Source organism: Treponema denticola ATCC 35405 (assembly GCF_000008185.1).
Lineage (GTDB): Bacteria > Spirochaetota > Spirochaetia > Treponematales > Treponemataceae > Treponema_B > Treponema_B denticola.
This window is the reverse complement of record NC_002967.9, coordinates 1,957,611-2,072,953: the sequence shown is the minus strand read 5'-3', so window position 1 is coordinate 2,072,953 and position 115,343 is coordinate 1,957,611. Positions and strand designations below refer to the sequence as shown.

The 115,343-nt window shown below is 37.9% G+C and carries 91 protein-coding genes, 3 tRNA genes and 2 pseudogenes (2 of these 96 cut by a window edge); 63 read left to right on the top strand and 33 right to left on the bottom strand.

The genetic code is table 11. The annotated features are described in order from the left end of the window. The 8 genes in view from ftsY to TDE_RS09645 are tightly spaced (at most 8 nt apart) and all read left to right on the top strand, a layout consistent with a single transcriptional unit that may run on beyond the window. Positions 1-684, top strand: partial view of a signal recognition particle-docking protein FtsY gene (gene ftsY, locus TDE_RS09680; RefSeq protein ID WP_002668333.1) — the 3' portion only. 195 nt of this gene lie to the left of the window's left edge; the window shows 684 of its 879 coding nt (coding positions 196-879); the start codon falls outside the window, past its left edge; the stop codon is at positions 682-684. Then, positions 685-1,368, top strand: a complete 684-nt coding sequence (locus TDE_RS09675) for a hypothetical protein (protein ID WP_002679817.1) — start codon at positions 685-687, stop codon at positions 1,366-1,368. 1 nt (position 1,369) lies between these two features. Beyond that, positions 1,370-2,650, top strand: a complete 1,281-nt coding sequence (locus TDE_RS09670) for an ABC transporter permease (protein WP_002679815.1) — start codon at positions 1,370-1,372, stop codon at positions 2,648-2,650. Further along, on the top strand, positions 2,643-3,323 hold the full coding sequence (locus TDE_RS09665; RefSeq protein ID WP_002668339.1) for an ABC transporter ATP-binding protein: 681 nt from the start codon (positions 2,643-2,645) through the stop codon (positions 3,321-3,323). Before TDE_RS09670 ends, TDE_RS09665 begins: the two co-directional genes overlap by 8 nt. After that, on the top strand, positions 3,320-4,666 hold the full coding sequence (locus TDE_RS09660; protein ID WP_002679814.1) for an ABC transporter permease: 1,347 nt from the start codon (positions 3,320-3,322) through the stop codon (positions 4,664-4,666). Before TDE_RS09665 ends, TDE_RS09660 begins: the two co-directional genes overlap by 4 nt. Beyond that, the gene (locus TDE_RS09655) at positions 4,663-5,160 is read left to right on the top strand and encodes a UvrB/UvrC motif-containing protein (RefSeq protein WP_002674811.1); all 498 of its coding nucleotides are present in this window, start codon (positions 4,663-4,665) and stop codon (positions 5,158-5,160) included. The genes TDE_RS09660 and TDE_RS09655 overlap by 4 nt, the downstream gene beginning before the upstream one ends. Continuing rightward, positions 5,144-6,217 (top strand): ATP--guanido phosphotransferase, encoded by a 1,074-nt coding sequence (locus TDE_RS09650; protein ID WP_002679813.1) that lies wholly within the window; start codon positions 5,144-5,146, stop codon positions 6,215-6,217. The genes TDE_RS09655 and TDE_RS09650 overlap by 17 nt, the downstream gene beginning before the upstream one ends. Before the next feature lie 8 nt (positions 6,218-6,225). After that, positions 6,226-8,724 carry an ATP-dependent Clp protease ATP-binding subunit gene (locus TDE_RS09645; protein ID WP_002679812.1) on the top strand — a complete coding sequence of 833 codons (2,499 nt, stop codon included), beginning with the start codon at positions 6,226-6,228 and terminating at the stop codon, positions 8,722-8,724. A gap of 14 nt (positions 8,725-8,738) precedes the next feature. Here the strand turns inward: TDE_RS09645 and TDE_RS09640 are convergent, their stop codons facing one another. Together TDE_RS09640 and TDE_RS09635 are read right to left on the bottom strand one after the other, a co-directional pair. Continuing rightward, positions 8,739-10,013, bottom strand: a complete 1,275-nt coding sequence (locus TDE_RS09640) for a glucose-1-phosphate adenylyltransferase (RefSeq protein ID WP_002674820.1) — start codon at positions 10,011-10,013, stop codon at positions 8,739-8,741. A 57-nt stretch (positions 10,014-10,070) separates the two neighbouring features. After that, positions 10,071-11,228 carry a glycosyltransferase family 4 protein gene (locus tag TDE_RS09635; protein ID WP_002675474.1) on the bottom strand — a complete coding sequence of 386 codons (1,158 nt, stop codon included), beginning with the start codon at positions 11,226-11,228 and terminating at the stop codon, positions 10,071-10,073. Between the two features lie 159 nt (positions 11,229-11,387). Here TDE_RS09635 and TDE_RS09630 point away from each other — a divergent pair, with 159 nt between their 5' ends. Both TDE_RS09630 and TDE_RS09625 read left to right on the top strand, forming a co-directional pair. Beyond that, positions 11,388-12,572: an ISNCY-like element ISTde1 family transposase gene (locus tag TDE_RS09630; RefSeq protein ID WP_002679811.1), complete on the top strand. Its 1,185-nt coding sequence runs from the start codon at positions 11,388-11,390 to the stop codon at positions 12,570-12,572. A 122-nt stretch (positions 12,573-12,694) separates the two neighbouring features. Next, complete coding sequence (locus tag TDE_RS09625) at positions 12,695-13,693, top strand: omptin family outer membrane protease (RefSeq protein WP_002679810.1); 999 nt, start codon at positions 12,695-12,697, stop codon at positions 13,691-13,693. Between the two features lie 81 nt (positions 13,694-13,774). Here TDE_RS09625 and TDE_RS09620 read toward each other — a convergent pair whose 3' ends face one another. Then, on the bottom strand, positions 13,775-14,560 hold the full coding sequence (locus TDE_RS09620; RefSeq protein WP_002679809.1) for a septal ring lytic transglycosylase RlpA family protein: 786 nt from the start codon (positions 14,558-14,560) through the stop codon (positions 13,775-13,777). A 100-nt stretch (positions 14,561-14,660) separates the two neighbouring features. Beyond that, positions 14,661-14,744 (bottom strand) — tRNA-Leu (locus TDE_RS09615). 39 nt (positions 14,745-14,783) lie between these two features. Between TDE_RS09615 and TDE_RS09610 the strand changes: the two genes are divergently transcribed. Next, positions 14,784-15,716, top strand: a complete 933-nt coding sequence (locus TDE_RS09610) for a TatD family hydrolase (protein WP_002679808.1) — start codon at positions 14,784-14,786, stop codon at positions 15,714-15,716. A 158-nt stretch (positions 15,717-15,874) separates the two neighbouring features. Here TDE_RS09610 and TDE_RS09605 read toward each other — a convergent pair whose 3' ends face one another. Further along, positions 15,875-19,981 carry a FlgD immunoglobulin-like domain containing protein gene (locus TDE_RS09605; RefSeq protein ID WP_164920602.1) on the bottom strand — a complete coding sequence of 1,369 codons (4,107 nt, stop codon included), beginning with the start codon at positions 19,979-19,981 and terminating at the stop codon, positions 15,875-15,877. 380 nt (positions 19,982-20,361) lie between these two features. Between TDE_RS09605 and TDE_RS09600 the strand changes: the two genes are divergently transcribed. The 14 genes from TDE_RS09600 to TDE_RS09535 all read left to right on the top strand — a co-directional run bounded on the left by TDE_RS09600 (position 20,362) and on the right by TDE_RS09535 (position 39,064). Next, positions 20,362-21,372, top strand: a complete 1,011-nt coding sequence (locus TDE_RS09600; RefSeq protein ID WP_002679805.1) for a hypothetical protein — start codon at positions 20,362-20,364, stop codon at positions 21,370-21,372. 51 nt (positions 21,373-21,423) lie between these two features. Further along, the gene (locus TDE_RS13300; protein ID WP_010957131.1) at positions 21,424-21,789 is read left to right on the top strand and encodes a hypothetical protein; all 366 of its coding nucleotides are present in this window, start codon (positions 21,424-21,426) and stop codon (positions 21,787-21,789) included. A 53-nt stretch (positions 21,790-21,842) separates the two neighbouring features. Then, a complete protein-coding gene (locus TDE_RS13295; protein ID WP_010957130.1) occupies positions 21,843-22,253 on the top strand; it encodes a hypothetical protein in 411 nt (136 codons plus the stop codon). Beyond that, positions 22,250-23,359: a tetratricopeptide repeat protein gene (locus TDE_RS09590; protein ID WP_002679796.1), complete on the top strand. Its 1,110-nt coding sequence runs from the start codon at positions 22,250-22,252 to the stop codon at positions 23,357-23,359. The genes TDE_RS13295 and TDE_RS09590 overlap by 4 nt, the downstream gene beginning before the upstream one ends. Positions 23,360-23,641: 282 nt before the next feature. Further along, positions 23,642-28,108: an RHS repeat domain-containing protein gene (locus TDE_RS09585; RefSeq protein ID WP_010957129.1), complete on the top strand. Its 4,467-nt coding sequence runs from the start codon at positions 23,642-23,644 to the stop codon at positions 28,106-28,108. Beyond that, positions 28,105-28,707 (top strand): hypothetical protein, encoded by a 603-nt coding sequence (locus TDE_RS09580; protein ID WP_002674857.1) that lies wholly within the window; start codon positions 28,105-28,107, stop codon positions 28,705-28,707. The genes TDE_RS09585 and TDE_RS09580 overlap by 4 nt, the downstream gene beginning before the upstream one ends. Beyond that, positions 28,708-32,130 (top strand): RHS repeat-associated core domain-containing protein, encoded by a 3,423-nt coding sequence (locus TDE_RS09575; protein ID WP_010957128.1) that lies wholly within the window; start codon positions 28,708-28,710, stop codon positions 32,128-32,130. It abuts the gene before it with no gap. A 183-nt stretch (positions 32,131-32,313) separates the two neighbouring features. Continuing rightward, positions 32,314-33,276 (top strand): lipoprotein, encoded by a 963-nt coding sequence (locus tag TDE_RS09570; protein WP_002679787.1) that lies wholly within the window; start codon positions 32,314-32,316, stop codon positions 33,274-33,276. A gap of 693 nt (positions 33,277-33,969) precedes the next feature. Beyond that, complete coding sequence (locus tag TDE_RS09560) at positions 33,970-35,040, top strand: hypothetical protein (RefSeq protein WP_002679783.1); 1,071 nt, start codon at positions 33,970-33,972, stop codon at positions 35,038-35,040. Positions 35,041-35,331: 291 nt separating this feature from the next. Next, a complete protein-coding gene (locus TDE_RS09555) occupies positions 35,332-36,453 on the top strand; it encodes a lipoprotein (protein ID WP_002679781.1) in 1,122 nt (373 codons plus the stop codon). Continuing rightward, on the top strand, positions 36,443-37,429 hold the full coding sequence (locus TDE_RS09550) for an ankyrin repeat domain-containing protein (RefSeq protein ID WP_002679779.1): 987 nt from the start codon (positions 36,443-36,445) through the stop codon (positions 37,427-37,429). The genes TDE_RS09555 and TDE_RS09550 overlap by 11 nt, the downstream gene beginning before the upstream one ends. 242 nt (positions 37,430-37,671) lie before the next feature. Then, complete coding sequence (locus TDE_RS09545) at positions 37,672-38,154, top strand: hypothetical protein (protein WP_002679777.1); 483 nt, start codon at positions 37,672-37,674, stop codon at positions 38,152-38,154. Between the two features lie 102 nt (positions 38,155-38,256). After that, positions 38,257-38,505, top strand: a complete 249-nt coding sequence (locus tag TDE_RS09540; RefSeq protein WP_245522413.1) for a hypothetical protein — start codon at positions 38,257-38,259, stop codon at positions 38,503-38,505. 7 nt (positions 38,506-38,512) lie between these two features. Then, on the top strand, positions 38,513-39,064 hold the full coding sequence (locus TDE_RS09535; protein WP_002675442.1) for a hypothetical protein: 552 nt from the start codon (positions 38,513-38,515) through the stop codon (positions 39,062-39,064). A 347-nt stretch (positions 39,065-39,411) separates the two neighbouring features. Here the strand turns inward: TDE_RS09535 and TDE_RS09530 are convergent, their stop codons facing one another. From TDE_RS09530 to TDE_RS09495, 8 genes are all read right to left on the bottom strand, one after another. Next, positions 39,412-40,884, bottom strand: coding sequence for a hypothetical protein (locus tag TDE_RS09530; RefSeq protein ID WP_002679773.1), 1,473 nt, complete (start codon positions 40,882-40,884; stop codon positions 39,412-39,414). Between the two features lie 96 nt (positions 40,885-40,980). Then, a complete protein-coding gene (locus tag TDE_RS09525; protein ID WP_002679772.1) occupies positions 40,981-41,496 on the bottom strand; it encodes a hypothetical protein in 516 nt (171 codons plus the stop codon). A 150-nt stretch (positions 41,497-41,646) separates the two neighbouring features. Continuing rightward, positions 41,647-42,432 carry an outer membrane lipoprotein-sorting protein gene (locus TDE_RS09520; protein ID WP_002679769.1) on the bottom strand — a complete coding sequence of 262 codons (786 nt, stop codon included), beginning with the start codon at positions 42,430-42,432 and terminating at the stop codon, positions 41,647-41,649. A gap of 46 nt (positions 42,433-42,478) precedes the next feature. Beyond that, entirely contained in the window at positions 42,479-44,236 is a 1,758-nt protein-coding gene (locus TDE_RS09515; protein WP_002679767.1) for an ABC transporter ATP-binding protein, read from the bottom strand. 16 nt (positions 44,237-44,252) lie between these two features. Next, positions 44,253-45,995 carry an ABC transporter ATP-binding protein gene (locus TDE_RS09510; protein ID WP_002679765.1) on the bottom strand — a complete coding sequence of 581 codons (1,743 nt, stop codon included), beginning with the start codon at positions 45,993-45,995 and terminating at the stop codon, positions 44,253-44,255. 28 nt (positions 45,996-46,023) lie between these two features. Continuing rightward, entirely contained in the window at positions 46,024-48,393 is a 2,370-nt protein-coding gene (locus TDE_RS09505; protein ID WP_002679762.1) for an efflux RND transporter permease subunit, read from the bottom strand. 90 nt (positions 48,394-48,483) lie between these two features. After that, the gene (locus TDE_RS09500; protein ID WP_002679760.1) at positions 48,484-49,137 is read right to left on the bottom strand and encodes a TetR/AcrR family transcriptional regulator; all 654 of its coding nucleotides are present in this window, start codon (positions 49,135-49,137) and stop codon (positions 48,484-48,486) included. Between the two features lie 125 nt (positions 49,138-49,262). Continuing rightward, positions 49,263-50,537 (bottom strand): leucine-rich repeat domain-containing protein, encoded by a 1,275-nt coding sequence (locus TDE_RS09495; protein WP_002679758.1) that lies wholly within the window; start codon positions 50,535-50,537, stop codon positions 49,263-49,265. 131 nt (positions 50,538-50,668) lie between these two features. Here TDE_RS09495 and TDE_RS09490 point away from each other — a divergent pair, with 131 nt between their 5' ends. Both TDE_RS09490 and TDE_RS09485 read left to right on the top strand, forming a co-directional pair. Beyond that, the gene (locus TDE_RS09490) at positions 50,669-51,265 is read left to right on the top strand and encodes a carboxypeptidase-like regulatory domain-containing protein (protein WP_002679755.1); all 597 of its coding nucleotides are present in this window, start codon (positions 50,669-50,671) and stop codon (positions 51,263-51,265) included. A 30-nt stretch (positions 51,266-51,295) separates the two neighbouring features. Then, entirely contained in the window at positions 51,296-53,089 is a 1,794-nt protein-coding gene (locus tag TDE_RS09485) for a M3 family oligoendopeptidase (RefSeq protein WP_002679753.1), read from the top strand. A gap of 165 nt (positions 53,090-53,254) precedes the next feature. On the opposite strand, the gene TDE_RS09480 is transcribed toward TDE_RS09485, so the two are convergent. The 6 genes from TDE_RS09480 to TDE_RS09455 form a co-directional block, all read right to left on the bottom strand. After that, positions 53,255-55,000: an ABC transporter ATP-binding protein gene (locus tag TDE_RS09480; RefSeq protein WP_002679750.1), complete on the bottom strand. Its 1,746-nt coding sequence runs from the start codon at positions 54,998-55,000 to the stop codon at positions 53,255-53,257. A gap of 97 nt (positions 55,001-55,097) precedes the next feature. Then, on the bottom strand, positions 55,098-55,751 hold the full coding sequence (locus TDE_RS09475; protein WP_002669823.1) for a 3'-5' exonuclease: 654 nt from the start codon (positions 55,749-55,751) through the stop codon (positions 55,098-55,100). Next, entirely contained in the window at positions 55,751-57,514 is a 1,764-nt protein-coding gene (locus TDE_RS09470; protein WP_002679748.1) for a phospho-sugar mutase, read from the bottom strand. The genes TDE_RS09475 and TDE_RS09470 overlap by 1 nt, the downstream gene beginning before the upstream one ends. A 123-nt stretch (positions 57,515-57,637) precedes the next feature. Further along, complete coding sequence (locus TDE_RS09465) at positions 57,638-58,018, bottom strand: hypothetical protein (RefSeq protein ID WP_002679745.1); 381 nt, start codon at positions 58,016-58,018, stop codon at positions 57,638-57,640. Further along, a complete protein-coding gene (locus tag TDE_RS09460; protein WP_010957123.1) occupies positions 58,011-58,571 on the bottom strand; it encodes a Panacea domain-containing protein in 561 nt (186 codons plus the stop codon). Before TDE_RS09460 ends, TDE_RS09465 begins: the two co-directional genes overlap by 8 nt. 78 nt (positions 58,572-58,649) lie before the next feature. After that, complete coding sequence (locus tag TDE_RS09455) at positions 58,650-60,350, bottom strand: YifB family Mg chelatase-like AAA ATPase (protein ID WP_002679741.1); 1,701 nt, start codon at positions 60,348-60,350, stop codon at positions 58,650-58,652. Between the two features lie 205 nt (positions 60,351-60,555). On the opposite strand from TDE_RS09455, the gene TDE_RS09450 reads away from it, so the two are divergent. Beyond that, positions 60,556-61,947, top strand: a complete 1,392-nt coding sequence (locus tag TDE_RS09450; protein ID WP_002679739.1) for an aspartate ammonia-lyase — start codon at positions 60,556-60,558, stop codon at positions 61,945-61,947. A gap of 44 nt (positions 61,948-61,991) precedes the next feature. On the opposite strand, the gene TDE_RS09445 is transcribed toward TDE_RS09450, so the two are convergent. Next, positions 61,992-63,314 carry an OmpA family protein gene (locus TDE_RS09445; protein ID WP_002679737.1) on the bottom strand — a complete coding sequence of 441 codons (1,323 nt, stop codon included), beginning with the start codon at positions 63,312-63,314 and terminating at the stop codon, positions 61,992-61,994. Between the two features lie 151 nt (positions 63,315-63,465). Between TDE_RS09445 and TDE_RS09440 the strand changes: the two genes are divergently transcribed. From TDE_RS09440 to TDE_RS09430, 3 genes are all read left to right on the top strand, one after another. Then, entirely contained in the window at positions 63,466-64,230 is a 765-nt protein-coding gene (locus tag TDE_RS09440; RefSeq protein ID WP_002669815.1) for an Rpn family recombination-promoting nuclease/putative transposase, read from the top strand. 137 nt (positions 64,231-64,367) lie between these two features. After that, complete coding sequence (locus TDE_RS09435; RefSeq protein ID WP_002679730.1) at positions 64,368-66,497, top strand: ATP-dependent DNA helicase; 2,130 nt, start codon at positions 64,368-64,370, stop codon at positions 66,495-66,497. Positions 66,498-66,520: 23 nt separating this feature from the next. Further along, positions 66,521-67,279 carry a lysophospholipid acyltransferase family protein gene (locus TDE_RS09430; RefSeq protein WP_002679729.1) on the top strand — a complete coding sequence of 253 codons (759 nt, stop codon included), beginning with the start codon at positions 66,521-66,523 and terminating at the stop codon, positions 67,277-67,279. A 24-nt stretch (positions 67,280-67,303) separates the two neighbouring features. Here TDE_RS09430 and TDE_RS09425 read toward each other — a convergent pair whose 3' ends face one another. Together TDE_RS09425 and TDE_RS09420 are read right to left on the bottom strand one after the other, a co-directional pair. Further along, entirely contained in the window at positions 67,304-70,066 is a 2,763-nt protein-coding gene (locus tag TDE_RS09425) for a hypothetical protein (protein WP_164920601.1), read from the bottom strand. Between the two features lie 25 nt (positions 70,067-70,091). Further along, positions 70,092-70,502 carry a hypothetical protein gene (locus TDE_RS09420; protein WP_002679724.1) on the bottom strand — a complete coding sequence of 137 codons (411 nt, stop codon included), beginning with the start codon at positions 70,500-70,502 and terminating at the stop codon, positions 70,092-70,094. A gap of 168 nt (positions 70,503-70,670) precedes the next feature. On the opposite strand from TDE_RS09420, the gene TDE_RS09415 reads away from it, so the two are divergent. From TDE_RS09415 to TDE_RS09400, 4 genes are read left to right on the top strand one after another with little or no spacing between them, the layout of a single operon-like run. Continuing rightward, positions 70,671-72,581: an adenylate/guanylate cyclase domain-containing protein gene (locus TDE_RS09415; RefSeq protein WP_002679721.1), complete on the top strand. Its 1,911-nt coding sequence runs from the start codon at positions 70,671-70,673 to the stop codon at positions 72,579-72,581. Next, complete coding sequence (locus TDE_RS09410) at positions 72,535-75,309, top strand: FecR domain-containing protein (RefSeq protein ID WP_002679719.1); 2,775 nt, start codon at positions 72,535-72,537, stop codon at positions 75,307-75,309. Before TDE_RS09415 ends, TDE_RS09410 begins: the two co-directional genes overlap by 47 nt. Further along, positions 75,299-76,510 (top strand): hypothetical protein, encoded by a 1,212-nt coding sequence (locus TDE_RS09405; protein WP_010957119.1) that lies wholly within the window; start codon positions 75,299-75,301, stop codon positions 76,508-76,510. The genes TDE_RS09410 and TDE_RS09405 overlap by 11 nt, the downstream gene beginning before the upstream one ends. Before the next feature lie 14 nt (positions 76,511-76,524). Beyond that, positions 76,525-79,488 (top strand): leucine-rich repeat domain-containing protein, encoded by a 2,964-nt coding sequence (locus TDE_RS09400; protein WP_002679716.1) that lies wholly within the window; start codon positions 76,525-76,527, stop codon positions 79,486-79,488. Between the two features lie 438 nt (positions 79,489-79,926). Here the strand turns inward: TDE_RS09400 and TDE_RS09395 are convergent. Beyond that, a pseudogene (locus TDE_RS09395) lies at positions 79,927-80,253 on the bottom strand (hypothetical protein); the annotation flags it as partial. Between the two features lie 625 nt (positions 80,254-80,878). Here TDE_RS09395 and TDE_RS09390 point away from each other — a divergent pair. After that, positions 80,879-81,109: a hypothetical protein gene (locus TDE_RS09390; protein ID WP_002669806.1), complete on the top strand. Its 231-nt coding sequence runs from the start codon at positions 80,879-80,881 to the stop codon at positions 81,107-81,109. After that, positions 81,106-81,363, top strand: a complete 258-nt coding sequence (locus TDE_RS09385; protein ID WP_002679713.1) for a type II toxin-antitoxin system RelE family toxin — start codon at positions 81,106-81,108, stop codon at positions 81,361-81,363. Before TDE_RS09390 ends, TDE_RS09385 begins: the two co-directional genes overlap by 4 nt. A gap of 182 nt (positions 81,364-81,545) precedes the next feature. On the opposite strand, the gene TDE_RS09380 is transcribed toward TDE_RS09385, so the two are convergent. After that, a complete protein-coding gene (locus tag TDE_RS09380; protein ID WP_002679711.1) occupies positions 81,546-82,712 on the bottom strand; it encodes an HAD family hydrolase in 1,167 nt (388 codons plus the stop codon). 123 nt (positions 82,713-82,835) lie between these two features. Beyond that, positions 82,836-83,699 (bottom strand): Rpn family recombination-promoting nuclease/putative transposase, encoded by an 864-nt coding sequence (locus TDE_RS09375; RefSeq protein WP_002679709.1) that lies wholly within the window; start codon positions 83,697-83,699, stop codon positions 82,836-82,838. Between the two features lie 254 nt (positions 83,700-83,953). Between TDE_RS09375 and murG the strand changes: the two genes are divergently transcribed. The 6 genes from murG to TDE_RS09345 all read left to right on the top strand — a co-directional run bounded on the left by murG (position 83,954) and on the right by TDE_RS09345 (position 90,371). Continuing rightward, positions 83,954-85,129: an undecaprenyldiphospho-muramoylpentapeptide beta-N-acetylglucosaminyltransferase gene (gene murG, locus TDE_RS09370; RefSeq protein WP_010957113.1), complete on the top strand. Its 1,176-nt coding sequence runs from the start codon at positions 83,954-83,956 to the stop codon at positions 85,127-85,129. Between the two features lie 28 nt (positions 85,130-85,157). After that, positions 85,158-85,625, top strand: coding sequence for a CvpA family protein (locus TDE_RS09365; protein WP_002679705.1), 468 nt, complete (start codon positions 85,158-85,160; stop codon positions 85,623-85,625). A 208-nt stretch (positions 85,626-85,833) separates the two neighbouring features. Next, positions 85,834-87,123 (top strand): hypothetical protein, encoded by a 1,290-nt coding sequence (locus TDE_RS09360; protein WP_002679703.1) that lies wholly within the window; start codon positions 85,834-85,836, stop codon positions 87,121-87,123. Beyond that, on the top strand, positions 87,120-88,367 hold the full coding sequence (locus TDE_RS09355; RefSeq protein WP_002679701.1) for a two-component system sensor histidine kinase NtrB: 1,248 nt from the start codon (positions 87,120-87,122) through the stop codon (positions 88,365-88,367). Before TDE_RS09360 ends, TDE_RS09355 begins: the two co-directional genes overlap by 4 nt. Further along, positions 88,364-89,785 (top strand): sigma-54-dependent transcriptional regulator, encoded by a 1,422-nt coding sequence (locus tag TDE_RS09350; protein ID WP_002675346.1) that lies wholly within the window; start codon positions 88,364-88,366, stop codon positions 89,783-89,785. Before TDE_RS09355 ends, TDE_RS09350 begins: the two co-directional genes overlap by 4 nt. After that, on the top strand, positions 89,772-90,371 hold the full coding sequence (locus TDE_RS09345; protein ID WP_002669797.1) for an SAM-dependent methyltransferase: 600 nt from the start codon (positions 89,772-89,774) through the stop codon (positions 90,369-90,371). Before TDE_RS09350 ends, TDE_RS09345 begins: the two co-directional genes overlap by 14 nt. On the opposite strand, the gene TDE_RS09340 is transcribed toward TDE_RS09345, so the two are convergent. Together TDE_RS09340 and TDE_RS09335 are read right to left on the bottom strand one after the other, a co-directional pair. Beyond that, positions 90,361-91,257, bottom strand: a complete 897-nt coding sequence (locus tag TDE_RS09340) for a hypothetical protein (protein WP_002679695.1) — start codon at positions 91,255-91,257, stop codon at positions 90,361-90,363. The genes TDE_RS09345 and TDE_RS09340 overlap by 11 nt on opposite strands. Before the next feature lie 6 nt (positions 91,258-91,263). Then, complete coding sequence (locus tag TDE_RS09335) at positions 91,264-92,541, bottom strand: S1C family serine protease (RefSeq protein WP_002679693.1); 1,278 nt, start codon at positions 92,539-92,541, stop codon at positions 91,264-91,266. Between the two features lie 171 nt (positions 92,542-92,712). On the opposite strand from TDE_RS09335, the gene TDE_RS09330 reads away from it, so the two are divergent. Further along, positions 92,713-93,969: a cation:proton antiporter gene (locus tag TDE_RS09330; RefSeq protein WP_002679691.1), complete on the top strand. Its 1,257-nt coding sequence runs from the start codon at positions 92,713-92,715 to the stop codon at positions 93,967-93,969. Between the two features lie 114 nt (positions 93,970-94,083). Next, a complete protein-coding gene (locus TDE_RS09325) occupies positions 94,084-95,733 on the top strand; it encodes a Na/Pi cotransporter family protein (RefSeq protein WP_002669793.1) in 1,650 nt (549 codons plus the stop codon). 19 nt (positions 95,734-95,752) lie between these two features. Here the strand turns inward: TDE_RS09325 and selB are convergent, their stop codons facing one another. Continuing rightward, positions 95,753-97,525 carry a selenocysteine-specific translation elongation factor gene (selB, locus tag TDE_RS09320; RefSeq protein WP_002679687.1) on the bottom strand — a complete coding sequence of 591 codons (1,773 nt, stop codon included), beginning with the start codon at positions 97,523-97,525 and terminating at the stop codon, positions 95,753-95,755. Positions 97,526-97,659: 134 nt separating this feature from the next. Here selB and TDE_RS09315 point away from each other — a divergent pair, with 134 nt between their 5' ends. Continuing rightward, complete coding sequence (locus TDE_RS09315) at positions 97,660-97,911, top strand: hypothetical protein (protein ID WP_002669791.1); 252 nt, start codon at positions 97,660-97,662, stop codon at positions 97,909-97,911. After that, complete coding sequence (locus TDE_RS09310) at positions 97,889-98,314, top strand: type II toxin-antitoxin system VapC family toxin (protein ID WP_002679685.1); 426 nt, start codon at positions 97,889-97,891, stop codon at positions 98,312-98,314. Before TDE_RS09315 ends, TDE_RS09310 begins: the two co-directional genes overlap by 23 nt. A 10-nt stretch (positions 98,315-98,324) precedes the next feature. Here TDE_RS09310 and TDE_RS09305 read toward each other — a convergent pair whose 3' ends face one another. Continuing rightward, positions 98,325-98,516, bottom strand: a complete 192-nt coding sequence (locus TDE_RS09305; protein ID WP_002679683.1) for a hypothetical protein — start codon at positions 98,514-98,516, stop codon at positions 98,325-98,327. Between the two features lie 150 nt (positions 98,517-98,666). Here TDE_RS09305 and TDE_RS09300 point away from each other — a divergent pair, with 150 nt between their 5' ends. Together TDE_RS09300 and TDE_RS09295 are read left to right on the top strand one after the other, a co-directional pair. Then, entirely contained in the window at positions 98,667-99,059 is a 393-nt protein-coding gene (locus TDE_RS09300; RefSeq protein WP_002679681.1) for a type II toxin-antitoxin system HicB family antitoxin, read from the top strand. A 119-nt stretch (positions 99,060-99,178) separates the two neighbouring features. Continuing rightward, positions 99,179-100,555 (top strand): leucine-rich repeat domain-containing protein, encoded by a 1,377-nt coding sequence (locus TDE_RS09295; protein ID WP_010957111.1) that lies wholly within the window; start codon positions 99,179-99,181, stop codon positions 100,553-100,555. Between the two features lie 105 nt (positions 100,556-100,660). Here TDE_RS09295 and TDE_RS09290 read toward each other — a convergent pair whose 3' ends face one another. Both TDE_RS09290 and TDE_RS09285 read right to left on the bottom strand, forming a co-directional pair. Beyond that, entirely contained in the window at positions 100,661-101,365 is a 705-nt protein-coding gene (locus TDE_RS09290) for a hypothetical protein (protein ID WP_002679677.1), read from the bottom strand. Between the two features lie 146 nt (positions 101,366-101,511). Next, on the bottom strand, positions 101,512-101,700 hold the full coding sequence (locus TDE_RS09285; RefSeq protein WP_002679676.1) for a hypothetical protein: 189 nt from the start codon (positions 101,698-101,700) through the stop codon (positions 101,512-101,514). Between the two features lie 263 nt (positions 101,701-101,963). Here TDE_RS09285 and TDE_RS09280 point away from each other — a divergent pair, with 263 nt between their 5' ends. Then, complete coding sequence (locus TDE_RS09280; protein WP_002679673.1) at positions 101,964-102,674, top strand: hypothetical protein; 711 nt, start codon at positions 101,964-101,966, stop codon at positions 102,672-102,674. Between the two features lie 99 nt (positions 102,675-102,773). Here the strand turns inward: TDE_RS09280 and TDE_RS09275 are convergent, their stop codons facing one another. Continuing rightward, positions 102,774-103,028, bottom strand: coding sequence for a type II toxin-antitoxin system Phd/YefM family antitoxin (locus tag TDE_RS09275; RefSeq protein ID WP_002679671.1), 255 nt, complete (start codon positions 103,026-103,028; stop codon positions 102,774-102,776). Between the two features lie 164 nt (positions 103,029-103,192). Between TDE_RS09275 and TDE_RS09270 the strand changes: the two genes are divergently transcribed. The 9 genes and pseudogenes from TDE_RS09270 (at position 103,193) to TDE_RS09230 (ending at position 111,745) form a co-directional block, all read left to right on the top strand. After that, positions 103,193-103,834 carry a TetR/AcrR family transcriptional regulator gene (locus tag TDE_RS09270; RefSeq protein WP_002674943.1) on the top strand — a complete coding sequence of 214 codons (642 nt, stop codon included), beginning with the start codon at positions 103,193-103,195 and terminating at the stop codon, positions 103,832-103,834. Then, a complete protein-coding gene (locus TDE_RS09265; protein ID WP_193328953.1) occupies positions 103,824-104,468 on the top strand; it encodes an L-2-amino-thiazoline-4-carboxylic acid hydrolase in 645 nt (214 codons plus the stop codon). The genes TDE_RS09270 and TDE_RS09265 overlap by 11 nt, the downstream gene beginning before the upstream one ends. A 66-nt stretch (positions 104,469-104,534) precedes the next feature. Continuing rightward, positions 104,535-105,461 (top strand): ribonuclease Z, encoded by a 927-nt coding sequence (locus TDE_RS09260; protein ID WP_002679668.1) that lies wholly within the window; start codon positions 104,535-104,537, stop codon positions 105,459-105,461. A gap of 138 nt (positions 105,462-105,599) precedes the next feature. Continuing rightward, on the top strand, positions 105,600-106,673 hold the full coding sequence (locus TDE_RS09255) for a BMP family lipoprotein (protein ID WP_002669780.1): 1,074 nt from the start codon (positions 105,600-105,602) through the stop codon (positions 106,671-106,673). A 123-nt stretch (positions 106,674-106,796) separates the two neighbouring features. Beyond that, the gene (locus TDE_RS09250; protein ID WP_010957110.1) at positions 106,797-108,320 is read left to right on the top strand and encodes an ABC transporter ATP-binding protein; all 1,524 of its coding nucleotides are present in this window, start codon (positions 106,797-106,799) and stop codon (positions 108,318-108,320) included. Next, positions 108,313-109,410: an ABC transporter permease gene (locus TDE_RS09245; RefSeq protein WP_002679664.1), complete on the top strand. Its 1,098-nt coding sequence runs from the start codon at positions 108,313-108,315 to the stop codon at positions 109,408-109,410. The genes TDE_RS09250 and TDE_RS09245 overlap by 8 nt, the downstream gene beginning before the upstream one ends. Before the next feature lie 2 nt (positions 109,411-109,412). After that, a pseudogene (locus TDE_RS09240) lies at positions 109,413-110,347 on the top strand (ABC transporter permease). Between the two features lie 22 nt (positions 110,348-110,369). Then, positions 110,370-111,404 (top strand): hypothetical protein, encoded by a 1,035-nt coding sequence (locus TDE_RS09235; protein WP_002679661.1) that lies wholly within the window; start codon positions 110,370-110,372, stop codon positions 111,402-111,404. A gap of 14 nt (positions 111,405-111,418) precedes the next feature. Beyond that, complete coding sequence (locus TDE_RS09230; RefSeq protein ID WP_002669775.1) at positions 111,419-111,745, top strand: hypothetical protein; 327 nt, start codon at positions 111,419-111,421, stop codon at positions 111,743-111,745. 77 nt (positions 111,746-111,822) lie between these two features. Here TDE_RS09230 and TDE_RS09225 read toward each other — a convergent pair whose 3' ends face one another. Continuing rightward, positions 111,823-112,380 (bottom strand): hypothetical protein, encoded by a 558-nt coding sequence (locus TDE_RS09225; protein ID WP_002669773.1) that lies wholly within the window; start codon positions 112,378-112,380, stop codon positions 111,823-111,825. A 143-nt stretch (positions 112,381-112,523) separates the two neighbouring features. Between TDE_RS09225 and TDE_RS09220 the strand changes: the two genes are divergently transcribed. The 4 genes from TDE_RS09220 to TDE_RS09205 all read left to right on the top strand — a co-directional run. After that, positions 112,524-112,595 (top strand) — tRNA-His (locus tag TDE_RS09220). 32 nt (positions 112,596-112,627) lie between these two features. Further along, positions 112,628-112,701: transfer RNA gene (locus TDE_RS09215), tRNA-Arg, on the top strand. Positions 112,702-112,807: 106 nt separating this feature from the next. Further along, on the top strand, positions 112,808-113,428 hold the full coding sequence (rpsD, locus tag TDE_RS09210; protein WP_002669771.1) for a 30S ribosomal protein S4: 621 nt from the start codon (positions 112,808-112,810) through the stop codon (positions 113,426-113,428). 150 nt (positions 113,429-113,578) lie between these two features. Further along, on the top strand, positions 113,579-115,343 hold the 5' portion of the coding sequence (locus tag TDE_RS09205; protein ID WP_002679659.1) for a hypothetical protein. 1,016 nt of this gene lie beyond the right edge of the window; 1,765 of the gene's 2,781 nt are visible here — the first part of the coding sequence; it begins with the start codon at positions 113,579-113,581; its stop codon lies off the right edge, out of view.

Genomic DNA, 115,343 nt, shown 5'->3' with positions numbered 1-115,343 from the left:
AACGGTCTTTATAATATTTTATTACCCTATGTAAAGGTAACTTCTTTAATTCCGGAGAAAGACAAGGTTTCTATTTATCTTGTTCTAGGTGTAAACGGTGTAGGAAAAACAACTTCAATAGGAAAGATGGCTCATTATTATAAAGAAAAATACGGTACGCCCATCATTTTGGCCGCCGGAGATACTTTTAGAGCCGCTGCAATTGAACAGTTGAAATTTCACGGTGAAAAAAATGATGTGAGGGTTGTCGCTCATCAGCATGGGGGAGACCCTGGTGCAGTCATCTTTGATGCCGGCGATGCAATGGCTTCATCAGGCGGAGGCCTCGTTCTTGCAGATACGGCGGGAAGACTTCACAATAAAGACAATTTGGTAAGGGAGCTTCAAAAAATCGACAGGATTGCAAAGACAAAGGCTTCTGAAGGCTGCTATAAAAAGATATTGGTATTGGATGCAACTACTGGTCAAAACGGTTTAAGGCAGGCCGAAGTTTTCCATGAAGCTATAGGAGTCGATGCGGTCTTTTTAACAAAGTATGATTCTACGGCGAAGGGCGGCGTTGCCGTTACGGCAGGAAAAGAGCTTAACCTTCCCATGCTTTTTGTCGGAACCGGAGAAAAATATGAAAACATATCTCCTTTTTCGGCTGAAAACTATGTAAAGGAATTTATCGGAAAAATATAAATGAGTTTAAAAAAAATATTATGTTTTGTTTTTATTTTATACTCTCTTTTTATTTTTGCAGACGGATCGGAAAATTCTGATGTTCAATCCCCTCCTGTTAAAGAAACCGAAGATCAAAATTTGCCTGCAACCGAAAATAAAAATTTATCCGAAAACGAAAAAGATCCGGAAGAATCCGATAAGGGGTTTTATTCCATTCAAAGCTCCGGGCTTACGGCCTGTTTTGGCGACAGGTGGTTTTTTGAACAACTGGATGATAAGGGCAGACCTCTTATTTCCGTTCTATATGAAAAAGATAAACTTATAGAAAAAAAAACATATACCTACAAAGACGGTTATCCTGAATCTTGTGAAGTCGTTTTATCGGATAAACTTATCAAAATAAAATATAATCAAAAAAAAATGGAAACCGAAAAAATCGTTTACGATGCGGAAGGCAAAAACGAGCTCGAAAAAAATATTTATACTTATAATGAAAATAATTTATTGATAGAATCGTTTTTAAAAAAAGAAGGAACCGAATATATTTCAAAGTATGAATACGGGCCTGAAAATAAAATAAAATCCAAAACCGACTTTGTAAACGGAAATAAAATTTCTTACACGGAATATATGACGGATAAAAAGATAGTTCATTTATTCGAATATGGAAAAGAAGTCGGTGTGATAGAGGAAGAAACATAAAATGAAAAAGAATAATTATAGATGGATTTTTTTTGTTTTAAATAGATTTAATTCCGCAGATACAAAGGGGCGTTCTTCAATCTCGACTCTTTTTTCCATATTGGGAATTGCCTTCGGTGTAATGGTCTTGACCGTGATTCTCTCGATAATGAACGGTCTTCAAATGGGATACATAGATACAATCCTGCAAGTTAGTTCGGGTCATATAAGGTTGTACGGCGAAAAAGAAGATCTAAAAGAAGCCGAAAATTTAAACCTCCATAAGGCTTTTTTTATTTTTCAGGAATCTCAAACATTGATGCAGGGAAATTACGGCAAGCAGCACGGCGTTTTAATCCGTTCGGTGGAAGAAGATATAATGCAAAAAGACAAAGGGCTTGCCTCTGCCTTAAAAATAACTTCCGGTTCTTTTAATATCTTGGAAAAAGATTCTGTAATTTTGGGTTACGAGTTGGCCCGCCAGCTCGGTGTAAAAGTAGGGGATAATGTAAATATTATAGCCGTGTCAGGTTCATCCGAAACAAGTCTTTTTCCTGAAAATCAAGACTTAATTGTTACGGGTATTTTTAAAACGGGATATTATGAGGTTGATTCTTCCTTTGCCTTTATGTCTTTGGAAAACGGAGAAAACTTATTCGGAAAAGAATCGAAGCTCTATGCCTCCGTAAAACTACAAAACCAAAACAATGATGCTGCCTATATATCTTCCCTAAATGCTTCATCCCTTAATTTAAAAGCGGAATCATGGCGTACTTATAATCATGCTTTTTTCGGAGCTCTCAGAATAGAAAAAAATATGATGATGCTTTTGGTTATTTTAATTTTTTTGGTTGTGTCGGTTAATATTTATAACGGAATGCGGCGTTCAATTTATGAGAGACGGGAAGAAATTTCCGTTCTTGCTTCTCTTGGGGCTTACTCCAAACATATACAGGCTCTTTTTATTGCAAACGGTTTTACGATAGGTTTGATAGGTGCAAGTGCCGGCCTTTTATTGGGGCTTTTGCTATCGGTTCAAATAAATTCTATTTTTAATTTAATAGAAAATATAGTAAATTCGGTTTTAAGTTTTGTATCCATATTGTTTCAAAATTCATCCGATGCTGATTTTTCCGTTTTTAGTCCGGTTTATTTTTATATGGAAACCGTTCCGGTTAGAATATTTTTTAATGAAATTTTATTGATTTTTTTGTTCGGCATTTTTTCCTCATCCGCTGCGGCCATGATAGCTGCGAGACGGATATTAAAATTAAAGCCGGCGGAGGTATTACGCTATGAGTAAGGATATAGTTTTAATTTCCGGTTTAACCAAAACATTTTCTTCGGCAAGTGAAAAACTTGTAATATTCGATAAACTGAATTTTTCCATTGAAGAAGGGAAAAAGATTTCGATTACCGGAGAATCCGGTTCGGGTAAAAGTACCTTTTTAAATATATTGGGCGGTCTTGAATCGGCAGACAGCGGCGAGATTATTGCAGGTTCTTATAAGGTTCATTCGCTTGATGAAAAATCTCTCACGGAATATCGAAGCTCCTTTTTGGGTTTGGTTTTTCAATTTCATTATTTGTTAAAAGATTTTACCGCTCTTGAAAACGTAATGCTTCCCGCCCTTATTGCAGGAAGATCAAAAAAAGAAATAAAAGAAAAGGCTCTCTCCCTTTTGGAGGATGTAAAATTAGCCGAACGTAAAAATCATTTTCCTTCTCAGCTGTCGGGAGGCGAAAGACAGAGGGTTGCTGTTGCCCGCTCTTTGATAAACAGCCCCTCACTCATTCTTGCTGATGAGCCTACGGGAAACTTAGACCCTGCCAATGCCGAGACTGTTCAAAATCTTTTATTTTCTGTAGTCGATAAACACAAAAAGACCTTGGTTCTTGTTACCCATGATCAAAACATCGCATCAATGACGGATATTTCTTATAAACTTTATAAGGGCAATTTGGAAGAAGTATGAAAAATTTAGTCTTTATAAAAATGGCATTTAGATTTTTAGGTATAGGTTCGGGAAAGACGGTTTCCAATGCCCGCAAAAGTTTATTCGGTGCCGTTTTAGGTATAGGCATAAGTATAATTCCCCTCATTGTTGTTTTGGTTGTCTCTGACGGTATGATTCAAGGAATAACCTCCCGTACAATCGAGCTTGGAACGGGACATCTGCAAGTTATAAATATGCGGTCAATATCAAGCTATAAAAATGCCGAAACCGAAAAAAATGTGCGTTCATTAATTCTTGAGTTTGATGAGGGAAACTTTGTTGAAAACGCTTGGATTGAAAGGCAGGGGAACGGTTTGGTTATAGGTAAAAACGGAAGAAGCGGCGGTGCAATCCGTGCAGTCGAGCCCGAATTCTTTACTCAAAATATTAGGGCTCTTAATCTTATAAAAGTCATATCCGGCTCTCTTGAATTTGAAAATAATAAGTCTGCAATTTTGGGAACAGCCATAGCCGAAAAGCTCGGCTTAAAAGTAGGGGATACATGCAGAATCATAACCATATCTAAAAACGAAAAAGGCAAAACAATTCCCCGCGTAAGTTCATTTAAAATTTCAGGCCTTGTATCTTCAGGCTATCAAGAGCTGGATGCCTTGTGGGTTTTTATTCCTTTGGAGGAGGGCTTGAAGATTATGCCGATGAGTTCTTCTTTAACCTCAATAGTGGTTTCGACCAATGATCCCTTTGATGAAGATAAGATGCAGGCTCTTCAATTAAAATTGAACTCAATACTACCCGAAAGTTTTTCCATCTATTCTTGGGCCGACTTAAACCGCTCTGCCTTTACTTCTTTTAAGACTACAAAGAATATTTTACTTTTTATCATGTTTTTGATAGTCTTGGTTGCTTCTGCCAATATTTCCTCGGCTATTGTTATGCTTGTAATGGAGCGAAGGCGGGAAATTGCCATACTAAAGGCTGCCGGCGCCCATCCCTCGTCTATAAGCCTTGCTTTTTTGCTTGCAGGTCTTTTAACGAGCTTAGGCGGAATTATTTTGGGAATGCCCTTAGGAATTTTAGCCGCCATACATATAAACGAAATCTTTGCCTATGCAGAAAAGATTTTAAACCACATTCAAAACTTTTTTTATACCTTCGTTTATGGTACCGGCGGTACCGGAAAACCTCTTGAAATTCATCTTTTAGACCCTGCATATTATTTGGAGTATATTCCCGTAAAATTAAATCTTTTTGACCTTTACACGATAGCCGTTTCTATGTTAATATTATCGGTAGTAGTGTGTTTGATTCCTGCAGTACGGGCAGGAAAAGAAAAGCCGATAGAAATTATGAGGAAATTATGATTTGTGATATGTGTAAGTTAAACGAGGCTAAAATTTCTGTGGAACAAGTTGCAGACGGTGTGACTAAAAATATTTATCTGTGTCCGGCTTGCTCGCAAAGACTCGGATTTGGTATGTTTTCCGAAACTATCGATATTTCCATAACAAAAATACTTGGATCTAATGATAATGATGGCGGCAGAAAATCGGATCAATGTCCTGTATGCGGATTAAGTTTTAGAGAAATCGAATCTAAAAAAATGATAGGATGCTCAGACTGTTTTTCGTTTTTTAAAACCGAAATTATGGAAATATTGGGAAAAAAGAAAAAAAATCTAAAGTATTCGGGCTCTATCACGGATGATCAGTCTCCCGAAACATTTTTTGAAACTCATACTTCGGAAGAATTACATGAAGAACTAAAAAAAGCTGTCGAAACAGAAGATTATGAAAGAGCTGCTGCTTTAAGGGATGAGATAAAAGCTTTGGAGAAAAACCATGATATCAAAATTTGACGGCTGGTATATGGAAAGCGGTCCCGATACCGACGTAGTCCTATACAGCCGTTGTGATATAGCCCGCAATATATCGGGTTTTTTGTTTCCAAATAAAATTAATCTTTCCGACTCTGCTGACGTTGTTTCGCTTGTTTTTTCTTTTTTTTGCTCTTTGGGCGATTCCTCTTATTTTAAAAAGTTAAAACTTAGAGCAATGGATCCGCTTTCAATTAAGCTGCTTGAAGAAAGAGGGATTATTCTCCCCGATATGCCTGAAAAAATAGAAAAGGCCGTTTTGGTGCACGAAAACGGCTCTCTTTATATAGGCTTGAACCTTGAAGACCATATAAACATAACTTCTTTTGCTGCCGGAATGGATCCGGAAGAGGTCTATGCAAGGGCATCATTTGTGGAACTTAAAATGAGAGAAAAAATTAAATTTGCAGAAGATAGAGACTTGGGTTTTTTAACTTCCAATCTTATGAAAATCGGTACGGGACTGAAATTCTCGGTTTTATGCTCTTTTCCGGGAATCCTTTATTCCAACTGTTTAGGTTCAGTCTTGGAATTAACAAAACAAAACAATCTTAATGTTGCCGGTTACTACTCGCCGAATTCCAAAAGTTCCATAGGGGCTCTTTTTTTGATTTCAAATGCCGTATCTGCAGGCGATAATGAAGAGATTCAGACTGAGGATTTTATTTCCTGTGTAAATTCCATAATTGAAATTGAAAGAGAGAAGAGAAAAACTTTTCTAAATGAAAATACATTGAAGGTTGAAGATATGCTTAGAAGAGTTCTCGCTGTAGCTCAAAGTGCAAAACTTATGGATTTTAAGGAAGCTGCCGATATAGTTTTTAAAATAAAGTTCGGCTTAAATATGGGCTTAATTACCGGTATTACCAATGAAGAATGCAACTCGATGATTTTTAAGTCCCAAATGGGTCATCTTGCTTTTTTATTGTTAAACAGTCATACAGGCTTATCCGATAGAAATTTAAACGATTTTTCTATAGAAGAATATAGGGCTCGTACCATTCAAGAACTTTGTTCAAAAGTCCGAATTATAATGTGAGGTGTTATATGTGTCAAGGTCTTTCACAAGATGCTCATAAGCTGCTTACTCTTTTTGGTCAGCAGGAAGCCAGGCGGGTTAATGCGGATCTGTTTCAACCCGAGCATATTTTATCTGCTTTGATCCGCAATAAGGTAGGCAGGGGTTATATAATTCTTCAAAAATTAAATATTGATATTCTCAATTTACAGTTATTTATAGAACAGAACACTCCTATCCGTACAGGGGATAGAATCATAGGTGAAATTCCTCCTTCTCGAAGAATAAAGACTTTGGTCGATATTGCAACAATAGAAGCAAGGACTATGAGGCAAAGTGTTGTCGGTACCGAGCATCTTCTTGTAGCCCTCGTCAGAGAAGAAAATTCCATAATATCCGATTTTTTTATGCGGTATAATATCGTGACTGAAGACATAAGGATGATAATATTAAAAATAACCGATCAGATGGATTCTGTCCGAACCGCTAAAGCAGCCGACGTGTCGAAGTCAAAATCATCGGCTCTTTCCGAATTTGGACGTAACCTGACCGATATTGTAAGTTCCGGCAGCCTTGACCCAATTATAGGCCGCGAAAAAGAGATTAGAAGACTTATCCAAATTCTTTCCCGCAGAACAAAAAATAATCCCATCCTTGTAGGAGAGCCCGGAATAGGAAAGACCTCCATCGTTGAAGGCTTGGCCTTTTCCATAATAAATGAAAACGTGCCTCACGATTTATTGAATAAAAGTATTGTTTCTTTGGATTTAGGTTCCGTAATTGCAGGAACAAAGTATAGAGGCCAGTTTGAAGAAAGACTGAAGCAAATTATAAATGAAATAAAAGAGAATAAAAATATAATTTTGTTTATAGATGAAATTCATACCCTCATAGGTACCGGCGGCTCTCAGGGAGCGATGGACGCTGCCAATATTTTAAAGCCTGCCCTAGCCAGAGGCGAAATACAATGTATTGGAGCTACTACAGTTGACGAATACAGAAGATATTTTAAAAACGATTTAGCCCTTGAGCGGCGCTTTCAGTTGATTCAAGTTAAAGAACCGAATCCTGAAGAGACCTTTGATATACTATGCGGTATAAAACATAAGTATGAAGAACATCACAACGTCATCTATGAACCCCAGACTGTAACCAAGATAATTGAATATTCAAAACGGTATATCACGGATAGATTTTTTCCTGACAAGGCTATTGATGTATTGGATGAAGCAGGGGCAATGAAAAAAACTATCCTTGACAAAAAACCCGGCGAACTTTTTGAAATTGAAGACAAGATAAAGGTTTTGATGCTTGAAAAAGCCGAGATGGTTGAGATGCAAAATTATGAAAAAGCAGCCTTAATCAGAGACGAAGTCCTTGAGCTAAAAAACGATATATATCAAATTAAAAATAAGTGGATGACTTCTTATCAGCATCCTATTTCCTATGTTGATGAAAACGATATAGCAGAAGTTGTTGCAATGATGACGGATATCCCCGTAAATAAATTGAGCCAAGATGAGGCCGAAAGGATGCTTCATATTGAAGATGAATTAAAAAAATCGGTGATAGGGCAAGATGAACCCATATCGATTTTATCCAATTCAATTAGAAGGTCCCGTGCAGGTATTTCGTCTCCAGACAGACCCATAGGTTCATTTTTGTTTTTAGGCCCTACCGGTGTCGGAAAAACCCTTCTTGCAAAAACTCTCGCCGAATTTTTATTCGGCACAAAAGAAGCTTTAATCAGGGTTGATATGAGCGACTATATGGAAAAACATAATGCTGCAAAACTTATCGGAGCTCCTCCCGGATATGTCGGTTTTGATTCCGGCGGATTTTTAACCGAAAAAATAAGACGAAATCCGTATTCCGTTTTGCTTTTGGATGAGGTAGAAAAAGCTCATCCCGATGTCTTTAATATTTTGTTACAAATTTTAGAAGAGGGTGAGCTTAGAGACAGCAGCGGACGCATCGTCAATTTTAAAAATACGGTTATTATTATGACCAGTAATGCAGGCTCCAAGTCCATCATAAAAGAAAATCAGTTAGGCTTTAATCTTTCGGGAGATGGTGTAATGGCCTATTCCGAGATAAGAGCAAGCGCTCTTAACGAAATAAAAAAATTCTTATCACCGGAATTTATAAATAGAATTGATGAGTTGCTTGTTTTTAAGCCCTTGGATAAGGATGACATCAAACGGATATTAAAGCTTGAGCTTAAAAAATTTGAAGATAGAATTGCAAAGCTGGATTTATATATTGAGCTTTCAAAAGAAGCCGAAGATTTCTTTGCAGATAAAGGATATGACCCTGCCTACGGTGCACGCCCTATGAGAAGACTTCTTCAAAATAAAATCGAAGATGTATTGTCCGTTAAAATAATAAGCGGAGAATTTTCAAAGGGTAAGACTGCCCTTGTAGATTTTTCGGCTTCAGAGAATGATATAATAATCGGCATTAAAGAAAATCCGAATTATGAAGGTGCTTACAGCGCACCAGTTAAATGTGAGGTCGAATCCAACTGATGCGCCGATACTTTTTATATTGAAGTATTATCAGGTATTACGGAATTTTTTACTATAACGTATATTCCGCCGACAACATGATAGAAACCGTAGTCGCCGTCGGGAGGTGTTTGGTCCATACCTATGGATACGTTATTTCCTATACGCACATTTTTGTCTATTATTGCAGAACGTATGCGGCAATGATTTCCTATACCTAAGCCGGGGCTTCCTTCTTTTAGTCGGGTTTCCTTTTCTTCATGTGTTTCGTAATAGTCCGCCCCCATGCAGATAGAATCTTCTACAAAGCTGCCTGTTTCTATGATTGACCTGACCCCTATTACGGAATGATTTATTGTGGAATTCGTTATGACACAGCCTTCGCTGCAGATAGATCTGCTCAAGTGTGCATAGTTTACCTTTGATGGAGGTAGATTTCTGTTATGGGTGTATATTGGCCTTTCAGCATCATAAAAGTCGAATTTAGGTGTTATTTCCGTCAGGTCAAGCGTTGCATCATAAAAAGACTTGATGGTTCCTATGTCGGACCAATATCCGTTATGAGGGAAGGCAGAAACCTTATATTTTCCGTTTATGGCGGCAGGAATTACTTCTTTTCCGAAATCGGTATGATCACTGTCTAAACATTCTTCCATAATCTTCGCACTGAAAATATAAATACCCATGGAAGCCAGATATTGTTTATTGGGATCATTCGGTTTGATAAGAGACTTTTCGGGAATTTTCCAATCATCTATGTTTTTGTCGGCTCCCGGTTTTTCCATAAACTCGGTAATTAAAGAATCCGAATTAACCTTCATAATACCGAAACCTGATGCATCCTCTCGTGTGACCGGAGTACAGGCTACGGTAATATCGGATTCCGATTCTTTATGAAAATTTAAAAACTTTTTTAAATCCATGCGGTAGAGTTGATCGCCTGCAAGGATTAAATAATGGGATGGATTTTGATGCCGAAAATGATGAAGGTTTTTTCTTATGGAGTCGGCCGTTCCTTCATACCAGCCCGTATTGTCGAAAGTTTGCTCGGCTGCAAGAATTTCTACAAATCCGTTTGAAAACGTATCAAAAGTGTAGGCTTTTGCAATGTGAATATGCAAAGAAGCCGAGTTAAATTGTGTTACAATATAAATATTCCTAAAGCCGGAATTTATACAATTGGAAAGAGGTATATCGATAATTCGATGCTTGCCTCCAAAAGGTACAGCCGGTTTAGATCTATGCATGGTAAGCGGATAAAGACGTGTTCCTTTTCCGCCTCCCAATATTATGGAAAGAACTTTTGACATAGGCATCCCTCCTTGCCTAATATTATATAATGCTTTTTAAAATTTTACCAGACTAATCTATTGATTTATTAATTCTTTATAAATTCTTTCTACTTTTTTTGCAAAATTGGCAGACGAAAAGTCCTCGGCTATCTTAAATGCTTCTTTTGCATAACTTTGAATTTCTTCTTTGTTGTTTAATGCGAATTTAATGTTGTCCAAAAGTTCATCGTTTTCCTTAAATAATAAGCCTGTCTTTTTGTGCAAGACGAGTCCTTTGATATTTGTGTCGTCATATACCAAAACGGGAACTCCTGCGGCCATTGCTTCTAGAATTGTTAGGCCCTGTGTTTCAGTTTTTGATGGGCTTATAAATAAATCGGCAGCTTTGTAATATATAGGAACCTTGTCGTTTGGGATTCTATTTGTAAATATTACATTATCTTGTAAATCTAAGTATCTTACCCTTTCTTCAAGCTCTAACCTATCAGGCCCGTCACCTACAATGATAAGTTGGATATTGTTATTTTCGCTTACTATTTTCGGCATTATATTAATTAAAGTTTCAATATTTTTTTCTTTTGATATTCTTCCTAAAAATATAAGTTTAAATGAATCTTTTTTTATGTTAAAAGATTTTAGTAAGCTATTCGTTTCGGCATCGGGAATATCTTTTTTAAATTTCTCAAGATTTATTCCTGTAGGTACTACATAAATTTTATTTTTTACTCCATAACTTATGAGAAGGTCCCTTGTTTTTTCTGTGGGTGCTATAACTCCTGAAAAATGGGCAATATAACGTTTTGAGAGCTTTCTTACTACTTTTTTTAAAGGGCTTTTGCCGAAATTGGAAATATAGTGGGTATATTCTTCATAGACAGTATGATATGTGTGTATGCAGGGAATATTTAGATCTTTTGCAATGAAAGTACCGAAGTTGCCCATAGAAAATTCCGTTTGAGTATGTACTATATCGAAATTTAAAGCCTTTACTTTATTGTATGCCTTTGTATGTTTTAAAAATAATCCTATTCTGAATTCGGACCATTTAAAGAAAGGGATTGAAGGAATACGGATAATATGTTTTTCATCCTCATCCTTAAAATTGGGAAATGTGGTTGTGATTATATAAACTTCATGGTTAAGCTTTTCCAGCTCTTTTTGTAAGTTCATCGTAGAGGTTACAACTCCGTTTATTTGAGGATAATAACAATCGGTAAAAATTCCAATTTTCATTTTATATAGCTCCAATCAAAATTTATCATATGCGGTTTTATTTTATCACAAATATTTTTCTTTGCCAACAGCTTTAGCAATACTGTTGAAACACAGTGATAAAGTCCCCTTGTAAGCACCGTTAAAATGTCCCCATAATAAATTGTGGAGATGACGGTGATGGAAGAAAAATTAAATATGGGAAAAAAGGAAAGAACAAGGGGAAAAATACTGGCAATGGTAGTAGAGCGTCAAATAACCTTAAAACAAGCAGCCATAAAAATGCAGGTATGTTACAGACAAGCAAAGCGTATTTACAAAAGGTATTTGGAACAAGGAGATAAAGGTCTTTTGCATAAAAGTCTAGGAAAACCTTCCTCAAAAAGAGTCGATGAAAATATAAAGAAAAAATGCTTGGAACTGTACGCTGAAAAATATCATGATTTTGGTCCTACTCTGGCAGCAGAAAAACTTGAAGAACTTGATGGGATAAAAATAAATCATGAAACGCTTAGGCGATTACTAATCAAAGCAGGTCTTTGGAGTAGAAAACGGCGAAGGAACATTCATCGAAGTAGAAGAGAAAGAAGAGAATGTTTTGGACAGATGCTTCAATTTGACGGAAGTCATCATAAATGGTTTGAGCAAAGAGGACCTAAATGCTGTTTAATGAATATAGTCGATGATGCAACAGGAATGACACAGTCGTTTTTGACGGAACAAGAGACAACGGAAGCTGCTATGAGGCTTTTATGGGGCTGGATAGACTGTCATGGGATACCTCAAGCGGTATGTTGTGATAAAAAAAATGCTTATGTTATTACACGGGAGCCAACTATGTCAGAAATAATAAAAAATGTAAGGCCTAAAACCCCGTTTCAAAAAGCTTGTGAAAAACTTGGAATACAAATAATAGTGGCTCATTCGGCTCAATCTAAAGGCCGTGTAGAAAGGAATCATAGTGTTTATCAAGACAGATTTGTAAAAGAATTACGCCTTGCAAAAATAAATACTATTGAAAAGGCTAATGCTTTTTTACAAAAAGAGTATTTACCGAAAATAAATAAAAAGTTCGCCATTGCACCTTTAGACTCACAAGATGGGCATGCTCCTTGTCCAAGTAAAGAACAGCTTGCTAATATTTTCTGCTATGAAGAACAAAGGGTTGTAAGTAATGATTTTGTTATCAGGTATGAAAACAGACTTTTTCAAATAACAAAATCGAACCGTAATATACCGAGACCTAAAACAAACATATTGTTAAGAGAACTCTTGGATGGAACCATAAAACTAATATGGAACAACAAAGAGCTTGATTTCTTAGAAATAACTAAAGAGTATCTTAAGGAGGTAAAATTATCATAACCGGCATAACAAAAGGGGACATTTCTATGGTGCTAAAACAGGGGACATTTCTATGGTGTATTGACAAACAGCTTTAGCAATACTTGACATAAACTTTAAGACCAACTAAACTAATCTAAAGTATGAGCGGTTTTGATAGGCGGATCATTATCCTTATTTTTCTTTTTCTAAGTGCTCACTCTATCTCATCCGAAGAAGGAAAAACTTCATTTAGTTTTTCTGTTTCTCCGTCGCTTATAGCAGGTTCGGGATTCGAGTATGTCTTTAGCACTGACTCACATATTAGAAGCAAGCTTGATTGGCCTCTTTTGCCTGCCGGAGGCCTTACTGCCGATACCGAGTTTAAGCTTAAAAACGGATTGTACTTTTCTTTTATTTCTTCATTTATAATCCCCGCATATTCGGGACAAATTTTTGATTATGACTATCTTAATCCCTATGATTCTTCAATGCTGACCCATTTTTCGGAGCATAAGGCCTATGTTAAAAAGGGCTTGGATTTAAATCTGAATATCGGCTTTATGAAACTTCTTGTTGAGTATAAAACCTCTTCGAATAAAAAAATAAGAGTCTCTTGTGCTCCATCCATAGGAATAAGGTATATTTTAAATGCGTGGGATGCCATGGACGGTTACACCAAGTATCCTCCCGATACAAATCCTCCAAGTCCTGTTTTACCTGATACTCCTACCATTTCCGTTGCAGGACTCGGAATAAGTTATAAACAAAGCTTTATTTTACCAAGTGTAGGAGTTCTATTTAGATTTGAGCTTCCAAGGGAGTGGAAGATTGATTTATCTACTCAGCTTTGCCCGAGTGCTATTGGGTTTGCAGAGGATTTCCATTATAAAAGAGAGGATGGCGGCTTAAAATTTGTAGATGTTTTTACAAAGAAAAATCTGTCTTTTTATTTATACCTTTCGGCAGAAAAAAGACTTTCAAAGCATTTTTCTTTTTTTTCTTCCATTGATTACACCTCGATTACAGCCTACCATGGAAAGCTTTTTACTTATTATTTAAAATCAGGAATATTGAAAAGCAGCTCATCTACCGGTTCGGTTGGCGCTGCCTTATATTCTACCCGTATCAATTTAGGCTTTATATTTCATATAGTAAAATAGATTTTTCAGATGATTTTAAATAAAAAACCCAAGCTCCCTTTATGGAAGCTTGGGAAAAATTATTTTAGGAGGTTCTATGTTTTACCAACTTTCTTGGCGTAAGACATAATCATTAAAAGAGTTTAACTCAAGCACTCTTTTTACTTTTTCAAGTTCATGAGGCCTAATGCCGTACAAAACAACCCTTGTAGTGGTTTCCGTTTTTTCATAGGCGGGTTCAAAACCTATTTTTCTTAATTTTATGACAAGCCTTAGGGCATTTTCTTCACGCTTAAATGACCCCAGCTGAATTCTCCATAAAACACCCTCTGTTTCCGAAGCCTTGGCAGGCATATAAACAAGGTTTTTATTTTTTGTGCTGTCGGTTAAAGCTTGAAAGTCCTGTTCTTTTGTTTTTACCAAGTCCTTTGCTCTGCTGCTTGTTTCTTCCGTTTTTACGGGAGTCTTTTCCTGATTGACAGGCTTTTCTGACGTTTCGGTACTTGTAAAAGAACCCATATTGTTAGGATCTATTCTTCTTAGGCTTACCCTTACAACTCCATAGGATAGCATATCCAAGGCAGCGGCGGCAGCCTTCGAAACATCTATTTCACGGTTACCAACAAAGGGGCCTCTATCATTTATTCTTACGATGACCTTTCTTCCGTTCTCTAGGTTGGTAACTTCAACAAGAGTTCCGAACGGAAGAGTTTTATGAGCCGCAGTGTAAGCATTCATATCGAATATTTCCCCGTTTGCAGTCGGCCTTCCGTTAAAGGCTTCTCCGTAGTACGAAGCATAAGTTTCCTCGCTTATAATTTCTCCCTGTGCAGTTAAAAAAAGCATAAAGGATAAGAACAAAATTAACATAAGGATTGTTTTTTTCATTTAATTCCTCCCGAATTAAAATCTTATATATTCAGTATCGGAATAAAAAAAAAGAAGATTAGAAAAAAAAGCCTTAAACCGATTAAGTTTAAGGCTTTTGTGCTGAAGACGGGAATTGAACCCGTACGGCATTACTGCCAAGGGATTTTAAGTCCCTAGTGTCTACCTATTCCACCACTTCAGCGGATGTGGTATACTATCATAAATTTTAAAGGTGGTCAAGATGTTTTCCGATTCTCATGCACATTTTTTTATGATTTTTAAACGAAATGAAGGCGATGCTTCATTTTTACATACAATGATGGAACGCAAATTCAGGTTTGCCATGGATATAGGTACTCAACCGGCAGATTTAAAAGAAAGACAAAAATTTATTTCGGATATTTTTGAAGGTAAAATACAAGGGCAAGAGACCGTGCATTTGCCTGAGCGTTTCCCCGATTTTATGCATTTTGCGGCGGGACTTTGGCCCCATGCCGAAAGCATTGCCGAGCCTGAAAAGGCTCTTGCGGCCTTAAAAACCGATATCGATACTCTTTTTTTACAAAAAGCCGAAGCGGAAAAGACTAATCCGGGTAAGCCCTTTTATTGCGGCCTTGGAGAATGCGGACTTGACCGTTATTGGAACGGCCCTGCTGCCGAAAAAAGGGGAGCGGGTAGCCAAGCTGATGATGAAAAAGGCACAAGCGATATAGAAGGGGAGGAGTTTCTTTTTAAAGAGCAGTTAAAAATTGCAAAAGAAAAAAATCTTTCAGTGATAGTTCATTCAAGGGATGCTTATGAAGATACCCTAAAATGTATTGATGAGGTAGGCTATCACAAGGGAATAATCCACTGCTATTCTTACGGGCTTAAAGAGGCATATTCCTTTTTGGAAAGGGGTTGGTATATTTCCTTTCCCGGAAACATAACCTACGCTAAAAAGCAGGCCGATAGGGATAGGATTGCAGAGCTTGTAAGGGCGATTCATGCCGATAAGCTCTTGCTTGAAACGGATGCCCCGTATTTAGCTCCCGTTCCTTTTAGGGGAAAGATAAATACTCCTCTTTTAATAGAATACACCTATGCCGCCGTTTCCGAAATTTTAGATAAATCCATGGAAGCTTTGGCAGAACAAATTTATCAAAACTGCTGTTCTTGTTTTTTGGTAAAGTAGGATAGGGAATCTCTAAAAACTCGATTGGTTTTTAGAGGTTCCGTATAGTTTAAAAAAAGGTTCTTTACAGTAAAAAGGCTGTCCGCCCGTATGGGAGCCCCTTGTGGGAGGTCCCTTATGGGGAACAGCCTTTTGTTTTACTTAAAAAGTCTTAAGTTTTACTGCTTAATCAAAATAAATTCGACTCGGCGGTTTTTCCACCAATTGTCCCTGTCATTAAGAGAGGCAACGGGTTTGGAGCTTCCCATTCCTATAGAAGAAAGACGGGAGCTTTTAAGGCCTTCCTTTATAAGGAATTGACGGACAGCCTCTGCCCTTTGTTTTGATAGGGGGAGGAGGGCTGTTGTTTCTTCTTTTTCAGTACCTGTCGTAGTATTGGCATGTCCTTCAACCTGAACTTGATATTCCGGGAATTTATTGAGGATAACGGCAATACGTTTTAAAATACTTTTATTCTTATCGACGATGGCCTTATCGAGGCCTTCAAAGTCGGCTGCATTTGCCCTAAATATAATCGAAGGTACGGCTATTTTAAGTTTATCCCCGTCCCTGATAACAAGAATATCTACCGGAATGTAACCCCTGTAAACCGAGGTGAGGCCTACCTTGTCGGTTACCGTAAAGGTAAAAGGATAATCCGTTGCAGACTGTACAGTTTCTCCTGAAAGAGAGCGGCCGTCCCAGATAAGTTCATTAGTTATCTTTTCTTTTCCGCCGGTTTTCCAGAAAAGCTTTCCGCCGTTTTCTTCCGGTTCGGTGATTTCAAACTTCCAGTTTTCGATGCCGGCCTTTGAATCGGCTTTTAGGCTTATGTAGAGGTCATCATCGGTTCCGTCATTATCGGGGCTGAAATATTTAGGCTTTGTGCTTACGCCGATCTTAGGCGCCTGAGTTGAAAGGATAAAGTCTTCGGTAAAGGCTGTTACGATATCGCCTTTTTTGTACTCTATGTACATAGTTGCCATATACCTGCCGTCGGGAGCCTTTGAGTTTCCGCTCTTGCCGTCCCATACAAGTTTTTTAAGAAGTTTTCCGTCCTTTTTGGAAGTCCATTCGGCAAAAACCTTACCGCTTTCCACATCCGAAATCTGAATATTCCAGTTGTCTATTTCGGCATCAATATTTGTAAGCACCGAAATATTTTGAACATCTTTTATTCCGTTACCTGTAGGAGAAAATACCTTGTGTTCGGCGGTTATATAACCCTTGGCTTGACGGCGGTCCACGATGATTCCTTCAAGTTTTTGAACGGTCTTGTTTCCTGCCTCGTCTTCAGCCTCTACGACATAGGTATACTTTTCATCGGGGGCCTTATTGCCCTTATCGTCATCTGCTTCCCATATAAAATTATCTGCCTTGTTTTTCCATTTTAGGGTTTTTACAGTTTTATTTTTAGAATCGACAAAGCGTCCTACCCATTCTTTTTCGGAAGAAGAAATTTGACCTATGGGAAGGTTTGGCTTGTTGTTTCCTTCAACGGGAGAAAAGGCCAAATAGGGAGCGGAAATTTGAATTTCAGGATAAACGGTGTCTATCGTTATCGATGAAATAATTGATTTTGCCTTGTTTTTGTTTGCAAGCTCTACTTCAAATTCCGCAGAGTATATTCCGTCAGGAACGCCTTCAGAGGCTGTTCCATTTTTTTCTGAAGAGGAAATTTTATCAAGTTCTCCGTTCCAAGTTATTTTCTTTGGAGGAGTATTGCCCTTGTAGGCTTTAACAAGTTTGCCCTTTGAGTCCTTAATGTTAAGAGTAAATGAGCTGACAGCTGTTTTTGATTTTACTACAGGATAGAATTCCATGCTGTCCTTTACCCCGTCATTATTGGGAGAAAAGGCCGTATAATTTGATTGGAGAATTATATCCGCTTTTTCGGTATTGAGCTCTACAAGCACGGGATTGGAGAGGGCTTCGTTTTGAGCCTCATCAATTCCTCTTAATACATAGATGTACTTACCGTCTTCGGCAAAGCTGCCGTCGGTCTTTCTTCCGTTCCATTCAAATTGAGGAGGCAGCTTGTCCCCAAGGCTGCTTGTAAAAATAGGCGTACCGCTGATTGCATTTCCGCTTGAGGCTTTATAGATTTCCGCCGTCCATCTGCCGGGTTTTTCTTCCTTGTGAGTAAAGATAATGCTGTCCAGTTCTCCGTCGCCGTCGGGAGAAAATAGTTTTTGGTTTGTACTTGCTTCAGCCTTGGGCGGTGTAATGTCCAAGTTAAAAGAGGGCGTTTGAGTTGAAGGCTTATGCCCGTTTATATACCTTGCGGAAATAAAGGCCTTGTATGTACCCTCAGGCAAGAGCTTCCCAGTTTCGTCCTTTCCGTCAAAACTTTTGGTTTCTATCTTTGAGGGGCTTCCCATATATGTTTTTACGGTTGCACCTGTTTGATTTTTTACTTCAATCTTCCATTCTTCAAGTCCCTTGGTAATCGGAATAGAAGGAATAAAGCTTATCTTATTGTTTGAGCTGCTTACCGGCGAAAAGGCATTTTTATCTATACTTATGTTGATCGAGGGCTTGTAGGTATCTACAATGATGTTTGAAAGGCTTGATACGGTTTTATTTTTTGCCCTGTCGGTAGATTCGATTTTATAGCTGTAAACTCCGTCGGGCACAAAAATTCCCGAATCGTCTTTTCCGTCCCAGCTTAAAGGAGTAAGTTCATTATTTTTAACCTCTATTTTTTTTACGACCTTGCCTTGGGCATCGCTTATGCTTGCCGTCCAAAGGTCTTCATTTGAACCCTTATTGTCGAAAACAAAGACATCCTTGTTTCCGTCCCCGTCAGGACTGAAGATGAGGGCTTCTTGGTTTTGAGGTTTATTAAATGTAAGAGCGGGAGGAGTTTTATCCACATAGGCTGTGTAAACTTGAGATTCCGATTTATTTTTATTATCGTCTTCGGCTCTTATTACAAAGCTGTATTTTCCGTCGGGGGCTATTTCTCCCGAATCGGTGCGTCCGTCCCAACGAAGGGTATCCGGCACTTCAACGCCTTCTTTGGATTTTCCTAAGAGTTTAAAAAATGAGGCTGCGTCTTTCATTTCGCGTAAAGGAGTTTTGTTCGAAATTGTGCGGACAGTGTTTCCTTTTTCATCCTTTATTTCGCAGCTCCAAGCCGTTATATATCTTTTGTCGGTAATTTTTAAGGGGATTTCCATTGCATCGTTTTCTCCGTCATTATTGGGAGAAAAGTACAGTGTGCCGTTTTCGGGCATTTCGGCTTGTATCTTAGGCCCTTCGTTGTCCTTTAGACCGAAGTGAACATTTACACCTCCGCCGAATGCCCAAATTCCGTTATGGAATGGTTTTGCTGCAAACTCGGGGCGGATTTCGTTTTCTTCCCAGCCGTTTTTCTTTAAAAAGGAATCATCTGCCCCTTTAGATTTAATCTTTATATTTACTCCTATGTTGAAGGAGGGGATAAATGTTTGTTTTTTATTAATTGCTTCAAGCGTGTTGATGACAAAGCCCGTTTTAAAGGATATCATATCGGCCATGAGCATGTGAAGTCCCGTATTAAAAATAAGATTTTGGAAAAAGGGAGCCGAGAGATCTGCGTGCATTCCGAGTTGAAAGCCGTCAATATCTACCAAGGTTGAAGCAAAGCCTAGCCTCGGAGTGAGTATTGCAGGACTGCCGCTTGAAGCTCCGCCCTTTATGCCTGTCGCTTTTGGGTTATAGGTTTTGCCGAGTCCCGTTATCGAAACGCCCAGCTTGGAGTTTTTTAAAAATCCGAGGTCTCCGAACATATAAAGAGCTCCGATATCGAGCCCGAGTCCCCAGTCCTTTCCGATATCGGCGTAGGCTCCGACACCTATTAAAAATTTATCGGTTAAATCCTTTGAATATGAAAAGCGTAAGCCTCCCATCGTTCCAAGTTTTAAGGAATTAAATTCCGAATTTAAAAAGTGAAGGCTTCCTGCAAGGTTTCCCCATCTAAAGGGGTAGAGGAGGCCTGCATTGACTGCATGACCCAAGCCTTTTTCTTCGCTGAGGCCCGCAATTAAAAAATAGGAAACATCGAGAATAGGCCTTTGTTCTGCCCCGCCTAAAGCAGGGTTTACGGCAAGGCTGCCAGGCACCGTGTCCCCGAAAGGCCCTCCCGTAACAGAGACTTGTCCTCCGGCAACCGAGGGGGATTGCAGCGCGGGCTTTTCTTCCCCTCCGGGCATGGGATCATAGGCAAAAACCGCCGATCCTATCATAAAAAAACATAAAACAAAAAAAACTTTCGCTTTTAAACCGAATTTTAAAAAAATCATATTGAGCTCCTTTAAAAGCAACTATAACTGCCCAGTAAAACATTTTTATAGGTAAAGTGTTACTTAAATTACCTTTTAAGCAAATTAAAATCAAGAAAGACCTAGAAAAGCTGAAGTTTTTCGAGGTCCCTTTATCTCTTATATATCGGCAAAAACTTATTTTTTTTATGGATATATGAGTCAAAAACTGTTATAATAATTAAGGGAATATGTTGTACCGCATATAGGAGAGAAAATTATGGATGGTTGGAAAAATTTTGTTGTTATGCTTAGTGGTTTTTTAGTTGCTGTAATTTTAAGTATATACCTAAGTAAATAATTATGGTATAATATTGATATATATGGTGGGCTGCCAATAAAAGTAGAGAGGTTGGAATAATATGATCTATGAAAAATTTAAAGAGAGAAAAAAATATATTTTTTTAATTACAGTTTATTTAGTGTTTAATTTTGTTATTATGCTTATAGTGTTTTTACGTATTTTACCAGGATACTCAAGTAAGTTATATATTCCTGTAAATGACAGTGATATATCCATATTGAAAATAGAGCCTGTTCTTCAAATGCTTGGAAAGTATGATAAAAATTATACTTTAAGTATTAATGGTTCAGAATTTGAATTTGGTTTGAATATGAAAAAAGTAAGAAAAATTCTTATGGCAACTTTAATAGTGTTTTTTATCCCGAATTTTACTTTTTTTGTTTTTTTACTATATACTTATATAAATAAAATAAAAGATTTTACTCGAAAGCAAAAAATAAAAATTATTTTTATTATAACTATTTATGTCATAATGAATATTATACTTTTCTTGTGGATAGATTCGTATTTTAATAAGCCAAAAAACTCGATAAGTTTTGTACCATTGAAGAAAGAAGCAGTTGTTATAGATTCAGTTCCTACTGAGATCACTGAAAGAGGCTGGTACAATTCACAATTAGCACAAACGATTTCAGGTGCTGAATATTATATTGCAATTAAGTTAATACGCGTGAAAGAAATTGTTTTAATATTTTTAAAAAGGTTTTATATATATAATTACATATATACAATTCTTTTAATTATATATATGGGATATGTCATTAACTTAAACAAAGAAAAAAAATACATGAATATGAAAATAACAGATGTCTTTTTTTACATTGGTTGTGTTCTTCTTTGTGTTTCACCTATGATAGTAAAAATAGGCAAAGAAGATGTTTTTTTATATACTATTTTTATCGAAACTCTTGGTATAGGGTGTATGCTTCCAAAAGTTTACTTAGACTGGAGATATGCTTATTATCTGGGGAAAAAGTCGACTTGGTTTTTTGTGAAATTATTCGTTTTATCCCTTATATTTATAGCAGCTGTACTAATGTTTACTAGAACTTTATTGAGTGGATTTTAAAAATTTTATGTGTTTAATTAAACTTGAATTTCTATCAGATTGGTTTAGAATATGAAAACAAAACTTTGTATTTATTCACAACCTAACTATCTCTCTCGGACAGCGATTGAAGCGGAAATCCTTTTTGCGGTGCGTTTAAGCAAAAAGCAAGCTCTGACCGGAGGAAAGAGCCTTGCCTGTGAAGAGAGATGCAGTAAAAAGATTGGAGCGGTATTGGTGCAGCAAGCCGATAGGCGCAGCTTCGAAGCAAGCGCGGTGCCGATACTTGTTTATTTTTATATCTTATGCAATAATAAAAGTTATAAGGAACCTTCGGGATTCTTAAGGGCAGAGCCCTTAAGCAGCAGTTTTGAAGATAGGAGGGTTGTAGGGGAGGGAAGAAACTTTTATCTGACAAAAGTGTCTTTCCTTCCCTAACCACAGCTCCGATAAATGATGAAGCGAAGAAACACAACGAGAACTTGCCGGGTATGGGAGGTATATACAACACGGTAAATTTACATGTTTATCATTATGCGGGGAATAACCCGATTAAGTATACCGATCCGGATGGAAAATGGTTTTTTATTGATGATTTACTTGTTTCAATTTTTGCAAAGTTAGAAGGCTTGCAAGATGAAGGAATATTTCAAGGAATGTGGATGTATTTTAAAGCATCATGGATGCATCCTATTGATTATGGAAAAGCATTTATTAAATTTGTAAAATTTATTTATGAAAAATATAAAGTGTTGAAAATTCCAATTAATAATAAATTAAAATTTTTTATTGATTGGGAAAAGAAAAGAATCGGTGTAAAAACACCGGATATAAAAGAAACTGAGATGAACATACCTGAATTTAAAATATTTGAAAATAATGATAAGGAGAATATGCAATGAAAAAAATAATTTTTGTTATTTTAGTGCCAATTGTTTTGTATGAGTTTATTTCTTGTAATTCTATTCCAAATAGTGAAATAACGGAGAAAGATAGTTTTATTATATATCAAATGAATCTTAGTAAATATGAAAGACAAATTGAGAAAGACCCCAATAATTATAAACTCTATTATGTGCGAGGTTATTATTACAGCTTATCCGGCTATTATGATTTAGCAATACATGATATAAACAGATCATTAAAAATAAATCCTAATTATGAAGAATCTATTTTACTGCGAGGTCTTATTTTTTATGCAATGATGAAATATAATGAAGCTATTGTAGATTTTTCTAGAGTGATAGAATTAATTCCCAATGATCCTAGAGCTTATAACAATAGATCGTCTTGTTATTTAGAATTTGGTGATTTCGAGAAAGCACTTTGTGATATTAATAGTGCAATAAAATTAGACCCGAAGGATTCTTTGCATTTTAAAAATAGAGGAGAGATATTTTATCGTCTGAAAGATTATGACAATGCTATTTTAAATTATACACAAGCATTAAAATTAAACCCGAGGGATTCCGATGCTTATTTTTCACGAGGTTTGTTTTATGAAACGATAAAAGATTATAATAGTGCATTATCCGATTATTATAAAGCCTTGAAGTTAAAATATCGTTCCAACGATATTTATTTTCATATAGGCCTTTCTTGTTATGCTTTAAAAGAATATGATAATGCAATAAATGCTTTTAATAAATATATTAAGATTAATAATACTGATGCTGAGGCTTATACATGGAGAGGTAGTATTTATTTTATATTGAAAAATTATGATAATTCGATAAAAGATTTGGATATGGCTATAAATTTAGGCGGCAGTAATGAAGTAGTATTTTATAATAAAGCCGTCGCTTTATACTCAAAAAATGAATTGAATGAGGCCATTGATTGTTTAGAAGAAGGTATAAATTTATTTCCTGATTATTATGATTTTTATCAAGTAAAAGCAAAAATTTATCGAAGTCTGTCTGAACAGACGAAGGATGAATATCAAAAAGGTATGTTTTTAAAGCTTGCAAATGACTGTGAAGTAGTTTATAATAGTAAAAAAAAATAATTGAGGTTAATATGTTTTTTGTAAATGATTTATACTTATTGTCTAATTATGTGCAGAAGGTTGGATAGATAAACAATGAATTTGTGCAAATAAAATATAGAAAATAAATTTTATGTAATAAGGCTCAAAGATAATAAATTATTGGTATATAATAAAATAAAGGAAAAAGAAACGGTGTATATATGTAGAAATAAAACTTTTTTAGACAATGTGGTATAACCCCGAGCTATTGCTAATGATTTTGTTATGGATATTTTAAGATTTAAAAAACAAGAATGAGAGATGAAATGGAAAATTTACCTTCTTTTTTTGATTGTATTTGTATTTTTGGTATGTATTTTGTTAATTTATATTCATATGGTGGGTGGTAAAAAAAACTTTAAGGTAACCAGTAAAGAAATGGAAAAAATGAAAAATAGGAATTTATTAAAACAACAAGATAGTTTAACTTCTCGGACAGCGATTGAAGCAGAAATCCTTTTTGCGGTTTGTGTAATCAAAAAGCAAGCTCTGACCGGAGGGAAGAGCCTTGCCCGTGAAAACAAATACAGCAAAAAGATTGGAGCGAAAAGCGCGGTGCTCAATTTTGTTTTCTTCGTAATGCTAAAAAACAAAATTGAGCAGTCCGCCAAAAGAAACTCATTACTGAAAAACCTTACTGACAGGACTTTTGAAAATAGGTGGAGCAGATACAAGGAGTTAGGCAAAAAAGTACCGCAGGCGTATCGGGTATACGTCGAGGACACTTTTTTGCCGTGCGACGCAGGAGATGCCCGCATATTTTCAAAAGAACAAGAGTATACCACCTATTACTCTTACGAAGACGGCTACTATGATAGAGAAACAAAGGAATTCTACGGCTTTGCCAAGGTAACAAAAAGAAGCGAGGGCGGAACCGTACAAGAAACCGAATATTACAACGACAAGTATTATAGAAAAGGCATGGTAAAAAAAAGTAAAACCATATACGGAGGATTTACCTATAACGAAAAAGAAATAGAAGTAGATACATCTCCCCATGCGAGAATAATAAAAGAAGAAGTAATTCAAAGAGAAAAAGATAGCCCCTATAGTTACCTAAAAACTTCAAAACGCTATGTATACGATAAATACGGCAACGTTACAAAGCTCTATGATGAAGGAGACGTAACAAAGGCAAATGACGACATAACGGCAGAAATAACTTACTGGAAGGGAGGAAGTGAAGAAACCTACTTTAAAGCACACCCTGAAAAAATAGAAGTAAAAGATACAAATAATAAACTCCTACGCAAAAGAGAAGGAAGCTATGACAGTAAGACGGGAGCCTTAACTCAATTAAACGAGTTTTATGAAGGAGGCAAATACTTAAAAACCGAAATCGAATGGACAAAAGAAGGAGCAATAAGAGTCATAACCGCCCCCACCGGAAAAAGAATTGAGTACAAATACTTAGACGGCATATACCCGATTGAAATAAAAGAAGTAAGCGCAAAAGGAGATCAAACTTACACAAGCACTATAGAATGGGACAGCGTCTTAGGCGTAAAGTTAAAGGAAACGGACAGTGCAAACAACACCATGACTTATAAATATGACGGCTTTGGAAGAGTAACAGAGGTACGAAGTCCCTACGACACAGACAAAACCCCTTACGCAAAATATACATATTTTACTCCAAAAGACTCCTTTTGGTACACCGTAACTGAAAACAAAATAAGCACAAGAAAAGAAGATAAAGCAGTAATGCGTACAATCGTAACCCACGACGGTCTGGGAAGAATAAACTACACAGCCAAAGAAGGAGAAGTATACATAGACGGAACCGATTACCAAACCCAAACAGGCTGGAATGTTTCGGGAGCGGTTTATTATGATGAAGACGGAAGAAAAAAAGGAGAAGGACAGCCCGTGTTCTATGGAGGAGATATACAAAATGAATTAAGCGGAAGCTCAAGTCAAATCCTTTTATATGAAAAATTAAACGAATTAAAACACCCTACAAGCTATGAATATGACGGACTAGGCCGCGTAATAAAAACAACCCTTCCCGACGGAAACAGTCAAAAAACGGAATACTCGATAGACGCTTCCTTACAAATAACAAAAACAATAGACCCTAAAGAAAACATAAACATCAGTAAAAAAGATATAAGAGGAAACATAAAAGAAGTAGAAAGACGTGATAAAAACAATACCTTACTAACCAAAGCCCGATACGAATATTCGGTATTAGGAGAAATGTTAAAAGCCTATGATGCTAAAGACAACTTATTGGCAGTAAACTATGACATGCTTGGACGGCGTATAAGCTTAGAAAGCCTTGATATGGGAAGAAAAGAATGGAACTATGACGATAAAGGCCGATTGGAATATGAGACGGATTCAGTCCTGCGCTCAAAATTAGCTTCAATAAAATATGAATACGACGGACTGGACAGAATAATAAAAATAGACTATCCTTTTAGTGAAGATGTAGAATATGAATACGGAGCAGCGGGAGAAAAAGGAGCGGGAGAAGTAATCCGCAAAAAAGATGAAACGGGAGAGACAATGTACAGCTACGGCCTACTAAACGAGGTAAAGGTAGAAACACGGACAATAAAGAGGGGAAGAGAATTTCAAAAACCCGTAACTGCCGTGTTTAACTATGAAGCCGATTACTTAGGCCGAATGCAAAGCATAAGCTACCCTGACGGAGAAGTGCTGACTTACAACTACGACAAGGGCGGACAATTAAAAGGAGTTATAGGTAAAAAAGGAATAGAAACCTATAGGTATGTAGACAATATCTTATACGATGAACACGGTCAGAGAGTCTACATCAAATACGGAAACGGAGTAGAAACAAGATATACTTACGACCCTGCACGGCGTTGGCTAAAAGACATAAAGACAGAAAACAAAGATAAGAATTTGGTATTCCAAAAAATAAACTATAACTTTGATGCAGTAGGGAATGTAGAAGGCTATATAAATACTTCAAGCAAATATGAAACAAGTCAAAGCTACAGTTATGACAATTTGTACCAACTTATAAAAGCCGAAGGCACGCACAAACAATACGGAGGAATAAACCCTAACCCCGATAACCCGCATCCTTCAAATCCCTTATACACAAATAAATACAGACAAACCTTTGCCTTCGACATAATAGGGAACATGACGAATAAGAGCAGCACCACAAACCTTCCCGGAGGCTCAATAGGAACTACGGATGACACAAAACTAAACTATGAACTGGATTATGAGTATGACAGTAAATACGCCCACCGCTTAATAAGAGCCGGAACCCGATACTATCGCTACGACGCCAACGGCAACATCACTGCAGAAAAAGACGGAAAGTTCAGCGACAAAGAAGAGCTTACCTTTACCTACTCCTACTTTGCAGAACATGACGTATACGGCGTAGACTACGGCTTTGACCTAGAACCCCCTGAAGATGACCCTGCAAACCTAGAAAGCGGAGGCACAACAAGTACTACACCTACAGGAGGCTACAGAAGAGATTATACATGGAATGAACGCAACCTATTGATAAAATCAGACGATAAGTTAAACACCGTAATATACCGCTACGGCGATGACGGACAGAGAGCCTTAAAGTTTACTCAACAGAGTAATAGCGAGACATTGTATTTTAATAACTTTTATTCGGTACACCAAGTTGCCCATGAACCTAATCACGAACATGGATTACGAGTGAGCAAACACATTTTTGTCGGAAACTCAAGATTAGTAACCGCTATGACGCACGCGGATAATAATGGAGACACAACGGAACAAACTGAAAAGCGTTACTACTACCACGCAGACCATTTGCAGAGTGCACAGTTTATAACAAATGCTAAAGGAGAGCAGTATGAACACATAGAATACACGCCTTACGGAGAACTCTGGATTGAAGAGACTGCACCGGGTATTGATAAATTACCGTTCAGGTTTACGGGGAAAGAGATGGATGAGGAAACGGGATTATATTATTACGGTGCACGGTATCTTGACCCAAAGTATAGTAGATGGCTTAGTGGGGATCCGGCACTAAACGATTACATACCTAAAGCACCCATTGACGATGAGGCGAAAAAGCATAATGAAAATTTGCCAGGTATGGGAGGCATATACAACACGATAAACTTACATGTGTATCATTATGCCGGGAATAATCCGGTGAAGTATACCGATCCAGATGGAAGAGAAATTGAAAATCTTGATCCATCTCAAGAAGCAAAACTTTTAGAGAATATTATCAATGTTGCTGGTACAGGATTTTATTTTGAAAATAATAAACTAAAATTTGATTCTTCAAGTAAAGCCTCCGGTAAATATTCACAAACTGCACGTGATATTTTAATAGCAGGGATAGCCTCTAGTAAGACTACCTATGTTTTGCCTGCAAGTCCTGAAAAAATTCAAGAATTGCTTCCTGATGCTTATGGAGAACTTGGATTTGCCAGACGTGTTTCGGGTGAACCTGGTAATACAGTAGGGGTGTATATGATTGATGTACCTACTACACAAGCTGCTATCGATTATTTAAATAATACATTTAATTGTACTCCTTCTGAAGCTGATGAATTAGGGTTTATTCACGAAGTGTTGGGACATGCAATTTGTGATATGGGTATTCCTGGATATAATAGTAAAACTGATATTATGAAAATAGAAAGAAAAATTAGAGAAGAACTTGGTTGGAAAGGTGTATCTAGATCTCTTAAATCTGAAGAAGCGGATTTAACAGGTTTATTTTTTAGGATAAGAAAATGAAAAGATTGTTTATATTTATTTTTTGTTCAGCTGGTTTGCAGGTTTTATTTTCTCAATCAATATCTATTGAGAAAATATATCAGACACAGAAAGATGTTTTTATCGATATATATCTTGAGACTGATAAAAAAATTAAAGTTTCAGAATACGATATACAGATGGAAAATGATCAATACATCACCCCTTTCGGTGCAAGTCAAAGAAACTACATCTGTATATATAAAAAGAATGAAGATAATAGCTACCAACTGATACTGACAAATTGGTTTTATGATGAGATATATGAATATTTAAAATATTATATTGTAATTCCTAGAAACGGCATTAAATATAACCTCGTAGAATTTTCAGGGTGTAAAAATATTATTATCCATATTCCACGATGTTACAATAATGAGACCGAATATAGAAAAATAACATCTGTGAAAGTTGTATTCTTTTACAATATCGATTATGAAAAATATGAAATTTTAAAAACGGAAAAAAAATGCGATATTACTGTATATGATTTGCGTAATGTTTATTGGAAAAATGAATATTGTTCTGAGCAATTATTTGACGAATCAGGATATATAGATTTAAATAAATTAAGAGAATAAATGAAGATTAGTTATTGTCGTATACAACCAAACTATCTCTTTTCTCGGACAGCGATTGCAAGGGAGCAAAAGCAATTTATAAAAATTGCTTTTGCTGTACATCTTTCCGCAGTAATTTCTGCGGAAAGATACCGAAGCGATAGCGTAGCCCTGAAAAGCGCGGTGTCGGTATTTGTGTACTTTTATAGTGTATTGATGGTACACAAATACTGGCAGTCCGCCAAAAGAAAGTTATTATTAAACAGTCCCACTGACAGGACTTTTGAAAATAGGTGGAGCAGATACAAGGAGCCTAGTAAAAATAAAGCGGAGGCGTATCGGGTATACGTCGAGCATTTATTTTTGCGTAGCGACGCAGGAGATGCCCGCATATTTTCAAAAGAGGTAATCCACGACGGTCTAGGACGCATAAACTACACAGCCAAAGAAGGAGAAGTATACATAGACGGAACCGATTACCAAACCCAAACAGGCTGGAATGTTTCGGGAGCGGTTTATTATGATGAAGACGGAAGAAAAAAAGGAGAAGGACAGCCTGTGTTCTATGGAGGAGATATACAAAATGAATTAAGCGGAAGCTCAAGCCAAATCCTTTTATATGAAAAATTAAACGAATTAAAACATCCTACAAGTTATGAATATGACGGACTAGGCCGCGTAATAAAAACAACCCTTCCCGACGGAAACATACAGCGTAATGAATACTTGATAGATTCTTCCTTACAAATAACAAAAACAACCGACCCTAAAGAAAACATAAACATCAGTAAAAAAGATATAAGAGGAAACATAAAAGAAGTAGAAAGACGTGATAAAAACAATACCTTACTAACCAAAGCCCGATACGAATATTCGGTATTAGGAGAAATGTTAAAAGCCTACGACGCTAAAGACAACTTATTGGCAGTAAACTATGACATGCTCGGAAGGCGCATAAGTTTAGAAAGCCTTGATATGGGAAGAAAAGAATGGAACTATGACGATAAAGGAAGACTTGAGTATGAAAACGACTCCGTATTAAGATCAAAATTAGCGTCAATAAAATATGAATACGACGGACTGGACAGAATAATAAAAATAGACTATCCTTTTAGTGAAGATGTAGAATATGAATACGGAGCAGCGGGAGAAAAAGGAGCGGGAGAGGTAATCCGCAAAAAAGATGAAACGGGAGAGACAATGTACAGCTACGGCCTACTAAACGAGGTAAAGGTAGAAACACGGACAATAAAGAGGGGCAGAGAATTTCAAAAACCCGTAACTGCCGTGTTTAACTATGAAGCCGATTACTTAGGCCGAATGCAAAGCATAAGCTACCCTGACGGAGAAGTGCTGACTTACAACTACGACAAGGGCGGACAATTAAAAGGAGTTATAGGTAAAAAAGGAATAGAAACCTATAGGTATGTAGACAATATCTTATACGATGAACACGGTCAGAGAGTCTACATCAAATACGGAAACGGAGTAGAAACAAGATATACTTACGACCCTGCACGGCGTTGGCTAAAAGACATAAAGACAGAAAACAAAGATAAGAATTTGGTATTCCAAAAAATAAACTATAACTTTGATGCAGTAGGGAATGTAGAAGGCTATATAAATACTTCAAGCAAATATGAAACAAGTCAAAGCTACAGTTATGACAATTTGTACCAACTTATAAAAGCCGAAGGCACGCACAAACAATACGGAGGAATAAACCCTAACCCCGATAACCCGCATCCTTCAAATCCCTTATACACAAATAAATACAGACAAACCTTTGCCTTCGACATAATAGGGAACATGACGAATAAGAGCAGCACCACAAACCTTCCCGGAGGCTCAATAGGAACTACGGATGACACAAAACTAAACTATGAACTGGATTATGAGTATGACAGTAAATATGCACACCGCTTAATAAGAGCCGGAACCCGATACTATCGCTACGACGCCAACGGCAACATCACTGCAGAAAAAGACGGAAAGTTCAGCGACAAAGAAGAGCTTACCTTTACCTATTCCTACTTTGCAGAACATGACGTATACGGAGTAGATTACGGCTTTGACCTAGAACCCCCTGAAGATGACCCTGCAAACCTAGAAAGCGGAGGCACAACAAGTACTACACCTACAGGAGGCTACAGAAGAGATTATACATGGAATGAACGCAACCTATTGATAAAATCAGACGATAAGTTAAACACCGTAATATACCGCTACGGAGATGACGGACAGAGAGCCTTAAAGTTTACTCAACAGAGTAATAGCGAAACTCTTTATTTCAATAACTTTTACTCCGTACACCAAGTTGCCCATGAACCTAATCACGAACATGGATTACGAGTAAGCAAACACATCTTTGTCGGAAACTCAAGATTAGTAACTGCAATGACGCACGCAGACAACCACGGCGACACAACCGAGCAGACAGAAAAAAGATATTATTATCATGCAGATCATCTGCAAAGTGCACAGTTTATAACAAATGCTAAAGGAGAGCAGTATGAACACATAGAATACACGCCTTACGGAGAACTCTGGATTGAAGAGACTGCACCGGGGATAGATAAGTTACCGTTTAGGTTTACCGGCAAGGAACTGGATGAAGAGACTGGACTGTACTATTATGGTGCGAGGTATTTAGACCCGAAATATTCGAGATGGTTGAGTGGAGATCCTGCGTTAGGTGAGTATATTCCGCAAGCTCCGGTAAATGACGAAGCTAAAAAACACAACGAGAACCTGCCCGGAATGGGAGGTATATACAACACGGTAAATTTACATGTTTATCATTATGCGGGGAATAACCCGGTGAAGTATGTGGATCCGAATGGAGAAAAAATACTGGATGTTAGTACGACTTTGGTTCAAGAAAACGGAGAAGAAGATCCCTTAGGTAAGGGTAATACTACAATTGCTTCACATGGCTGTGTTTTAACAGCATATACTAGAATTGCAAATGCGATAAGTGCTATTGGTGAACGTACATTACAAAACGCTAATTCATTGGCTCTTAAGAAGGATATTTATGATGGAAATAACAAAAATTTAATATTTAACTCTCCTACTGCTTCCAAATTAGTAAATTCCATATCTATTCTAAGTGAATATAAAATGTCATTTTATAAATCATTAAATAATATTAGCTTAAATGAATATGGTAGCGAATTGGAAAAACTAAGCAAATCAGAAGACTTATATGCTATTACCATTAGAGTTTCAAATAAGTATGGAGGCCATACTGTCAACATGAATTCTGATGGAATTATTGTGGATACTGAAGATAATTATACCATCAAAATTAATAACACCTCAGAAAAAGGATATTTACCGTCAACGGTTGTTAATGATATCATAACGGATTCTTCAGCTATAATCCGTATTGATATATTTAAGATAGAAAAGGTAAAAACTGTTCCATTTTTACCCGAATAACTTATTAAGGAGGTATGATAAACAGTTCGGCACAAATGGTGCCTCTCTATTTATCTGCCGAGTTTGCCTTTCGGCAAACGTCGCATTATTATATGTGCTTTTTCACTTCGTTGCAAAAGCACGGAAAAAACTTTTTTCGGAAGCTGAGGCTTCCTGCAAAAAGTTTTTATGGGAGACTAAATAATGAAAATGTTAAGGAATATGATTTTTATTTTTATGTTGGTTCTTTTGGTTTCATGTACAAAAAGAGAAAACAATGAATTAGATAATAGTAAGATTTTAAATAATATAAACCTAGATTCAAAAAAGGATGATGATATTTATGACCGTGGCTTTCTAATAAAAGAATTAAAAAATAATGATTTAATTCCGTATGATTTAGCTTATCTTACAAAAAAACCTGAGTCTATTTTTGTATATGTTATAAAAAGTGAATGGGCACTGAGAGAGGCTATATCTGATTATGAAAAATATGGTGAGAGTTCAGGGGAAATACCTAAATTGGAAAATTTAGGTAAGCGAGAATTTATTTTTGAAAGACATTATGATTATTACGGTAATTATATATATGAAAAAAGAAAGACGGTTGCCGGATATATATATGAGAGTATCAAATATGATAAATATAATCGTCCTATAGAAAAGATAGAAATCTATGAAGACTCTTATGTTAAGAAACTTACGAGTATGATAGTTATTGAGTACGCTCCGGTAAAACAATCAGATAATATATTAGAAGCAAAAATATATAAAGCTGATAAAAATGGAGATAAGAGAGAAATAAATATAGTTAGATCAGGTAAAAAAGAAAATATTTATTTTTTTAATGACAATGAATTTTATTTTGAAAATAATCAAATCACAAAAATTAATACTCCTGATAAAAAATGGATATTTAAATATGCTAATAATACTTTTTTATCCGAGATAGGAATTTCTCATGCAGGAGTAGGATATGAATCTATAAAAATGGAATATGAAAAAGGTGAGTTGGTGCGATGCATAAATGTATTTGGAAAATCAAAATCACGGTATAAATTTATCAGATACGACAAATTTGGAAATTGGATAGAGATGCAAATATTTCATGGAGATAATACTGATTTTACAGATACTATTATCCGTGAAATAAAATATTATAAATAAATACCTAATATTATCTAAAAAACAATATTAAGTATTTTAGAATAGATAAATAAATGAAAAAAAATTTTCTTGAATAGAAAATTTATTGATGTAAATTATTTAACTGCTTATTGATAGTATTAAAAATATTGATACAATTCCTGATGATATCAAACAAGAAATGTTAAAAACGATTAAGGAGATAATGTAAATGACTCGCTCAAAAAAATATATTTATATGCTGTTTATTTATTTATCAGTTACTTATATTTATTTAATTATTTATGCAATAATAAATAAATATAAAATGGATGATATGTTATTTATGTTACGCATATATTCATGGATGCTGTTGATACATTTTGGAATGCTTATTTTCGGTAAAAAGACTTTGTTTAATTATATAAAAAATACTTTTGGGCTCCAAATTTTTATGCTTGTTTTAGGGTTTATATATTTACTTGTATATTTATTTATTATTTTTAATACGACCGGTTTTAATAGATATATGTGGAGTTTTGTCGGTTTAGGAATAGTTTCAGCTGCCTTTTGTACATTTTTTTATTTACGAATAATAGAGGAATGATGAGTTATTTATAAATACTATTAATAAAATGAAGAAGTTTTTCAGAAAAAGAAGTAAAAGGCTGTACTATCTCATTAATTTTTGATAGAATAGCCGTATCTTATGATTAGTCGGAGTGAGGATTGATTATGAAAAAACTATATATTTTATTAATGGTTTTTGCTTTGTTTTTTTCATGCAAAAAAAGTGATGAAAAAAAACTTTCAGGTACAGTTTCTAAAAAAACTGAAGTAATTATAAGTAATACTGAAAAAGAAATTTCAAAGCAGGTTGCCGATTTTGATAAAGACAAATTTTATGAAAGAAGCTTTTTACTTGATTGGAATTCTTTTATACCTAAGGGACGTAACAGTAATTTTCTCCCTTCATCATACAGTTATACTAAACATGGGGTAAAGTATAAAACCTTGATTATATGGAAGGTATATACCGAATACGGAATGGATAAATTGCTTCAAAGTTATGCTGAAGGAGGAGAGATGGGCGGTCAGTCTTATACAAAAGATAATACAGGAAAAAAGCTGCTTGTTGCAGGCTACAAGTATGATGAAAACGGATGCCTTGTATCAAGTATAGAACCTATCCTTTACGGTGAAGGCGGGCAAATGGAAACTCTATATAAGTATGACTCATATCATAGATGTACTGCTTCATATAGCAGGTATATTCCTGAAATTGATTTAATTCCTTACAGCGCTGAGTATGATCAAAAGGCTGAAAACTGTATTATAACGCAGGAAGGTTCAAAGGAGTATACTCCCATAAATAAAACAAACGATGTATTAGAATGTAAATCTTATTATGTTCACTCTGACGGAAAAAAAGATTTAATTTCTACAATAAAAGAAGGAAAAACTGAAGATTATTTTTTTTATAATAATCAAAAAGTTTTTTTAATAAATAATCGGCTTGAAGAAATAAAAGATGAGAATGGTGTATGGAAGTTTTTATATAATGAGAATGAACAAATACTTGAAGCAGTGCAAACTGCAAATAATAAAGTAAAGGAAAAATTTTTTGATGCAAAATATAAAAACGGCAAATTAATTGAAAGTAAATATGATGATGGAAATTCTGTAATAAAAACCGTTTATAAAAAATATGATAGCTTCGGAAACTGGCTTGAGGCGGACATTCATTATAACAACGATGAAAATTGTTCGTTTACTATTTTCCGTGATTTTGAGTATTATGAATGACAGTTGATTAACTTATATTTTATTTCTAAGGAGGCTTTAAGATTATCATAGAATATTTTATAGGTATATTTTCAAAATCTATAATTATAAATCTTTTGATAAATATTGTTTTTCAGTTCATATTGGTGATAAATTGTGTTTAGAAAGATCTATTTTTATGTTAGAGAAACCTAAAAATATAATTTTATTTAATGAAAACGCAATTTTTAATTTAATTTCAAAAATTGATTTATAGAAAAGGTAAAAACTGTTCCATTTTTATCCGAATAACTTATTAAGGGAGGCTAAATAATGAAAATTTTAAGGAATATGATTTTTATTTTTATGTTGGTTCTTTTGGTTTCATGTACAAAAAGAGAAAGCAAGATGATTGTAAATGATGTTCAGCAGAATACCATAACTGAAAGTTCTAAGAATATTGACAAAACTCCTAAAGAAGAGAAAATTGAATTTGATACTTCAGGAAGTGGTAAAAAAAGTTGTTTTCCATATGGAGCTAATATTGTAAATAATACAAATTATCCGTCAGATATTAATTTTGGTGATATATCTTTATTTCCAACTGATGCCCGTTATTTGAATGAAAATTTTAGATATAAGAAAATAATTTCTTGGCGCCGGTGGGATGAGCCTGCAATAAAACGAAAGTTAAAAAGTTATGCTGAAACCTCGGAAGGTGAAAATTTTATCGGTCATAAATATAGTTCTGCAGATATAGGTTTGATGCAATTAGAATCTGCAATTTTATTTGACGAAGATCAAAAGAAAATTATTGAAGTAGAAGATTCTCCATATTATGATGGTAAAATAGTAAAGTTGAATGAATATAATGATCTTGGTCTTCAAACAAATATATATGATTTTAGATTGGATAATGAAATTATCTTATTTAGTGAAGAATTTTATAATGAATTAAAAAATATTGATGATAAATTAATGTATTCTTATGAATACATTGATATTAAAGATAATCCGAATATTTTGAAATATAATCACTATTTTTATCATTCTAAGGGAAAAAAGCTTTTGGAAAGCGGCCGAATAAGTAAAACTCTTAACATGAAAAATACTATGGATAATAATTTTTTTATTGCAAGAGCTAATAAAAGTTTAAAGTATTATTTAAAAGAAACTCATTCTTATGCATTATTTTATTATGATGAAATGGGGAGGCTTAGTAAAATAGAGCATCTTCCTACTTCAATGGGGTGGAAATTCTATGATGTAGAATATGATGGAAATAAACTATTGGAGGGGAAATTAAAATTCGATGAAAAATCGGATGCTTATTTTAAATATGTTTATACTAAACATGATAAAAATGATAATTGGATCGAAGCTAAAATATTTTATGATGATGATACTGAAGCTTCATATACTGCAATTAGAGAGATAGAATATTATGAAAATTAGGAAATCTAATACTTCAAAAATTATTTTTATTTTATTATGTTCATTTATATGTCTCATTATTATTTTTAACCCTGTAACGCTATATACGGTAGGCTGGCTAAGTGTAAAAATAATGGGTTCGATGGGAAATTTATTTAATTCTGCTGATCCGTCCATATCAATTAATATTTTTAAGAATACTCCTGCATGGGATTTGGCAAAAGCAGTTAATTCGCAAAATATAAAAAAAATAAATCAAATTTGTTCTGAGAACAAAGAATTGATAAATTACCGTGAGCCTCTTTATGGTACACCTCTGTTGTATTGGGCAATTGTAAACAGTAAGTATAATTCAGCAGAAATATTACTTAAAAACGGAGCTGATCCTGATCTTATGCAGCGTGCATCAAATAACACGCCTCTGCATTTAGCAGTTGGCAAGCGGTGGAAAGGCAAAAGTATTGATATGAATGAAAATATTAAATATACGAAACTATTATTAAAATATGGTGCAGATCCGAATATTCCATATTTTGAAGAATCTTATGGTGACAGAACCGTATTGATGAATGCAATATTTACAGGAGATAGTAAGTTATTGGTAGAGCTTCTGATTAATAACGGCGCCGATATCGATGCACGGCGAAATGCAGGTACTACTGCTGCAAGCCTCGCTTTACGTTTGAAGAGATATACCATTGCTCATTATCTTATAGTAGAATGCCATGCTGATATAACTGAAGCATGTTATGACCCTATGATAGATAAGAATTTGTATATATCACGAAAAGAAAAAATATATCCTGTAAATATCTTACGTGATTATTCTTGGGTGTTTCCGTTAGATAGTAAAGAATATAAATTAAAGCAGGATATAATCGCCGAATTTAAAAGACAGGGTGTCGATTATTATGCAACGCCTATTTCTGATAGAACGAAGTATCATATAAAATATACCTATCCTGATAATTATGAGGAAATGCTTGAAAAATTTTAAATATAAACATACTTATTAAGAAAATGTGTACACCGAGGATATTTGATGAAGAATAATTATAATCATAGGCAACCCAACTATCTCTTTTCTCGGACAGCGATTGAAGCGGAATGCGCTGTGCTGACACTTGTTTATTTTTATATTTTGTGCAATAATAAAAACTATAAGAAAGCTTCAGAATTCTTAAGGGCAAGGTGCTTGCACCGGCCCTTTAAACAGCAGTTTTGAAGATAGGAAGGGTTATGAGGAAGGGTAACAACCAACAATGTTTCGAGGTAAAGAAACTTTTATCTGACAAAAGTGTCTTTCCTCCCCTAACCACAGCTCCGATAGATGATAAAGCGAAGAAAGATAACGAAAACTTACCGGGCATGGGAGTCGTATACAATACGGTAAACTTGCATGTGTATCATTATGCGGGGTATTCGCAGCGCAGCTTCGAGCTATATAATTCGATTAAGTATGTGGATCCAGATGGGAGGGATATAGAAGAATCTCCAATTGTTTCTGGTTCTTTAGCTATTTTATTAGCGGCACGTGGCAGTATTGGATTTGCAAAGGATAGTAATAACCATATTGCGTTATATATTAAAGGAGAGCTAGGACTTGGTGCAGGTGCAGATATTGATGTAAAAAAAATGCTTTCTAATGTACTTGGTAATGCAGGTAAAATTTTTACAGATAAACTGTTACATAGTTTTTTTGATAAAATGTTAGGAGAATGATATATGTTTATACGAGTTAATCCGTTTCTTGGAATTTCAATATTTATATATTTCATATCGGGCGCGATAATGAGACTTTATTTGCAGATAAAAGGAGGACGGTTGATCTCAAAAAGATTAAATTGTTTGGAATCCTTAGGCATCGATAAAATTTTATTGTTTATACCTGAATTCGTCCCTTTGTCGGTATTAAAACCGATATATGAAGGGCTTTCAATTTTCGATACCGAAAAATATGAATTGGAAGACTATATAAAAATGTTAAAAATATACCGCAGAATATATGTTGTACCGTGTTTTATAGGCGGTAGTATTACTTTGTTATATACGTTCATAAGAGCATTTTCATAGGAGGATTATGAATTACGAAAAAGTTAATGCGAAGGCTTGTCTTATTGCCTCCGTTTTCCTTGGAATAGTTTATGTTTTGATTTTTTATTTTTTCCCTTCCGCAAAAGAAAATATGAAATATAAGAATATTGATTTTTGGGAATTAGTTCATGCTTTAAAAATTCTTTACTTATGTTTATTTGGTTTGGGAGTTTCTTTTTATAAGTTCAGTTTTAAACTTTTAAGAACAAAAATTGAGAATATATATCCTAAACTTATAAAATTTTTACTGGCGGTCTTTAAAATATTGCTTTATATAACTTCTTTTCTTTTATCAAAAACATATATTTCTATTTTTGATCCTAAACCAAAATTTATTTTTTTTGTTATTCATATTTTATTTTTAATTGTGGGTATTGTGCAAAATATTATAACGGAAGCTGTTTTTGATTTCCATTCGGATAACTATAATCATCCATATTTGCAGTTAATTTTAGGAAAATTTGTTTTTATATTATGTGCTTTGCCTCTTTATGTTGACTTTCTTGGAGGTGTTTATTTATTATTATCTTTATTTTAAATTATTATGAATAGTTGGAGTGCTAAAGAAAAATTATGCTAGATTATAAATATAAACAGTTTTATATTTATCTCCCTCGGACAGCGATAGCGGAACCTTGAAAAGCACGGAGCCGATACTTGTTTACTTTTATATTATAATGATAAACAAGTGTCAGCAGTCCGCCGCTCAAAGCTACTTAAGCAAAAAGCTATCACTATCTGAAATCCTCACTGACAGGACTTTTGAAAATAGACATGTTGGATGCAAGGAGCGAGAAAAAATTAACCGCAGGCGTACTTTATGTACGTTGAGGATTAATTTTTTTGAAGCGACGCAGCAGACAGCGTGTATATTTTCAAAAGAGGTTACCAGTTAAATCGTCCCTTAACCCATATAGAACTTATCTTGTTTAATTGTGCAAAGTCTCCTTTGCCGTCATAGCCTTTGGTGTAAAGGTCTCCGCCCAAAATTACATGCATGTTGTCGGTAAGGGAATAGTCAACCGCATAAGTGCTGAATGTACTGCCGTAATTTATATCGACTGCTCCGCTTGCAGAAAGTTTGAGCGTGTCCCGCAAAAACGTTTTGCTTATATTGAGGCTGACAAAACCCTTGTGTATGGGACGCTCTATATCGTTCTTATGGTTCAAAATTAGGTCTTCAAAATACTGTGCACTAAGTGTCCAAGAATTTTTAATCCAATCGAGTCCTGCGAGTGCCAATAGCTGGTGTTTACATACAGCCGGATCAAAGGTAAGCGGTACACCGTTTATGTTCGGAATTCCAAAACTAGGGTTTTGGTTTTTAGGTTCAAAATAACGCCCCCCAATCCATGCACTTTCCAATCTTATAGTTACATCGTCTGTAGGAATCGCGGCATCAATGCCCGCCATTCCTATACGGTAATATTCTTGATTTAGCGTAATAAAAGCCTTTTCCGGTAAGTTCATTGCATTCAATTTTACGTAGCCGCTTTTTGTAAAACGAGGGTTTTTATCCCAGCCATAAAAACCTGAAACCGAAAAATCTATGCCGGGTAAAAAGAAAGAAAGGCGGGCGGCAGCTTCCGTGTCGGTAAACATTTTCGGTTTTGTGCTTTCCGTCTTAGTATACTCAATCGGGGCGGTAATGGTACCTAACGGTGTTTGCATATCAAAAGTGTCCGGCGTATCGATATGGTATAGGTCGTTCTTTGCACCGTTTTCAAAGCCGAATCGCGGAAGTTTGTTCGGTGTAAAAAACGGTACGGCGACCGCTTCAAATGTAAAAATATCGTGGAAAAAGCGCAAGCGGATACTGTCCGACGCGAGTTTTGTATCATCGGAAGAAAGAGCTAAAAAGGCGGAAGAATCTTTTGCACTCAGCACATTGGTAAGGGAAAAGCCGTCTGCCTGTCCCCAGTTGATGAGCTGCCTTCCGAAACTTAAATCCCAAATCTCGCCCGAATAGCGGAAATAGGCTTCATTAAGTTTAAAGCCCGTGCGTGCGGGATTGCGGTAATTGTATTCTGCCGAGGCTGAAAGAAAGGCATAGGCCGAACCTGCAAGGACTTCTCCTTTTATTTGAGCAATAGAACGGGACAGACTATACTCGGCTCCTTTGTTCCATCTAAGACCGTGGGCTGTTTCCAGTTTTCCGCTTACCGTAAATACCGGTTTTCCGTTGTCATCTTCCAAATCATCAGTAAATTCTTCATCATCTGAATTATCGGCTGCTTGATATTCGGATAATGTTCCTCCTGCTTCCTGTGCACCGCACGGAAATGTTAATGCAAAAAATAACATACAGAATATAGTACCTAACAAGAACGCTTGTCTGTATTTTCGTATTGTTTTCATATCTTTATACCTCCCATAAAAATTCCCATAAAAACTTTTTGAAAAAAGTTTTTTCGATACAGCTTACCGTAAGAAATCGTTTTCTGCTGTGTACTTTTAGAAGGAAAACAGAAATTGTATCAGCATTACAATGCCTGTTTGAACCAGAGAAAAAAACGGCACTATTATAAACGGCCACAACAAAAAATGCTCCGGTATTCCTATAACCTTCATCCAATTTTTTGTTTGATAGATTGGGTTATCTTCTGTTCCCGGAATGACAATCAGCTTAGTCCACTTTTGGAATAAAAGACAATCCAACAAGAAAAAATCTCCGAAATTAACAATAATCCAATGAATATATGCGGTACAGAACAGTGCCTTAAATGTATGAATCCCGCCATATAATGTACTGCTTACTCCATAAAGCCAGCACGCTCCCACTACTATAACCGTAAAGATTCTGTTTGCTCGTTTTTCTTTCTTGCTCATCGGTTCAGGTGCCGCTTTTTGAATTCCCTTAGGATATGAATCCATCAAATATCTTGGGTTTGCTATTACAAGAGCCGCCGCCGAACCGTTAAATATGGCCGCCATCGCTATGCCGTCCAATATTGCCCTGATTATATCCATATTAACACATCCTTTTTAAAAGAAGCCTTTTGCAAATAGGCGAGGTAGATGCTAGGAGCGTACAAAAAACACCCGCAGGCGTACTTATTGTACGTCGAGGACTGTTTTTTGTTAAGCGACAACGCAGATGCCCGCATATTTGCAAAAGTTCTACCTAATCTTTCCCTCCTCAAGCGAATTGACTCTAAAATAAGAATCGGGTATCTCTTTGTTAAATTCATGTTTTAAAATTTCAATTAAGGTTTTATGTTTTTTTTGCAGGTTATTCATTTCCATTTTATTGCCTGTCCAAAAACCTTCTTTTTTTTCGATACCGCTGACGGTAAGTACCTTTAAAATAGAACCTTGCTCATCATAAAATTCTGCCTTTATGTTTAAAAGGGATTCCTTGTCTATCCATGAAACATATTTCGAGTACATGGATTTTTTTACCGGAATTGATTCAATTTTCCAGCAATCTTTTGAATCGATTTTTTCTTCGCCTAAAAGACTATGTTTATAATCGTCCACCTTGCGGCCGCTCATATCATCATAGGTAAAATCCGTTCCCATAAAGTAGTCTTGGCTTGATGAACCGCTTATGCGCTTAGCTTTTTTTAATGCAGGCATATAAAGCCAGCGGTCATCGCTTTTTGATTCATCGTCATACGAGAACGAAAGATAGCCGACTCCTTTTACATCTGCAGGAAGTAAAAACACCATGACTGTTTTTTCTTCTTTCCCATAATCTTTTGAATAGGCTGTAACTTCCCGAACTCTTTTTTTTCCGCTTGAGTTTATAAGTGTCATCCTCATCTTAAAAGAATCGGTTACGGCCTTTTCCCTGTTACTTGCTTTTTGCATTATTTCTCTTCCCGTCAATTCCTGTGCAAACGCAAAGCTCACTGCTGCTGCCGCAAATATGGTCAGCACAATCAAATGTTTTATCCTTTTCATATCAGCCTCCAAATAATTTATAATTATTGCCTCTGTATATTTTTTTCTACACCTGCCACGATGCAGCTTTTTCGCGCATACCGACAAAGTGCGCATAAATACCGTCCTGCTGCATCAGCTCGGAGTGTTTGCCGTGCTGTACGATATTTCCCTTATCCATGACAAATATTTGATCGGCGTTTTTTATAGTTGAAAGTCTATGCGCAATGATGATTGCGGTTTTGTTTTTTAAAAGTTCATCGAGGGCTCTCATTAATTTTTCTTCGTTTTCGGGGTCTACACTTGAAGTTGCTTCATCGAGGATAACAATGGAGCTCGGCTTGAGCATTGCCCTCGCAATGGAAATACGCTGGCGCTCTCCGCCTGAAAGATTGCTTCCGCCTTCCTGCAGCACGGTATCGTAACCGCCCGGCAGCTCCATGATAAAATCGTGGCATTGCGCTGCTTTTGCCGCAGCGATAATTTCTTCATCGCTTGCATCCGGTTTTCCGAATTTGATGTTGTTCTTTATCGTGTCTTCAAAGAGATAGACATCCTGAAATACAAATGTAAAGTTCGATAAAAATGTATCGTATGCAAAATCTTTTATATTGGTATCGCCGAGCCTTATTTCACCTTCATCGACATCCCAAAAACGGGCAATCAGCTGGCAAAGGCTTGTCTTCCCCGAACCTGAATAGCCGACCAATGCGGTTACGCTGTTTTTCGGAATATACACATCCAAGTTGCGGAAGAGCTTTTCCTCAGTGCTATTTTTTCCACCGTATCCGAAGGTGATATTCTTGACGGTAATATCGTCATCACCTTGGGGCAGCTGTGAGCCTTCCGGTAAGGCTTGAATATTTTTAACCTTAAAAAGCGTATCCAAGTTCTGCACCGCAACACCGCGCATTCTCTGCATTGTACCGGCTATTTCAAAACCGCCGAATACCACAAAGCTCGCGACAATCAGCATCAGCGTTTTTTCAATATCTATAGTCCCAATCGAATAGCGGTATAAGGCGTTTACGATAATTGCGGTTGTTCCTAATTTTAGCAGCAAAGAAAAAACCAGCAATGAAGGAGTCAGAGTCTTTTCTACGGCAAAGAAACCTTTCTTGCTTTTCTTAATACTTTCCGTCACATTTTTGAGCGCTTCGCTTGTTCTGCCGAACGCCTTTACCACGCCGATTCCTTGCACATACTCCAAAATATCGGTACGCAGCTGCAGCTTAAGCTCAGTCAGTTTTGCCGTTACCGCATCCGTCTTTTTTTGGAATATATTGGTGAGTAGAATCGCTACTGCAAGGGTAACAAAAATGATGCAGCCTGTTACCATGTCAAAGGGGAATACGAACAGTGCCATGATAACCGTTTGAATGCTTCCTGCAAACATCATTTCGAGAATCATCATGTCGATTGTTTCAACATCTGTGATAACCGTTGTTAATGCGCCGGAAATATCGCCGAGTCTGCTTTCGGAAAAATATCCCATGTGTACGTTTTTCAGTTTATCTCCGATGACGAGCCGATTTTCAGCTCCCATAGTATACGATGCGATATTTTTGTTCCGGTCGGAAATATACCCAAAGATAATCTTTCCTATTATGCCGATAAGCATAATACAGAACACCGTAATGCTGTTGTTTTTTGTAACCGGCAGCGCCTGAAACACTGCACGGCTCAGAGTCAGCAAAAAATATCCGAGTCCGCCTAGAGTGAATCCTTCGAATATGCTTTTAAGCATATCGCAGATAAACATCGTTGTTATGCGCTTTGATTGCTTTCCCGCAATCGTGTATATCTTTTTCAATAAATCAAACATCTTAGCATTCCTCCAATTATCCGTTATCCCTGCCGCTGATATGGGACTGCCACATTTTTTGGTAGAGCGGCGAATCTTGTAACAGTTCGGTGTGCGTTCCCTCTGCAGCAATCCGGCCCTTATCCAGCACGATGATTTTATCGGCGTTGACAATAGTGGAAAGCCTGTGTGCAATCATAATAACGGTTTTATCTTTGACGAGGTTGTCGATGGACTGTTGAATAACGGCTTCGTTTTCAGGATCGGAATAGGCGGTTGCCTCGTCGAGTACGACAATGGGACTATCCTTGAGAAGCGCACGGGCAATGGTAAGCCGCTGCCGTTCACCGCCTGAAAACTTACTGCCTGCGTTTCCCGCATTGGTGTCATACCCGTTAGGCAGGCTTTTGATAAAATCATGGATGCTTGCTTTTGTACAGGCTGTTTCGATTTCCTCATCCGTTGCATTCTCTTTTGCCATCTTTAGGTTCTCCCGAATGCTCTTGTTGAATAAAAAATTCTCCTGCGACACATATGTAACCAGCTGCATGTTCCGTTCCAAACTCATGCTGCCGATGTCAGCGCCTCCGATGCTGATGTGTCCGCTGTCGATATTCCAAAAGCCTGCCAGCAGTTTTGCGATGGTAGACTTGCCGCTGCCGGAAGATCCGACAATCGCGGTGAGCTCGCCTTCCTTTGCCGTAAAGTTCAATCCATCGAACACATTTGTACCGTTCTTGGCAGCTGCACCGTCCGTTTCGCACAGTGTTCCGCCGTAGCCGAATACCACATTTTCAAAGCGCACATCAAAGCCTTGCGGATCGGGAGCCGTATCGTTCCGTACCAGTTCCGGTAAATCCAGTACCGATTTTATTTCACCGAATACGACACGCACATTTGCCATCGCATCCGTATAGGCCATCGCTTTTAAAAGCGGTTTGTACGACGCATACGAAAGCAAAATGCACATAATCAGCGTAGGAATTGTAATCCCTCCGGTCATAAAGAGGTAAAGCCCTACCGGTAATACGATAAGGAGCGTAGACGGCAGAACCTCCATCGCAGCTATCATGGCAAAACATACGCTTAAATACCAGTCGAGCATAGAGTCCCGATTGTCCTCCACTGCTTTTTGAAATTTATCATAGGATGAAGCAGACTTATTAAAAGCCTTGATAACTTTGATGCCCTGAATATATTCGACGGCGGCAGCATTCATTTTTTTTGACGCTTCAATGTACCGCTTGGACTTTGCTTCGTAATCTTTCATCATCAGCATCGAAAAAAGTATACCGAGCGGCAGTGTTACAAGGTTTGCAAGACCGATCTTCCAATTTAATATAAAAATGATAACGACAATGACAACCGGAATGAGCACATTCGCCAATACTTCAGGGATTACATGTGCAATAGGTTTTTCCATCTTATCAAGTGTTTCTACCACAAATTGAGACCACTTGCCGCTGCTTTTTTCTTCTATTGTGCCCATCGAAAGGCGGCTTAGTTTTTCCACAACCTTTTTCCGCGTATCTTCGATGACACTGAACGCAAGATTGTGGGAACCGATTGTCGATATAGAATGCCCGATAAGCGCCCCTGCAAATCCGGCAAGGATAAGTCCGGCATAAGGCAAGAAAACGCGGTAATCCGTGACACCGTTTATCAGCTGTGTCACAATAGATGCAACAGCAAAGTATGGAACAATGCCGCAGGCAACACCGATAATTGCGAAAACCACCGGAACGATGATTGCGCCGATATGTTTTTTTAAGATATCCATAATAACTCCATGTGTAAGTAGTTCATAATTATTTTTTCTCTTTTCCGAAAGGTTTGGTTATATAAATCAATACCGGTGTCATCAGATAGTCGGCAATAAGAGCGGAAAAAAGACCGACTGCCGCCAAGATTCCCAATCGCAGGAATGCATCTATTTTGCTCGCCATGTACATTAAAAAAGTAACCGACAAAATTATCGTAGTCATTGCCAAGGTTTTTCCGATAGAATAAAAAGAACCGACAATCGCTTTATCATAAGAGCCTTCCTTTTCAAATAGGTACTTTGTATGGTTGGTAAAATGGATTGTATCATCTACTGCTATACCGAGAACCATGGGCATAAGCGCCATTGTTACCATATCTAGAGGAACATGGAAGTAGCCCATAATAGCTCCTGTTGTAATAATCGGCATAATGTTAGGTATAAGACCTATGAGCCCCATTTTAATACTTCCGAATACAATCATCATTAAAACACCGATTGCTGCAAGAGATGTAAAAAAAGAATTTATTTCCCCATATACTATTTTGTTATTCATCTCTGCGGCATGGGCTGCAGCTCCTGTTAAAAAGGTTTCCGCATCGGGGAAAAGTTCCGCACATTTTTTATACACGCTTTCCAAATTGGCGGCAAGTTCATTTCCGTCAAAGGCGGCAACATCGACGGTCATTCGGAGAGTCCTGAATTCGTCATCAACCCAACGGGAAGTTTCTCCACCCGATATTTCGTATAAAAACAAAAGCTGTGCTAAGAGGTCTTCATCTTCAGGTATTGAATAAAAGGCCGGATCATCGGCATGCATGGTTTGATTCATATCTTTTACAACATCTAAAATTGAAAATATTTTCGGCACTCCGTTATTCAGCTTTGTCAATTTAAAGCCCGATATGAGGCGGCTTAACTCTTCCAGTTTTTTTAAGTTTTCCGGTTTTTTTACGGCATCTTCTTCTTTAAATGTCAGCATAACATTGTAGTTAAAATAGGCTCCCAATTGAGAATGTGTAATTTCATAAATGCGTTTTACATAAGGAATTCTTGTTCCCATAAAGTTAAAGCTGTCCATGTTTACGGTTATCATAAAAATACCGGGAAGACAAAGGGCTGTTACAAGTGCAAAAACAATTAAAATCGGTTTTCGTTTTTTTAATACGGACCTTCCGAACTTTTCAAAAAAAGAATCCAGCTTTTTATATCTTATTGCACTCTTATTTTGTTCAGGAGGACAGTCCTTTCCGAAACTCATCAAAATAGGAATTAAGATGCTCACATAGAGATAAACCGCAAAAACCATAGCGGCGCTTGCAAGCCCCATCCAATGCATCGGCTCGAGGTCAACCGTTAAAAACGATAAAACGGAAGCAACTGTCGTAACAACCGTAAAAAATAAAGGCCAGCCCGTATTTTCTATTGAATCGATAACGGCTTCTTTACGTTTTCCTATTGCGTAAAAACTGTTTCTAAAAGAATTTACAAGGTGAATTGAGTAGCCTACCGAAAGAGCCATTGCAAGAATTATTGGAACGGAAAGCATTTCGGAACTTCCTTCAATATTTAAATGCCCCATAAAGCCCAAAACTGAAACTATTGCGCCTGTGGTGGCTATGATAGGTACTATCGTACCTCTTAGCGAGCGTGCAAAAATAACGAGAAGAATTATCATACACATAAAACTAAGACTTACGCATTTTTTTATGTCTGCGTTCATAACAATTTTTTCTTCCGTTTCAGTGTAGGGAAGACCGGCAGGTTTTATTGTGTAGGCAGAGCTTTTGTATTTGGGATTTGTTACAATATCGATTGCTGTTTCTCCCATGATGTACATAAGCTCCTTATCCGAAGTTTTCATCCATTCTTCTCTACTCGGGGTTGCTTTAAGCGAAAGAACAAGCCAGGTTTCTTTTGCATCGCTTGAAACAAGTTTATTTACAATGGATTTTCGGGATAAAATAAAATCCTTTGCTTTTTTAAGTTCGGCAGGATCTTCAGGGATACCGTCTTTAAAGGGATTTTTTATTTCGATTCCTTCTTCCGTTCCGATACTTATATCGATATCGGTGATAGAAGTAATCGAATCGGCGTACGGAATTTTTTCCAAAAGTTCGTTTCCGATTTCTTTAATCATTTTTAAAACCTCAGGCTTAAAAACATCATCGGATTCTATAAGCAAAACTATGGTGTCATTGCTTCCGAAAAGCTCTTTAAACCTGTCTTCATGTTCTTTCATCTGAGCGGTTAGGTTTACGAAGGCTTCTTCGGTCATTGACGTGGCTCTAAACTTTTTTAAGCCCATTGCGGCAAATACGGTTAGAGCTGCTAATAAGATAACTAACAACCAGCGGTATTTTAATTGAAACTCGCCGATCTTTTTAAAAAATATATGCAAACTTTCAAGTTTCATGGTACAAACCCCTTGTAATACTAACAATTAGTAAACAGTGTTTACTAATTGTTAGTATAGCCCTACAGTAAAAATTTGTCAAGAGGGAAATCAATTTTTTTTGTTTATTTCCGTTTCCGGCTGCATAATTTTATTCCAGCAAAAATACATTACATCGGTTAAGATATCTATAAAGGATAGGGCTTTTTTATAAGAATATTCATGTGTGATGATTTCAAAAAGAGGTGTTAAGGCGGTGCTGTAAATTAAGTGAAGCTGGTCGTCGTTTAAGGGCCGGACATTTATGCCGCGTTTTTTTAAGTCGGCAATGAATTTTTTGCAGGCTGTAACATCAGCCATGACGAAATCGTGACGGATGTTTTCATATTTTGTTCCCGCCGAGCGGTTAAACAAAAGTCTAAAATCATCGAAGCGGCTGTAGACAAGCGTACATAAATTCTGTAAAGATATGCGTATTGCTTCTTTTGTTGATAAAAAGTCTTTAGTTTCATATAAATGTATTGCGATTTCGGAAAAATCGGAACCGATACTTAAGGTTTGTCCGATAAGCGGCTGTACGAGAGCTTCAAATATTGCCGCCTTTGACGGAAAGTGTTTGTACAAAGCCCCGGCTGTTATGCCGGTCATTGCGGCAATGGAACGCATCGATGCTTTTTCAAAACCGTTTTGCAAAAACTCCGCTTTTGCATTTTTGAGAATTTCCGTATAGGTATCGCTTTTCTTTTTTATTGATTCTGCCATCATTTATATTATAGGCATCAGTTTGAAAATTGTCAAAGGGGGCATAAACGGCGTTCATTTAATTTGTAATTGGTAATGTTTTATGAGTAATTACGCATGCAAACTGCCCATTACCAATTATACATTGCTTATTCCTCCTGCAACCGAATTTCCGTACCGTCTCCATCTTCGGTTTGCATGTACAGCTTCCAGTTTTTTTGTTTTGCAGCTTTGAAAGCCGCTCGAAACTCGGCTGAGGCGGGAACGGCTGACCCGCTTTCTTTAGGGAGCTTCTCCCCTTCGCTGTACAGTACGGCGAGGCCTTCTTCGTCCGTTTTGCGGTCGGGCAAACTGTTGAGTATCCGTATAAGGGCGTCTTCTTCAAGGCGGTTATCCTGAAAACCCAGCGCCTGTAAGGCGGGTAAGCCCTGCACATTGAGTGCGGTAAGCTGATTATCCGAGCACGCCAGCTCCTGTAAAGCTGTCAGCCCCTGTACATCGAGGGATGTTAGCCGGTTATTGTCACAGTACAGCACCTGTAGCGCAGTAAGTCCCCGTACATCGATGGAAGCGATTGCATTGGAACTGCAATTCAGCTCCTGTAAAGCAGTCAAACGGCGTACATTCAGTGCGGTAAGCCGATTGTCGTAGCACATCAGTACCTGTAAAGAGGTTAAACCGCGCACGTCAAGCGAAGTAATCTTATTGTCTTGGCAGTACAGCTTCTGCAAAGCGGGCAACCCCTGTACATCAAGCAAGGTAAGCTGATTATCCGAGCACTCCAGTACCTGTAAAGCAGGTAAGCCCTGCACGTCGAGTGATGTCAGTTTATTGAAGTGGCAGTCCAGCCACTGTAAAGCGGTAAGGTGCCGTACATCAAGGGAGGAAAGCCGGTTATTGTCACAGTACAGTGTCTGTAAAGCGGTAAGCCCCCGTACATCGAGGGATGCGATTTCGTTACTATTGCAGTACAGCTTCCGCAAAGCGGTCAACCCACGTATATCCAGTGCGGTAAGCCGATTATTGCCGCAATACAGCGTATGTAAGCCGGTTAATTCCCGTATATCAAGCGAAGTAAGCATATTGTCTTGGCAATACAGCTCCTGCAAAGCCGTTAAACCGCGGACATCAAGCGCGGTAAGTTTGTTAGCATAACAGAACAGCTCGATAAGAGCACCTTTAAGGACAACCTTTGTTCCCGTTGCCGTAAGTACCGTTTCTTCGCCGCTCGGGAATTCCGTAACCGTGCAGCCTTCTACCTGTACGGGCGAGCCGTCTGCCGTTACCGCCGTCACGGTTATCTCTTTTTCATGCGGGCTTATACCAAGTACCGCCCTGCCTGCGTTTTCCGTCGCAGCGACAGCGGTCAACAATCCCGCTGCAAGCAGTATTGTTATAAACAGTTTTTTCGATTCTTCCATCATTTATATTATAGGCCTCAGTTTGAAAATTGTCAAAGGGTTATCTTTAAAAATAGGGGGTAGTTATTATTGACATAAGAGTGCTTATATTATACAATTATGTCAGCTTTTATAGCTAAACCGGAGAATGACTTATGAAAGAAATATACGGAACGGTCTACGATAAAAACAATAAACCTCTTGAAAAAGCCCTCGTAGCCCTCCTTAACAATAAATTCGAAATTGAATATTCCGATGAAACAAATAATGAAGGAAAATTCAATTTATCTGCTGAGCCGAAGTATTATCCGTTTTTTATTGCTGTAAAAGAGTACAAAGAAAATTATCTTGAATACTGGAGTCAAAATATAGACCTTGATGAGGATTTGGAAATTAATCCTAAAATAGATGTGATTGAGATATACGGTTTACACTGTTTTCAAGTTAAGGGAGCTGGCAACTATCTGATGGTTTACTTTCGGCCCATGAGCCTAACCAAGTTTAAGGCAAACGAAAAAAATATTGTTCCCGATATAGGTAAAGAATCTTTAACCGTATCTGTAAACGGTGAATTTTGCGAAATATTGACTCTTTCCCGTGTTGAAGAACAATTTCCGGATACCCAAATGACATCCTTTCTTATGCAGATTTCAATGGATGGGGTAAAATTTTCCGATAAGAATAAACTTGAACTTAGCATAACCGATAGGAACGGAGACTATGGAGAAGCTTCAATATTCTTTAAACTTTAATTTTTCTACAAATTATATAAGGAGATACTAATGCAAAACAAAACTGCACCGAGATGGGATTTAAAAAATATTTATCCCGATTTTAAATCAAAAGAATATGCGGAATCAAAAAAGAAAATTCCTGCATTGACTTCCAAGTTTGAAAAACACTTAAAGGCTTTTTCGGATAAGGACTTAAAAAAATGGCTGGTAAAAGCTTTGGACATTTTAAACGAGTTTAATGCCGAAGCCGAAACTCTTTATGCCTATGCTTCGGCCGTGTATACAACCGATACCGAAAACAAGGAAGCTTTATCTGAGCTTAACTCGATATCGGCTCTCTTTGTTCCGTTTACGCCCCTTGGAGTGCGCTTTTCGAATATCTTGGCTTCCGTTTCCAAAGAGGTAAAGGCCTTGATTAAAAACGACAAGGATTTAAAATATGCTTCTTTCTATTTGGAAGATACCTTGTTTTGGCAAAAAAAACAGATGAGCGAAGAAGAGGAATCCTTGGCTGCCGATCTAGCCCGCTCCGGTGCTTCGGCTTGGAGCAAATTACAGAGCACAATGACTTCAACAGCTTCATGTATTTGGGATGAAAAAACTAAGGAAGAAAAAACCTTGGTTCAGCTTAGAGCGATGGCCTACGATAAGGATGCGGCCGTCCGCGAAAAGGCTTTTAAAAAAGAACTTGAGCTTTGCAAGTCCATCGAAAAACCCGTTGCCGCAGCCTTGAACGGCGTAAAGGGAACTTCCATCACCTTAAATAAAAGGCGTAACTGGAAGGGCGGCACAATCGAAAAATCTGTAAAGCAGGCAAATATAACTCAAAAAACTCTTGACTCCTTAATTTCCGCCATCGAAGATTCTCTTCCTTCATGGAGAAAGTATTTAAAGGCTAAGGCCATGCTCTTAGGCAAAAAGGAATTACCCTTTTATGACCTCTTTGCTCCGGTTTCAAAATCATTTCCGACATATACTTGGGAAGAAGCAAAGGCCTTGGTAATCGAAAACTTTTCTTCATTTTCAAAGAACATGGGAGACTTTGCAAAAAAGGCCTTTGCCTCCAACTGGATAGACGGTGAGGTACGAAACGGCAAGGTCGGCGGAGCCTACTGTACTCATTTTCCCGTAACAAAGGAACCCAGAGTTCTTTGCAATTTTGACGGCTCTTTTTCTTCGGTCAGTACCTTAGCACACGAGCTGGGACATGCCTTTCACTTTAATGTTGTAAAGGATATGCCTGTAATAAATCAAAGCTATCCTATGACCCTTGCCGAGACAGCTTCTATTTTTGCAGAAACCATTTTGTTTGAAAGCGAAATTAAAAAAATGAATGAAGAGCAAAAGACGGCTCTATTGGAAATTCATCTTCAAGACGGTTGTCAGGTATTGATCGATATTCTTTCTCGTTTTTATTTTGAGCGCTCCTTTATGGATGAAAGGGAAAAGCATGAACTTACTGCTGAAGACTGCTGCCGCCTAATGCTTGAAGCTCAAAAGAAAAGCTATGGAAACGGGCTTGATTCTAAATTGCTTCATCCATATATGTGGCTTGTTAAGGGGCATTATTATTCTGCCGACCTGGGCTTTTATAACTTCCCCTATGCTTTCGGCCAGCTTTTTGCTCTCGGTCTTTATAACCGCTATAAAAAGGAAGGAGAAAAATTTACTTCCGTTTATGAGGATATTTTAAGAAAGACCGGTATGACGGATGCCGTTAAGGTAACAAAGAGTGCAGGTTTTAATATCGAAACGCCTGACTTCTGGAAAGAAGGCATAAAGATTTTTACGGATCAGATAAGCGAATTTGAAAAACTCGTAAAAAAAGCAAAGAAAAAATAGCCTTATTGTTTTGATAAAATATTTATAAGCCTATAATTATATTTATGTGCACCTCTAAAAACCTTGTTGGATTTGCTTAGCATCCTTCGGAATAGAGGTGCATTATCAGTAAAGCTGATAACGAGTTTTCATAAGTCTTTATGTCTTTTTTTATTATAGAAAATTTCAAAATGCACTTGCCTGCATAGTATAAAGTTCGGCATAATACTTATTGGTTTGCATTAAATTTTCGTGGCTGTCAAAGCCTACAATTTTACCGTTTTGCAAAACTAAAACTTTATTAGCTTTTTTTACAGTCGATAAACGGTGCGTAACAAAGAAAACGGTTTTACCCTTTGTCAGCTCCAAGAATTTTTCATAAATGATAAATTCGGAGCGAGGGTCAAGAGAAGCCGTCGGTTCATCCAAAATAAGAATTTCAAAATTGCCGAAAAACGCACGGGCTATTGCGAGTTTTTGCCATTGACCGCCCGATAAATCCCGCCCGTCTTCAAATTGAGTTCCTAACAGCTGTTCTAAATTTTCGGTTTCATCAAAACCTGATTTTTTTAAAGCAAGCAAAATTTCGTCATCGTCTGTAATTTTTCTTAAATCGGAAAGAGCCGTATTTTCACGAACCGTTAAATCAAACTTTGCATAGTCTTGAAAAACAGCACCGATAATTTTTCTATACTCAATAACATCATAGTCTTCAATTGAAGTTTCATCGAATTTTATTGAACCTGAAGAAGGTTTATAGAATTTACAAAGCAATTTCATCATCGTGGTTTTACCGCTTCCATTTTCACCCACGATTGCAATTTTTTCGCCATTGGCGATACAGAAAGAAATATTTTGTAGAGCAAAATTTTCATTCGATTGATATTTAAATGAAACATCATCAAAAATAATTTTATTAAAGTTTGAATTAATTATTTTATTTTGTCCTTTACTGCTAGGCGGTAAATTGATAAAATCAAAATACTTTTGCATATATAAAAGCGTGTCGTACAATAAACTTGAATCTTCTACCAAACGGGAAATGCTTTGCGTTGTATATAAGATACTTGACGAAAAAATTAAAATACTTCCGACCAAAAAGGTTCCGGAAAATGTGCCTTTTATAATCGTATTAAAGACGAATACACTGATTGCCGTACTCACAATTAAAAATGAAACGGAAGCTATGAGTTTTTTAACACGGTTTAACTTTATTCCCTTATTTATTCTTTTAAATGTGTCTTTGTATTTATCGATGAAAAAATCATAGAGACCGTATAACTGTACATCTTTTATATTCTCTTTTGAAAGTAATGAACTTGAGTAATAACTTAATTTCCTTGAATCGGGTGTATTTGATACTAACACTTCAAAGGCTTCTTTTTGTATTTTATAAAAAACAATGCTTTGAGGAATAATTGCGATAAACATTAAAAGTGAAATAAATAGACTGAAATCGGCAAGTAAAACAAGCATAGAAACCGCCGTGATAATACAGCTTATTATGCTTGCACCGAAAACAAGTAGGTTTACAGGCCTCCAGCTTGCCTCTTGGCATAAAATATCAATGTCATCGTAAAACGAGCTGTCTTCAAAAACCGTAAGTTCTGATATTGCTCTCGATTTATTCATAAGCGAAGTATTTAAATACAGTGTCAGCCTATCGGTTAAAAAGCCCTGTATGGTGGTATATACGGGCTGTAAAATATTTGATAACAAAAAAGCGGCAGCCCACACAATTAAAATGAAGATAACTCCATTTATGTTTTTTTCCGCTACGGCATTTATGATTTTGTTTGCCGAATAAATAAGAAGCGAGGGCATAAGTGCTTGAAGTGGAATTACCGTCAAAAGCAAAACGGAATGAAACTTATCGGCTTTAAACACAACCGATAAACTCTTAAAATAAAGACGAAAAAAGTTTTTAATCATAATTATCACGCAAAACACAAAACCGCTGTAAAAATTCGCGACTGCCGATGTCAGCAAAACTTTGATAATAATTATTCATACCATCCTCTTAGTTTAATTAAAATAAATTTTGAACTAACTTTCCGCCGTCAGTTTCAGGGTCCTTGGTGCTTAAATATTCGGAAATATCGACATCTTTTTTATAATAGTCAAGCATGTCCTTGTTTTTTTCAAAGAAATGACTTACGGCTATTTTGAAGAATTCCATACAGACTCTGGCATCGTCCTCGGCTCGGTGGGCATTTACGGCTTGAACGCCGAACTGTGTTGCAAGGTTTTGCAGGGCATAACTTTGCAAGCCCGGCAGGGTTTCTCGTGCAAAGGTTAGGGTGTCAAAAACTTTGTTTGTAAGTTTTGTTTTGCCGCATCTTTCAAGCTCGCAGTTTATAAAGTTTATGTCGAAGCTTGCATTATGGGCTACCAAAACCGTGTTGCGGATAAAGTCCAAAAAGTCTGGTAAAACTTCTGCAAATTTAGGCTGACCTGCAAGCATCTCATCGGTTATCTGATTTACCTTGCCCGCTTCGGGAGGCATTGGTTTTTCAGGGTCAATCAAAACATTGTAGCGGGCGATAACTCCGCGAATGTCGAATTTTACACAGCCGATTTCGACAACTCTTTCTGCCTTGGCCTCCGTGCCCGTTGTTTCGGTATCGAAGGCCGTAAAAACCGCCTTATCATAGACGGCACTGATCCAATCGTAAGAGCTCATTATGCGTTTAGTACACCGTTAAATTCTTTTTCGAATTCGGCAATCTTTTTATCCGATTGTTTTTTAGCTTCTTCAACCGATGAAACAACCTTTTCGGAATGGATTATGTAGATCTTTATCTTGGGTTCGGTGCCGCTGGGCCTTATGCATATTATGGAGCCGTCTTCCAAATAATATTGAAGAACATTGCTCTTAGGTAAAGTAACCTTAGTTTTTTTGGCCGGCTCTAATGGAGAATATTCCGTGCTTTCCTGAATATCCCTGATGGTTTTTACCTTCACGCCGGCGATTTCGCTTAAATTTCTTTCCCGAACTCTTACCATCATGTCCTGCATAATCTTTAAGCCTTCTGCTCCCGGGTATACCATATTGATGGTCTTTTCTCCGTAAAAACCGAATTGAGAAAAGATTTCGTTTAGCCTGTCTAAAAGACTCTTTCCCTTGCTCCTCCAATAGAGGGTCATCTCGGCACAAATTGCAGAAGAGGCAATACCGTCCTTATCTCTTACCTCGGTTCCGAAGTTGTAGCCGAAGCTTTCTTCATAACCGTAAAGATAGGAGTGGGAGCCCGTGCTTACCATTCTTTCGGCAACGCCGCATATCCACTTAAAGCCGGTAAGACATTCTTCGCTTTGCACATTGTAAGAGGCCGCAATCAAATCGCTTAAGGGGGAGGTTACTATCGAGCGTACTATTGCGGCATTTTGAGGCAGTTTATTTTGTTCTTTTAATGTAAGACAGATATAATCCGCAAAGAGGGCTCCCATCTGATTGCCGCTTATAAGCTGCATTTCGCCTGCATCGTTTTTTACTGCACAGGCAAAGCGGTCGGCATCGGGATCTGTGGCCATCAGAATATCGGCTCCTTCCTTTATAGCTAAATCCATGGCCATCTTTAAGGCTTTGGGGTCTTCGGGATTGGGATAGCTTACCGTCGGGAAATTCCCGTCAGGTTCACGCTGCTCGGGAACGCTTATAACATTAAAGCCCATTTCTCCCAGTACCTTTTCTACATGCATAGCTCCCGTTCCGTGAAGGGGAGTGTAAACTATCTTTACCTTGGAAGCCATATTTTTAATAATTTCTTGACGGCTGATTTTCTTTTTAAGCATAGCCCAGTATTTTTCATCGATTTCTTTATCGATTATTACGAGCTTTCCGTTTTTAAGAGCTTCTTCTTCGCTCATCATTTTGATTGAAGAAACCTCGCCTACCTTTTTGATTATCCCTAAATCATGGGGCGGGGTAATCTGGGCTCCGTCCGACCAGTAGGCCTTGTAGCCGTTGTATTCGGGAGGGTTGTGCGAGGCTGTTACTACAATTCCCGTATCGCAGCCGAGTTCCCTTATGGCATAAGAAAGTTCCGGCGTAGGCCTAAGGCTCGAAAAAAGGTAACAGCGGATATTGTTTGCCGCAAAAATAAGAGCAGCCGTTTTTGCAAAAACATCCGAAAAGCGTCTTGAATCGTAGGCAATTACGGCACTTAAAGAGCCGGCCTTAGCCTTCTCAGATTTTGCTTCAATCAGATAATCCGCAAGTCCTTGGGTTGCATTTTTTATTACTAAAGGATTCATGCGGTTTGTGCCGCCCCCTATAATTCCCCTTAAACCTGCCGTTCCGAATTCCAAGTCCCTATAAAAGCGGTCATATAATTCCTTTTCATCATTTTTTTCGATTAAAGCCTTAACCTCTTCTGCGAATTTTACTTCCTTTTCTTCGGAAACATATTTTTTTGCTCTATTTAATATTTCATTTTTATCCATAAAAAGTCCTCCGTTTATAACTTTATAATTATATCACAGTTCAGAGGTTTCCTGCAAGGGTGCGAAAATTCTTGACAAGCTTATAATAAGTACTTCAGTAAATCTGCTTTATTACTTGGATTGTTACAGATACGGAAAAAGAGATTTAACCTCGGCAGAGATAAATTTAGATTGCTTTAAGGCGCTTTGTATTCTTTTTAGAAGCGTATCGGATATATCCTCTTTTTTTATCAACCAGCCTTTATTGATACCGCTTATAATATCTATTGTAGACATAATCTTTGTACGTTTAAAGTCTACAATAGATTTATGCTTTATAAAAGAATGCTCGCCCGGATGTATTATACAGCCTGTATCCTGATTATCAAATTTTAGAGAGGTAACGGATACCACTATTTGCTCGTTATTTTTATCGGAATCGGAGACTATAATACGCAAGTGCCGAAATTCTTGGCCCGATTTAGATTTTTCAGGCTTGCTTAAAAAGGTTGTTTTTTTAGGCATTTAATTCGGATAGTTGAGCAAGGGCAGCTTCTTCTTGAGCAAAAGACTCTTCCTCTTCAATAATAAAAGCTATCTCATCGGGGCTTTTGCCTAGGGCTTGTAGGATAGATTCAATACTTATCGGTAGGGCTGAATCTTTAGGGGCTTTCCATTCCGGGCAGTTTGCATGAGTATATTCGATAAGGTCTGTAAATGTGTAATTATGAAATTTAGAGTCGATACCGTCTAAAACTTCTTTTTCGTAGTCGGATAGTGTATTACAGGGTATCTTATCTGTTAGAGCCACAAGATCGTAAGCGTCTTTTAAAAAACGGCTATTCCATAGATTCTGATCGTTTTGATTGCCTTTATTACGGATAAGATTATATGTATTTGATAATATAGGCCCCGCTTTTAAGGCTGTATAGGTATCGCCCGTAATAGGAGAGCCGGTATCATCATAGGATTGACGATCGGCAAGGTAGAGCATTTTAAGAAGTTTTGTATAATTAAGCCGATACTCATATTTTTTGAGCATATAATTTACAACTTCAATGAGTTTATGTATATTCATAAAATACCCCCTTAGTTTTAATCTAGCACCTAGACTGCTTTTTGTCAATACTTTTTTTACTATTACCATATAAAAACCTTACAAAAAATCGGGAAGATACTTTATCCACTGCCTCAAGGCTGCTGCTTCTTCGATATGGGCTAAGGAAATATTTTTGCTTGACTCGATGTCGGCGATTGTGCGGGATATTTTTAAGAGGGCATGGCTTCCTCGTCCCGAAAGTTTTTTTGAGTCAACAATCACGGAAAAAAATCTTTCCGCCTCGCCGCTCATTTTGCAAACTTCTGCCGTTTCTTGGGGTAAAAGTTTTGCGTTTTCATAAATTATGTTTTGCATTTTTTTCTCCTTATTTGTAAATTTTAATCTTTCCCATTGAATGAGCCTTGCGTTTTTTATTTTTTCTCTCATCGTTTGGGTAGAATATTTTGCCTCCGCCAAAATGTTTTCAGGTTTGGGCGGCATGACCGGAACTCTTATATCGATTCTGTCCAAGAGGGGGGCCGTAAGTTTTTTCCAATATTTTTCGATTTCGTAGGGGAGGCAGGTGCAGACCTTTCCGGGGCTCCCGAAGTTTCCGCAGGGGCATGGGTTAATCGCAAGTAGAAGCTGAAAGCGGGCAGGGAAGGTGCTGCTTCTTCCGGCACGGCTCAATGTTACGCTTCCCGTTTCCAAGGGCGCACGGAGGCTTTGTAAAACGCTTGCCTTAAATTGAGCGGCTTCATCTAAAAAAAGAACGCCCCCGTGAGCGAGGGAAACTTCGCCCGGCATACATTTTCCGGCTCCTCCTATGATGCCCTCCATACTTGCATTTTGAGAAGGCATCCTAAAGGGCGGCCTTTTTAAAAGGCGGGGACTCGGTGCAGATTGGGGCAAGAGGCCTGCGATGCTGTAAATGCGGGTGGTTTCCATTGCCGTTTTTTCGTCCATGTCGGGGAGGAGGAGGGGAAAGCGGCTTAAAGAAAGGGTTTTTCCGCAGCCGGGAGGGCCGTAGGCTATGAGGTTATGTCCTCCTGCCGCCGCTATTTCTAAAGCCCGTATAAGGCCGTCCTGTCCGCGGATATCTTCAAAGCCTTTTACCAAGCCGAGCCCGCTTTTTGAGTCTTTTTGAAAATCGAAATTTTCCGTTTCTTCCGTATCGCTCCATACAAAAAGATGTGCTGCTTCCTTAGCGGGGAAGCTTTCTTTTTTTACCCCCTGAGGCTTTGCATTGAATTTTCCGTTTTCTATTTTGTAGAAAAATTCGAGGGCTTCTATTAAATCGGATACTCCGAATACGTTGATGCCGTCTTCGATGAGGGCCTCGGCCTCGTTTTCTTTTGGAACTATAAAGTATTTGATGCCCTGAGAACGGGCTGCCGAGATAGCTCCTATGAGTCCGCGCACAGGCCTTACCCTGCCTGAAAGCTCAAGCTCGCCCATTATCATCACGGATTCTTCCGCCCTGCCTTCATCTTGAGGAATTATAGTTTGAGCTTTTGCTTTAACCTCTGCCGAATTTTTCTCCGCTTCTTTTGCCGTTAGGACGGCGATGGCAATAGGAAGATCAAAACCGCTCCCTTCTTTTTTTTGATCGGCAGGGCTTAAATTTATCAGTATCCTGCTTACGGGAAATTCAAGTCCCGAATTCCTGATGGCGGCCCTCATCCTATCCCTTGCTTCCTTTACCGCAGAACCCGGGAGCCCCACTATGTCGATAACCGGCAAGCCCCGCCTTAAATCAGCCTCGACCTTAATCAATTCTCCTTCATACCCGAATGACGAAAAACTTAAAATTTCCATTATATACTCCTGTCTTCAATAATAAAACTTTTGTGAGTCTTCTAAAAACTTCAGTTTTTAGAAGATGACTTTCTACTATTATTTTATGAAAAAAATGATTTATGTAGTAAAATTTTGGGAGAAAATTGAAATATTCTTTGCCCCTTGCCCCTTTTTTGTTTTAGTACTATAATGCTTGTAATTATCAATAAAATAGGAGTTTTTTATGCGAAGGGAACATGACTTACTCGGAGAATTGGATATTCCGGAAGATGCTTATTATGGAATTCAAACATTCCGCAGTGTTGAAAATTTTCAAATTACAGGATTAAGGCTCTGTGATTTTCCCGATTTTATTAAGGGTCTTGCTTATACAAAGCAGGCTGCAGCCGAAGCCAACCATGAACTCGGCTATTTAAGCGATGAAGTTTACAAGGCTATGATTCAGGCTTGTAAAGAAGTTGCCGAAGGCAAATTCGATAAGGAATTTGTAGTCGATATGATTCAGGGCGGAGCAGGAACTTCTACCAATATGAATGCAAATGAAGTTATCGCCAACCGCGCAAACGAAATCTTAGGAAAGGCCAAGGGAACTTATTCGCCCTGCCATCCCAATAATCACGTAAACTTTGCTCAATCTACAAACGACGCTTATCCTACAGCTGCAAAGCTCGGCATCTCGTTAAATACACCGGCTCTTATAGATGAACTCAAATCTCTTGTTGCTTCTTTTAGAAAAAAGGCCCAAGAACTTGGAGAAAATATCAAGATGGGAAGAACCCAGCTTCAAGATGCCGTACCCATGACCCTCGGCCAAGAGTTTGAATCCTATGCCGCTTCTTTGGAAAACGAAATTCCTCAGATTCAGTTTGCAAGGGAAAATCTTCACACCATAAACATGGGAGCTACCGCTATCGGAACAGGTATCAACTCGGATCCTAACTATACACCGAAAGTAACCTCTCATCTGGCAAAAATTTCGGGTCTTGATCTAAAGGCTGCAAAAAACATGATAGCTGCCACGAACGATACATCCGACTTTGTAACATATTCTTCACAATTAAAGCGCCTTTCTGCAAAGCTTTCAAAGATATGCAGCGATTTACGCCTTCTTTCTTCGGGCCCCAGAACAGGACTTTACGATATAAGTCTTCCTCCGATGCAGCCCGGTTCTTCTATCATGCCCGGAAAGGTAAACCCGGTTATTCCTGAGGTTGTCAATCAGGTTTGCTACAGGGTTATCGGAAATGATACTGCCGTTATCTTGGCTGCAGAATCAGGCCAGCTTGAACTCAACGTTTTTGAACCCGTTATAATTTATTCTATCTTTGAGTCGATTAAGCTTCTTATAAATGCAATGAAGACTTTGAGGGAACGATGCGTTACGGGCATTGTAGGAAACTATGAGCATTGTAAGGAAAGCGTTCACCGAAGTATCGGCTTGGTTACGGCCTTAAATCCCGTCATCGGTTATGAGGCTTCTTCCGATATTGCAAAGACTGCCTTGCGCGATAACCGCAGCGTTTATGACCTTGTTTTGGAAAGAGGGCTTCTTTCAAAAGAAAAATTGGATGAGGTTTTAAAACCCGAAAACATGACAAAGCCCAGAAAGCTTTAGCTGATATAAAACCTCTAAAAACTTCAGCTTTTTAGAGGTTTTCCTTAGCCTATAATAGTAATCTCGACGCGTCTATTTTGAGAGCGTCCTTCCTCGGTGCCGTTTGGGGAGATTGGCTTTGTTCCGCCGGCACCCTGATAGATAAACTTTTCGGCCGGTATGCCCCTTTTTACAAGTTTTTCGATGACGGTCTTAGCCCTTTCTTGGGACAGAATTTTTTCTTCTTCCGGCTTACCGACATCGGCTGTATGACCTTCCACAAAAAAGAATTCGCTCTCCGATTTTTTTAAAATCTTTGCTATCTCATCAAGCTTTGCTTCTTCTCCTTTTAAAAGAACAGCCCTATCAGGTTCAAATTGAAGATTTTTAAGCCTCAGCATTGTGCCCCGTTTTGTTTTAGTTACCTCAAAATCTTTATTGGGTTTGATTTCCGGCCTTTCTTTTTGCAAAGGAATTTCTTGTGAGGACGTTTTTTTTGAGGCGGCTTCTTGTGAGCGGGTGCCTTGTGCAAGGCCTCCTTGTACAAGGGCATTTCCCGTATAAGAATAAAAATGAAGCAAAAAACCTCGGTGTTTTATTTTTTTTCCGTCCGCATAAAAAAACTCTTCATCTATTTTTTCCCGTATCAAAACGGGCCTATTTATATCATCAAGATAGATGTCCGTCTTTCTTCCGCCTTCCGAGCTCATAAGTTTCTCATCGCCCAGCGTGTCACTGTGTTTGTAGCGGAGTCCAAAGGCTGCTTCTACATGATGAACGCTTTGGCCGTTTAAAATAGTTTTTCCCTTATATTTAAAACCTGCATTTACCGGAATCCTTACAGCCGTTTTTTCAGGCTTGGGTCTTACTACTACGGTACATTTTCCTTTCCAAGTTTTTCCCATGTCATCGGGAGTAAACTCTGTTTCAGGCAAAATCGGAAAATTTCTTAAAAGAGGATAACCCGAATCTTCATCGAAAATTTGAGGCTGGTAAGGATTTTCAATATCTTCTTCATCTTGTTCCGGAATAAATTTAAATGAAATGGGTAAGATCGAATCTATCAGTAAAGCGGCTTTAAGCCCGTCTTTCCTGGTTTTTTGAAGAACAAAGGCTTCTCCCTCGTAAAGATAGGCTTCCTCATTGCCGAGCCTTGTTTCGCTCATATAAAGGCGGGTTTCTCTGGAAGTGAGCCCCACATATTTCCCGTCAATGTAGACGGAGTAATCGGCTCTTTCCGTAATGAGTATTTTGCCTTGGGATAAATTTTCTTGCCCTAAAAGAAGATTTAAACAAAAACTAAAGAGAAAGCAGATTAAAAAAAGTTTTTTTACAAAGGTGCGGTTTTTTGGTTTATAGTAATTTTTAGCTGTCTGAATATTTATCATACTAATAATTATACCACAAGAGATTTCGTTGTTCAATTAAGGAATGCAGGAGTTATGTCTGTGTTAATATCGGAATAATTTACTATTTTTTTTAAATATTTTCTATAAATATAATGAGGAGGGAGAATATAAAAAATTTAGGAGAAAAAAAATGGTAAAAAGATTTGAAGATTTGACATTTACGGATGACTTTATGTTTTGTAAAGCTATGCAAAATCCTGACTTATGTAAAGGACTGATTGAAATGATACTAGCCGATACAATAGGTAAAATTGCATATATTTCGATACAGCATAATCTTAAAAACTATGAACAGGCAAAGTCGGTGAGATTTGATGTTTTAGTGCAGACAGAAAACGGTAATTTATACGATGTTGAAATGCAGGTAAGCAACGAGAAGAATATACCTAAAAGAATGAGGTTTTACCAAGCAGCTATAGACATTTCGTTCTTGGATAAAGGGAATTTCTATAACGATTTAAATGACAGCTTTATAATTTTTATCTGTTTATTTGATGTTATCGGTAAAAATAGACCTGTTTATACTTTTGAAAATATTTGTATAGAAGATAAAAATATATCTTTACAAGACGGAACAAAAAAGGTTATAATAAATTCAGAGGCTTTTAAAAATACCGAAGATAAAGATTTAAAAGAATTTTTAGAATATCTTAAAACAGGTAAGCCAAATAATGAATTTACAAGGAGGATAGAAGAAGTGATACAAACAATAAAAGAAAACGAACAAGCAAGACAAGAATATAGATTAATGTCTACTTTTGAGATGGACGCTAGGTATAAAGGTTTTTCAGAAGGCTTAAAGCAAACGGCTAAAAATATGAAAATGGAAAAGCTGGATATATCTTTAATTAAAAAAATAACCGGTCTTTCCGAATCCGAAATAGAAAAACTGTAAGTTTATCAAGATATTTATTATTAATTCCTCAAATCTTTATCTTATAGAAATTGTTTGTAATAGATAGTAAAATTCTGCACTTGAAATCGGCAGGAAAATATGATAAAATCGCCGTCTTGAGCAATAGGTCTTAAAGCATGGAATACTTTGATGATGATTATTTTGACGACGAAAAAATATACCCCCTGGACCCTAAAACGGTTTCTTCTCTTTTGGAGGAGGATGGACCCCTTGCTTCTTTTTTTGAAAGATACGAAGCCCGTGAGCCGCAGCTTGCTTTAACAAAATCGATTTGCCGCTGTTTTAATGAAGAGGCTATAGGCGTCTTTGAGGCCGGTACCGGGGTAGGGAAGAGCCTTGCTTATCTTTTGCCTGCAATGATGTGGGCAAAACAAAATAAAAAACGCGTTGTAATTTCTACAGGGACTATAAATTTACAGCAGCAGCTCATCGAAAAGGATGTTCTTACTGCAAAGAAAATTTTGGGAAAGGGTTTTCAGGATATGAAGGCTTGCCTTGTAAAGGGGCGGCATAATTTTTTATGCTTACGCCGGATGACTCAGGCATTAAGGGAGAACGATTTTTTTACTGAAGGACAGGAAGAACTTGACAAGATAAAAGAATGGGCAACCGAAACAAAGGACGGCAGCCGCTCGGACCTTGATTTTATGCCGACGGAAAAAGTTTGGTCTACTGTTTGTTCCGAGCCCGATAACTGCCCTATGAATAAGTGCCCTTATTTTTCAGGCTGCTTTGTGATGAAGCTAAAACGCGAAGCGGAAAACTCTTCCATACTGGTTGCTAATCATCACATTTTATTTGCAGACCTTTCAGTTAGGGCAGAAGGCTTCGGCTATCAGGGAACGGCAGTTCTTCCTTCTTACGATAATATAATAATCGATGAAGCTCACGGAATTGAAGACGCTGCACAAAGTTTTTTTTCAAGCGATATTTCCCGCTTTGCCTTGCACAAGCAAATCAACTTACTTTACCGCTTTAGGCGAGGAAAGCAGGCAGGCATTTTAAGCGGCATAGTTTCAATCTCCAAAAAGGCGGAACTTTTTACCGAAATCATAAATCTTCTTGAAGTTGCTGCAGCTTCTTTTAATATTCTTGAAGAACAAGCCTTGCAGGTTCTGCAAACCTATCAGTCAAAAAGCCTCGCACAAACTTCAAGCGATGAAAAGGAAAAGCTCTTATCTTGTGTAGACAATTTTTTTAAAAACATAAACAACCTAAACATAAAACTTGAAAACCTTATTAATGCAGCTGATGGAGAAGAAGATGAAGAAGGCTATATAAGAGAGGGTCTTGTAGTCTTGCGCCGCTTAAAAAAAATGGCTTCCGTAATGGAAAACTTTTTAAACAGCAGCGAATTCCCAAACGATGTTTTTTGGTTTGAAAAAATAAAAACCTCTCAAGGGGAGGCTGTCCGCTTTATTCAGACACCGTTAAATTTGGCACCGATAATGCGGCGTTCGGTTTTTATGCCCATGGCAACGGTCATCTGTGTTTCCGCTACCTTAAAAATCGGAGACGATTTTAACTTTTGGCTTAATAGAAACGGCCTTTATAATTTTACCGAAAAGAAAATTATAAAAGATTTTTTCCCTTCTCCTTTTCCATACGAAAAAAATGTTGTCTTTAATATTCCGACAGATATGCCCATGCCTGATGAAAACAATTTTCAAGATGCCGTAAACGAAACCGTCCTCGCCTTATTGGAAATAACCCAAGGCAAGACCCTTATTTTGTTTACGTCTTATGATTCTCTTCAAAAAACTTGCGAATATGTAAGAGAGCATATTGATGAAAAAATAAAGATTTTAAAACAGGGCGAGGCGGATAGAATGCAGCTTTTATACGAATTTAAAGATGATGTTACAAGCTGCTTATTTGCGACTTCGTCTTTTTGGGCAGGGGTGGACGTTCCGGGAGAATCCCTTTCCCACGTAATTTTGGTAAAACTTCCCTTTGCGGTTCCGACCGAACCCATATTTAAAGCAAGGGCGGACTTAATCGAAAAATCGGGCGGAAATTCATTTATGCAGTTGAGCGTTCCCGAAGCTGTTGTACAATTTAGGCAGGGTTTTGGAAGGCTCATGCGTTCCAATACCGACAGGGGTATAGTTACCGTCTTGGATAAAAGAATTTTAGTAAAGCGTTACGGTTCAATATTTATTCAAAGCATTCCGCAAACAATTCAATGTTTTTCGGAAACAAAAGCCGTATTGAATAAAATAGAAGATTTTTTGTATAATAACTAGATTCAGTTTCATAGGAGAAGAAGATGGGTGCTCTTATTGCGATTTTATGTTGTTTGGTAGCCTTGTCATGGAGGGCTGCGTTGATAGGTGTATGTCATTCCGTTTACAGACGCGGCTGTGATTGGGTTAATAGCGAAGTAATTGTAGGACCTGCTCCGCGCTTATTGTTTGCGATTTTTAAACAATATATCGGTTTTAGGTTTGAAGGAGACTATAGCCTTACGGATCAGCTGCCTGAGCAGTATTTGGTTATATCCAATCATCAAAGTATTTTAGACATAGTGGTTCACATGAACTATTATAACGGAACGCGTCTCCGCTTTGTTGCAAAAGAAGAACTCGGACATAATGTTCCCCTTGTTTCTCCTATGCTTAAAAGCGGAAAACATTGTTTGGTAAAAAGAACGGGGAGCCCGACGCAGGCTATGAAGGCAGTCGATAAATTTGCAGACCATGTTGTAAAAAACAATCTTATTCCCGTTATCTTCCCCGAAGGTTCCCGCTCAAAGGACGGTAATTTAAAAACTTTTCATGCGGCCGGGTTCCGCCGATTTTTAAATGCGGCACCAATGCCTGTAGCAGTCTGTGCCGTTGACGGAGGTTGGAAAATATCTTCGCTGACCCGTATGGCAAAAAACCTAAAAGGCGGCGCATACAGGATTAAACTTTTAAAAATTTATGATGCTCCTAAGACAAAGGAAGAACAGATTAAGATTCTTGAAGAGGGAAAAGCCCTCATACAGGCCCAGCTTGATGAGTGGCGTAAAGCCGATAAAAAATAGGACTTAACCGCTTTAAGTTTTAACCTAGAATTTTATTTGTATAATAGCTTTAAATTTTCCTATCTTTACTTTTTCAAGAGGATGAGCGTATTCCATACCGATATTTGCGGCTGTGCTTATGGTCATATAAAGTTTGCCGTAAACCGACTGATAAATATCGGCCGTGTTTTTTCCTGCGTCTAAAAAGTTAAAGATTGCTCTGTAGCCTGTTGTAATATTGAGCCTGTTAAAAAATATGGGAAGCCATGAACTTCCTGTTTGAATATCATAACTTAAAAGATTGACCTCTCCCTCAAAGCCGAAGCCGTAATTTAATTTTCCCGGACGGATAAGTTTTTTTACGTTTTCATATTCGCTCATATTGGGAAGATAAGATGCCATACCCATCAAAGCCGTGCTGTTAAAAAATCCGTAGCTGCCGGTGTGCGGAAGAGCAAAGGCATTGTACCCGAAATATGAGCTTAAGTTTAATTTAATCGGAATTATCGGAGGTCTAAAAGCTGCGTAAGCTTGAACGGCAAGAGCATTTGTTTTTGAAGGAAAATGGACGCCGTGTTTTAATCCGGCTGCCGCTTGAAGCATTATAAAATCTTTTGTAAAAAAATTCGTGTTTAACTTTTGAGAAGATTTTTGATAAGTATAAACGGCGGATAATTCTTCGGATAGGACGGGGTTCCCTAATTTTTGTTCGTAAAGAGTTTTTGCTCTTTTGTAGGATGAGCCGAAAAAGCTGAAGCCTTCAATAGATAAACCGGCTTTTCCCGAAACATTATGATAAAAAGAATTTAAGGGTAAGAGCAATTCGCTTTCTATGCTGCTTCCGATTTTTCTATATTTAAAGGATTTATTTTCATCATAAAATTTAATCCGGATATCGGCAGGCCTTGTTGCTGCTTTGAGTAAAATGGACGTTTCATAAAAAAAAGGCTTAAAATAAAAAACAGAAAGAGTTTCAAAATATAAAAGATTTGTAGGATCATTCCAATATAATTTTAGACCGATCGGTACGGTTTTGTTTTCTCCTAAAAGTCCCGAAAAATCAATGATGGGCAGGGGAAAGGGTTTATGTATCCATGAAAAATAATTATACTTATCCTTTGTTAAAATATCTGTATTAGGAATTTTTGTTTTTATTTCTTGAGCCGAAATATCGAGCGGTTTTAAAGATGCCTTCCTTTCAGTAAAAAGTGAAGAATCTATTTTATAAAGCGAGTTGTATTTTGTAAAAACTCCGGCATAGATAATTTCATATTCTTTAGTATCTTTTTTTTGCTTTACAACAGGGAAAAAAGTACCGCCGGAAATGTCTTTTTCCAAAACCTTTAACTCATTCGTTTTTAAATTAAAAAAAGCCGACCTGTAAAGATTATCTTTACCCGCCCACGAAAAACTTAAAACAGGTTCTTCTTCCGAATTGTTGCTTTGTAAATATCTTATTGCGGGAAGATGATTTTCGAATTCAAGTTTTTGTATTTTTTTTGAAGCCGTATCGAGTATCAGAATATCGCGGTTTATTCCGTTGGCGGCAATGAGGGCTATTTTGTTTTTGCCTGCAAATACGGGATTGTAAATAGCCGAATAGGGGAGTCCCGGCCCTGCCTTTAAAAGACCGGTCTTGGAAAGACCTTCTTTTTTTTCAAAAGATTCTTGATCGATTAAAACAAGTTCGGAAAACTGACCTTTTATTTCGATTCCGCAAAGCGCTTCCCCGCAAAAGGACGCATACCTTAAAGACAGAAATTCTTTACTTAAAAACTTTTTTTTCTGCATGTCAAAGATGGTTGCCCTATTGTGTTCGCCGTGAGGGGTATTCACCAAATCGCTTACCAAAAGAAATTTTCCGTCTTGCGAAAAACTTAAAAAAGAAAGGGTAGGGTTTGCAGTAAAAAGTTTTTCTTCTTTTCCCGAATCGTCAAAAAATATTACGTTTTTTGTTGTAAAATCAAAACAGGCAAAGCCGTCTTTAGAGCTTGCAATAAGACTAAAACCTCCGGCTTCCTTAATCGGATTTTGAGGACTGAGAGCCTTTTCGGGAAAGTAAATCGATTCTAAAAAATTATTCCAAAGTTTATCAAGTTCCTTGTCAAAAATCTTTTTTGTTTTTCCCTGAGGAAAAGAGGAAAGAGGATTAGCCCAGTATTTTACATAGGTTTCCATTCCGTAAATTTTTTGAAGATATTGGGCAAAGGCTCCGCCGTAAATATAAGGCCAAAGTCCGCCGGGGTAAACATCTCTAGCTCCTGCCGCCTGTTTCCATGAAGGACTTGCATTTTCAAGCCGCCCCTGCATTAGGTGGTGCATTATCAGGGGATCGTTTAGTCTGCCCTGATCGTCTTCCGCACTTTCGTACGAAACGGCAACACCCTCGGTAAAGGACATTGGGAGGAGGGGCAAAAAATATGTGAGTGAAATTGCATGGGTTAATTCATGATAGAGGACTTTTAAGATTATATCGCTTAAATTGCTTAGCTGACCTTCTTCCGGCAAGGTATCAAAAAGAACAATCCGGCGGTACGGAAAAAAGGTATAATAACCGTTTAAGGCTTCCTTTCCGCCTTCAATATAGATGGGCATTCTTTTTGGAATTTTACGGTTTAGTTTTTGAGAAATTTCTTCGGCATAATTGTCCGCATGTTCCGAAATCAAGGCTGCCGTCTTTTCCGATACCGGAGAATAAATTATATCGAAATACTTGGTTTTTTGAACAAAAAGATTTTGAGCATTTAGCTGTATAAATGCACAGGTTAAAAAGGAAATAAAAAAGACGAATTTTATTTTGCATTGCATATTCTGCAATTATGCGTAAAAAAACTTAGGCTGTCAAGTCGAGTACAGCTGCAGGAAGGGGATTTCCGCCATAGCCGATATTTTCGGTTTGTATCATCGTGTTTTTGATTTGATTGTGGTAGTAATCCAAAAGTCCGTCTATTTGGTTTTCGCTTATTTCCGATTCAATTTGAGCTGCTGCAGATTCCGTAAGTTTTGCTTTTTGAGCTTCATTGGTTTTCATGGATACAAGTTGGTCGATTATTGAGTTTAAGATTCTGAGCTTGTCGATACTCATGCCCGATTGGCCCTGAGCTTGAGCAAAACCTGAAACATATTTAAAATGGGCGTAGAGGACTTGGCTTGCCTTGACGGGCACAAAGGCTCTTCCGCCTGCCGAAATCTTAGGCATTGCAATTTGAGAAAGAGCTTGAAGCGGCGAAGTGTTTGAAACCATCTATTCCTCCAAAAAAACTTTTATTTCTATAAAGATTATCGGAATTTTTAGAATTGCCTTTAAGTGAATAAAATTTTATTTTTTCATTAAATTTATTGAAGATTTTGTTCTTTTGTGATAAAATGTACTTATAATTATAATTGTAATGCTTATTTTTTTGGAGAAATTATGTTAAAAAATGAGGGTGTAAACGAGAAGGTCAAATTCTCAATCGGTGCTAAACTGATAACTATTATTTCGATTTTGGTTGTGTTTTCTCTGGGTACTATAACAGGCCTTGTTACATGGTTTGTAGGTGAAGATATTCAAACTATGTCTGAAGAAAGCAACAGGACTGTAAATTTTCAAGCCGGAGCTGCAGCAGAAAAGGAACTTTTGTCGATAAAGGCCAATGCTTTTTTGTTTTTGGATGTTCTTAACTCGACCGAAACAGGGTCAGGCATAGCAAAGCAGACTGCCGATTTTTATTTTGAAAGAAACCCTCAGGTAGCGGCTGTTTTGGTTACCGATGCAAGAATGAATAAGCGTATTTATCGAAAACTCGTTAGTACCAACTTTTTCCTTTCCCGTGAATTGGATTATTCCGCCATCGACGAATTTATCGAAAACGAAATGGATACGGCTATTCAGGCGGAAAAAGGCATCGAGCAGGTTATAAATGCTTCTCCGTTTTTTGGAGAGCCCATCCTTGTTCTTTTTTACCCATATAGGGAAAAGGGCTTGGATCAGGGGTTGGTAATCTTCTTTTCGGCCGAGACCCTATCCGAAAATATAGGTACGGGGAAACTTCAAACAACCTATCTTGTAAATAACTTAGGTGATATTTTAATTCATCCCGATTTTGAGCTTACCAAAAACGGAATAAACATAAGCGATTCAAAACTTTTTATAGAAATGCGCGAAAAAGGCGACATGAACAGGCAAATCCTTTTTACCGACAAGGAAGGGAAAAAACAGTTCGGTGCATACAGAAAAATTTCGATAGCTGATCTTGCAGTTCTTACCACAGCCGAGGCCGATAAGGTTTTGGAACCCGTAGTCAGGTCAACCTTTAAGAATGTTACTTTAGGCATTGCAGTTTTGGCTCTTGCGGTCTTGTTTATCTGGTTTTTCTCCAAATCGATCAGTTCTCCGGTTAAGGCTCTTGCCTCGGCTGCCGGAGAAATAGAGCAGGGCAATTATGAGCTTGATCTAAAGGCTAAGACAAAGGATGAAATAGGCCTTTTAACGAACAGCTTTGTAAGAATGGGTAAGGGCTTGGCTGAAAGAGAAAGACTCAAGGATTCGTTCGGCCGCTTTATAAACAAGGAAATTGCAGAGCTTGCTATGAAGGGTGAGCTTGCACTGGGAGGCGAAACAAAGGAAACAACCATTTTCTTCTCGGATATACGCTCCTTTACGGCAATTTCTGAAAAACTTGAACCGAATGAGGTTGTAGAATTCCTCAACGAATACATGACACAGATGGTAGAGTGCGTAAACGATACCCATGGTGTAGTAGATAAATTTATAGGCGATGCCGTTATGGCTGTTTGGGGTGCTCCTACAAGTGCGGGAAATCCGAGAGAGGATGCTCTTAACTGTATAAGGGCTGCTTTAAGGATGAGAGCCGCCTTAATTATCTTCAATCAAGGAAGAGGAGGCGACAAAAAGCCCATAATCCGCATAGGCTGCGGTATTAACTCTGGCCCTGTAGTTGCAGGTCAGATAGGTTCCAAAAAGAGGATGGAGTACACGGTAATAGGCGATGCCGTAAACTTGGCCTCCCGAACCGAAGCTTTAAATAAGCCTCTCGGAACGGATATTCTTATTACCGAAAACACTTATCGGCTTGTAAAAGATAAGGTCTTGGTTGAAGAAATGCCCTCGGTTACGGTTAAAGGAAAATCAGCTCCTTTAAGAATGTTTGCGGTTATAAATATGCCTGAAGAAACTGACATTCCCGGAGCCGGAGAAAAGGGCCCGAAGACTTTGGCGCAAATTAGAGCAAAATTAGGAATTCCTACTCCCAATTTGAATAAGGTAGATGTAAATGAAGACGAAAAGAAATACAACATTCAAGCCCAAAACAAACAGTAATTTTTTAGATCTTGTTGTGGTCATTGTTTCTCTGGCGGTTATATTTTTTGACTTGTTTTTGTTTGTAAAGGAGCTAAACAGAACATTTGAACGTACGGATACTCCCATAGCGACCATTGAATACAAATACAAAACCGTTCAGCGTAAATTCAACGATAGAGCCGTATGGGATCGTCCCGTTCAAAATTCTTATTTATATAACGGAGATACGATAAGAACCGCAAATGAAGCCTTGGCGACAATTCATTTTTTGGGAAATGAGGATGCAAGCAATGTAGTCGAGGTTGATTCAAACACGATGGTTCAGATTTTTGCGAAAAATGAAGAATCGGAACTTAATTTGAATTCGGGCTCGGTTTCGGCAAAAACGGCAAACAATAATTTACGTTTAAAATCTAATAATGCTGACATAAACATCGAAAAAGGTTCGGTATTGCACGTACAAAAAGGCGATGCTGAAAGTCTTCAGCTTGCGGTAGAAGAAGGTTCCGTTTCCGTTACAGGCAGTAAAACCGGAGAAACCGAAGTTCTTGAAGCCGGTTCAGTTTTACAGCAGGGGCAGGCAGCCAAGTTAGTTATGATAAGCCCGGGTAAAAATACGAGAATCTTAAATCAATCGAGAGATGATTTAGGTGTCGATATTAAGTTTAAGTGGCAATCTTCCTTTCCCAATAATGAAGAAATATTCCTTGAAACTTCCCCTTTGAGCAACTTTAGCGTAGATACTAAAAGATATGATGTCCGAGGTTTAAAAGAATTTACCGTTAAGCATGACAGCGGAGCCTTGCACTGGAGATTGGCGGCTAAGTCAGGGTCTGAAGAAGATGCCGTATCCGGAAAAGTAACGGTTATAAAGGCTCCGGCCCCGGTAAATCTTCTCCCTGAAGCCGAAAAAACCTTTGCATATAATACAAATCCTCCACATATCAGATTTTTATGGGAAGGTAATGAGCTTTCTTCATATTACACGGTTGAAATTGCAGACAATAAGAATATGGAAAATCCCAAAGTGGTAAAGAATTCGAGTACGGAATCTTTTTCGCTTTCGGAGTTGACGGAAGGAACTTGGTATTGGCGTGTTCTTCCAAAATACGGATTCGATTCTTCATTTAAAGCTCAAGCCTCAGAAGTTTCTGTTTTTCGTATAAAAAAGACCGAAGAAGCCGAGAAACCTAAACTTCTTTATATGAAAAAGGTTATGGATACCTCGAAGGGAAAGGGCCTTACCTTTTCATGGAAGCCCAATTTGGATGCGGAAAAATACAGGGTAAAAATAGCCAGAGATAAGGCGATGACCGATGTTCTTATAAACGATATAGTTATAACGAGTTATTTGGATTTAAAAGAAGCTTCAAAAATTTTGCCTAATGGAGAGTATTTTATGACCGTTGCTTCTCTTGATGCAAAAGAGAACGAAATCGGAATAAGTGATGTTGCTTCCTTTATAACTATGGACTCCGAGATTATTTTGCGTGCCGTTTTTCCGCCTAATGATTATTGCTTACTTCAGCCTCTGACAGGAGACACCTTCTTTACATGGAAGAGTAATTTCGATTCGGAGCAGATTTTTCAGGTTTCGGATACCGAAGATTTTAAAAAACTTACAGTTAATAAGTCTGTCAAAGGTTTAGGAATTGATGGAATTGTTTTGCCCGAAGGAAAATGGTATTGGCGCGTATGTACCGAACTGGACGGAAAGCAGTATGTATCGGACGTAAAAAAATTAAACGTTATTCCTCTTCTCGATAAGCCTGAACTGGAAAATGCAAAAAAAAGCATTGTAATAGTGCCCGGACGTAAAAGCAAATTTAACTGGAAACCGGTAGAAGGTGCGGATTACTATCAGGTAAAACTAACGGATAGAATTCCCGGCTCTAAACCTTTTTATGAAGACCTTTATGCTTCAAAAACCGAAATAGAAATTGCTATGGGTAACTTTGAAGACGGAGATTACATATTGAATATACAGGCCTTTGCAAATGCAACATTGACTTCAAGCCGAAAATTTGGAAAGTCTCAGGCACACGGCTTTAGTGCAAAACATTTGAGGCCTGTAGAGCTGTTAAAACCTACCGAAGGTGCAAAGATTGACGGTATAGAAGCCGCTCTTAATCCTTCTCAGGCAGAGTGGTCCTCCGTTCATCCGCCTTTAGGTGTCGAATTTATTTTGGAAAAGGTAGGCGTACGCGCTCCCGTTTTTGCTTTAAAAGATGCGGGGTATAAGGTGCAGCTTCCGCCTTTAGTATCAGGAAAATACCGCTGGAAGGTTATAGCCGAAACCGAAGACGGCTTCGATATTTCGTCGGAAAAATATTCCGCATTTACGGTTTTGCCCATACCGCCACTTCCAAAGACAAAGTTTGTATTCCCGGGAGAAAAAGAAGTCTTAGGCATTCCCTTCTTTTCTTCACATCGAAGTATAGTCTTTAAGTGGAAGCCTGTTGATAAGGCAACTCATTATGTTATGAAATTGTATAATGAGAAAAACAAAGTAATTGCAAGCACCGAAATTAAAGCGAAATCGGGAGCAGAGGATCTTGTTTATGAATTTAAAGATTTAAGCAGATTATCGCGCGGTGCATTTTTTATAGAAGTTATTGCGGAACGGCGTTTGGACAGCGGATTGGTTTTTCAAACCGGAACCCCTTCAAGGAAACGCTTTGACATCGATTTACCTAAAAAAGATAATGTAGAAACTGATGAAACGGGAGTCCTTTATGGAAGATAAAAGAATATTTACCAGGAATTTAGTGATTTTATTTTTGCTGCTTTTGTTCCCTTTGGGAGCTTTTGCTCAAAAGGTTGAAGATAAAAATCAAAATGCTGAAAAAAATAATGAAGTAAAGAAAAATTATATTATTGAAACGGAAGGGAAAAAAGCGGTTTTTTATCAAACGCTTTCTTGGGAAAATGTAGAAGGTATTTTGCATTTTGAATTCGAGCTTGAAAAAAAAGAAAAAAACGGCAAGTGGGTTATTATAGATAAAAAGAAATTAAAGAAAAATTCTCTTGATGTTTCCTTACCTGCCGGAAAGTACCGATACAGGATAAAGGTTATAAACCTTCTCGGTCAGGTGGATGCGGTAAGTGCAGACCGTTATTTTGACATTCTTGTGGCCTATCAGCCTGAAACTTCTTCCGTTTCTCCTGCTGCAATATATTTTGATGAAGAATATAGTGATGTTGTAAGTCTTTCAGGCAAGAATTTTAGGGAAGAAACCACCTTTGCTCTTCAAAAAGAAGGTGGAGCTCCCATTTTCGGCAAAATTGTAGAGATAAGTCCTGACGGAACTAAGGCAAAAATAAGTTTTAATATGTTGAGAATCAATCCGGGGCAATATGAATTTGTTGTTACCGACCCAAGCGGTTTAAAAGATTCAAAACAGAAAATGACATTTAAATTTCAAAAACCTATTGATATTTATCTGTCAGGCGGCTATGCCTTTAACGGCTTTGCAGGGAACAAGCTTTTTAAAGAATACTTTGGAAAAAATTTTGCCGCCTTAAGCGGTATTTTAAGGTTCAGCTTTGTGCCGATAAAGCGTTCTTATGGAAATTTCGGCTTTAACTTTACCGGTTCGGGAATGTACTTAAGAAAAAAAGACTCGGATTATACCCTGTCTGCAGGTCTCCTTTTAACCGGTATACAGGCCGTCTACATGAAACCTATAATAAGGCATCGTCTCAATTTTGATGCTCACCTGGGTTTCGGCACTGCATTTGTAGTAAATACACAATTTGTTTTTCCCGAGTTTAAAAGCCCAAAATCATGGTATTGGGGTTTGACAATGAATTTAGGAACAGCCTTACAAGTTTATGTTTATAAAAAATTATATATCGAAGTAAATCTCGATCATATAATTCCGTTTAGAACAGGTTTCCCCAAATATATAGTACAGCCGTCTCTTTCCGTAGGGTGGGAATTCTAGTATTGGAGCTTTTTATGAAAAAAATTTTAGAGATTTTAATAATTTCAGCGGTATTGCTGACAACGGCCATTGTATTTACAAGCTGTAAACAATTTATAGACAATCCTGAAGAATTCTTAGGTTACTGGTCGAGCGAAGTCGTTCCTACAGGATTCAGTATTGATAAGCCCTATCAAATAAGTAATGACGGAGCACTGTGCATACCGTCGGATTCGCCTGTAACGACGCTTACGATTAAACTGCATAACCCGAGAAAATTCAGCTTAATTACGCCTACATCAATGTCCTCAGCAGCAGACGTGCAGAAGATTATAAATTTTCCCGGGCTTTTAACACAGCCGGCATACAACACGGACTACACTTTAGAGCAGACACCTGACAAAACGGCATTGAAGCTCACGTACAATTCAGCCTTTTTAAAAAATCACGAGTGGGGTACGGGTAACATAAGCCCCGAAATTACCCTCACTTCCACAGACGGTAGACCATTCAATAAGAAGTTCAGTCTGAACCTAAAGGCGGACACAGCGCCTAAACTCAGTTCTTCCATAACAATCGGTAAAACGGCAAACCCTATAGGCGGTAAGTATTATTACGTTATTATACTGAAAGCCGAAGATATGGCCGAAACGGCGGGTACCGGATCTTCTGCCGGAAAGCGACAGAAGGACATTGAAGAGCTGTCCGTAACAGGTGGTGATTCGGCTGCGATAGCGTTTACATCGGGAAATACAGCCTTTGAACCAAGCGGCCGACTGCTTGCTTCAACCGAAGTTGTTCATCTTTCAGGTGATGAGACTTCGCCGGCAGTTCCCTCATGGAATCCTGCTCTCAATAACGATTCTTGGGCATTGCGTTATAGAACGGATACGGAAGTAAAGACTGCAAGAAAAAACTATACATTCACTCTCATAGATGAAGCAGGCTTAAAATCTTCTGACATTCACGTATCAACCCCTGCAACGAAGGCGGAAGCTGCAAAGCTCTCCTATAATTCAAATGACATATCTATACAAGCCGGTAACCCAAGCAGTCCGTATCTAATAAGTACAGAATCGTCGATTACAGTTAAGGCAAAAACGGAAACAACCGGTGCAACAATAAGGGGTACACTCTTCAAGAAAGAATCAAGCACATGGCGATTTCTTAACGACATAGACAGCAGCTCTAATACCGAGGTTGATATAATGTTGACAGCTCCATCTGGTATCGGTTCTGAGATAGAATATCAAATAAGTCTTACTGTAAAAGAAGAAGGCTTTGCTGATAGCGATACAAAAGTTTTTTATGTTAAAGTAAGAAAAGGTACGGTCTTAGAGATTAATAGCACCGATAGCGGTGCATGGACCACGCTTAAAACCGAGGTCGAAAGGTCTAGCGGCGGTCCCGACATAATCAAAATCACCGGCAAAATTAAAGCTCCTTCTGGACCGAATAACCAAATTAATGTAAGTCGAACCGTTAAAATAATGGGCTCTAATAAGAATACCGATATATTGGATGCTGATAATGAAACCTTTATTTTTAATATGGGGCTACAAGGCGTATTGACTCTTGAAAAGCTGACCCTGCAAAAAGGAAAGAATACCGATAGTTCCAGAGGTGGCGGTGCAATCTACTGTGCCGGCGGAGAATTGACAACAGATGATATTATTATCAAAGACTGTACGGCAACAAAGAATGGAGGCGGTATTTATGTACACAACCATGGTAACATTATCTTGATAGATACGGAAATAAAGGGTTGTACCGCAGCGGCAGACGGCGGCGGTGTGTATGTGGGTGAAAACGGTACTTTTAAGATGCATGGCGGCACAATTAAGAATAATACAAGCATTCTGGGAAAAGGCGTTTATGTACAAGGTTCTACAGGCTATCTCATCTCCGACGGTGAGTTTATCATGGGCGGCGAAGCCTGTGTCGGAGAATGGGGAAACGGTACCCTGCAAGACGGAAATGATGTGTATTTAGATGAGGGTAGTGGTTCTCTTGCTCACATAAAAATTGACAAAGGTAAGCCTATAACGAAATCGAAAGCTGCCTGTATTACTCCTGAATCCTATAGTGCCGGCGAAACGGTACTAATGATGTTGGGCGGCAGTACGGATGTAGGGGCTTATAATGATAGGTTCACCGTAACCCCGGAAGATTCAGGCAGCGGCAATACGCAGACATGGTCAATAGATGATAATGGGCAATTAACAAGATATACGAAAGTACGGTATGATCAGTTGGAAGCCTTCCTTACTTCGCCTCAGGCTTCGTCAACCGCAATAAACCGTATCGAAATAACAGGTGAGATACCGCAAAATCACTTTGATGGCAGCAGCTCGGGTTCCGGAGAACTCAACAAAAGGATAAAAAAAGCCGGCTCTAAAAAACTTGCGCTTAAACTGCCCGCCGGCATTTCAGACGTTACTTCGATGGAAAATTGTTTTGCAGGGTGTGGCAACCTTGTTTCTCTGGAGAACATTCCTTCAGGCGTTACAAATATGAAGAACTGTTTTTTGAACTGCACCGGTTTAACCACAGCTCCATCTATTCCTGATGGTGTTATGAATATGGAGGGTTGTTTTAGAGGATGTAACAAATTAATCACAGCTCCTACTATTCCTGATAGTGTTAAGAATATGAAAGAATGTTTTTTGAACTGTACCGGTTTAACCACAATTCCTGGTATTTCGAATAGTGTTACGGATATGGAGAGCTGTTTTAGAGGATGTAAAGAATTAACGACCGGTCCAGATATTCCCTCAAGCGTTACGAATATGAATAATTGTTTTTTGAACTGTATAAAGTTGAAAGGAGTAAAAATTAATCGTGATTATTATGGCTGCAATTTTGCCGATGCTTTTCACGGCTGCTCTGGCTTGAATGCAGGGGGAATAAAGGTTCCTTCAATTTATCTTCAAAACTATAAGGATAATGCGGGCACTATGGGAACAAGTGCTAATAAGTTTTCTGCAATAACACCTTAATTAAACCTGGTGTAGTAGTAATGCTTAATTAGGAAGCTGTTCCTGGTTAAGCATTACAAATTTTTCAATCTCTTTTTGGAAAGGACTGTTATTTCTTTAATTAAAGCTATATCAACGTTTTTTAGCTTCATAAGTTTAGCTGTTTATTTCTTAGTTTCATAAAAACCTTTATACCATAATATTTGTAGGAATTATTTGAAAAAAATAGTAAATTAGAAAAATATTTTTATAAATTGGATTAAACTAAAAATTTGATAACAATGCGGGTTCTTAGAGGCGCAGCCCATAAGCGGAATTTTGGAGAAAGGAGGGGTTATAGGGGAGGGTAACAACCAACGCAGTTTCAAGGTCAAACACCTTTCTTCCGAAAAAGGGTCTTAGCCTCGAAGCTTTGCCAGCTGTACGCCTTGAAGCTTCGCTGGCTGTACTTCCCCTAATTTACAGTTTTTCAATCTCTTCTTCGGGAAGGCCTGTAACCTGCATAATTTTTTGTATCGAGTCTCCCAACTATTTTAATATTGTAGCTGTTTCTATTGACTTTTGCTTTAAGCCTTCCGAGAAACCTTTATACCTAGCGTCCATTTCAAAAGTAGACATTAATCTATATTCTTGTCTTGCTTGTTCATTTTGTTTTACTGTTTGTATCATTTCTTCTATCCTCCTTGTAAATTCACTCTTTGTTTTGCCTGTTTTAAGATATTCTAAAAATTCCTTTAATTCTTTGTTTTCGGTGTTCTTAAATGCCTCTGCGTTTATTATAACCTCTAAAAGGGGAAGGGGCACCCCCCCGTTCCCTTACGGGCTTTTCAAGTCAGGGCGGTGGTTTTACCTCGAAACTCCGTTGGTTGTGCCACTTCCCCTTTGACCCCATCCCTTTTTACCTTGAAGCTCCGCTGGTTGTACTCGCGCTGCCAAAGGACTTGCAGCCCTTTGGAATCCCGCATTGTTAAATCTTCAAACATTTTTAATCATTTGTATTCTCCTATTTTTTTCACATTTTCCCTATAAAAACTTTTTGCAGCAAATATCAGAGCCTTTCGGCTTTGTTCTGTAAGGAAATTTTTCATCGTATCCGCGAAAGCGGATAGCAAATAAATTTGCGAAAAAAGTTTTTTCCGTGCTTTTGCAACAAAGTGAAAAAGCATATATAATAATGCGACGTTTGCCGAAAGGCAAACTCGGCAGATAAACAGTGAGGCTGAATTCCTGCCGAACTGTTTATCATACCTCCCCATTATATTTATAGAAAATATTTGAAAAAAATAGTAAATTAGAAAAAAATTCATTTGCGAAGTTGAGCGTGAGCTCAACGCTTTGCGCTCGCTGCGGTTAAATAATGCCCTTACAAAATTACCGAAGTTGTGGTATAATAGAATTAAGGAGGCTTTTTATGCATACAATGACTATGACAAATAAAGTGTATCAAGCATTGGAACTGGCGGTAAAAATTACCGGAGCGGCTAAAGATACCGTCTTGGAAAACGCCCTAAGCCGCTATCTTGCCGAATTGCAGGAAGATGCCGAAGATGCTCAGCTTGCCGAAAAAGCGTGGAATGACTTTGAGAAAAGCGGGGAAAGGACATATACCATTGCTGAAATGCGGTGTGAGTTGGGACTATGAAAGTCATCTTGACGGAAACATTTAAAAAGCAACTAAAAAAATTGGACGCGGCAATCTCAAAGCGTGTTTTAGATTACCTTGAACAGATAGAACTTCTTGATAATCCGCGTTCCCGCGGAAAAGCACTTACTTCAAATCTTTCAGGACTATGGAGATACCGCGTCGGTAATTACCGTATTTTGTGCCGTATACATGATGATAGATTGATTATTACAGTCATTGAAATCGGACATCGCTCAACGGTGTATCGATGAGCGGTCTCAGCCAAGAAAAAGTGGAAGCGATTAATTAATTGGCAGTGGACAGCCTCGATTTTTCATAAGTTTAGCTGTTTATTTCTTAGTTTCATAAAAAAAATACTTTGCGAAGTTGAGCGTGAGCTCAACGCTTTGCGCTCGCTGCGGTTAAATAAAAAATAAACTGCAGAGAGGGCGGCTTACTTTTCAGGCAGGCTGTCCAGAGGTTTTTCTTCTTCCGGGGCCTTTGAGATAAAACATCCTTTTTGATTATTTCTGTGCTGAACAATTATCCGAGCATCAGGATTTTCTCTTTCTTTAATTCCGCTCATTAAAAGGGGATATATTTTAGCTTCTTTTTTGGGGCTTCTGTTAAAGATTAGGATCAAGGCCTCGTCTTTAAAAGCATCCATCATGTAAAAATCGCCGTCGCCGTCGCCTGCTATTAAAACGGGAGCCTTGTTTTGGTGTTTCGGGGCAAGGACTTTTTTTATTGCTTCGGCCTTTCCTTCTTTTCTTGTTGCAGGAATCGAGGTGTTGTCTATAACGGTAAGCTTTTTATTTTCATCAAGGAGCCTTCTTCTTCCGAAAACGTTTTTACTGTCCAGCCTATATCCATATTTTGGGTTGGATGCAAAAACGCGGACATTGTCTTCTTGGGAGGCTGAGCAAATATAGACTTCGATTCCGTTTTTCCTTAAAGCCGAAAACAAGTCTTGCATTTCTTCTTGAACGCGTAAGCCCTTTCTATAGCCGCCCTCTACTTCTCCGGATCTTCCTTTTAAAACTGATGAAGATCTTACTCTATAAGTTTTTATTTCGTCTTTTAGGCCTTGATCTATTGCCTTTTCGGTAAGGACCGAAAGTTCTTCTATCGTCATGCCTGTGCTTACGGATTGGCCGATGTCCACACCGCAAAGGGAGGCTGCTCCCCGCATTAAAACAAGCATCTTAGCTCTAAAATCTATAAACTCTTCGGTCAATGTAATTTCTGCAAGGCTCATTTTTCCGCTAAAACCCAAATAATTTTTATATAGAAACTCGTAGCGTTCGTTTAGATCGTCGGAAAGTTCTCCGGCAGTTAAGGCTCTGCCTTCAAGGTTTATTGTATGGGGCAAAATCTCATCTTGAGGAATTCCCGCCCTTATGGTTTGATTAAATTCTTCGGGGTTTAAATTAAAACAAAGATTTTCAATTTGGTACACAAAAAGATTATCCTGCGTGTCATAAAAAATTGAAGTAAAATCCCAGTCAAAAACGGCATAATTTCCGTTAAAGGCCTTTTCTCTTATCAGTTTTTCAAGCCTCTTTTTATTTTGAGGCTCCCAATTTCCTGTTTTTAAAATTAAAGCGTCATCGTTAAGCATAATGGCATTATGAATAAATTGCAAAATAAAGTCAATCGGAGGGGGAAAGAATTGAAAGTTTATGGTTTGATACTATGGTCGTAATACTTCATGCAAACCGATATGTCTCCCTTCTTAAATTAATTATAGTTTGTCAATTTCTTCTTTGCTTAAGCCGGTAATTTTTGAAATTATGTTTAAATCAAAAGCTTCATGTTTCATAATCCTGGCCGTTTCAATTGACTTCTGATAAGCTCCATCCGCAAAGCCTCTTTCAATACCTTCTTGATAACCCACATGTTTCCATGAGGCCTTGTCATGTTCGTATTTCATACGGTTTTCATATAGCCATTTTTCTTTTGGGCTCATTTCCATTATGTTTATTGTTGCATTGGCTTTTGCCATTATAGGTGATTCTTGTGCCAGCATATTACGTACCTCCTCATCATCGGTTTCGATAAATCTCAGCCAGTTATAAAGTTTCTTTTTCTTTTCATCCTGCCCAATGTTTTCATCGTCTTTAACTTTGGCTAAGTTTAAAAAGTGGATTTCAAACTCATCGGAAAGCCTGTCGTTTATGTGCTTTTCTACCACATTATACTCGCTGTGTAAAAGTGAGTTCAAATTAAAACCTTCACCCACTATGTTTATTGTAATACATTTGGGCAATTTTGTATATACTTCACCTGTTTTTAAATTTTCCGTATACATTTTAGCCCAATAAAAGATGGTTCGCTGGACAAACTCGCTATTCCATCTGTTTTGAATTTCGACGTCGATAATGGTATTGTTCTTTAGGCGTAATTTTACGTCTAAGACACCGGTTTTATCGCTTATCGAATCTTTATGAAACTCTTTATCAAGAAGTTCCAAGCCTGCGATATTCTCAGGTGGAATGTCTAAGATACATTCTAATAAATCCTGCAGAACATCTTTATTTTCTTCAGTTCCGAATACTTTTTTAAAAGCGTAGTCATTTCGAAGAGTTACTTTAAACAATTTTTTCATTTTCTACCTCATATAAAAATTATTTTCAAAGAAGAAAGCTTTTTCTCCTTCCATAATTATTGTATGAATAGTTTGCACTAGATAGTAAAATTTGAAAAAATAAAGTAGTTGAATGACCAAATAATTACATATATTCAATTAAAATTCTTTTTGTTTTTTGCTGTTAAAGTAAAAACTGAAAATAAACCAAAAGAATGTGTAGAAGTCTTTTGCAGCCCTTTTCAAAATTGTGTCATTGTGATACACTTACATTTATGAAATGTGTTGTTTTTACAGGAGGCGGAACGGGGGGGCATATTTTTCCCGGACTTGCCGTTGCCGAGGCCTTGAGCTCTTCTTTGGAATGCAGAATAGTTTGGATCGGCTCTGCTAAGGGAGTTGACCGCAAAATAGTTGAATCTTCCGAGCTTTACTCGGCTTCTCCTTCAGTTCTTGAATTCATAGGTATTCCTGCCGGAAAATTGAGGCGGTATTTTAGTTTTCAAAACTTTATAGATGTTTTTAAGGTTGCTGCAGGCTTTATAAAGTCCTTTTTTATTCTTTTAAAGTTAAAACCTGTTTTTGTTTTTTCTAAGGGCGGCTTTGTTTCGGTGCCTCCATGTGCCGCTGCAAAATTCTTAAAAATTCCGGTTATCACTCACGAGTGTGATTTTTCGCCCGGCCTTGCAACAAGGATTAATTCTAAATTTGCAAACCGTATTTTGGTTTCATATCAAGAAACAGCGGAGCTTTTGCCGGCTTCTCTCCGTTCAAAGGTTATATGTACGGGGAATCCCGTCCGCTTAAGTTTTTATTCGGGCAGGCCAGAAAAGGGGCGTTCTTTTTTAAACATAAAATCGAACTTACCTGTTTTGTTTGTTTTAGGCGGAAGTCTCGGTGCAAGACAGTTAAACGATTTGATTTCCGATTCAATCGAATATCTTGTAAAGCATTTTGTTGTGGTTCATCAGATTGGGGAAGCCAATATGGATCAGGGACAAAAAATTAAAGAAGGCCTTTTAAAGTCCTCCCCCGAATTTGCAGAAAACTATAAACCCTATCCCTTTATAAAAAAGGAGATGGCCGATGTTTTAAGCCTTTCTTCGATTGTGGTGTCGCGGGCAGGAGCCAATACGGTTTGGGAATCGGCAGCTGCCGGTAAGCCTATGATTTTGGTTCCTCTTGAAAAGGGAAGCTCCCGCGGCGATCAAATAGAAAATGCCGAATTCTTTAAGAAAAAAGGTTCCGCAGAAATTCTTTTGGGCGAAGATGTAAGGCCCGATATTTTTATAAGGCTTTTGCGGGATCTTGGTTTTGAAGAAAACATAAGCGGAAACGAAAGGCTAAAAAATATGGCTCAGGCTTCTGCCGCCTTGGCAGGTGAAAAACCTGCCCTCGTAATTGCTGACTTTTTAAAAAGCTTTTTTACATCTAAGAATGAAGATCTTTAAGCAGGATTAAGTGATGGAGAATAATTAAATGCGGATAGGAAGTGCCGATATAGTTTTTTTGATTATATTAAGTTTTTTTGTTATTAAGGTTACCGTAACCGGTTTTATAGACGAGTTTTTTTCAAAGGCTGCGGTTATTGTCGGCGGACTTGTAGCTTTTTTGTTTTATAAATTGCTTACCCCTGTAATTACCGAGCTTCTTGGAGGAAAATCCTTATCTGCCGTGATAGCCTTTTTGATTTTATTTTTATCTACTTATTTGATTATAAAATTGGTTCAAGTTTTTTTAGGCTCCCTTTTTTCAAGCGAGTCATTAAAAAATTTGGACAGGTCATTAGGTTTTTGTCTGGGCCTTGTAGAAGGCTTGATTGTCATAGGAGTTATCCTCATGCTTATCAATATCCAAACCTTTGTTTCATTCGATAAAATATTAAGTGAAAGCATTTTTGCGAAAATCCTTTCTCCATTTATTTTAGATATTACCAAGCAGTTTTAGGAGTTGGATAAACCTTGCAAAAAGTTTTTATAGGGGGTATGATAAACAGTTCGGCAGAAATTCAGCCTCACTGTTTATCTGCCGAGTTTTGTACATACGGTACAAAACATCGCATTATTGTATGTAGTTTTGCATAAAGCAAAACTACTTGAAAAAACTTTTTTCGGAAATTGATATTTCCTGCAAAAAGTTTTTATAGGAGTTGTAGATGTTTGAAAATCTCATAGATCAAGAAGCGGGGCTTAGGCTCATTCAAGATATAAAACAAAAAAAACTTCCGCCTTCGATTTTGTTTTCGGGGCCTGAATGTTCGGGGAAGCTGACCGCAGCCCTTGAGCTTGCCCGCTCCGTTTCTTGTACCGAATCGGGGAACTGGACATGTACCTGTTCTTCATGCCTAAGGCAAAAAGAGATGATCGCTCCCGACGTTCTTATTTTGGGAGCACGGGACCACAGCCCCGAAATCAAGGCTGCCTGCGAGACCTTATTAAAAACAAAAACTCTTTCTTCGAGATATTTATTTTTGCGGGCTATTAGAAAACTTACCGCCCGATTCGATCCCCGTCTTTGGGATACGGATGAAACAAGATTCGTTAAAGCCGCCCCTGTCATTGCAGAGATTGAAGAACTTCTGGCCGATCTATGTTCCGGTCCTATCGAAACTATAGATGACAATGTGCTTAACAAAACTGCGGAAGCTCTTGTTTTAAAAGCCGCAAAACTTCAAGACGAATGTATGTACGATACTATTCCCATAAATCAGGTTAGAAAGGCTTCATCATGGGTACGCCTAATGCCTTCTGGAATCAAAAAAGTATTGATTGTCGAAAATGCCGATAAGATGCAGGAAGGTGCTAGAAATGCTTTTTTAAAAATTTTAGAAGAGCCGCCTTCTTATGCCGTCTTTATTTTAACCACCGCTCATCGGGGAGCGATTATGCCGACGATACTGTCAAGGGTACGCACTTATACTTTTAAAGAAAGAGATAAAAAATCCCAAGAAGAAGTTATAAGACGGGTTTTTAAAGGAGAGCCTTGCCATGAGCCCTTCGGTAAGTTTAATCTTTTAAGCTCTTACCTTTACGGCTTTTTACCGGTAAGTTTTCGTGCGATTCAAAATGCGGCAGCCTTATTTTATGAGTATGTTTTTTTGCTCATAGACAGGCAAAATAAAATTCTCCCCTCGGCTCTTTATAATTCGATCTCAAATTACAAAAATAAAAACAAGTATGACAATTCAAATTGCACGGTTTCAAACATTGTAAATCTTTTAAATAAATGTAAACCTCATACGATTTATATTTTGTTCTTAAACAGCCTTTTATTTTTTTTACAAGACGGCTTAAAAAATGAAGAATGTTCCGCTTTGGAAGTTGAATCTTATTTTAAAATAACGGCTTTAATAAAAAATGCCGAAGCTGCCGTAGATATTTTTAACATCTCGCCTCAAGCGGCTTTAGAAAACTTGGCAGAAGAAATTAAGGAAAAACTTATATGAGAGAGTTTATGAGAAGGGGAATACAAAAATCCCCAAACATGAATGAAGCTCAACTGCGTACCTTTGTAAAGCTGCTTGCAAACGAGTATTCTCTATTGGATTCAGTAATGGATTCTTTAAATGACGGTGTTATAGTTGCAGATTCCGAAAATAAGATTATAAAATCGAATAGGGCTGCAGAAAGAATTTTAGGCACCTCTTTTAGAGGAACCTCTCTTAGAAGCACTTCACTTGGCGGTTCCGCTTTAGGAGAAGGCCATGAAAAAAATGTCTGGGAACATATAAAGATTCAGGATATTGCCGACTTTGTTTCTTCGGTTATTCAAAATGAAAGCGGACAAACTTCAAAAGAGTTTAACCTCAAAGCCGATAAGCCTGAAGGTAAAAATAAATATATTGAAGTTTCGGTTCTTCCCTTGGTAAACGAAAAGAAAATTCAAGGTACGATAATTATGATTGCGGATATTACCGAAAAAAGAATTGAAGAAATTAAAAACCGCCGCCTTGAAAATCTTGCAAGCCTTACAAATGTTGCAGCTGCCGTTGCTCACGAAATAAAAAATCCTCTTGCGGCAATCAGCATTCATTTACAGCTTTTAAAGAAAAATTTTACGGCTTGTAATTTATCCATAAACCAAAAGGCTCAAAAACATATAGGCGTTATCGAAGAAGAAATTGAAAGGCTCAATAAAATCGTGGTGGATTTTTTGTTTGCCGTGCGTCCCTTAAAATTCGAATTTGTTCCCGTAGATATAAATGCCCTTTTAAAGAATTTGTACGATACTTTTTTTGACGAGTTTAATGACAGCGGTATAGCTATTTCTCTTAGCTTTTCAAAGGAGCTTCCTAAGATTCAAGGCGATGAAAGATTTTTGCGGCAGGCATTTATGAATGTCCTAACAAATGCAAAATCCGCAATGCCTAATGGAGGCTTTTTGGATATATCGACAAAGGCTGTAAACGATTTTATTATTGTAACTATTTCGGATTCAGGGCAGGGTATCTTACCCGAGGATATGCATAAAATATTTGAGCCTTATTTTACGACAAAACATGACGGAACGGGTTTGGGGCTGACCATGACATATAAGGTTATAAAAGAACATGGAGGAGACATAAACGTTTATTCGGATTACGGCATGGGAACAAGTTTTAAATTTTCTCTTCCGATAGAGCGTAAGGGTGCAATGCTTTTACTCTCCGATAAAACTTTCGATTTTGATTCGGTAAAGGATATAAAATGAAATTCAGTATTTTGGTTATTGATGACGAAAAAAATATTCGTGAAGGCCTTGCGATGGCCTTGGAAGATGAAGGCTATGAAGTAATTACTGCCGATAACGGAAAAACAGGTTTGGATATTGCCTTAAAAGACGAAGTCGATCTTGTAATTACCGATCTAAAAATGCCTGAAATAAGCGGTGAAGAGGTCTTACGCGAAGTTATTTCAAAAACTCCGGGGGTTCCCGTAATTGTTTTAACCGGACACGGGACGGTAGAAACGGCTGTTGAAGCCATGAGGATGGGGGCCTATGATTTTTTAACCAAGCCCTTGGATTTGGAACGCCTTTTTCTTTTAGTAAAAAGAGCCTTACAAAACAGGGCCCTTGTTCTGCAAAATAGGGCACTCTTACATGACATTGAAACCAAACAAAGTTTTGAAAATATTATAGGCAAGAGCCCTCTTATGGAAAAGGTTTTTGAGAATATAAAAAAAGTTGCGCCGACAAAGGCCAGCGTCTTAATTACCGGAGAAACCGGAGTCGGAAAAGAATTGATAGCTCGAGCCATTCATAATCTTTCAAACCGTAAAGATAAGCCCTTTGTTCAAGTCCACTGTGCGTCCTTTGCCGAAAGTCTTTTGGAGTCCGAGCTTTTCGGTCATGAAAAAGGAGCCTTTACAGGGGCCGTACAACGCAGCCGAGGCCGCTTTGAAATTGCAAACGGCGGTTCTCTTTTTTTGGACGAAATAGGCGAAGTCAATCAAATGATACAGGTAAAACTTTTGCGGGTTCTTCAAGAAAAAAAGTTTGAGAGGGTAGGAGGTTCTGAAACTATTAGCGTAGATACAAGGATAATCGCCGCAACAAACAGGGATTTGGTAGAAGAAATAAAAAAAGGAAATTTTAGGGAAGATCTTTATTTTAGATTGAATGTAGTTCATATTCACGTGCCTCCCTTGCGTGAACGCAAGGAGGACATTCCTCTTTTGGTTGCTGCCTTTATCAAAGACTTTGCAGAGGAGAACGGTAAAAAAATAGATTCTATGGAACCTCGTGCAAGAGCTGCAATTTATAATTATGAGTGGCCGGGAAATATAAGGCAGCTTCAAAACTGTATTCAAAGTGCCGTTGTAATGAGCTCCGATAATGTAATTCACTTTGACGACTTACCGGAAACATTGCGCGAAAAGGCCGAGGCTTCTTCAATCCGTATACCGATGGGAGTAAATATGGCCGAAGCCGAAAAGCAAATTATTTTGCAGACTCTTGCAAACCAAAATAATAATAAATCCAAGACAGCCGATATTTTAGGAATAGGCCGAAGAACCCTCCATCGAAAACTTGATGAATATGATGCGGAGATTAAAGATGATACTTCGCGAATGTTGGAAGGAAAAGAAAATCAATCCAAAAAGGAAAAAGTAAATGGCAAAAAATAAATACAGCGAACCCGATTATTGGTCAAAAAAAGCCTTTGCCGAAAATTATCCTGCTCGTTCCGTATACAAACTTGAAGAGATGAATAAAAAATTTAATCTTTTTTCTCCTAATGATAAGGTTCTGGATTTGGGAGCGGCTCCCGGAAGCTGGACCGTCTATGTCTTGCGCTTTTTAAATAAGGAGGGAAGGGTAACTGCCGTCGACTTAAAGCCCTTGGATTCTTCAGTATATGATGAGAGGCTTAATTTTTTTCAAGGCGATATGTTCGATAAGGGAATTATAAAATCGGTAAAAGAATTGGGACCTTATGATGCGGTTATCTGCGATGCGGCTCCTGCAACAACAGGAAACAAAACCGTTGATACGGCCCGTTCCTCAGGTTTGGTAGAGCTTGCGCTTTATTATGCTCAAGAGCAGCTTAAACAAGGCGGTTCATTTGTCGTAAAGATATTCCAAGGCGGAGATCAGCAGATCCATTTAAACAATTTACGAAAATGTTTTAAGACTGCAAGGGCCTTTAAGCCGGAAGCATGCCGCAGTTCAAGTTTTGAAACCTATTTAATAGGTTTGGATTTTAAGGGTTAGAATCTTCCCTGTTGATTATTTTATCGATTATAACATTTATCTGAATAATCAATATACCTGTGTACCGCTCTATTTGTTCGATTATATATTTTTGGAGTTGATTGATCTTTCCGGTCAGCTGTGTTCCAAAAGGAATATCAACAGTCAGATCTAGTCTGTATCCGCCTTCTTCTTTTTTGATATTGAGCTTTTTAATAACTACTTCTTTATCGTATTCTTCAATACAATTAAATACCATTTGAGTTAAAGCGGATTCGGATATTTCTACCGTACCGACTTTTGAGAATTCTGGGCGGACTACGGATTTTTCAAAAAGCTTTGATTGTTCGGTTCCTACGAAGGGTGTCTTTTTGTTTTTAAAAAATAGGCGTATCTTGTCGTAAAAGATTTGAGGGTAGGTGCGTTGTACTTCTATTGAAGGAACAGGTATAACATGTTTGCCTTCAACCCGCCTTGACCTCATTGCAGTTTCAATTTCTTCTCTGCTTGCAATGTCTTCAATTTTAATTATTTTTTGAGGTTGAGGAATTTGAAGACGGGCGGCAATCTTGTTTACCATCTTTTCGGAAGTTCCCAATATTAAAATCTTTTTAAAGCTATGGGATTGTAAAGCCTTTGCCACCCCGTCTCTATGTTTTTTATCGTCAAATAAGGCAACCTTTACGGCCGCCAAAAAAGTTTTTTCTCTTTTTGCAGATTGGCCTGCAATTATCTTATCGTTATAGATTAAAAGCCCATCATCGATGATGAGCTTAATGCCGTATTTTTCGGCAAGCAGTTGAGCCCTAAAGCTCTTTCCCGTTCCGCTTTCACCGACAAGGGCATAAACCGAGACTCCTTTAATCTTCCATGAAATCTTTTTTAAAATTTTTTTAAAATCGATCATCGGTTCTTAGTTTCGTTCCGATAAGGTTAAGCTTAAATCGACAAGTTTTTTCCCTCTGACAATTTTAACCTTTACCGTTTCACCGGGTTTTTTATCCTCCAGTACCGAATAATAATCTGTTATGTTATTTATCTTTTGTCCGGCTATTTCGACAATGATATCGCCGCCTATGTAAAAGACGGAACTGTATCTGCCCACTCCTGACCGCACAGCTTCATTTCCTCCGCGAAGGCCGGCCTTTGCCGCATTGCTTCCTTTTTTTACTTCGGAAACAAGGAGACCGTAAGAAACGGGGAGTTTTGCATAAGAGGCTAGTCTTCCTGAAACTTGAACCAAATCGGCATCGATGGAACCGCGGATAACCTTTCCGTATTTTAAGATATCTGCAACAACTCTTTTAGCCGTATTTACGGGAACAGCAAAGCCTACTCCGGCTGAGCTTCCCGATGTGGAATAGATCATGGTATTTATTCCTATCATTCTTCCTTGAGTGTCTAAAAGAGGACCGCCTGAGTTTCCGGGGTTAATTGCCGTATCGGTTTGAATCATATTTTTGATGATAATGTTTTTATCGTTTTGAATCGGGCGTTTCAGTGCCGAGACTATTCCGTCTGTAAGAGTTCTTTCCAATCCGAAAGGGTTTCCGATAGCTAAAACTCTTTGGCCGACTTTTAAATTGGTTGAGTCTCCTAATTTTATTACCGTAAGTTTAATATTTTTAGGCGGATCAAATTTTAAAACAGCCAAATCGTTTTCGGCATCCGTTCCTACTACTTTTGCCTCGTACTGACTTCCGTCAGAAAGAGAAATATAAATCTTTGAAGCTTCTGAAATTACATGTGCATTGGTCAGTACCAATCCGCTTTCGTCGATTATGGAGCCTGAACCCGAACTGCCTTCAACCGGAACAGGCTCAAAAAACCAGTTTGCTCCCATAGTTTCGGTGGTTATGTTTACGACAGCTTCATTGGTCGATTCATATACACGAATATTCTGTGATTCGGCAGGAGTATAGCCCATGTATCCTGCTTCATTTGCAGTGTTTAAAGCTGCCGTATTTCCATGCTGCTGCATATTTAAATTGTGCGAATTTTCCGTCTGAGCAAATCCGTTTTCTGCACTTTCTTCAAAATCGGCAGGGTTGCTTGAGGTTCCGCTTTGAATTCCAGTCGAGCCGGCGTTTCCTGTACTATATTTTATACCGGCAAAAAAACCTGCACTTGCAAAAATAACCGCTGCAATGAGCGAAAATACGAGGGTCTGTCTTCTACTATAAAGTTTCATAATGCCTAAAATTCTCCTATAATTATAGTCTATTAAAAATACCCCCTATTTGTCAAGCGTGGACGTAAAATCTCACAGTGTCTATTTTATATTAGATTTAAGGTGAGGCAAATCCGGCACTATACGAATAAATGATACTGTGATATAATGGACTAAAAATAGGAGCTGTTTATGTCTGCTGGTGAAATACCTATTGGCGAAATTGCTTTGCAAATTGTCCTTTCCGTTGGAATTATCGTTATTGTTGCAAAGTACCTCGGCCTTCTTGCAAAAAAACTGAATATTCCGCAAGTTGCGGGTGAAATTGTTGCAGGGCTTTTATTACGCTACCTGCCTTTTTTTCGTAATTTCGGCGGAGTCGAACCGAACATTATCTATGCCGAAACCAATCAGTTTATCGGATATATGTCGGAAATCGGCGTTATCCTGATTATGTTCTCTGCCGGATTGGGTACTAATTTAAAATCACTTGTTGCATCCGGTATCAAATCCACAGTGATCGCTGCTTGCGGCGTTATCGTTCCATTGGTTTTAGGTACGGCTATGGCCTTAGGGTTTTGGGGTTTCGACGGTTTTGGAACACCCGTATTTTATCAAGCCCTATTTATCGGGACTATTTTAACGGCGACTTCGGTGAGCATTACCGTTGCCGCATTGAAAGAGCTGGGAAAGATAAATTCGGAAGTCGGACAAACAATTATCAGTGCTGCAATCATCGATGATGTCTTAGGCATTATTGCATTAACGGTTGTACTCGGTGCAAGTTCCGGTAAGGGCGACTACCTCGCACTTATTATAAAAACGGCAGCGTTCTTTGCCGCTTCGTTGGTAGTAGGCTATGTGATTTACCGAATCTTCAAATGGTATGATAAGAGGCATCCTCATACTCACCGTATTTCGATTTACGGGCTAGGGGTTGCGTTGATTTTTGCCTATTGTACCGAACGATTTTTCGGTATTGCCGATATTACCGGTGCCTATGTTGCAGGGGTTGTATTATGCAACTTGCATGATGCTTCCTATATGGAAAAGAAAATAGACATTAATTCGTATATGTTTTTTAGTCCTATCTTTTTTACCTCTATCGGACTTAAAACGGACTTTAGCGGACTGAATATGAGCTTACTATGGTTTTCGATAGCCTTTGTGCTTGTCGGTTGTATCAGCAAAATAATCGGCTGCGGCGGTTCAGCATTGACGTTGGGCTTTAAGCGGAAGGAATCGCTCCAGATAGGGCTGGGAATGATGGTGCGCGGTGAAGTAGCCCTCATCGTAGCTCAAAAGGGACTTGCGGTAGGGATGGTTAAAGCCGAATACTTTGCACCGGTCATTTTGCTGATTATCGTTTCCTCCATGATTGTGCCTATTTTGTTGGGAAAAGCATTTTCGGATAGGACTTTTGAACCTCCAATGAAAGAACAGGTGTAGCATCTTGACTTCAATCCGCCTTGATCTAATTGCAGTTTTGATTTCTTATTTTTAAATTCCCCTATTTGCCAAGCGTGGATTGAAAATTCTTCCGTTTTTTGATATACTAGTCCCATGTCTGTAGTTTCTCTTGTATTCCAGATGCTTGGAAGTTTAGGTTTAATCTTATACGGAATGAAAATGATGAGTGACGGTATTCAAAAAAGTGCCGGCGAAAGTCTACACCGTACGCTCAATTTTATGACGGGAAACAGATTTTTAGCTGTTTTGACGGGTATAGTTGTTACCGGCATTGTTCAATCTTCCGGTGCTACAACCGTTATGACCGTTTCATTTGTCAATGCAGGAATGTTGAGTCTTCAACAAGCTATAGGCGTAATTTTCGGTGCAAACATAGGTACTACCGTTACGGCATGGATAGTTTCATTACTCGGTTTTAAATTTTCTATAGCAAGCATAGCCATTCCTGCCTTCGGAATAGGCTATTTTTTAACATTTTTTAAAAAACTTAAAAAAGATAATCTGGGTGAGGCCATCATGGGCTTCGGCCTCCTTTTTACCGGATTGGACTTTTTGGCTTCAGCCGTGCCGAATATTTCGGGTGAACATATTGCCCTTTTTTCTCTTTTTAGACAGACAGGTATTCATAGTATTATAATCGGTGTTATCCTCGGCTTGGTGCTTACCGTTTTTCTCCATTCATCTAGTGCGACAACTGCGGTTCTTTTGACGATGGCTCATACCGGGGTAGTCGGCTGGGAATTTTCTGCGGCTGTAATTTTGGGAAGTAACGTAGGTTCTACAGTAGATGCGGTATTGGCCTCAATAGGAACAAAGCTCAATGCGAGGAGGGCAGCGGCCGTACACGTTTTGTTTAATGTTGCAGGCAGCGTTTTTACACTGGCTTTTTTTACGCCTTTTTTATCCTTAGTGGATTTGATTTGCCCTTCAAGCAGTCTTATGACTAAAATTGCAGTGTTCCATACCTTGTTCAATGTAATCAACACTCTTGTCGCCATTCCGTTTGTAAATCAGATTGCAAAATTTGTGTGCTGGCTTATTAAACCCAGAGAAAATGAAGAGCCTGCCCGCTATGTTCTTACCTTTCAAGCACCCGGTATGAAAGAAAACACGGAGGCCTACGTGCTTAGGGCCGAGGTTGAAATTCTTAAGATGTCCAATATTGTCCGGGAAATGTTCAGCCTTTTGCGTTCTCTTTTAAGTAAGGAAGAAAATGTTTCAAGAGAATTTGTTATAAGGCAGTTGACCGAAAAAGAAGATTATACCGATCAGATGCAGGAAGAGCTTTCTGTATACCTTATTAAAACTTCTCAGCTTTCTTTATCCGAAAAAAACAGAAAGAATGTACGCCTTATGCTCGGTATTGTAGACGATATAGAAAATATGACCGATCAGATTTTTGAGCTGGGGCTTTTTATAAACCGAAGTATAGAATTAAAAATGCCCATCAGCCAAGACGATATGGATAAACTTTTACCCTATATGGGGATCGTAAATCAGTTTATTCATTTTGTCCACGAGCACTTAAATAAACCTCTTGCAGCGGAGCAGCTTGCAATGGCCCACGAAATGGAAGAATCTATCGATGCGATGAGACAACACCTAAAGCATCTTGCCCGTACCCGCTTGGAAAAAGGTGCAAACGTAAAGGCCGAGCTTTTGTACATCGACATGGTCCGCAACTTGGAAAAAATAGGAGATTTTGCTTTTAGTATTTCGCGTGCCCTTGCCGAAACCGAATAAGAATTTTTACCACCACTATTTACAATACAATTCTGTCGTTGTCTTGCCTTTTTAGCTTGCCTTCTTTTTCGAGAAGGTTAAGAATCGGAAGAATGTATTTGCGGGAAAGGCCGGTTACCTCCCGTGCATCGGCTATCGAAATCTTATCCCCTGTTTTGTATTTTGCAAATAATGAATTTACGGCCTTTTTGTAAAAATCCGTATGGTAGTGTAAAAAGTTTTCAAGGCAGATCAGCTTACCTAATTTTATCAGGTCTCTGGCTTCTTTTCGGGCTTGAGGGAGCTTTATCTTGTCTATTTCGATGCCTTCAAAACCCGCCTTAAAGGCTGCATCCAAAAGGGCCTTTGCATTTTTAGAAATATCGTCGCCCGTTCTTCCGCTCAGTTTATAAACATGAGCTTCTTTTTCCAGTTTTTTTTCATCGCAAAGTTTTTTTAATACTGTAGTTTTTACCCTTTGCGGAACAGGTAAGTCCACTTCTTCAAGGGTAAAACCTGCCTGACTTTCTTGAGCCGTTTTTAAAATTTTATTTTCCCAAAACTCAAGCCGCTTTTTTAAAAAACGCCAAGAGCCATACTCGATGACTTCATTTTTATCCGATGTGAGCTCTTGAGTTTTGATTTTAGTATCCTCGACAAAGCCTTCAATATTAAACTTGTAGCTGTGAATTGAAGGAAGTTCCTTATCCCTGTAAACCTCAAAGGCTTCCTTAAACTGTATTCTTTTATAGCTTGGAAAACTTGCGAGCACTCTGGCCGAGGCTAGAATTTCGCTTCCGCCGTGCCTTATTAAAACGGCTCTTTGATTCCAGGCAGAGGCAACGGGCTCTTCCAAAGAAAGACGGCCCAAGCTCCTGTCGAATTGGTTTAAGTGAATGCTGCCTATTGCATGGGCACTTCCGAGGGCTATTTCTATTTCGGCATGATTCTTAAAGCCCCCTTCCTTGTTTGTAAAAACTTCATCGATGCGTACTAAAAGTTCTTTTCCGCTTAAAACAAAATTTGAATCTTTTTCCGCTAAGAGCATTCCTCTTTCAAGATTTGTTTTTTCTCCCAGTTTTAAGTTGAGGGCTGTCCGCGTGCCGGGCTCTATTTTTTCAACATCCTTATGATGGTTTTGTATCGATTTAATTCTACATTCTTCATTTGAAGGATATATCTGTAGGCTGTCTCCGGTGTGAAGACCTTTTCCTCTTAATGTTCCCGTAACGGTGGTTCCTATGCCTTTTAGGACAAAGACCCTGTCTACATATAAAAAGGGAGTAGGCGGGTTTTGTTTTTTTGATGAAGAAAGAAGTTTTGTAATTTCGGCTTTGAGTTCCTCGATGCCGCTTCCGGTAAGGGAAGAAACGGCAACGGCAGGGAGTTTCCTTCCGATTATTTTTTCGCATTGGGCATTGGCATCTTCGATTAGAAGTTCAAGCATGTCCTTTTCTGCAAGGTCCGATTTTGTGATTACAAGAAGAATGGATTCTATCTTCATGGCCTTTAGTACACGCAAATGATCGGAGGACATCTGCATCCAGCCGTCATCGGCTGCCACTATTAAAAGAGCCGCATCCAAACCCCATGTGCCTGCAACCATGTTGCGGATAAAGCGTTCATGGCCGGGAACATCTACTATGCCGACAGTACCGTGAACAGGATCTTCAAGCGAAGCAAAGCCGAGCTCTATGGTCATCCCCCGCTTTTTTTCTTCAGGCAGATGACTGGTTTCAATTCCTGTAAGCCTTTTTACCAAGGCAGTCTTTCCGTGGTCTACATGTCCCGCTGTTCCCAAAATATACGGCATTCTTTCCCCCAATCAATATTATCGTATTCAGAGCATTTTAGCATAACTAAGGGATTAGGGGAAGTGGGAGATGATTTGTGCGTGTACTTGACAAGCCGTTTTTTTTGTATTACACTTGTAATACGGAGGTTGCCATGACAACAGTAAGACTTCCGGTAGAGTATGAACAAAGGCTTAATTTTCTATCTACCGTAAAGAAAAAGAATAAAAGCGATTTAATAAAAGAAGCTCTTGATATGTTGTTCCACAATGAAGAAATGGAAATTGATTCGTATGAGCTGGGAAAAGAATATTTCGGCAAATACGGGAGCGGAAACTCAAATCTATCGGTTTCTTATAAGCAAAAAATCAAGGAGAAAATAAATGCTAAATACCGTCCTCATTGATACAGGTCCCCTTATTGCTTTGTTTGATAAAGACGATAAATATCATTTAAGTGTTATAGACTTTATCAAAGACGGTAATTATAGATTTGTATCAACCATTGCAGTATTAACCGAAGTAATGTATATGCTTGATTTTAATATAAAAGTTCAAATTAATTTTTTAGAATGGGTAATGAAAAAAGGGCTTATTATTCATGATATTAATAAAAACACTATCAAGAGAATCTCCGAATTAATAAATAAATATTCCGACAGGCCAATGGATTTTGCGGATGCAACATTGGTAGCCGCTGCAGAAGAGCGAGGAATCAATCGGATAATCAGCATAGATTCGGATTTTGATATCTATCGCCTGCACGGTAAATTAAAGATAGAAAATATATTTAAAAAGAGATTTAAATAAGCTCCTATAATTACATATCATATTCTTCAGGTCTGATGTCCGGTGCTTTATCCAAAACGGACAAAAACTTTTCTTTAGAGCCTTTTTTTGATCGTTTTTCAAGATAGTTTTCGGTTTGTAGTGCTGTCAATTTTTCGCCTATTGCAGCCGTTATAAACTGATTGATAGAAATGTTATCGAATTTGGAAACTTCTTTTACCATTGTATGGTATCATATATGATGCTTATTTCTTTGTCAATCTACTTTGTTTAATACCTGCATATTTTTTGCACTTTCGCCAACAAGATAAACTCTACAAAAAACGATTGACAACACGTGTTAATACGTGCTATAATGCTCTTGTAGGTAAAAATGAAATATACATATCCTGTTATTTTTGAAAATGATGATGGAAAAATAGGGGTTAGAGTTCCCGATATTTCCGGCTGTTTTACATTCGGAGACACAGTAACTGAAGCTATAGAAATGGCAGAGGATGCCATAGCTATGATGCTTGCCCATTATGAAGATAACAATCAAGCAATACCAAAAGCCAGTAATATATCGGACGTAAAAATAAAAGACGGATTTGTAAACTATGTTATAGCTGATACGGATAAATGGCGCAGGCAATTTTCAGAAAAATCGGTGAAAAAGACGGTTACCATTCCGGCATGGTTAAACTACAAGGCCGAAACTGCCAATCTTAATTTTTCGCAAGAATTGCAAAATGCCCTTAAAGCAAAATTACAGGTTGGGGTGTAGTAAGAGAATGTAATACTGCTAACTTTACGAATGAGTAGTAAATATATAGGAAATGATGTATAATAATAAAATATTTATTTTAAGCGGTGTACATACCGCTGTACAAGGTGTGTTATAATATGAAACAGATAAAAACACTGCTCACAGCAGAAGAGAAAGTAAATTTGCAGTTGCTGGAAATAACGGACGGGATGTTAACAAGAGTAACTGATTCCAATAAGCTCATAGGTAGTCTTGTGCTGCCGGATAGTGTTGTTGAGATTGGTATGGGGGCATTTTACTGCTGCACCGGTTTAACAAGTGTTAAGATACCCGATAGTGTTCATAAGATTGACAAGTGGTCTTTTTTCTCATGTACCGCCTTAACAAGTGTTGCTATATCGAAGAGTGTTACTGAGATAGGTTCAATGGTTTTTACAGGTTGTATCAACTTAACAAAGCTTACTGTTGATAGTGCAAATCCTGTCTATTGTACTGAGAATAATATTATTTACACAAAAGATAAGAAAAAACTGATAGCTGCAGCAAGCGGTTTGGAGCATATTGTGATACCTGATAGTGTTACCGATATTGGCGGACCATTTTATGACTGCACTCGTTTAGCAAATCTGACTGTTGGTAGTGAAAATACTGTCTATTATAGTGAGAATAATATTATTTACACAAAAGATAAGAAAAAACTGATAGCTGCAGCAAGTGGTTTGGAGTCTGTTGTTATACCTGAAGGTGTTACTGAGATTGGTGAGCATGCATTTTCCGCCTGTTCCGTTTTAACCGATGTCGTCATACCTAATACTGTTACTGATATTGCTAAGTCTGCATTTTACGGCTGTACTCGTTTAACAAAGCTTATTGTTGATATTGAAAATCCTGTCTATTGTAGTGAGAATAATATTATTTATACAAAAGATAAGAAAAAACTGATAGCTGTGGCAGGCGGTTTGGAGCATATTGTTATACCTGATACTGTTAGCGATATTGGCGGATGGGGATTTTTCGACTGCACTCGTTTAACGCATCTTAGTGTTGATAGTGAAAATCCTGTTTATTGTAGTGAAGGCAACATTATTTACACAAAAGATAAGAAAAAACTGATAGCTGCAGCAAGCTGTTTGAGGTCTGTTGTTATAGCTGACGGTGTTACTGAGATTCCTTCATGGGGATTTTCCGCCTGTTCCAATTTAACCGATGTTGTGATTCCCGATACTGTTACTGAGATTGGTGATATGGCATTTTTTGACTGTAGTTTTTTGACTAATGTTATAATACCTAATAACGTGACGACGATTGGTGATCATGCATTTTCCTACTGTAGTAAGCTAAAAACGGTAATCATAGACTCTGCTGTTGTAACAGATATCGAAGATAATGCTTTTGAAAATGTACATGCCGATGTGCATTTTACCGTGAAAACCGATAAAGTAAAAGCATTGTTGAAAAAGAGCGACAGCAGTATACGGGATGAGCAGATTACGGTCGTACAAGTTTGTGAATAAGATTAGGATCAGCTCATAGAGAATCGGCTTCTTTGGTAAGCTTATAATGGAGTTAATTATAATGCAAGAACAAATCAGCTATGGCTATTAGGTTAATTTTGCGTTTTACAATTTATCAAAGTTAAATTCACTAAGACTCATTGTTTTTTTCCATTCAATCCATTTGTTTACTGAATTTACAACTGCTTCACAATATTTATCTGATGATAGCGTTATAGGGCGGTAAGTTGGATAGCATGGATGATAAGCATTTATGAATACAACATTACTAAAACAATACATATTGTTCTTTTTGGTATATGGTATTGGTTCTATTTTTATTGCTTCTCTGAAATTTAGTTGTTTACTTAAAAGATTTAGTGTATTCCCACATATAATAATATCAGGTCTAATATTTTTTATTTGCTTCTGCACAATTAATCGAGTTTTTTCATTCTCAGGACATAGATAATTCTTTCTAAAAATCTTCATTTTTGTAGAAGATTTGCCAAAAGTTTTATTTAAATTAATAATTGCGGTCTGTCTTAGATAATCTGTTTGTTCTGATTTAGAACTCTGTTTTCCATCTAAAATGAGTGAATTAATCTTAGCAATATTTTTCCATGTTTTCCATTTCCCTTTATCTAATTCAGCCGCATTTTTAAAATGTTCTATGGAGAATTTACCATTCGTTTCTTTTAATATCCAAAGTATTTTATACTTTGCCTTTTGGAATAACTTTAAATCAATAATTCCATCTTCATATTTAGAATTAATTTGATGAATCTCATCGGTACAGTTAATTTGTTTTCTTTCTTCTTCATAATCCATTTTATTTCACTCCTCTACTGAAATAGACTTATGATTAACAGTATAGTTTCTTATAGTATCAGAATAACACCTGATTTACATATATCCTTCTCTCTTGGATTTCCAATGAGTGAAGTTTTAAAAATAAAACTCCACTCATTATTGAGTTAAATTTCAACACATTTAAGCATTGATAGATTGATTTTGTTTGTAGAAACTCCTGTTTCTTCAGCAAGACCTTCTTTTATACAAGCATCAATATGCTTTGAAGAATCTTTAGTTACTTTAAATCTTGTTCCTTTGAGAATTCCATTGAAAGAATTTGTAACCTCATAATAAACAATTTCTTTTGCCATACTTGACCTCCTATAAATTTATTTTTAGATCGAAATAAATGTTATAGGTCGGTTCCGCACCTACCTGCCTTTAGTCAGATTACTTCGACCCTTCTTCACTATATCATAAAACCCGATAGGCGTCAACATAAAATGCTCAAATAAGATAGCTCTTATGAATACCTCTTTTATTAAAAAAAATATTACAAAATTGATTTCTGTGAGGCAGTAGACTAATATTGAGTATTCTGATAAAATATAACGGTATCATGGAGATGCAAATTATGAATCAGAAAGATCAAGAATCGAGATATAAGATTACAAGGAAGAATGAAGGTGACATTTTTATTGCTGAAATAGAATTTTCTATATATGAATATGAAAACCTCGATTTCGTAATTATGTATTTCTGTTACAATAATCAGACACATAATAGTGTAGAGCAGTTGATAGACAAATACAGAAGTAATGGTTTTGAAACTTGTATAATCGGTTGTATTAAAAGTCTTGATGAGGTAATTGATTATACGGATGATAAAGTTTATTCTTCATTTAAAAACTTAACAAGCAAGTTTGATCTTCATCTGGATTCCGCTACGGATTTTGATTTTGAAAACCTCATACAGTTTTGTATTTCAACAGAAATAGGTAACTACATGTCTGTGAGTCCGCATGACATGAAATATCGGCCTGATACTAAAATACAAGTCATTTCTGTAGAAGCAGACACTATACAGAATCTAATTAGTGTACTAAAAACGAAAACAAATTATTTGTTTAAAAATAATTCAGCTAAATGCAACAGATTTATGATTTCTGCAATGACAAAAGATAAAGATTTTGAAGATGGAACTCATGATTATGAGCAAATTTGTGAAGCATTTGACGAATACATGGTTGAAGATGCTGATTGTTTATTGGCTGGCTGCACAGAAATGCCTGATGTTTTTACATCTGAAAAAATTAAAGTTATATTAATTTTTTGTGATAAGTGATTTGTCAAGACCTGAATTTAGGATTTTGGGAGAGAAAATTGAAGGTTGGGGTGTAGCCAAACAATAATTTTGATTGCGCTTTTTAGTATGCCCATCAAATCAAATTTTAGAGCGGATATCTGAAAATACATCTTTATGGGAAAGCCTAACATTGGTGGAAGCAGCCTGAAAATCAGCCTCATCAAGTCTATTTTCCACATTATCTGTAAGACTTTCGTACATATCAAGACTCATTAGTACCATAGAACCGTGGCCGTTTTTTGTAAGAAACACAGGACTTTTATTTGAAATAATAATATTCTCTATTTCTGAAAATTTATTTCGTAAATCTGAAACAGGTCTTATTTGCATCATTGACACCTCCAATAAAAACTCTCATATCATAATCTTATCATAATTTTATCAAAATATTCAATATGTCTATATAAAAAATTATGCAATATCGGCTTGACAAGTGTGCCGAGAAAGAGTATTATATTACTTAGTAATATTACTAAGTAATATAATTGGAGGGTAAGATGGAAGCCTGCAAGCGTACGGCAGATACAAAAGATCTGATACTTAAAAGTGCAAAAAAATATTTTCTTGAATACGGCTATCAGGCGGCTCCTCTTAGGAAGATTGTATCGGAAGCAGGATTTACGCCCGGAGCATTATACGGCTATTTCAACTCAAAAGAAGAGCTTTTTTATGCAATTACCGATCCGGTAGCAAATAAGTTGATGGAGGTACTTGACCGTATCCGAAGCGAAATGGATGCTTTGCCCAAAAAAGAACGGCTTTACGGTATGGGCAAGGTCTACTACCCGAATATTCCTAAAATCGTTGATATTTTGATTGCGGATAGAGATGCCGTAAAACTCATTGTAAACGGGGCAAAGGGGACAAAGTACGAGAATTTTCTTGATACCATAGCCGGACGAAACGCTTTGACTATCAGTAAAACCGTAAAAAATATTGAAGAAAAAAACATTTGCCCTATTAAAGAACAGACGATAGAAGTTTTGATGGAAGGTTATATTGCAACACTGTTTAGGCTCATCATTTCGGACAAGGACAGGGAAACAATTATCCGGTGTATGGAAATGATAGGAAAAATATATGAAACGGGAATTATCGCACTTATACAAAAGGAATGGGGGAATGAAAATGACATCTGAAAAGATTTTTGAGATTCCGCAAATGTCTGCGGATTGGATTAGGAATGAACTGAATAAGAAATTTCAACCTGATGAGGCTGAAAAAAAGTATCGGGAGGTTATTGAAACCTACGAAAAGTTTGCAAATGATGCACCGAGCATCGGCGGCAAAGACAATCCGATGTCTAAAAACTTTTACGGAGCCCTTTCGGCCTTTGCGTATTATGAATGTATGAACCGCAGTATGCTGCCCGATGAAATTACGGCTATGTGTTACGGTATGATGATCGGCAATAAAAAAGGCGGTCAGCTTTCGCGGTTCAACCTTAACAACAGGCTGGTGCAAAAACTCTTTCACGGGCTTTTCGGTCTGAGAGCACGCAAGCTGAACAAGCACAAAGAAGACGGCTCATGGAACAATACATGGGGAATGAAAATAAACCCGCTGCATCACAAAGAAGGAATCAGCATTCACCTGATCGGATGCCCCATTGCCGATTTTGCAAAAAAGAACGGATACGGTGAATTGATGCCGTATTTTTGCGAAACGGATAAGGCGGTTATGGAACATTTCGGCGGCACTCTTTACAGAGAACACACCGTTGCCGACGGATACGAAGACTGCGACTATTGGATAAAGAACAAAGGCGAATAAATCTTTTTCCGGCAGTTTTTTCAATGCCTTGCTTTTTTGTAAAAAATCGCTTATAATCGGCTTCCAATGAATCTTGAAGCTTTTATTTTAGGCTGCGGCGGAATGATGCCGCTTCCATATAGACATTTAACATCGGTTTTGCTTCGCCGTGAGGGCGATTTGTTTTTGTTTGATTGCGGAGAGGGTACTCAGGTTGCCCTGCGCCGCCTAAACTTGCGCTGGAAAAGAATCAATGCTATTTTTATAAGCCATACCCATGCCGACCATATAACGGGTCTTCCGGGACTTCTGATGCTTTCATCCCAAGTTGACAGGGAGGAACCTCTTTACATAATAGGTCCTCCAAAGGTTGCCGAATATGTGGAAACCAGCCGGAAAGTTTTAGATATGTATATTAATTATGAAATTATCGTAAAAGAAATAAGGGAACCGGGAGTCGTTTATTCTACCGAGGAATTTCAGGTACGTTCTTTTTGGCTGGATCATACAAAGCCCTGCATGGGATACACCTTTGAAGAGTTTGAAAGGCCGGGGGAATTTAATCCCGAAGCTGCAAGAGCCTTAAATGTTCCATGCGGCCCCCTTTGGTCAAAGCTCCAAGGCGGAAATGAAGTAGTCTCCGCTGATGGAAAAACTATCCGCCCCCAAGATGTTATGGGCCCTAAAAGAAAGGGCAGAAAATTCAGCTTTGTAACCGACACAAAATATTTACCCTCCATTGCTCAAGAAGTAAAATATTCCGACTTTTTTGTATGCGAGGGGATGTTTGAAAAAGGTATGGAAAAAGATGCTGCCGAAAAAAAACACATGACCTGTACGCAGGCGGCTCAAATCGCTAAGGATGCCGAGGTCAAAAAGATGGCCCTAATTCATTACAGTCCGAGGTACACCGATAACGAGCTTAAAGTTCTTTTGGACCATGCCAGAGAAGTTTTCCCCGAAACGATCCTTTCAAAAGACAGAATGAATATTCAATTGGAATATGAAGACTAAAAATTCTTGTAAAGCCTATTTTATAATTTGACATAAATCTGAAAACAGTGTATAATTTATTAAATTTGTTAGATTAATTGTCTATAAGAAACTTAATTCTTAATTTTTTGGCAATTAACATACAAAAAAGGAGTTTCTATGAAGAATATTGTTAAAATTTTCATCGGTTGTCTTCTAATTCTTGGAGTGCTGACTTCTTGCAGCAAAGAAGAAGGCAAAAAGGCTTTGATGGTCGGTATGGTTACGGATGCCGGAACCATAGACGATAAATCCTTTAACCAAGGAACTTGGGAAGGTATTAAAAAAGCCGAAAGTGATCTTGGTGTAAAGGTTAAATATTTAAAACCTGTCGGAACAACCGAAGCCGACTACATCAAAGAAATCTCAAACCTATATGATTCAGGATATAAATTTATTATTTGTCCCGGATTTAAATTTGAGACGGCCGTATTTAAGGCCCAGTCCAAGTACAAAGATGCAAAATTTATCATAATCGACGGAAATGCTCATCCTGCCGATGCATATGATGCCCAAAACGGACCTAATACAATCGGAATCAGCTTTTTAGAAAATGAAGCCGGTTTCTTGGCCGGTGTTGCCGCTGCTTTGCAGCAAAAAACCGGAAATTTCGGCTTTATCGGCGGTATGGAAATCCCTGCAGTACAAAAATTTAACTGGGGATGGCAGCAAGGTATTAAGTATGCAAACGAAAACCTCGGTACCCAAATTGAGATTTATCCTGAAAACTTCATATATCAGGGCGGATTTTCCGACATTGCAGCAGGTCAGCAGATTGCTGCTTCTATGTATGACAGGGGCGTTACCGTAATCCATGCTGCAGCCGGAGGTGTTGGTGTAGGCGTTATAAATGAAGCAAAAACCAGAACTCAGGCAGGAAAAAAAGTTTGGGTAGTAGGTGTTGACGTTGATCAATATGCAGAAGGAGTCATAGCAGACGGTTCTTCTATAATTCTTACATCTGCAATGAAGTATCTTGACAAGGCTTCTTATGACATGATTAAAGAAGAATTGAACGGAACATTCGCCGGCGGACGCTCATTATTGTTCTCTGTAAAAGAAAACGGCGTAGGAATTCCTGCTAAGAATCCTAACCTTTCCGATGATGTACAGCAAAAGGTAAACGAAATTTATCAAAAAATAAAGAACGGTGAGATTGTAGTAAGTGCAACTCAAGGCGATTTATTTAAATAAAACTTAAAGAAGTTTACAAAGCCCTCTTTCTACAGAAAGACTCTTTCTGTAGAAAGATATCTTCCGAAAGAAAGTGCCTTTCTAAAGAAAGGGGGCTGTTTCTTATTTTTTGAGGAGTTCAAATTGTCCCATAGTGATTATGTGATTGAAATGAGAAATATCCGCAAGGAATTTCCCGGAATCGTGGCAAACGATGATATAAGCCTATGCGTTAAACAGGGAGAAATACACGCCATTTTGGGAGAAAACGGAGCGGGGAAATCTACCCTGATGAGTATCCTCTTCGGTCTTTACCATGCCGATAGAGGAGAAATCTATGTAAAGGGAAACAAGGTAAAAATAAACAGCCCCAACGATGCAAACGATCTGGGGATAGGAATGGTGCATCAGCATTTTAAGCTCATTCATAATTTTACCGTAACAGAAAATATCATTTTGGGTAAAGAAGGCGGTTTTATCCTAAACGAAAAAGAAGCCGAAAAGCGAATAAAAGAGTTAAGCGATAAATACGGTCTTTTTATTGAACCTGATGCTCTTATAAGCAATATCACTGTAGGTATGCAGCAAAGGGTTGAAATATTAAAAATGCTTTACAGGAATGCCGACATCCTAATCTTCGATGAACCTACGGCAGTTTTAACCCCTCAAGAAATAAACGAACTTATGCAGATTATGCGGAACCTTGCCGCAGAAGGTAAGGCCATAATTCTTATTACCCATAAATTACAGGAAATTTTGGATGTAGCCGACAAGTGTACGATTATACGGCGTGGAAAATTAATAGATGTTGTCGATGTAGCTTCTACAACCAAAAATGAACTTGCCTCCAAGATGGTTGGCCGTCCCGTAGACTTTAAGGTTCCGAAAGGGCCTTCAAATCCGGGAAAGCCGATTCTTGAAATTAAAAACTTAAACGTATTAAAAGAAAAAAAACTGCCTGCCGTAAGAGATTTTTCTCTTGAGGTTAGGGCAGGGGAAATCGTAGGCATAGCCGGCGTAGACGGAAACGGTCAAAGCGAGCTTGTTTATGCCCTTTCAGGACTCATGCCTGTCGAGTCCGGCAGTATACTTTTAGACGGAAAAGATATTACAAACTTTTCCGTAAGAAAAAGAGCAGAATCGGGCTTAGGCCATGTTCCTGAAGACAGGCAAAAACACGGTCTTATTTTGCAATATTCTATTGCCGAAAACATGGTCATAAAATCCTATTACACACAAAACTTCCAAAAACACGGTTTTTTAAATAAGGAAAAAATAAAAAGTTTTGCCCAAAAAATCAGCGAAATCTTCGATGTCCGCTCCGGTTCCGGGATAGAATCCAAGGCGGGGAATTTAAGCGGTGGCAATCAGCAGAAGGCCATTTTAGGAAGAGAAATTACCCTTGATCCGCCTCTTTTAATAGCGGTAAACCCGACACGCGGGCTTGATGTAGGAGCTATAGAATCTATCCACAAGGAACTGGTAAAACACAGGGATAACGGAAGAGCTGTTCTTTTAATTTCCTTTGAACTTGACGAAATATTTAACCTTTCAGATAGGATAGCAGTCATGCACAGGGGCTCTTTAAGCGGAATTGTACGCCCTGAAGAAACTACTGCCGAAGAAGTTGGGCTTATGATGGCCGGTATGGGAGGAAAAAATGAGTAAGCTTAAAATACGATTTAAAGACTTTAACATAGCCGAAAACAATTTTATTATCAGTTTTTCCGCTGTTTTACTCGGCCTTATTGCCGGTGCTGTTTTTATAGCTGTTTCGGGAACAAATCCGTTTTCGGCCTTTTCTTACCTTTTCCGGGGCGGCCTAATGAATATAGAGCGTATAGGAAACACCCTTGCAACGGCTACGATTCTTTTGTTTGTAGGACTTTCGGTCAGCTTTGCTTTTAAAACGGGGCTTTTTAATATCGGTGCCTCAGGACAGATGCTCATTGGAGGCCTTTTTGCAACCTTTATAGCCTTAAACAGCTCAATGCCGCGTCCGGTTTTATTGCTTGTTTTGATAATAGCCGCAATGATAGGAGGAGCCTTTTGGGCCGCTTTGCCCGGTCTTTTAAAAGCCGTATTCAATGTACATGAGGTCGTTTCTACCATAATGATGAACTGGATAGCCTATTGGATAGTTTATTATTCGGTTCAAGGCTATCTAAAGGCCGAATTTATCGAGACCGAAAGCCGCTCCATCGCTGTAGAACACACCCTGAGGGCAGGGTGGCTGAGTAATCTCTTCGGAAGCGAGTATATAAATTACGGCATATTTTTAGGTATTTTAGGAATTATCCTTGTAAAAATAATATTGGATAAAACGACTCTGGGTTTTGAGCTAAAGGCTGCAGGATATAATAAGAGCGGAGCGGAATATGCAGGCATCAAGGTAAACAGAAATATTATCTTTTCTATGATGATTGCCGGAGCTCTTTCAGGTCTTGCCGGTTTAACCTATTATGCCGGTTATTCCCTTAATATGCAGATCGGTGTTTTACCCTCTCAAGGTTTTGACGGAATAGCCGTTGCTCTTTTAGGCGCTGGAAATTCGATAGGTGTTGCTTTAAGCTCCATCTTTTTCGGTATTCTCCATGTGGGAAAGGGCTTTATGAGCGCCAACACAAATGTTCCGCCCGAAATAGCCGATACCATCATTGCAGTTATCATTTATTTTACGGCTACAAGTTTATTGTTAAAGAAATTTTGGTCTAAAATCCAAAAAAATAAGGAAAAAACCGTCAAGGAGGCGAACTAATTATGTGGTATACTTTAACTTCAATATTTCCCTATGTTATATAGCATATACAATTCCGCTTTTAGTTACTTCTTTAGGCGGTCTTTATAGTGAGAGGAGCGGTGTAGTAAATTTAGGGCTTGAAGGCCTCATGCTTGTAGGCAGTTTTGCCGCAGCTATTACCATCCATCTTTTAGAAGGCTTGATACCCTCAGGCCTTCTTATCCCCATCGGTCTTTTAGCTGCCGTAATTATGGGAATCTTATATTCTCTTTTACATGCCTTTGCCTCAATTACATTAAAGGCCGATCAGATTATAAGCGGTACTGCCATAAATATGTTGGCTGCAGCTTTGACGGTATATACCGCAAGAGCCATCTTAGGTTCGGGAAATGTCCGTGTAAACAGCATAATCAGAAAAGACATTCCCGGCTTGGCGAATATTCCCGTTTTAGGGCCTTTATTCTTTTCTCAAAGTTATTGGAGCACATGGCTTGTTTTGGCTATTTTGGTTTTTTCTTGGTTTTTACTTTATAAGACCTCATTCGGCCTCAGGCTCCGAGCCTGCGGAGAACATCCTTCGGCCGTAGCCAGTGCGGGTGTAAATGTTCATAAGATGCGATACTTTGCCGTATGTGCGAGCGGTGCCTTGGCCGGTTTAGGCGGAGCCGTTATTCTCGTAACCTATTCCGGTGAATTTAACGGCAGTGTTGACGGCCTTGGTTTTTTAGCCCTTGCAGCTCTAATCTTCGGTCAATGGAAGCCTTTGGGCATCTTAGGTGCAACCTTCTTTTTCGGTTTTGCCCGTACGGTTGCAAACGTATCGCAGGTTATCCCTTCCTTGAGCCTTATTCCGCCTGTTTGGCTTAAAATGTTCCCTTATATGGTAACCTTGATAGCCCTTGTCCTTTTCAGTAAAAATTCGGCGGCTCCCAAGGCTGACGGGGAACCCTATTAAGTTTTTTAATAAGGGAGAGCCTATGAAAAAACGCTTTTTTCGGCCGTTCAGTCTTATATTTAGTCTTTTTATAGCCTTTAATCTTTTTGGGCAAGAAAATACCGAAGCGGCCTTGTCCGAAAAGGTTCTTGGTATAGAGGGAATCTGGGAGAATGGAGGCCGGTTTATAGAATTTTCAAGAGATAGTAAAAAAAATTCTCTCGATATGAGGGTTGTTCTAAAGCCTTATTATCGCTTTGTATACGAAAAAATGGGGAATTTTTCTTCCTCCATAGAAACTCTTGAAAATTCTAAAAGTCAATTTTATTTGAGGGTAAACTATCCCTATGCTAAAAAAGCCGTTGTTTTTCCCGTATGTATAGAAAACGGCTTTTTTTTTACTTCATTTTATAAAAAAATCCCTTATGAGGTAAAAGAAGAAAGCTCGGATAATCTTTTAGAAACAAAAGATGAAAATTCTTCAAGTTCCTTTGACGATAAAAAGAATCTCCTGGACGGCTTTTGGATAGAGCAGGGTAGTCCTGACGGCATCCTTCTTTATCCAAATGAAGCTCCGTCTTCAATAGACGCTTATTTTTTTACCGGAGACGATTATATCCGTTTCCGCTATTGGCTTGATGACCTTGAGTATAATGACAAAAAAGTAATTGTAAAAGGAAATGACGGAACCGGTTACGAATTCCCTCGCCTTTTAAAGAGAGGCAGCCTTGTTTATTCATGCCTTACCAATACCGGCAGCATTTTACGCAATTATGAAACGGGAAAATACACAATTTCTTCGGATTCAAATGCTGAAAATACCCAAGGCCTATTTTTAAGTTTTAAGCCCCTTGGTGCAGGACCCGGCACTCATGCCGCTCCCGATACCTATCCCAAGGCACAGTTTTCGGTTTTAGAAAATTTACCTCTTTATATACTGGATGACGGGAAGGTCTTTGCAATGGGCTCTCCATTTTTGATCAGATCCGATATTAAAGATTTGGATGCCGAAATCGAAAAACAGAATGCAAAGCGAAGGCCTCCGCCTGAGCCGTCTATACCGACTGAAGACTTATAAAAAAGGAAGGAATTATGCATTATAAGGTTTTGTTTAGGATTGAAAAGTTTAACTTAATAGATAAGCTAAAGCATAAGATAACAAACTACAAAAGATATTGTGAAGAATTGGGCGATACTGCCGAGATTGAGGTTGTTTTTGCCGGTGATGTTGTAAAATACTTTGAAAGTCTTGAAAACGATTTTACGGATTCGGGACTAGACATAGCCCTATGCCACAATGCTCTTACAGGACAAAACATGCCCGATATAAATTATAAAAATATTAGAACCGTCAGGGCCGGAATAGGCGAAATCATAAGCCGGAAAGCTGAAGGTTTTATCGAATATACGATAGAATAAATTGGAAATAATATTATAAAGAGGTACCTAGATTTTTAATCATAGATACCTCTTTAAATCTTGTTATTTTAAGCTTCTTATTCTTTAGACCATGTCAGCACTTTTTCACAAAGAGCTGCAAAGTCCTTAGCTACTTTTTTTGCATCATCTACCGGGATGACGGCTTCTTGATTTAAGGTTTTCTCAAAGAAACGCTCAATCAATTTAAAAGTATTGGGAAGAGGGTAAAATAGGAAAGCAAAGTTAATTCCTACAGGTTTTACTACCGTAAAAGTCGAAATAGCTTTTTGAGGAGCGTTGCTATAAATAATGGTGGATTGATTTTTTGCAGTATAAATATTGGATTCTTTGAATCTTAAAGGTACTTGGAAATTTTTATCTCGAAATACAGGTTCGACTGCCTTGTGGGGGAAGTTTGGCGGTTCTACCAATAAGAAAAGTTTTTTTCCGTTTGTTTGGAAGGTTAATCCGTCACCGGTCATATAAATGTCTTTTACCGTTGAATATGAAATTATTTCATAAACACTGTAGGCCGAATCTTCCTTAAAAAAGGATGAAACAATGTATCCTTCATCCATAGGCAATTTGTTTTGAGCATAAGCTTCAAAAAGGTCAATTGCTTTTAAATTCGACATAAAAATCTCCTTTTGATTTATAGGTAAAAGTATACACTATTTTTTTTAAGTCTTCAAGGCTTAAAAACCGAACTTTGTCTATTTTTGTAAAAAAAAGACCTTGACATTTTTTGTGTTTTTTAGCATAATGTCCCTTGTCCTTGGTGGGTATAGTTCAGGGGTAGAGCGCCAGATTGTGGTTCTGGTTGTCGTGGGTTCAAATCCCACTACCCACCCTCTGCGGAGCTTGCAAGGCTTCGCATTTTTTGCGCCTGTAGCTCAGCTGGATAGAGCATCGGACTTCGAATCCGCAGGTCGCACGTTCGAATCGTGTCGGGCGCATAGATTTGCCGCCTATTTTACTGTTTCCATAATTTTTAATTACTTGACAAAACAGTCTGATTTTGATAGGCTTAAAAATCTATTTTATTGTTATAAGAGGTGACGAATGGCGATTAAACAGCCTAAGGGAAAAACAGTTAGACGACTCGGCGTTAATATTTACGGCAACCCAAAATATGACAAACTTTTGGATCGCAAGCCGAATGGTCCCGGAAAAGAACGCGGCGCAAGAAAACGGGGCAAGACTTCTGTTTATGGTGAACAATTAAAGGAAAAACAAAAATTCAGATTTGCTTATGGAATTTCGGAACGGCAGTTTAGGAATCTATATAAAAAAGCAAGCCGAATGCCCGGTGTTACCGGTGACAATATGATTTCCTTGATGGAACAGCGTTTGGATAATACGATTTATCGAATGGGCTTTGCTATCAGCCGTGCACAGGCCAGACAAATGGTCACGCATGCTTATTTCTTTATTAACGGAAAGCCCGTAAACATTCCCTCGATGTGCGTAAGTGTAAACGATGTTATTACAACAAAAAATAAAAAAGGTATTCAAAACCTTATCCGTCATAATATGAGCACTTCTCAAAGTGCGAGAGGTTCTTGGCTCACAATTGATGACGAAAAACTTTCTGCAACGGTAAATATTTTACCTGTTACTACGGATATTCAGCCCGTAGGAAATATCCAGAACGTTGTTGAATACTATTCAAGAAATGCTTAAGTCTTAGCTTTAAGCTTAAACTTGGATTTAAGCTCTTGCACAAAACGGCTCATTCAAAGGATGAGCCGTTTTTTTATTATTCTCACCATGCTTGATTTTTTGCTTCTTTAGTTCTATAATAGTAAACACAATTAAATTTGGAGAACTTAGATGAGCGATAATCCCGAGACCGTATTAGATCAAAAAAATGATGAAGCCGTTGTTGTTGAAAATAATGTTTTAGAAAATGATAACGAAGCTTCCTTGGAAGAAAAGAAAACACCCGAAACAAAAGAAGTAAAAATCAAAAAAAAGCACGGTGTTTTCTTTAAAATCGGAATGACTTTTTTAGTCATTGTACTTGTATTGGTTTTACCTGTTGCGGGTTTTCTTATTTATTCTGCAATCGATGGTATAAATCCTATCGAGTATATACCTGAAGGGCATTATGCCTATGTAAACATAGATTCTGCAGGGGAATTTTTACAAAAGACTCTTTCAATGCAGACCCTTGATTCGGTTTTAAGCTCGCCTGAAACTGCTCAATTACAGGGAACTATCCGTTCTTTTAGAGCCTCTCCAATGCTGTCCTCATGGTGGTTCGGTTCTGCCTCAAATATCAGCTTAGACATTGCGGCCTATCCCAACGGTAGTTTCTTGATTTTTGCTAAACTGGGCTTTCGTTCGGCAGGAACAAGGCTTTTACCCCTTATTTTAAAATTTAAGCCTGACTTATTGGCTGATTTAAAAGAGCTTAAGCCTCTTGACGAAAACGGTATAAGTTTTTGGCAGTATGATTTGGGCGGCGGTCAAGCTATATATATCTTAAATTATAAGGATTCCGTAATTGCTTCTACATCCAAAGATTTATTTTTTTCGGCCCTATCTAAAAAGCATGAAGATGAGCACATTAAAACCTTGCGTAAATTTATCAAAGAAAAGAAGGGCGGAACTTTAAGCATATTAAGCGATGTAAATTATTTTACCAAAGACACGCCAAAAGACGATTCTATAAGCAATAATGTTGTGCGTGCCCTTAAATTTCCGGAAAATGCAAAGATAGATCTTAGCTTGGATTATAAAGATATACGTCTTTCAGGACTTTGTAAGTGGGAAACCGAATCCGAGGGCTTAAATACTATTCTTCAAAGACAAGCCTTTATTCCGGGAATATTGAACAGGCTCCCTAAATCCGCCGACTATATAAGTTTGATAAACATGGGGGACCCCCAATTTTTATTCCAAAATGGAAAAGATATTTTAGGTTCATCTATATTGCAATCATATAATTCGGCAAATAAGGCAGCCAAATTTGTTTTTAATAAGGGTATTGATGACTTGCTTTTTTCATGGATGGGCGAAGAGATAGGTGTTTTTGAAGTAAAACAATCCGATGTTCCTATCTTTTTTGTTTCATTAAAAGACGAAAAACTATGCAGGCAAGCCCTCGAATTAATCTATTCCTCATTTTTTGTAAACAGAAATATCTCGGCTCTTGTTGACGGCATAAGAATACCGCGTATAGAATTTCCCGATATTTTAACGGGGCTTTTACGGGCCTTTAAGGTTGAGCTTCCCACTCCTTTTTATGTTATTGAAGGCGGGTATCTTTATCTTTCGCAGAGTGCCGAAGCTCTAGCTTCTACATTAAATGACGTAAAAAGAGGCGACTTGCTTGTAAAAACCGAAAACTGGAAAAACATAACAAAATCTTTTTCTCCCGAAACCTCCGTCTTTGTTTATTATAGTTTGGAAAATCAAGTTCCCTCATTTTTAAGAACAAATGAGGTTTTACAATCCGTCTTAAAAGGTTTCGGACGGGGCCTGATCTCAATCCGGTTTGAAAAAGAAAAAACCGTTAAATTTGAGGTTTATACTCAAAAAACCGAAGCTCATTCCTTGGGAGAGCTTTCTGCCTTTCCATTCGAATTTAATT

Coding starts and splice junctions, on each gene's coding strand:
- TDE_RS09675 (WP_002679817.1), top strand. CDS start 685: ATGAGTTTAAAAAAAATATTATGTTTTGTTTTTATTTTATACTCTCTT.
- TDE_RS09670 (WP_002679815.1), top strand. CDS start 1,370: ATGAAAAAGAATAATTATAGATGGATTTTTTTTGTTTTAAATAGATTT.
- TDE_RS09665 (WP_002668339.1), top strand. CDS start 2,643: ATGAGTAAGGATATAGTTTTAATTTCCGGTTTAACCAAAACATTTTCT.
- TDE_RS09660 (WP_002679814.1), top strand. CDS start 3,320: ATGAAAAATTTAGTCTTTATAAAAATGGCATTTAGATTTTTAGGTATA.
- TDE_RS09655 (WP_002674811.1), top strand. CDS start 4,663: ATGATTTGTGATATGTGTAAGTTAAACGAGGCTAAAATTTCTGTGGAA.
- TDE_RS09650 (WP_002679813.1), top strand. CDS start 5,144: ATGATATCAAAATTTGACGGCTGGTATATGGAAAGCGGTCCCGATACC.
- TDE_RS09645 (WP_002679812.1), top strand. CDS start 6,226: ATGTGTCAAGGTCTTTCACAAGATGCTCATAAGCTGCTTACTCTTTTT.
- TDE_RS09640 (WP_002674820.1), bottom strand. CDS start 10,013: ATGTCAAAAGTTCTTTCCATAATATTGGGAGGCGGAAAAGGAACACGT.
- TDE_RS09635 (WP_002675474.1), bottom strand. CDS start 11,228: ATGAAAATTGGAATTTTTACCGATTGTTATTATCCTCAAATAAACGGA.
- TDE_RS09630 (WP_002679811.1), top strand. CDS start 11,388: ATGGAAGAAAAATTAAATATGGGAAAAAAGGAAAGAACAAGGGGAAAA.
- TDE_RS09625 (WP_002679810.1), top strand. CDS start 12,695: ATGAGCGGTTTTGATAGGCGGATCATTATCCTTATTTTTCTTTTTCTA.
- TDE_RS09620 (WP_002679809.1), bottom strand. CDS start 14,560: ATGAAAAAAACAATCCTTATGTTAATTTTGTTCTTATCCTTTATGCTT.
- TDE_RS09610 (WP_002679808.1), top strand. CDS start 14,784: ATGTTTTCCGATTCTCATGCACATTTTTTTATGATTTTTAAACGAAAT.
- TDE_RS09605 (WP_164920602.1), bottom strand. CDS start 19,981: ATGATTTTTTTAAAATTCGGTTTAAAAGCGAAAGTTTTTTTTGTTTTA.
- TDE_RS09600 (WP_002679805.1), top strand. CDS start 20,362: ATGATCTATGAAAAATTTAAAGAGAGAAAAAAATATATTTTTTTAATT.
- TDE_RS13300 (WP_010957131.1), top strand. CDS start 21,424: ATGAAAACAAAACTTTGTATTTATTCACAACCTAACTATCTCTCTCGG.
- TDE_RS13295 (WP_010957130.1), top strand. CDS start 21,843: ATGGGAGGTATATACAACACGGTAAATTTACATGTTTATCATTATGCG.
- TDE_RS09590 (WP_002679796.1), top strand. CDS start 22,250: ATGAAAAAAATAATTTTTGTTATTTTAGTGCCAATTGTTTTGTATGAG.
- TDE_RS09585 (WP_010957129.1), top strand. CDS start 23,642: ATGAAATGGAAAATTTACCTTCTTTTTTTGATTGTATTTGTATTTTTG.
- TDE_RS09580 (WP_002674857.1), top strand. CDS start 28,105: ATGAAAAGATTGTTTATATTTATTTTTTGTTCAGCTGGTTTGCAGGTT.
- TDE_RS09575 (WP_010957128.1), top strand. CDS start 28,708: ATGAAGATTAGTTATTGTCGTATACAACCAAACTATCTCTTTTCTCGG.
- TDE_RS09570 (WP_002679787.1), top strand. CDS start 32,314: ATGAAAATGTTAAGGAATATGATTTTTATTTTTATGTTGGTTCTTTTG.
- TDE_RS09560 (WP_002679783.1), top strand. CDS start 33,970: ATGAAAAAACTATATATTTTATTAATGGTTTTTGCTTTGTTTTTTTCA.
- TDE_RS09555 (WP_002679781.1), top strand. CDS start 35,332: ATGAAAATTTTAAGGAATATGATTTTTATTTTTATGTTGGTTCTTTTG.
- TDE_RS09550 (WP_002679779.1), top strand. CDS start 36,443: ATGAAAATTAGGAAATCTAATACTTCAAAAATTATTTTTATTTTATTA.
- TDE_RS09545 (WP_002679777.1), top strand. CDS start 37,672: ATGAGGAAGGGTAACAACCAACAATGTTTCGAGGTAAAGAAACTTTTA.
- TDE_RS09535 (WP_002675442.1), top strand. CDS start 38,513: ATGAATTACGAAAAAGTTAATGCGAAGGCTTGTCTTATTGCCTCCGTT.
- TDE_RS09530 (WP_002679773.1), bottom strand. CDS start 40,884: ATGAAAACAATACGAAAATACAGACAAGCGTTCTTGTTAGGTACTATA.
- TDE_RS09525 (WP_002679772.1), bottom strand. CDS start 41,496: ATGGATATAATCAGGGCAATATTGGACGGCATAGCGATGGCGGCCATA.
- TDE_RS09520 (WP_002679769.1), bottom strand. CDS start 42,432: ATGAAAAGGATAAAACATTTGATTGTGCTGACCATATTTGCGGCAGCA.
- TDE_RS09515 (WP_002679767.1), bottom strand. CDS start 44,236: ATGTTTGATTTATTGAAAAAGATATACACGATTGCGGGAAAGCAATCA.
- TDE_RS09510 (WP_002679765.1), bottom strand. CDS start 45,995: ATGGATATCTTAAAAAAACATATCGGCGCAATCATCGTTCCGGTGGTT.
- TDE_RS09505 (WP_002679762.1), bottom strand. CDS start 48,393: ATGAAACTTGAAAGTTTGCATATATTTTTTAAAAAGATCGGCGAGTTT.
- TDE_RS09500 (WP_002679760.1), bottom strand. CDS start 49,137: ATGATGGCAGAATCAATAAAAAAGAAAAGCGATACCTATACGGAAATT.
- TDE_RS09495 (WP_002679758.1), bottom strand. CDS start 50,537: ATGATGGAAGAATCGAAAAAACTGTTTATAACAATACTGCTTGCAGCG.
- TDE_RS09490 (WP_002679755.1), top strand. CDS start 50,669: ATGAAAGAAATATACGGAACGGTCTACGATAAAAACAATAAACCTCTT.
- TDE_RS09485 (WP_002679753.1), top strand. CDS start 51,296: ATGCAAAACAAAACTGCACCGAGATGGGATTTAAAAAATATTTATCCC.
- TDE_RS09480 (WP_002679750.1), bottom strand. CDS start 55,000: ATGATTAAAAACTTTTTTCGTCTTTATTTTAAGAGTTTATCGGTTGTG.
- TDE_RS09475 (WP_002669823.1), bottom strand. CDS start 55,751: ATGAGCTCTTACGATTGGATCAGTGCCGTCTATGATAAGGCGGTTTTT.
- TDE_RS09470 (WP_002679748.1), bottom strand. CDS start 57,514: ATGGATAAAAATGAAATATTAAATAGAGCAAAAAAATATGTTTCCGAA.
- TDE_RS09465 (WP_002679745.1), bottom strand. CDS start 58,018: ATGCCTAAAAAAACAACCTTTTTAAGCAAGCCTGAAAAATCTAAATCG.
- TDE_RS09460 (WP_010957123.1), bottom strand. CDS start 58,571: ATGAATATACATAAACTCATTGAAGTTGTAAATTATATGCTCAAAAAA.
- TDE_RS09455 (WP_002679741.1), bottom strand. CDS start 60,350: ATGGAAATTTTAAGTTTTTCGTCATTCGGGTATGAAGGAGAATTGATT.
- TDE_RS09450 (WP_002679739.1), top strand. CDS start 60,556: ATGCGAAGGGAACATGACTTACTCGGAGAATTGGATATTCCGGAAGAT.
- TDE_RS09445 (WP_002679737.1), bottom strand. CDS start 63,314: ATGATAAATATTCAGACAGCTAAAAATTACTATAAACCAAAAAACCGC.
- TDE_RS09440 (WP_002669815.1), top strand. CDS start 63,466: ATGGTAAAAAGATTTGAAGATTTGACATTTACGGATGACTTTATGTTT.
- TDE_RS09435 (WP_002679730.1), top strand. CDS start 64,368: ATGGAATACTTTGATGATGATTATTTTGACGACGAAAAAATATACCCC.
- TDE_RS09430 (WP_002679729.1), top strand. CDS start 66,521: ATGGGTGCTCTTATTGCGATTTTATGTTGTTTGGTAGCCTTGTCATGG.
- TDE_RS09425 (WP_164920601.1), bottom strand. CDS start 70,066: ATGCAATGCAAAATAAAATTCGTCTTTTTTATTTCCTTTTTAACCTGT.
- TDE_RS09420 (WP_002679724.1), bottom strand. CDS start 70,502: ATGGTTTCAAACACTTCGCCGCTTCAAGCTCTTTCTCAAATTGCAATG.
- TDE_RS09415 (WP_002679721.1), top strand. CDS start 70,671: ATGTTAAAAAATGAGGGTGTAAACGAGAAGGTCAAATTCTCAATCGGT.
- TDE_RS09410 (WP_002679719.1), top strand. CDS start 72,535: ATGAAGACGAAAAGAAATACAACATTCAAGCCCAAAACAAACAGTAAT.
- TDE_RS09405 (WP_010957119.1), top strand. CDS start 75,299: ATGGAAGATAAAAGAATATTTACCAGGAATTTAGTGATTTTATTTTTG.
- TDE_RS09400 (WP_002679716.1), top strand. CDS start 76,525: ATGAAAAAAATTTTAGAGATTTTAATAATTTCAGCGGTATTGCTGACA.
- TDE_RS09390 (WP_002669806.1), top strand. CDS start 80,879: ATGCATACAATGACTATGACAAATAAAGTGTATCAAGCATTGGAACTG.
- TDE_RS09385 (WP_002679713.1), top strand. CDS start 81,106: ATGAAAGTCATCTTGACGGAAACATTTAAAAAGCAACTAAAAAAATTG.
- TDE_RS09380 (WP_002679711.1), bottom strand. CDS start 82,712: ATGCTTAACGATGACGCTTTAATTTTAAAAACAGGAAATTGGGAGCCT.
- TDE_RS09375 (WP_002679709.1), bottom strand. CDS start 83,699: ATGAAAAAATTGTTTAAAGTAACTCTTCGAAATGACTACGCTTTTAAA.
- murG (WP_010957113.1), top strand. CDS start 83,954: ATGAAATGTGTTGTTTTTACAGGAGGCGGAACGGGGGGGCATATTTTT.
- TDE_RS09365 (WP_002679705.1), top strand. CDS start 85,158: ATGCGGATAGGAAGTGCCGATATAGTTTTTTTGATTATATTAAGTTTT.
- TDE_RS09360 (WP_002679703.1), top strand. CDS start 85,834: ATGTTTGAAAATCTCATAGATCAAGAAGCGGGGCTTAGGCTCATTCAA.
- TDE_RS09355 (WP_002679701.1), top strand. CDS start 87,120: ATGAGAGAGTTTATGAGAAGGGGAATACAAAAATCCCCAAACATGAAT.
- TDE_RS09350 (WP_002675346.1), top strand. CDS start 88,364: ATGAAATTCAGTATTTTGGTTATTGATGACGAAAAAAATATTCGTGAA.
- TDE_RS09345 (WP_002669797.1), top strand. CDS start 89,772: ATGGCAAAAAATAAATACAGCGAACCCGATTATTGGTCAAAAAAAGCC.
- TDE_RS09340 (WP_002679695.1), bottom strand. CDS start 91,257: ATGATCGATTTTAAAAAAATTTTAAAAAAGATTTCATGGAAGATTAAA.
- TDE_RS09335 (WP_002679693.1), bottom strand. CDS start 92,541: ATGAAACTTTATAGTAGAAGACAGACCCTCGTATTTTCGCTCATTGCA.
- TDE_RS09330 (WP_002679691.1), top strand. CDS start 92,713: ATGTCTGCTGGTGAAATACCTATTGGCGAAATTGCTTTGCAAATTGTC.
- TDE_RS09325 (WP_002669793.1), top strand. CDS start 94,084: ATGTCTGTAGTTTCTCTTGTATTCCAGATGCTTGGAAGTTTAGGTTTA.
- selB (WP_002679687.1), bottom strand. CDS start 97,525: ATGCCGTATATTTTGGGAACAGCGGGACATGTAGACCACGGAAAGACT.
- TDE_RS09315 (WP_002669791.1), top strand. CDS start 97,660: ATGACAACAGTAAGACTTCCGGTAGAGTATGAACAAAGGCTTAATTTT.
- TDE_RS09310 (WP_002679685.1), top strand. CDS start 97,889: ATGCTAAATACCGTCCTCATTGATACAGGTCCCCTTATTGCTTTGTTT.
- TDE_RS09305 (WP_002679683.1), bottom strand. CDS start 98,516: ATGGTAAAAGAAGTTTCCAAATTCGATAACATTTCTATCAATCAGTTT.
- TDE_RS09300 (WP_002679681.1), top strand. CDS start 98,667: ATGAAATATACATATCCTGTTATTTTTGAAAATGATGATGGAAAAATA.
- TDE_RS09295 (WP_010957111.1), top strand. CDS start 99,179: ATGAAACAGATAAAAACACTGCTCACAGCAGAAGAGAAAGTAAATTTG.
- TDE_RS09290 (WP_002679677.1), bottom strand. CDS start 101,365: ATGGATTATGAAGAAGAAAGAAAACAAATTAACTGTACCGATGAGATT.
- TDE_RS09285 (WP_002679676.1), bottom strand. CDS start 101,700: ATGGCAAAAGAAATTGTTTATTATGAGGTTACAAATTCTTTCAATGGA.
- TDE_RS09280 (WP_002679673.1), top strand. CDS start 101,964: ATGAATCAGAAAGATCAAGAATCGAGATATAAGATTACAAGGAAGAAT.
- TDE_RS09275 (WP_002679671.1), bottom strand. CDS start 103,028: ATGATGCAAATAAGACCTGTTTCAGATTTACGAAATAAATTTTCAGAA.
- TDE_RS09270 (WP_002674943.1), top strand. CDS start 103,193: ATGGAAGCCTGCAAGCGTACGGCAGATACAAAAGATCTGATACTTAAA.
- TDE_RS09265 (WP_193328953.1), top strand. CDS start 103,824: ATGACATCTGAAAAGATTTTTGAGATTCCGCAAATGTCTGCGGATTGG.
- TDE_RS09260 (WP_002679668.1), top strand. CDS start 104,535: ATGAATCTTGAAGCTTTTATTTTAGGCTGCGGCGGAATGATGCCGCTT.
- TDE_RS09255 (WP_002669780.1), top strand. CDS start 105,600: ATGAAGAATATTGTTAAAATTTTCATCGGTTGTCTTCTAATTCTTGGA.
- TDE_RS09245 (WP_002679664.1), top strand. CDS start 108,313: ATGAGTAAGCTTAAAATACGATTTAAAGACTTTAACATAGCCGAAAAC.
- TDE_RS09235 (WP_002679661.1), top strand. CDS start 110,370: ATGAAAAAACGCTTTTTTCGGCCGTTCAGTCTTATATTTAGTCTTTTT.
- TDE_RS09230 (WP_002669775.1), top strand. CDS start 111,419: ATGCATTATAAGGTTTTGTTTAGGATTGAAAAGTTTAACTTAATAGAT.
- TDE_RS09225 (WP_002669773.1), bottom strand. CDS start 112,380: ATGTCGAATTTAAAAGCAATTGACCTTTTTGAAGCTTATGCTCAAAAC.
- rpsD (WP_002669771.1), top strand. CDS start 112,808: ATGGCGATTAAACAGCCTAAGGGAAAAACAGTTAGACGACTCGGCGTT.